At 52.3% G+C, this 115,343-nt stretch carries 108 protein-coding genes, 7 tRNA genes and 2 pseudogenes (1 of these 117 running past the window's edge); 63 read left to right on the forward strand and 54 right to left on the reverse strand.

The window, feature by feature from the left end; translation table 11 throughout:
• The first annotated feature begins 95 nt into the window (after positions 1–95).
• Positions 96–224 carry an Rpn/YhgA-type helix-turn-helix domain-containing protein gene (locus DES54_RS19410; protein ID WP_500676583.1) on the forward strand — a complete coding sequence of 43 codons (129 nt, stop codon included), beginning with the start codon at positions 96–98 and terminating at the stop codon, positions 222–224.
• A 23-nt stretch (positions 225–247) separates the two neighbouring features.
• On the opposite strand, the gene asmA is transcribed toward DES54_RS19410, so the two are convergent.
• The 4 genes from asmA to apbC all read right to left on the reverse strand — a co-directional run bounded on the left by asmA (position 248) and on the right by apbC (position 4,772).
• On the reverse strand, positions 248–2,077 hold the full coding sequence (gene asmA / locus DES54_RS00010) for an outer membrane assembly protein AsmA (protein ID WP_113864585.1): 1,830 nt from the start codon (positions 2,075–2,077) through the stop codon (positions 248–250).
• Between the two features lie 45 nt (positions 2,078–2,122).
• A complete protein-coding gene (gene dcd / locus DES54_RS00015) occupies positions 2,123–2,704 on the reverse strand; it encodes a dCTP deaminase (protein ID WP_113864586.1) in 582 nt (193 codons plus the stop codon).
• Positions 2,705–2,764: 60 nt separating this feature from the next.
• Entirely contained in the window at positions 2,765–3,406 is a 642-nt protein-coding gene (gene udk, locus DES54_RS00020) for a uridine kinase (protein ID WP_113864587.1), read from the reverse strand.
• A 256-nt stretch (positions 3,407–3,662) separates the two neighbouring features.
• Positions 3,663–4,772 (reverse strand): iron-sulfur cluster carrier protein ApbC, encoded by a 1,110-nt coding sequence (gene apbC, locus DES54_RS00025; RefSeq protein WP_113864588.1) that lies wholly within the window; start codon positions 4,770–4,772, stop codon positions 3,663–3,665.
• A gap of 223 nt (positions 4,773–4,995) precedes the next feature.
• Here apbC and metG point away from each other — a divergent pair, with 223 nt between their 5' ends.
• The 3 genes from metG to DES54_RS00040 all read left to right on the forward strand — a co-directional run bounded on the left by metG (position 4,996) and on the right by DES54_RS00040 (position 9,713).
• Entirely contained in the window at positions 4,996–7,023 is a 2,028-nt protein-coding gene (gene metG / locus DES54_RS00030; protein ID WP_113864589.1) for a methionine--tRNA ligase, read from the forward strand.
• A gap of 349 nt (positions 7,024–7,372) precedes the next feature.
• The gene (locus DES54_RS00035) at positions 7,373–8,449 is read left to right on the forward strand and encodes a sugar ABC transporter substrate-binding protein (RefSeq protein WP_113864590.1); all 1,077 of its coding nucleotides are present in this window, start codon (positions 7,373–7,375) and stop codon (positions 8,447–8,449) included.
• A gap of 13 nt (positions 8,450–8,462) precedes the next feature.
• On the forward strand, positions 8,463–9,713 hold the full coding sequence (locus DES54_RS00040; protein ID WP_113864591.1) for an LVIVD repeat-containing protein: 1,251 nt from the start codon (positions 8,463–8,465) through the stop codon (positions 9,711–9,713).
• A 46-nt stretch (positions 9,714–9,759) separates the two neighbouring features.
• On the opposite strand, the gene pgl is transcribed toward DES54_RS00040, so the two are convergent.
• Positions 9,760–10,758, reverse strand: coding sequence for a 6-phosphogluconolactonase (pgl, locus tag DES54_RS00045; RefSeq protein WP_113864592.1), 999 nt, complete (start codon positions 10,756–10,758; stop codon positions 9,760–9,762).
• A gap of 211 nt (positions 10,759–10,969) precedes the next feature.
• Here pgl and DES54_RS00050 point away from each other — a divergent pair, with 211 nt between their 5' ends.
• The gene (locus tag DES54_RS00050; RefSeq protein ID WP_113864593.1) at positions 10,970–11,335 is read left to right on the forward strand and encodes a DUF4186 domain-containing protein; all 366 of its coding nucleotides are present in this window, start codon (positions 10,970–10,972) and stop codon (positions 11,333–11,335) included.
• 151 nt (positions 11,336–11,486) lie between these two features.
• On the forward strand, positions 11,487–12,308 hold the full coding sequence (locus DES54_RS00055) for a pyridoxal phosphatase (protein ID WP_113864594.1): 822 nt from the start codon (positions 11,487–11,489) through the stop codon (positions 12,306–12,308).
• Positions 12,309–12,383: 75 nt separating this feature from the next.
• Here DES54_RS00055 and glk read toward each other — a convergent pair whose 3' ends face one another.
• Positions 12,384–13,349 carry a glucokinase gene (gene glk, locus DES54_RS00060; RefSeq protein WP_113864595.1) on the reverse strand — a complete coding sequence of 322 codons (966 nt, stop codon included), beginning with the start codon at positions 13,347–13,349 and terminating at the stop codon, positions 12,384–12,386.
• Between the two features lie 185 nt (positions 13,350–13,534).
• Between glk and DES54_RS00065 the strand changes: the two genes are divergently transcribed.
• From DES54_RS00065 to DES54_RS00080, 4 genes are all read left to right on the forward strand, one after another.
• Positions 13,535–14,776, forward strand: a complete 1,242-nt coding sequence (locus tag DES54_RS00065; RefSeq protein WP_113864596.1) for an MFS transporter — start codon at positions 13,535–13,537, stop codon at positions 14,774–14,776.
• A gap of 29 nt (positions 14,777–14,805) precedes the next feature.
• Entirely contained in the window at positions 14,806–15,876 is a 1,071-nt protein-coding gene (locus tag DES54_RS00070) for a sugar phosphate isomerase/epimerase family protein (protein ID WP_113864597.1), read from the forward strand.
• Positions 15,873–17,027 carry a Gfo/Idh/MocA family protein gene (locus DES54_RS00075; protein ID WP_113864598.1) on the forward strand — a complete coding sequence of 385 codons (1,155 nt, stop codon included), beginning with the start codon at positions 15,873–15,875 and terminating at the stop codon, positions 17,025–17,027. Before DES54_RS00070 ends, DES54_RS00075 begins: the two co-directional genes overlap by 4 nt.
• Before the next feature lie 138 nt (positions 17,028–17,165).
• Positions 17,166–18,146: a LacI family DNA-binding transcriptional regulator gene (locus DES54_RS00080; protein WP_113864599.1), complete on the forward strand. Its 981-nt coding sequence runs from the start codon at positions 17,166–17,168 to the stop codon at positions 18,144–18,146.
• A gap of 90 nt (positions 18,147–18,236) precedes the next feature.
• Here DES54_RS00080 and DES54_RS00085 read toward each other — a convergent pair whose 3' ends face one another.
• The 5 genes from DES54_RS00085 to DES54_RS00105 all read right to left on the reverse strand — a co-directional run bounded on the left by DES54_RS00085 (position 18,237) and on the right by DES54_RS00105 (position 22,227).
• A complete protein-coding gene (locus DES54_RS00085; RefSeq protein WP_205680156.1) occupies positions 18,237–19,106 on the reverse strand; it encodes a sugar phosphate isomerase/epimerase family protein in 870 nt (289 codons plus the stop codon).
• A 292-nt stretch (positions 19,107–19,398) separates the two neighbouring features.
• Positions 19,399–20,457, reverse strand: coding sequence for a molybdenum ABC transporter ATP-binding protein ModC (modC, locus tag DES54_RS00090; protein ID WP_113864600.1), 1,059 nt, complete (start codon positions 20,455–20,457; stop codon positions 19,399–19,401).
• A complete protein-coding gene (gene modB / locus DES54_RS00095; protein ID WP_113864601.1) occupies positions 20,457–21,146 on the reverse strand; it encodes a molybdate ABC transporter permease subunit in 690 nt (229 codons plus the stop codon). The genes modC and modB overlap by 1 nt, the downstream gene beginning before the upstream one ends.
• Positions 21,146–21,919, reverse strand: coding sequence for a molybdate ABC transporter substrate-binding protein (gene modA / locus DES54_RS00100; protein ID WP_113864602.1), 774 nt, complete (start codon positions 21,917–21,919; stop codon positions 21,146–21,148). Before modA ends, modB begins: the two co-directional genes overlap by 1 nt.
• A 152-nt stretch (positions 21,920–22,071) precedes the next feature.
• Positions 22,072–22,227: an AcrZ family multidrug efflux pump-associated protein gene (locus DES54_RS00105; protein WP_113864603.1), complete on the reverse strand. Its 156-nt coding sequence runs from the start codon at positions 22,225–22,227 to the stop codon at positions 22,072–22,074.
• A gap of 203 nt (positions 22,228–22,430) precedes the next feature.
• Between DES54_RS00105 and modE the strand changes: the two genes are divergently transcribed.
• From modE to gpmA, 10 genes are all read left to right on the forward strand, one after another.
• Positions 22,431–23,222 (forward strand): molybdenum-dependent transcriptional regulator, encoded by a 792-nt coding sequence (modE, locus tag DES54_RS00110; protein ID WP_113864604.1) that lies wholly within the window; start codon positions 22,431–22,433, stop codon positions 23,220–23,222.
• Between the two features lie 30 nt (positions 23,223–23,252).
• Positions 23,253–24,752 carry a molybdate ABC transporter ATP-binding protein ModF gene (gene modF / locus DES54_RS00115; RefSeq protein ID WP_113864605.1) on the forward strand — a complete coding sequence of 500 codons (1,500 nt, stop codon included), beginning with the start codon at positions 23,253–23,255 and terminating at the stop codon, positions 24,750–24,752.
• 181 nt (positions 24,753–24,933) lie between these two features.
• Positions 24,934–25,950, forward strand: coding sequence for a UDP-glucose 4-epimerase GalE (gene galE, locus DES54_RS00120; protein WP_113864606.1), 1,017 nt, complete (start codon positions 24,934–24,936; stop codon positions 25,948–25,950).
• Positions 25,951–26,001: 51 nt separating this feature from the next.
• On the forward strand, positions 26,002–27,048 hold the full coding sequence (galM, locus tag DES54_RS00125) for a galactose-1-epimerase (protein ID WP_113864607.1): 1,047 nt from the start codon (positions 26,002–26,004) through the stop codon (positions 27,046–27,048).
• A 198-nt stretch (positions 27,049–27,246) separates the two neighbouring features.
• Entirely contained in the window at positions 27,247–27,690 is a 444-nt protein-coding gene (locus tag DES54_RS00130) for a hypothetical protein (RefSeq protein ID WP_113864608.1), read from the forward strand.
• Between the two features lie 77 nt (positions 27,691–27,767).
• Complete coding sequence (locus tag DES54_RS00135) at positions 27,768–28,112, forward strand: copper-binding protein (RefSeq protein WP_113864609.1); 345 nt, start codon at positions 27,768–27,770, stop codon at positions 28,110–28,112.
• 13 nt (positions 28,113–28,125) lie between these two features.
• Positions 28,126–29,385, forward strand: a complete 1,260-nt coding sequence (locus tag DES54_RS00140; RefSeq protein WP_113864610.1) for a TolC family protein — start codon at positions 28,126–28,128, stop codon at positions 29,383–29,385.
• The gene (locus tag DES54_RS00145) at positions 29,382–30,884 is read left to right on the forward strand and encodes an efflux RND transporter periplasmic adaptor subunit (protein ID WP_113864611.1); all 1,503 of its coding nucleotides are present in this window, start codon (positions 29,382–29,384) and stop codon (positions 30,882–30,884) included. The genes DES54_RS00140 and DES54_RS00145 overlap by 4 nt, the downstream gene beginning before the upstream one ends.
• Positions 30,881–34,015 (forward strand): efflux RND transporter permease subunit, encoded by a 3,135-nt coding sequence (locus tag DES54_RS00150; RefSeq protein ID WP_113864612.1) that lies wholly within the window; start codon positions 30,881–30,883, stop codon positions 34,013–34,015. The genes DES54_RS00145 and DES54_RS00150 overlap by 4 nt, the downstream gene beginning before the upstream one ends.
• 137 nt (positions 34,016–34,152) lie before the next feature.
• Complete coding sequence (gene gpmA, locus DES54_RS00155; RefSeq protein ID WP_113864613.1) at positions 34,153–34,905, forward strand: 2,3-diphosphoglycerate-dependent phosphoglycerate mutase; 753 nt, start codon at positions 34,153–34,155, stop codon at positions 34,903–34,905.
• A gap of 71 nt (positions 34,906–34,976) precedes the next feature.
• On the opposite strand, the gene aroG is transcribed toward gpmA, so the two are convergent.
• The gene (aroG, locus tag DES54_RS00160) at positions 34,977–36,032 is read right to left on the reverse strand and encodes a 3-deoxy-7-phosphoheptulonate synthase AroG (RefSeq protein ID WP_113864614.1); all 1,056 of its coding nucleotides are present in this window, start codon (positions 36,030–36,032) and stop codon (positions 34,977–34,979) included.
• Positions 36,033–36,305: 273 nt separating this feature from the next.
• Here aroG and zitB point away from each other — a divergent pair, with 273 nt between their 5' ends.
• Positions 36,306–37,223, forward strand: coding sequence for a CDF family zinc transporter ZitB (gene zitB / locus DES54_RS00165; protein WP_113864615.1), 918 nt, complete (start codon positions 36,306–36,308; stop codon positions 37,221–37,223).
• 8 nt (positions 37,224–37,231) lie between these two features.
• On the opposite strand, the gene pnuC is transcribed toward zitB, so the two are convergent.
• From pnuC to sdhC, 25 genes and pseudogenes are all read right to left on the reverse strand, one after another.
• On the reverse strand, positions 37,232–37,957 hold the full coding sequence (pnuC, locus tag DES54_RS00170) for a nicotinamide riboside transporter PnuC (RefSeq protein WP_113864616.1): 726 nt from the start codon (positions 37,955–37,957) through the stop codon (positions 37,232–37,234).
• A 78-nt stretch (positions 37,958–38,035) separates the two neighbouring features.
• On the reverse strand, positions 38,036–39,097 hold the full coding sequence (gene nadA, locus DES54_RS00175) for a quinolinate synthase NadA (RefSeq protein WP_113864617.1): 1,062 nt from the start codon (positions 39,095–39,097) through the stop codon (positions 38,036–38,038).
• 150 nt (positions 39,098–39,247) lie between these two features.
• Positions 39,248–39,429 (reverse strand): annotated as a pseudogene (locus DES54_RS00180) (DUF554 family protein); the annotation flags it as partial.
• Positions 39,430–39,451: 22 nt separating this feature from the next.
• Positions 39,452–40,078, reverse strand: coding sequence for a LysE family translocator (locus DES54_RS00185; RefSeq protein ID WP_113864618.1), 627 nt, complete (start codon positions 40,076–40,078; stop codon positions 39,452–39,454).
• Between the two features lie 241 nt (positions 40,079–40,319).
• Positions 40,320–40,556, reverse strand: a complete 237-nt coding sequence (locus tag DES54_RS00195; protein ID WP_240634899.1) for a hypothetical protein — start codon at positions 40,554–40,556, stop codon at positions 40,320–40,322.
• A gap of 251 nt (positions 40,557–40,807) precedes the next feature.
• Positions 40,808–40,883 (reverse strand) — tRNA-Lys (locus DES54_RS00200).
• Between the two features lie 174 nt (positions 40,884–41,057).
• Positions 41,058–41,831, reverse strand: coding sequence for a cell division protein CpoB (gene cpoB, locus DES54_RS00205; RefSeq protein ID WP_113864619.1), 774 nt, complete (start codon positions 41,829–41,831; stop codon positions 41,058–41,060).
• Between the two features lie 9 nt (positions 41,832–41,840).
• Positions 41,841–42,350, reverse strand: a complete 510-nt coding sequence (pal, locus tag DES54_RS00210; RefSeq protein ID WP_113864620.1) for a peptidoglycan-associated lipoprotein Pal — start codon at positions 42,348–42,350, stop codon at positions 41,841–41,843.
• 41 nt (positions 42,351–42,391) lie between these two features.
• Entirely contained in the window at positions 42,392–43,684 is a 1,293-nt protein-coding gene (gene tolB, locus DES54_RS00215; protein ID WP_113864621.1) for a Tol-Pal system beta propeller repeat protein TolB, read from the reverse strand.
• A 141-nt stretch (positions 43,685–43,825) separates the two neighbouring features.
• Positions 43,826–44,953 (reverse strand): cell envelope integrity protein TolA, encoded by a 1,128-nt coding sequence (gene tolA, locus DES54_RS00220; RefSeq protein WP_113864622.1) that lies wholly within the window; start codon positions 44,951–44,953, stop codon positions 43,826–43,828.
• A 64-nt stretch (positions 44,954–45,017) separates the two neighbouring features.
• Positions 45,018–45,443 (reverse strand): colicin uptake protein TolR, encoded by a 426-nt coding sequence (gene tolR, locus DES54_RS00225; RefSeq protein ID WP_113864623.1) that lies wholly within the window; start codon positions 45,441–45,443, stop codon positions 45,018–45,020.
• 12 nt (positions 45,444–45,455) lie between these two features.
• Complete coding sequence (gene tolQ / locus DES54_RS00230; RefSeq protein ID WP_113864624.1) at positions 45,456–46,142, reverse strand: Tol-Pal system protein TolQ; 687 nt, start codon at positions 46,140–46,142, stop codon at positions 45,456–45,458.
• Positions 46,139–46,543: a tol-pal system-associated acyl-CoA thioesterase gene (ybgC, locus tag DES54_RS00235; protein ID WP_113864625.1), complete on the reverse strand. Its 405-nt coding sequence runs from the start codon at positions 46,541–46,543 to the stop codon at positions 46,139–46,141. Before ybgC ends, tolQ begins: the two co-directional genes overlap by 4 nt.
• 133 nt (positions 46,544–46,676) lie before the next feature.
• Complete coding sequence (gene ybgE / locus DES54_RS00240; RefSeq protein ID WP_113864626.1) at positions 46,677–46,970, reverse strand: cyd operon protein YbgE; 294 nt, start codon at positions 46,968–46,970, stop codon at positions 46,677–46,679.
• Positions 46,967–47,083: a cytochrome bd-I oxidase subunit CydX gene (gene cydX, locus DES54_RS00245; RefSeq protein ID WP_113864627.1), complete on the reverse strand. Its 117-nt coding sequence runs from the start codon at positions 47,081–47,083 to the stop codon at positions 46,967–46,969. Before cydX ends, ybgE begins: the two co-directional genes overlap by 4 nt.
• A 16-nt stretch (positions 47,084–47,099) precedes the next feature.
• Positions 47,100–48,239, reverse strand: a complete 1,140-nt coding sequence (cydB, locus tag DES54_RS00250; protein WP_113864628.1) for a cytochrome d ubiquinol oxidase subunit II — start codon at positions 48,237–48,239, stop codon at positions 47,100–47,102.
• Positions 48,240–48,252: 13 nt separating this feature from the next.
• Entirely contained in the window at positions 48,253–49,821 is a 1,569-nt protein-coding gene (gene cydA, locus DES54_RS00255) for a cytochrome ubiquinol oxidase subunit I (protein WP_113864629.1), read from the reverse strand.
• A gap of 738 nt (positions 49,822–50,559) precedes the next feature.
• Positions 50,560–51,432, reverse strand: a complete 873-nt coding sequence (gene sucD / locus DES54_RS00260; RefSeq protein ID WP_113864630.1) for a succinate--CoA ligase subunit alpha — start codon at positions 51,430–51,432, stop codon at positions 50,560–50,562.
• On the reverse strand, positions 51,432–52,598 hold the full coding sequence (gene sucC / locus DES54_RS00265; protein WP_113864631.1) for an ADP-forming succinate--CoA ligase subunit beta: 1,167 nt from the start codon (positions 52,596–52,598) through the stop codon (positions 51,432–51,434). Before sucC ends, sucD begins: the two co-directional genes overlap by 1 nt.
• Before the next feature lie 252 nt (positions 52,599–52,850).
• Complete coding sequence (gene odhB / locus DES54_RS00270) at positions 52,851–54,065, reverse strand: 2-oxoglutarate dehydrogenase complex dihydrolipoyllysine-residue succinyltransferase (RefSeq protein WP_113864632.1); 1,215 nt, start codon at positions 54,063–54,065, stop codon at positions 52,851–52,853.
• A gap of 15 nt (positions 54,066–54,080) precedes the next feature.
• Positions 54,081–56,888, reverse strand: coding sequence for a 2-oxoglutarate dehydrogenase E1 component (sucA, locus tag DES54_RS00275; RefSeq protein ID WP_113864633.1), 2,808 nt, complete (start codon positions 56,886–56,888; stop codon positions 54,081–54,083).
• Between the two features lie 269 nt (positions 56,889–57,157).
• Entirely contained in the window at positions 57,158–57,874 is a 717-nt protein-coding gene (locus DES54_RS00280) for a succinate dehydrogenase iron-sulfur subunit (RefSeq protein ID WP_113864634.1), read from the reverse strand.
• Between the two features lie 16 nt (positions 57,875–57,890).
• Positions 57,891–59,657 (reverse strand): succinate dehydrogenase flavoprotein subunit, encoded by a 1,767-nt coding sequence (gene sdhA / locus DES54_RS00285; protein WP_113864635.1) that lies wholly within the window; start codon positions 59,655–59,657, stop codon positions 57,891–57,893.
• Positions 59,657–60,004 (reverse strand): succinate dehydrogenase membrane anchor subunit, encoded by a 348-nt coding sequence (gene sdhD / locus DES54_RS00290; RefSeq protein WP_113864636.1) that lies wholly within the window; start codon positions 60,002–60,004, stop codon positions 59,657–59,659. Before sdhD ends, sdhA begins: the two co-directional genes overlap by 1 nt.
• On the reverse strand, positions 59,998–60,387 hold the full coding sequence (gene sdhC / locus DES54_RS00295; RefSeq protein WP_113864637.1) for a succinate dehydrogenase cytochrome b556 subunit: 390 nt from the start codon (positions 60,385–60,387) through the stop codon (positions 59,998–60,000). Before sdhC ends, sdhD begins: the two co-directional genes overlap by 7 nt.
• Positions 60,388–61,015: 628 nt before the next feature.
• Between sdhC and DES54_RS00300 the strand changes: the two genes are divergently transcribed.
• Positions 61,016–62,302, forward strand: a complete 1,287-nt coding sequence (locus DES54_RS00300) for a citrate synthase (RefSeq protein WP_113864638.1) — start codon at positions 61,016–61,018, stop codon at positions 62,300–62,302.
• Positions 62,303–62,457: 155 nt separating this feature from the next.
• Here DES54_RS00300 and pxpA read toward each other — a convergent pair whose 3' ends face one another.
• From pxpA to DES54_RS00335, 7 genes are all read right to left on the reverse strand, one after another.
• Positions 62,458–63,195, reverse strand: coding sequence for a 5-oxoprolinase subunit PxpA (gene pxpA / locus DES54_RS00305; protein WP_113864639.1), 738 nt, complete (start codon positions 63,193–63,195; stop codon positions 62,458–62,460).
• Positions 63,185–64,114: a 5-oxoprolinase subunit PxpC gene (gene pxpC / locus DES54_RS00310; RefSeq protein WP_113864640.1), complete on the reverse strand. Its 930-nt coding sequence runs from the start codon at positions 64,112–64,114 to the stop codon at positions 63,185–63,187. Before pxpC ends, pxpA begins: the two co-directional genes overlap by 11 nt.
• Positions 64,108–64,764 (reverse strand): 5-oxoprolinase subunit PxpB, encoded by a 657-nt coding sequence (pxpB, locus tag DES54_RS00315; RefSeq protein ID WP_113864641.1) that lies wholly within the window; start codon positions 64,762–64,764, stop codon positions 64,108–64,110. The genes pxpC and pxpB overlap by 7 nt, the downstream gene beginning before the upstream one ends.
• 200 nt (positions 64,765–64,964) lie before the next feature.
• Positions 64,965–65,708, reverse strand: a complete 744-nt coding sequence (locus tag DES54_RS00320) for a type 2 GTP cyclohydrolase I (RefSeq protein ID WP_113864642.1) — start codon at positions 65,706–65,708, stop codon at positions 64,965–64,967.
• Positions 65,701–67,167, reverse strand: a complete 1,467-nt coding sequence (phrB, locus tag DES54_RS00325) for a deoxyribodipyrimidine photo-lyase (RefSeq protein WP_113864643.1) — start codon at positions 67,165–67,167, stop codon at positions 65,701–65,703. Before phrB ends, DES54_RS00320 begins: the two co-directional genes overlap by 8 nt.
• A gap of 21 nt (positions 67,168–67,188) precedes the next feature.
• Entirely contained in the window at positions 67,189–68,148 is a 960-nt protein-coding gene (locus DES54_RS00330; protein WP_113864644.1) for a YbgA family protein, read from the reverse strand.
• A 199-nt stretch (positions 68,149–68,347) separates the two neighbouring features.
• Complete coding sequence (locus tag DES54_RS00335) at positions 68,348–68,554, reverse strand: YbfA family protein (protein ID WP_113864645.1); 207 nt, start codon at positions 68,552–68,554, stop codon at positions 68,348–68,350.
• A gap of 316 nt (positions 68,555–68,870) precedes the next feature.
• On the opposite strand from DES54_RS00335, the gene DES54_RS00340 reads away from it, so the two are divergent.
• Positions 68,871–69,299, forward strand: coding sequence for an EamA family transporter (locus DES54_RS00340; protein WP_113864646.1), 429 nt, complete (start codon positions 68,871–68,873; stop codon positions 69,297–69,299).
• A gap of 40 nt (positions 69,300–69,339) precedes the next feature.
• On the opposite strand, the gene pgm is transcribed toward DES54_RS00340, so the two are convergent.
• Complete coding sequence (gene pgm / locus DES54_RS00345; RefSeq protein ID WP_113864647.1) at positions 69,340–70,983, reverse strand: phosphoglucomutase (alpha-D-glucose-1,6-bisphosphate-dependent); 1,644 nt, start codon at positions 70,981–70,983, stop codon at positions 69,340–69,342.
• A gap of 36 nt (positions 70,984–71,019) precedes the next feature.
• Positions 71,020–71,556 carry a replication initiation negative regulator SeqA gene (gene seqA / locus DES54_RS00350; protein WP_113864648.1) on the reverse strand — a complete coding sequence of 179 codons (537 nt, stop codon included), beginning with the start codon at positions 71,554–71,556 and terminating at the stop codon, positions 71,020–71,022.
• A gap of 219 nt (positions 71,557–71,775) precedes the next feature.
• On the opposite strand from seqA, the gene ybfF reads away from it, so the two are divergent.
• The gene (gene ybfF, locus DES54_RS00355) at positions 71,776–72,543 is read left to right on the forward strand and encodes an esterase (RefSeq protein WP_113864649.1); all 768 of its coding nucleotides are present in this window, start codon (positions 71,776–71,778) and stop codon (positions 72,541–72,543) included.
• Between the two features lie 265 nt (positions 72,544–72,808).
• Positions 72,809–73,090 carry a LexA regulated protein gene (gene ybfE, locus DES54_RS00360; protein ID WP_113864849.1) on the forward strand — a complete coding sequence of 94 codons (282 nt, stop codon included), beginning with the start codon at positions 72,809–72,811 and terminating at the stop codon, positions 73,088–73,090.
• Positions 73,091–73,146: 56 nt separating this feature from the next.
• Here the strand turns inward: ybfE and DES54_RS00365 are convergent, their stop codons facing one another.
• The gene (locus DES54_RS00365; RefSeq protein ID WP_113864650.1) at positions 73,147–74,817 is read right to left on the reverse strand and encodes a methyl-accepting chemotaxis protein; all 1,671 of its coding nucleotides are present in this window, start codon (positions 74,815–74,817) and stop codon (positions 73,147–73,149) included.
• A gap of 785 nt (positions 74,818–75,602) precedes the next feature.
• Here DES54_RS00365 and fldA point away from each other — a divergent pair.
• Positions 75,603–76,130: a flavodoxin FldA gene (gene fldA, locus DES54_RS00370; protein WP_113864651.1), complete on the forward strand. Its 528-nt coding sequence runs from the start codon at positions 75,603–75,605 to the stop codon at positions 76,128–76,130.
• A 324-nt stretch (positions 76,131–76,454) separates the two neighbouring features.
• Entirely contained in the window at positions 76,455–76,904 is a 450-nt protein-coding gene (gene fur / locus DES54_RS00375; protein WP_113864652.1) for a ferric iron uptake transcriptional regulator, read from the forward strand.
• 58 nt (positions 76,905–76,962) lie between these two features.
• On the opposite strand, the gene glnS is transcribed toward fur, so the two are convergent.
• Together glnS and nagE are read right to left on the reverse strand one after the other, a co-directional pair.
• Positions 76,963–78,621, reverse strand: coding sequence for a glutamine--tRNA ligase (gene glnS / locus DES54_RS00380; RefSeq protein ID WP_113864653.1), 1,659 nt, complete (start codon positions 78,619–78,621; stop codon positions 76,963–76,965).
• A gap of 204 nt (positions 78,622–78,825) precedes the next feature.
• A complete protein-coding gene (gene nagE / locus DES54_RS00385) occupies positions 78,826–80,316 on the reverse strand; it encodes an N-acetylglucosamine-specific PTS transporter subunit IIBC (RefSeq protein WP_113864654.1) in 1,491 nt (496 codons plus the stop codon).
• Positions 80,317–80,628: 312 nt separating this feature from the next.
• Between nagE and nagB the strand changes: the two genes are divergently transcribed.
• From nagB to DES54_RS00440, 10 genes are all read left to right on the forward strand, one after another.
• Positions 80,629–81,429, forward strand: coding sequence for a glucosamine-6-phosphate deaminase (gene nagB, locus DES54_RS00390; RefSeq protein WP_113864655.1), 801 nt, complete (start codon positions 80,629–80,631; stop codon positions 81,427–81,429).
• Between the two features lie 20 nt (positions 81,430–81,449).
• Positions 81,450–82,607: an N-acetylglucosamine-6-phosphate deacetylase gene (gene nagA, locus DES54_RS00395; RefSeq protein WP_113864656.1), complete on the forward strand. Its 1,158-nt coding sequence runs from the start codon at positions 81,450–81,452 to the stop codon at positions 82,605–82,607.
• A 35-nt stretch (positions 82,608–82,642) separates the two neighbouring features.
• A complete protein-coding gene (gene nagC / locus DES54_RS00400; protein ID WP_113864657.1) occupies positions 82,643–83,866 on the forward strand; it encodes a DNA-binding transcriptional regulator NagC in 1,224 nt (407 codons plus the stop codon).
• 319 nt (positions 83,867–84,185) lie between these two features.
• Positions 84,186–85,850 (forward strand): asparagine synthase B, encoded by a 1,665-nt coding sequence (gene asnB / locus DES54_RS00405; RefSeq protein ID WP_113864658.1) that lies wholly within the window; start codon positions 84,186–84,188, stop codon positions 85,848–85,850.
• A gap of 217 nt (positions 85,851–86,067) precedes the next feature.
• A tRNA-Met gene (locus DES54_RS00415) sits at positions 86,068–86,144 on the forward strand.
• A gap of 8 nt (positions 86,145–86,152) precedes the next feature.
• Positions 86,153–86,237: transfer RNA gene (locus DES54_RS00420), tRNA-Leu, on the forward strand.
• A 55-nt stretch (positions 86,238–86,292) separates the two neighbouring features.
• A tRNA-Gln gene (locus tag DES54_RS00425) sits at positions 86,293–86,367 on the forward strand.
• A 36-nt stretch (positions 86,368–86,403) separates the two neighbouring features.
• A tRNA-Gln gene (locus tag DES54_RS00430) sits at positions 86,404–86,478 on the forward strand.
• 55 nt (positions 86,479–86,533) lie between these two features.
• Positions 86,534–86,610 (forward strand) — tRNA-Met (locus DES54_RS00435).
• 6 nt (positions 86,611–86,616) lie between these two features.
• Positions 86,617–86,691 (forward strand) — tRNA-Gln (locus tag DES54_RS00440).
• Between the two features lie 206 nt (positions 86,692–86,897).
• On the opposite strand, the gene ubiF is transcribed toward DES54_RS00440, so the two are convergent.
• Positions 86,898–88,064 (reverse strand): 3-demethoxyubiquinol 3-hydroxylase, encoded by a 1,167-nt coding sequence (ubiF, locus tag DES54_RS00445; protein ID WP_113864660.1) that lies wholly within the window; start codon positions 88,062–88,064, stop codon positions 86,898–86,900.
• 225 nt (positions 88,065–88,289) lie between these two features.
• Between ubiF and miaB the strand changes: the two genes are divergently transcribed.
• The 9 genes from miaB to DES54_RS00490 all read left to right on the forward strand — a co-directional run bounded on the left by miaB (position 88,290) and on the right by DES54_RS00490 (position 97,624).
• Positions 88,290–89,714, forward strand: a complete 1,425-nt coding sequence (gene miaB / locus DES54_RS00450) for a tRNA (N6-isopentenyl adenosine(37)-C2)-methylthiotransferase MiaB (RefSeq protein ID WP_113864661.1) — start codon at positions 88,290–88,292, stop codon at positions 89,712–89,714.
• A 229-nt stretch (positions 89,715–89,943) separates the two neighbouring features.
• Complete coding sequence (locus DES54_RS00455) at positions 89,944–90,999, forward strand: PhoH family protein (RefSeq protein WP_113864662.1); 1,056 nt, start codon at positions 89,944–89,946, stop codon at positions 90,997–90,999.
• Positions 90,996–91,466, forward strand: a complete 471-nt coding sequence (ybeY, locus tag DES54_RS00460) for an rRNA maturation RNase YbeY (protein WP_113864663.1) — start codon at positions 90,996–90,998, stop codon at positions 91,464–91,466. Before DES54_RS00455 ends, ybeY begins: the two co-directional genes overlap by 4 nt.
• A 120-nt stretch (positions 91,467–91,586) precedes the next feature.
• The gene (corC, locus tag DES54_RS00465; RefSeq protein ID WP_113864664.1) at positions 91,587–92,465 is read left to right on the forward strand and encodes a CNNM family magnesium/cobalt transport protein CorC; all 879 of its coding nucleotides are present in this window, start codon (positions 91,587–91,589) and stop codon (positions 92,463–92,465) included.
• 7 nt (positions 92,466–92,472) lie between these two features.
• On the forward strand, positions 92,473–94,002 hold the full coding sequence (gene lnt, locus DES54_RS00470) for an apolipoprotein N-acyltransferase (RefSeq protein ID WP_113864665.1): 1,530 nt from the start codon (positions 92,473–92,475) through the stop codon (positions 94,000–94,002).
• Positions 94,003–94,429: 427 nt separating this feature from the next.
• Positions 94,430–95,326, forward strand: a complete 897-nt coding sequence (locus DES54_RS00475) for a glutamate/aspartate ABC transporter substrate-binding protein (RefSeq protein WP_113864666.1) — start codon at positions 94,430–94,432, stop codon at positions 95,324–95,326.
• Between the two features lie 154 nt (positions 95,327–95,480).
• Complete coding sequence (locus DES54_RS00480) at positions 95,481–96,221, forward strand: amino acid ABC transporter permease (RefSeq protein WP_113864667.1); 741 nt, start codon at positions 95,481–95,483, stop codon at positions 96,219–96,221.
• A gap of 3 nt (positions 96,222–96,224) precedes the next feature.
• On the forward strand, positions 96,225–96,899 hold the full coding sequence (gene gltK / locus DES54_RS00485; protein WP_113864668.1) for a glutamate/aspartate ABC transporter permease GltK: 675 nt from the start codon (positions 96,225–96,227) through the stop codon (positions 96,897–96,899).
• Entirely contained in the window at positions 96,896–97,624 is a 729-nt protein-coding gene (locus DES54_RS00490; RefSeq protein WP_240634898.1) for an amino acid ABC transporter ATP-binding protein, read from the forward strand. Before gltK ends, DES54_RS00490 begins: the two co-directional genes overlap by 4 nt.
• A gap of 60 nt (positions 97,625–97,684) precedes the next feature.
• On the opposite strand, the gene DES54_RS00495 is transcribed toward DES54_RS00490, so the two are convergent.
• Entirely contained in the window at positions 97,685–98,167 is a 483-nt protein-coding gene (locus tag DES54_RS00495; RefSeq protein WP_113864670.1) for a zinc ribbon-containing protein, read from the reverse strand.
• 288 nt (positions 98,168–98,455) lie between these two features.
• On the opposite strand from DES54_RS00495, the gene leuS reads away from it, so the two are divergent.
• The 13 genes from leuS (at position 98,456) to lipA (ending at position 112,163) form a co-directional block, all read left to right on the forward strand.
• Positions 98,456–101,038, forward strand: coding sequence for a leucine--tRNA ligase (gene leuS / locus DES54_RS00500; protein ID WP_113864671.1), 2,583 nt, complete (start codon positions 98,456–98,458; stop codon positions 101,036–101,038).
• Between the two features lie 14 nt (positions 101,039–101,052).
• Entirely contained in the window at positions 101,053–101,607 is a 555-nt protein-coding gene (gene lptE / locus DES54_RS00505) for an LPS assembly lipoprotein LptE (protein WP_113864672.1), read from the forward strand.
• Positions 101,604–102,629: a DNA polymerase III subunit delta gene (holA, locus tag DES54_RS00510; protein WP_113864673.1), complete on the forward strand. Its 1,026-nt coding sequence runs from the start codon at positions 101,604–101,606 to the stop codon at positions 102,627–102,629. The genes lptE and holA overlap by 4 nt, the downstream gene beginning before the upstream one ends.
• Positions 102,596–103,285: a nicotinate-nucleotide adenylyltransferase gene (gene nadD, locus DES54_RS00515; protein WP_113864674.1), complete on the forward strand. Its 690-nt coding sequence runs from the start codon at positions 102,596–102,598 to the stop codon at positions 103,283–103,285. Before holA ends, nadD begins: the two co-directional genes overlap by 34 nt.
• Positions 103,286–103,488: 203 nt before the next feature.
• A complete protein-coding gene (gene rsfS, locus DES54_RS00520; RefSeq protein WP_113864675.1) occupies positions 103,489–103,806 on the forward strand; it encodes a ribosome silencing factor in 318 nt (105 codons plus the stop codon).
• Position 103,807: 1 nt separating this feature from the next.
• Positions 103,808–104,278, forward strand: coding sequence for a 23S rRNA (pseudouridine(1915)-N(3))-methyltransferase RlmH (gene rlmH, locus DES54_RS00525; RefSeq protein ID WP_113864676.1), 471 nt, complete (start codon positions 103,808–103,810; stop codon positions 104,276–104,278).
• Positions 104,279–104,313: 35 nt separating this feature from the next.
• A complete protein-coding gene (gene mrdA / locus DES54_RS00530; RefSeq protein WP_113864677.1) occupies positions 104,314–106,218 on the forward strand; it encodes a peptidoglycan DD-transpeptidase MrdA in 1,905 nt (634 codons plus the stop codon).
• A 9-nt stretch (positions 106,219–106,227) separates the two neighbouring features.
• A complete protein-coding gene (gene mrdB / locus DES54_RS00535; RefSeq protein ID WP_113864678.1) occupies positions 106,228–107,340 on the forward strand; it encodes a peptidoglycan glycosyltransferase MrdB in 1,113 nt (370 codons plus the stop codon).
• Positions 107,341–107,354: 14 nt separating this feature from the next.
• Positions 107,355–108,407, forward strand: a complete 1,053-nt coding sequence (rlpA, locus tag DES54_RS00540) for an endolytic peptidoglycan transglycosylase RlpA (protein ID WP_113864679.1) — start codon at positions 107,355–107,357, stop codon at positions 108,405–108,407.
• A 194-nt stretch (positions 108,408–108,601) separates the two neighbouring features.
• Complete coding sequence (dacA, locus tag DES54_RS00545) at positions 108,602–109,813, forward strand: D-alanyl-D-alanine carboxypeptidase DacA (RefSeq protein WP_113864680.1); 1,212 nt, start codon at positions 108,602–108,604, stop codon at positions 109,811–109,813.
• Between the two features lie 105 nt (positions 109,814–109,918).
• Entirely contained in the window at positions 109,919–110,182 is a 264-nt protein-coding gene (ybeD, locus tag DES54_RS00550) for a DUF493 family protein YbeD (RefSeq protein ID WP_113864681.1), read from the forward strand.
• A gap of 110 nt (positions 110,183–110,292) precedes the next feature.
• Positions 110,293–110,982 carry a lipoyl(octanoyl) transferase LipB gene (lipB, locus tag DES54_RS00555; RefSeq protein WP_205680155.1) on the forward strand — a complete coding sequence of 230 codons (690 nt, stop codon included), beginning with the start codon at positions 110,293–110,295 and terminating at the stop codon, positions 110,980–110,982.
• A gap of 215 nt (positions 110,983–111,197) precedes the next feature.
• The gene (gene lipA / locus DES54_RS00560) at positions 111,198–112,163 is read left to right on the forward strand and encodes a lipoyl synthase (protein WP_113864683.1); all 966 of its coding nucleotides are present in this window, start codon (positions 111,198–111,200) and stop codon (positions 112,161–112,163) included.
• Between the two features lie 80 nt (positions 112,164–112,243).
• On the opposite strand, the gene tatA is transcribed toward lipA, so the two are convergent.
• Positions 112,244–112,438: a Sec-independent protein translocase subunit TatA gene (gene tatA / locus DES54_RS00565; RefSeq protein ID WP_113864684.1), complete on the reverse strand. Its 195-nt coding sequence runs from the start codon at positions 112,436–112,438 to the stop codon at positions 112,244–112,246.
• Between the two features lie 310 nt (positions 112,439–112,748).
• Between tatA and crcB the strand changes: the two genes are divergently transcribed.
• The gene (crcB, locus tag DES54_RS00570) at positions 112,749–113,132 is read left to right on the forward strand and encodes a fluoride efflux transporter CrcB (RefSeq protein ID WP_113864685.1); all 384 of its coding nucleotides are present in this window, start codon (positions 112,749–112,751) and stop codon (positions 113,130–113,132) included.
• Between the two features lie 81 nt (positions 113,133–113,213).
• Here crcB and cspE read toward each other — a convergent pair whose 3' ends face one another.
• Positions 113,214–113,423, reverse strand: a complete 210-nt coding sequence (gene cspE, locus DES54_RS00575) for a transcription antiterminator/RNA stability regulator CspE (protein ID WP_147247236.1) — start codon at positions 113,421–113,423, stop codon at positions 113,214–113,216.
• Between the two features lie 298 nt (positions 113,424–113,721).
• Here cspE and DES54_RS00580 point away from each other — a divergent pair.
• Positions 113,722–114,153 (forward strand): annotated as a pseudogene (locus DES54_RS00580) (ATP-binding cassette domain-containing protein); the annotation flags it as partial.
• A gap of 230 nt (positions 114,154–114,383) precedes the next feature.
• On the opposite strand, the gene ypfM reads toward DES54_RS00580, so the two are convergent.
• Complete coding sequence (gene ypfM, locus DES54_RS19215) at positions 114,384–114,443, reverse strand: protein YpfM (protein WP_113864851.1); 60 nt, start codon at positions 114,441–114,443, stop codon at positions 114,384–114,386.
• Between the two features lie 233 nt (positions 114,444–114,676).
• Between ypfM and DES54_RS00590 the strand changes: the two genes are divergently transcribed.
• On the forward strand, positions 114,677–115,054 hold the full coding sequence (locus DES54_RS00590) for an ArsC family reductase (RefSeq protein ID WP_113864686.1): 378 nt from the start codon (positions 114,677–114,679) through the stop codon (positions 115,052–115,054).
• A 1-nt stretch (position 115,055) separates the two neighbouring features.
• A protein-coding gene (dapE, locus tag DES54_RS00595; RefSeq protein WP_113864687.1) for a succinyl-diaminopimelate desuccinylase crosses the window boundary here: on the forward strand, positions 115,056–115,343 show its 5' end (the start). Its footprint extends 840 nt past the window's final position; 288 of the gene's 1,128 nt are visible here — the first part of the coding sequence; the start codon lies at positions 115,056–115,058; the stop codon falls past the right edge of the window.

Consider the following 115,343-nt stretch of genomic DNA (forward strand, 5'->3'; position numbering starts at 1 on the left):
CGGCTGGCGATGAGTCGTTTTATTATTGAGTTCGGTGACCGGTTGAACGGTCACATTTAATAGGGTGGCAATTACACAGAATTATTTACAGGGTCATCAAAACCAGTACCCGGCAAATCGCCCGTCAATTACTGCTTAAAGGCATGGACAAAGAAACTGTACAGCAGATCAACGGACTGACCCACAATGAAGTGGCAAAGCTGGCTGAAGATGCCATTAACTAAAGAATAATCAGTGCAACAACTAATTACAGCTGATCGAGCAGTTGTTTCAGATCCTTACCTTTCTGACTTTGCTGGTTTTTATCCGCCCACTCGTTTAAACGTTTTTTCATTTCGCTTTGCAACCGTTTACGCAACAGTTGATCCACCTGCAACTGATAATTCAGGTTGTTCCAGGGGCCATAGAGCCGCAGAGGAATCGCCGTGTTTTGCAGCACCTTGACTAATTGCTCGTCGCCCTGCCAACCTTGCGTTATCAATACGCCAAGGTTGACATCGCAGGTTTGCGCTGGGAGGTCAAACAGCCCTGCGCCGGTTACGGTTAACAGTTCAGAAATACCGTTCAGATCGCTGATCCGTAGCTTACCTGCATTAAGCTGGGCATTGCCCGTCAACTGTCGCACCTCGGTATAACGTTCATAACGCTCCTGGCCGCGCACATTCACGTTATTACGCGCGACGGCCATCTGCACCATTTGCTGGATATTCAATCCATGCATACGCATGTTGTCAACTTTCAACGTCGCTGCGCCTTGCCATTGCCGGGTAACCGCAGGCAGCGTAAATGCATTGCCGCTAAGCTGGCCATTAAGAGACAAACTCCCGCTTACGGTCTCAGGCAAGTCAAACGCCGCCAGCAAGGGCGATAGCGCGACATTCTTGATATCCGGTTGCAGCGTGATGGCGGGCGTGGCATTGCTATCCATTTTACCGGGCACAGAGAAGTTTCCTTCCCCCAGCTTTCCGTCAAGAGCGGAAATCGTGAGCACCCCCTGCTGGTTAGTCGCCTGAAGATTAAACTGACTGATGTCAAGCCCACGGTAAACCAGTGAGTCAGCTTGCAGTGACAGGCGCGCATTGAATTCCTGCAAACTATTTTGCGCATCAGGCGGCGCATCGCTGGAAATCACCGGCTTACCCGCTTTGATCTGAACCGCTGGCGTGCTTTTATCCGCTGTCGCTTTCAGACCGAGCAGCGCATCCAGATCCAGCTTGTCAGACTTCAGATCCAGAACATAATCGGGGCGTTCTCCCAGCGTGGCGCTGCCGCTTCCCGTTAGCTGGCTTTCATTGGCGCTCAGCGCCAATTGGCTGACGGTAATTTTTTCAGGATATTGCTGATAGCTGGCCTGCAAACTACCGCTGCCGCTAATTCCGCCTTCAGGAATGTCAGCGCCCTGAATCTGATAGTCCAGCGAGCGGATAGTAGCGTTGACCTGCTGCGGGAAGTGCTGCATATCCATATCCGCAGACAGAGAAAGCGCCACATCGCGCTGATCGCGGTTGATCCGGCTCGACAGAGTAATACTGACCTGACGATTACCATCCTGCTCCATCAGCAAATTGATGTCGCGTACATTGACCTGTTCGCCGTCACTGCGCTGCAACACCAACAGACTATCCGCGATTTTCAGTTGATCAATGTCGAATCGCCAACCCTGCCCTTCGGTGGGAGCGGGTGATCCCGCAGGCGCAATGGGCGCGTTACCGGGCTTTCTGGCCTCGCTTTCTGGCGTCAGACGGATAACCGCGCCTTTCAGCATGATCTGTTTAATCGCCAGCTTGTGAGACAGCGGCGGCCAGAGTTGCACATCCAACCGCATATTTTCCGCGCTGACCATCGGCGCCGTCGAACCGGGCGCGCTTAGCGACATGCCGCCGGACAGAATGCTCAACTGCGGCCAGACATGCCAGCGCAGATCGCCATCCAATTGCAGGCGATAACCGCTACGCGCCTCGACCTGTTTTATCATATAAGCGCGAAAATCATTGGGATTTACCAGCACCACCAACGCTGTCATTCCTGCCACCAACACGACAAGCAGAATTGCCAGTGTCGTCAGAAATCTTCTCATGCCATCCTCATTGTAATCCGCATGGTCAACAGGCCTGCCGGCAATTTAGTCTTTATCAATCCGGCTTGCGACGGCGCCCTGCTGATCTTTATATTTGGCGTCCTGCCGACGATTATAAGGCCGCGCCGCCGGGCCTGATAACGGTTCGAAACTCAACGCGCCGATCATCATTCCGGGGCGCAACGCCAACGGCAACTTACCTGAATTATAGAACTCCAGAACAATTCTTCCTTGCCAACCGGGATCAATTCGATGTGCGGTCACATGAACCATCAGTCCAAGACGCGCCAGCGAGGAGCGACCATCCAGCCATCCCACCAGATTATCCGGCAAAGTGACTGACTCAAACGTCACCGCCAGCGCCAGTTCTCCCGGGTGAAGAAAAAACGCTTCGCCTTCCGGTAAATTAATCTCATCGCTCATCACCCGATCCAATGCCGCGCCGACCTCATCCTTGGGGCCGCTCAGATCAATATAGGCCGCGGTATGGCCTCTGAATACCCGAAACTGATTTCCCAAACGGACATCCACCGTCGCGCCATTAATTCTTTCCGTCGGCGGGCGGGGCGTAATCACCAGCCGGCCATCATCCAACCAGGCTTCAATGTCACGATCACACAGTCTCATTTTTTTCTCCACTCGACATCGGCATCAGGAAAATTCCCTTAACTTATTCAACACGCCGGTTTATTCAACGAACTGGCTTAACTTGGCTTTCAGAATATCGATCGCGATACGGTTTTTGCCGCCGCGCGGAACAATGATATCGGCGTATTGTTTGGATGGTTCGATGAATTGCAAAAACATGGGACGCACCGTTTTCTGGTACTGCTCCATCACGGAATCCATTGAGCGGCCACGCTCGTTCACATCGCGGCGCATCCGGCGCAACAGACAGATATCCAGCGGGGTATCGACAAAAATGGAAAAATTCATCTCACTGCGCAAACGGGCATCCGTCAGCAGCAAAATGCCTTCAAGAATAATGACTTTCTTCGGTTCCAGATGGATGGTTTCCTGCTTGCGGGTATGTTCAACATAACTATAGAGAGGAAGCTCTATCGCCTGCCCCGCTTTCAGCATTTGCAGATGCGTCAGCAACAGGCTGTGATCCATCGAACTTGGGTGGTCATAATTGGTTTTTACCCGCTCTTCCATCGTCAGATGACTTTGATCTTTGTAGTAGCTGTCTTCAGGTATCACACCAATATGTTCGTCACCGACCTGATCGCGCAACTCGCGGTACAACGTACTGGAAATAAGACTTTTACCGGAAGCCGAAGCCCCCGCAATTCCGATGATGACACATTGGTGAGACTGCTCAGTCATGGTATTAACGACCTGATTAACAATAATAAAAGAGGGGAAACACGCCAGCAGGCGCTTTGTCGCGCAATTATAGGGAGTTAGCGCGGTTCACGCCAGCCTTTCACACAGCGGCGGAATTTCGTCGCGCAACGACAATGATCGATTCAGTATGCGCGCTATCCAGTTGGACGGCGAACAAAGAAAAATAAAAAAAGGCAGCGGTGGCGGCGAATTGAATAAATATTCGCCGCGCCGCCAACCACCAAAGTATCTGAGGCTACACCGCGCGGAAAGAAATCTCGGTGGGGATCACCTCTCCTTGCCAGTAAAGCTGTGCGGCGACCTGCCCCGCCAGTTCACGGTACAACGACGTGAATTCGCCGTCAGGATGGCTGACTACCGTCGGTTCGCCGCGATCCAGATCTTCACGCAACGAGATATGCAGCGGCAGTTGGCCCAGCAAGGCGCACTGATATTTTTCCGCCAGTTTCTGCGCGCCGCCAGTGCCGAAGATCGGCTCCAGATGACCGCAATGACTACAGATGTGGACGCTCATATTCTCGACGATACCCAAAACCGGCACGCTGACTTTTTCAAACATCGCAATGCCTTTCATCGCATCCATCAGGGCGATATCCTGCGGCGTGGTCACCACCACGGCGCCGGTCACCGGAATATTCTGCGCCAGCGTCAACTGAATGTCGCCGGTTCCCGGCGGCATATCCAGCACCAGATAATCCAGTTCCGGCCAGAGCGTATCCTGCAACAGTTGCAGTAACGCTTTGCTGGCCATCGGCCCGCGCCACACCATGGCATTGTCATCCGTCACCAGATACCCAATCGAGTTGGTTGCCAGACCGTGCGCCATAATCGGCGCCATATGCTGACCATCCGGCGACGTTGGGCGCTCACTCGCCGCCCCCAGCATGGTGGGGATCGAAGGCCCGTAAATATCGGCATCCAGAATACCGACATTGGCGCCTTCCGCGGCCAGCGCCAGCGCCATATTGACCGCCGTGCTGGATTTGCCGACGCCGCCCTTGCCGGAGCTAACCGCAATAATGTTCTTCACGCCTTTCACGCCAGCCTGATCATTCACCCGGCGCAGGGTGGCGATATTGTGCGTCAGACGCCACTCGATGGCTTTCGCCCCGGACAGACTGATCAGTTCAGCGCTGACCGTTTCTTTTAATGCTTCCAATCCGCTAAGCCAGGCAAACGGCATGGTCAATTCGATATGCAACACCCCGTCCAGCAGCGCGCAATGTTGCAAGGCATTCAGGGTGGTCAGATTATTTTTCAGTGTCGAGTGCTGAAAAGTTGAGAGAACCCCGCTGACCATGACACGCAATGCTTCAGGACGTTGTTCGGGGAGTGTTGAGTTCATTCCGGCTCCTTGAAATTCTGATTATTAACCGATAAAAACCGTTACAGCATACCAGAAGGCGGGCTGACTGGCGTCCTTGATGGCGAAAAACCCGAATGACGATATTCAATCACCGCACGGAGTGATTCGCCCGGAATGGTTTTCGTCAAGGCAGCGGTTTACGCCGCAAGCCGCTATCGGTTAACATCGTTTTCCCTCTATCACAAAAGAAAGCAAGTTCCTCATGACTCAAGTCGCAAAGAAAATATTGGTAACGTGCGCGCTGCCTTACGCTAATGGTTCGATTCACCTCGGTCATATGCTTGAACACATTCAGGCGGATATCTGGGTTCGTTACCAGCGAATGCGCGGCAACCAGGTTCATTTTATCTGTGCGGACGATGCCCACGGCACGCCGATCATGCTGAAAGCTCAGCAGATGGGGATCGCGCCGGAAGAAATGATCGCGGCGATGAGTCAGGAACATCAGCAGGACTTCGCCGGTTTCAACATCAGCTATGACAATTATCACTCCACGCACAGTGAAGAGAACCGCGAGTTATCCGCGCTGATTTACGGTCGTCTGAAAGAGAACGGTTTTATTAAAAACCGCACCATCTCTCAGCTTTACGATCCGGAAAAAGGCATGTTCCTGCCAGACCGCTTTGTGAAAGGCACCTGCCCGAAATGTAAAGCGGCCGATCAATATGGCGATAACTGCGAAGTCTGTGGCGCCACCTATAGCCCGACGGAACTGATCGACCCCAAATCCGCGGTGTCCGGCGCCACGCCGGTGATGCGCGAATCCGAGCACTTGTTCTTTGATTTGCCGGCCTTCAGCGAGATGCTGCAAGCCTGGACACGTTCAGGCGCGTTGCAGGAACAGGTGGCCAACAAAATGCAGGAGTGGTTTGACGCCGGTCTGCAGCAGTGGGACATCACTCGCGATGCGCCTTATTTCGGTTTCGAAGTGCCTGACGCGCCGGGCAAATATTTCTACGTCTGGCTGGATGCGCCAATCGGCTACATGGGTTCATTCAAAAACTTGTGCGACAAACGTGGCGATCTGAATTTTGATGAATTCTGGCACAAGGATTCCACAACCGATCTGTACCATTTCATCGGTAAGGATATCGTCTATTTCCACAGCCTGTTCTGGCCGGCCATGCTGGAAGGCAGCGGTTTCCGTAAACCCACCAACCTGTTTGTACACGGTTATGTGACGGTTAACGGCGCCAAGATGTCCAAGTCACGCGGCACCTTCATCAAAGCCGGAACTTATCTGCAACATCTGGACGCGGACTGCCTGCGCTATTACTACGCGGCGAAACTTTCTTCGCGCATTGATGACATCGACCTCAATCTGGAAGATTTCGTTCAACGGGTGAATGCCGATATCGTTAATAAACTGGTCAATCTTGCCTCACGGAATGCTGGCTTCATCAGCAAGCGTTTTGACGGCAAGCTGGCCGATAAGCTGGCTGACGCCGCGTTGTACCAGACATTTACCGATGCGGCAAAAAACATTGCCGACGCTTACGGCAATCGCGAATCCGGCAGGGCTATCCGTGAAATTATGGCGCTCGCGGATTTGGCAAACCGTTACGTTGATGAGCAGGCGCCGTGGGTGGTGGCCAGGGAAGAAGGCCGCGACGCCGATCTACAGGCGATCTGTTCTATGGGCATCAACCTGTTCCGGGTGCTGATGACCTACCTGAAACCGGTATTACCGGCGCTGGCGCAGCGCGCGGAAGCGTTCTTGAATCAGGAACTGCGTTGGGATGAGATCGACGCGCCGTTGCTCGGCCATCAGGTCAATACCTTTAAGGCGCTTTTCAACCGCATCGATCTGGATAAAGTCAATGCCATGGTTAATGCGTCCAAAGAAGATATGGCCCAAACCCAAGCCGCTTCCGGCCCACTGGCGGATAACCCGATACAAGAGACGATCAAGTTTGATGACTTTGACAAAGTGGACATGCGTATCGCGTTGATCAAGCAAGCGGAACAGGTCGAGGGCTCGGATAAGTTGCTGCGCCTGACGTTGGATCTGGGAGGAGAAACACGGCAGGTCTTCTCCGGTATTCGTGCGGCCTACCCTGATCCCAGCCAACTGGTTGGTCGCCTGACGGTGATGGTCGCCAACCTTGCGCCGCGCAAAATGCGCTTTGGCATGTCGGAAGGCATGGTGATGGCCGCCGGTCCGGGCGGTAAGGATATTTTCCTGCTGAGTCCGGATAGCGGCGCTCAGTCAGGCATGCAAGTCAAATAATTTCCTTCTCCACTCAGGCCGAACCGTGGTTCGGCCTGCTATTTCGGCGTGTCGATTGTCATCGACCTGCTCCAGACGTTTATCATCTGCCGTTGTTTTCCGCTCTGTCCGCGTGGTGAACGCGGGTATTTTTCCAGCTTCACCACCTCCCCTGCAAACCAAACGTTATAACTTAAACCCAAAAGTCATAATGTCCCCCATTCCGCCATGCGCGCTTAGCCGTTAGGATGGATTATCATTTTTAAATAGACATCCAGACATAAAGACAGCTATAAAGTCGTCAGCACGAACAGCACAGTATTCAATTCTTCGAAATATCATCTTTTTTTGAACATCATGGAGCAAATAAATGAAAAAATTCACCCCCGCGCTGCTCGCGCTGAGCCTGGTTGCCGCCTTGCCGGTCTTCGCCAATCAGAGCGCCGCCATCGCACCGATTCCAACCGCGCTGGCGCAGCACGATGGGCCGGTGCGTATCGCGGTCATTCGTAATCTGGGCTCTGACGACAACACCACACAGTTTGTCTCCGGGGTGATTGAAGAAGGCAAAAAACTAGGCTTTAAAGTCAGTACGTTTCTGAGTAATGGCGACGACGCGCGTTTTCAGGATTTCGTTAATCAGGCCATCAGCCAGAAATATGATGGCATCATTCTTTCGCAGGGGCGCGATCCCTACTCCACCGATCTGCTTAAACGTATCGTCGCCAGCGGCATTGCGGTGTCGGTATTTGATACCGCCGTCAATGGCGATATTCCCGGCGTAACCGTCACCCAGCAAGATGACGCCTCGCTGACCAATGAATCGTTCGGTCAACTGGTGAAAGACTTCAACGGTCAAGCCAATATCATCAAACTGTGGGTCGCCGGTTTCCCGCCGATGGAACGCCGTCAGGCCGCCTATCAGCAAATCCTGAAAGCCAACCCCGGCATCAAGGAGTTGGAATCCATCGGCGCGGTGTCTTCCGATGTTCAGGGCGATACCGCCAATAAAGTGGGCGCGGTGCTGGCCAAGTATCCGAAAGGGAAAATCGACGCCATCTGGGGTTCATGGGACGCATTCAGTCAAGGTGCTTACAAGGCGCTGAAAGAAAATGGCCGTACCGAGGTCAAACTCTACAGCATCGATATTTCCAATCAGGATCTGCAACTGATTCGGGAAGCCAATAGCCCGTGGAAAGTCAGCGTGGCGGTAGACCCCAAGCTGATCGGTAAAGTCAACCTGCGTTTAGTCGCGAACAAAATTGCCGGCGAGCCGACGCCCGCGACTTACGAGTTCCGGGCCGCCGCCATTCCGCAAGCCTTGTTAGCCAGTCAGCCTGGCCCGGTGAACGTTGCCGGACTAAGCAAAATCATTCCTGGCTGGGGCCAGACAGATGACTTCATCGCGCCCTGGTTTGCTACACTGGCAGCGAAACAGGTTAAATAATAGGAGTTAATTTATGGCGTCAAGTTCCCTGCCCACCCCTGATTACAGCCGCAATATGCGGCTGATTGGACACAGCGATCAAGGCGGCAGACCCGATGGCGTACAGGTGATGGTTCACCGTGGTTATGCGTATATCGGGCATATGGTTTCACAAGGTGTATCGATTGTTGACGTGCGCGATGCCAAAAACCCGAAACCCGCCGGGTTTATCGCCGCGCCGCCCGGAACCTGGAGCATACATTTGCAAACGCACGACGACCTGCTGTTGGTCGTCAATGCCAGAGACTTGTTTGCCGATGCCAGCTTTGCCGAAGAAAAAGTGTATTACACCCGCTCTGTCGCGGAAACGGTGAGCACCCAAGCGCAGAACAGAAGCTGGAGCGCCGGGCTGCGTATTTTTGATATTTCCATACCGGACAAAACGCGTGAAATCAGTTTCCTGTCGCTGGACGGCATCGGTATTCACCGCATCTGGTATGTCGGTGGCCGCTGGGCCTATGTTTCCGCGCTACTGGACGGCTACAGCGATTATATTTTCCTGACCATTGATCTGGCTGACCCGCAACATCCGCAAGTTGCCGGACGCTATTGGCTACCCGGCATGCATACCGCCGGCGGGGAAAAAGCCAACTGGCCGGAAGGAAAACGCTACGCGCTGCACCATGCCATCATTAACGGCGATACCGCCTACGGTAGCTGGCGTGACGGCGGGCTGACGCTGTTGGATGTCAGCGATCGCAGCCAGCCCCGGCTCATCAGTCACCGTAACTGGAGCCCGCCTTTTGGCGGCGGAACCCATACCGCGCTGCCGCTCCCTGACCGGGATTTGCTGATCGTGCTCGATGAGGCTGTATTGGATAATCAGGAAGATGGGGAAAAATTGATTTGGGTATTCGATATTCGTGAACCGCGGACCCCGGTCAGTATTTCGACGTTCCCGCAGCCTGATGAAATCGATTATGTGCAGAAAGGCGCGCATTTCGGCCCGCACAATCTGCATGAGAACCGTCCCGGCAGCTTTATCAGTTCATCACTGATTTTCGCCACCTACCAGAACGCCGGCGTCCGGGTTTACGACATCAGCAATCCTTATCAGCCGAAAGAGACTGGTGCGCTGGTGCCTGCCGCGCCGCAAAAAATGGTGGACAAGCGCCCCGGCAGACCGCGGATTATTCAGTCCTGCGATGTTTTTGTCGATGCGCAAGGTATTATCTACAGCACCGATTACAACGCGGGCCTGTCGATCATTGAGTATCGCGGTTAAAACACACCTTCAGCCCCACACGCGCGGCGGGGCTGGAACCGACCGCTTAATCCAGCGCCAGAATACTCACCCACATCGGCCCTTGTCCAACGGCATAACGCGCCAACGGTTGCAGCGCGCCTTTGCCGCCATCAATGCGATACACTTCGATGTGCTGCGATTTCTGTCCGGCGGTGATCAGGAACTCGCCGGTATGGTCGATATTGAAGCCACGCGGTTGTGTTTCCGTGGGTTGATGGCCGGTTAAAGACAAGGCGCCGCCATCGGCGGAAAGCTGGAAAATACTCAGCAAACTGGCCGTGCGATCACAGGTATACAGAAAACGGCCATCAGGGGTGATGTGAATGTCCGCCGACCAACACGTATCGGCAAAATCGGCTGGCATCGCCCCAACGGTCTGGATCTTCTGCAATTGGCCGTCCGCCGCATCGAGTTGATAAACGTCCACTGAACTGTCCAGTTCGTTAATGCAATAGGCGAAACGCTGATTGGGATGGAAGACCATATGGCGCGGCCCCGCGCCCGCCGCCGTCGTTATTTCCGGCTGACGGTGTACGCGCAGTTGGCCGTCGCCCCCCAGATCATATAAACGAATGCGATCTTCTTTCAGGCATGGCGCCCAGACCACCGTATTGGTTGGATCGATGTTGGTCGAGTGGCAACCTTCCAATCCGTGCAATTGCTGGATCGGCTCACCGACAATGCCATCCTCGTCAATGGAACTCACGCTGACGCAGGCGCCGCTATAGGACGCGCTGAACAGGAAACGACCGTCAAGATCGGTGGAAAGATGAGTCGGGCTCCCCGGCAACGTTGCCGCGCCCGCGTCGGTCAACAGACCTTGCTCATCGATACGGTAGCTGATCACCCGAAACTCAGGACGAACGCCCACGTACAAATAGCGATTGTCCGGCGCAATGGTCATCGGCTGCACCTGTCCAGGCACATCCACAACCTGCAATAAGGTCAAATTCCCGTCCACGCCGAGTTGCCATACGTGAATTTGCTGACTTTCCGGGCTGGCGACATAAACCACTTGCTGCATCGTACTCTCCTTAATTCATGCGGATTTTACTGCTCAAGGATACGCTAACGATAGAGAACCGTCTCTGTCAGTCACATTTTGCGCAACCTAACTTACGATGTACCATAACCAGCAATCACTTTATGCTACAGACACGCAGCGACGCTATTATTCATTTACCACGGCAGGATCGTCTTCTCTCGTCTGCCGTTAACCCTACAGATTCCGAGTTATGACAACACTTGATGCGCTGTTTTTACGGCTGTCACGCTCCCGCTTCCGCCAGCGTTTTCATCTGGGCGCCAAAGAGCGCGACTACTGCTTCAATAAAGGCAAGGAACGTATCGCGTCTCACGCCGCCGACTTCGTCGCTCGCAGACTGGCTCCGGCGGAGCCCGCTAACGACGGCAAACAGACGCCGATGCACGGCCATCCGGTCTTTATCGCTCAGCATGCGACCGCCACCTGCTGTCGGGGATGTCTGGAAAAATGGCACGACATCCGCCAGCATCGTGTGCTGAATGACGGCGAACAGCGTTATATCGTCAGCGTTATTCTGCATTGGATCGAAAACGATTTGCTGAATTCACGCCAATAATGGCGCTAAGCAACGCCATCATATGCAACGACATGGCAAGAGATCCGCAACGAGAAAGATTTTAGTCAAGTGGCGGAAGGTTCGCTATTTATCGCCATGTCATTTATCGTAATGGTCATTGATAATGGCCCCTATGATTTGCGAGACGACTATGATCTACCGTGTAATTGCGCTTGACCTTGATGGAACGCTGCTGACCCAACAGAAAAAAATCCTGTCTGAATCGCTTACCGCGCTGGCGCTGGCGCGTCAGCAAGGCATAAAAGTGCTGATTGTGACCGGGCGTCATCACTCCGCCATCCATCCGTTTTATCAGGCGTTGCAACTGGATACCCCAGCAATCTGCTGTAACGGCACCTATGTCTACGATTACCTGACCGGGAAAACCTCTCACGCCAATCCGTTATCCGTCGATCAGGCTAAAAGCGTGCTCAACATGCTGCAAACGTTTGATATCCACGGTCTGATGTATGCCGATGACGCCATGTATTACCAATATCCCACCGGGCATGTGACACGGACTCAAGCCTGGGCATCAACCCTGCCCGCGTTGCAGCGCCCCGCATTCCAACAGGTCGCGGATTTGATGCGGCAAACCGATGAATCCGTCGCGATCTGGAAATTCGCCACATCCCATGCCAATATTCCTACCCTCAACGATTTCGCCGGCGCGGTAGAAACACAACTCGGCCTCGCCTGCGAGTGGTCGTGGCAGGATCAGGTGGATATCGCTCAAACGGGCAACAGCAAAGGGAAGTTACTGCAACAGTGGTTGTCGGAACAAGGCATCAGCATGAAAGAGGTCGTCGCCTTTGGCGATAACTTCAACGACATCAGCATGCTTGAAGGCGCCGGATTGGGTGTTGCCATGGGCAACAGCGCGGATGAGATCAAAGCGCGCGCCGATTTGGTTATCGGCGACAATGAAGGGCCTGGCATCGCCGAGGTGATTCGTACCCGCGTGCTGGCGTAGTCGCGAATCGTTCAGTCAGCAAACGCCCGGCGCTTGCTGACTGACTCGCGGGCAACGTACCGCGCCCGCCAGGTCTTAAAGCGTTTTTCCCAGCGATTGCCTGAGATAAGCGCCCGCACCCAACAGTCCCGGCTGCTCGTGGGTGATCAGATACACCGGGATCGCCCGCACATAATCCTTGAATCGCCCTTTGTCCTCGAACGCCGCGCGAAAACCTGACGCTTTGAAAAATTCAAGGAAGCGCGGCACGATGCCGCCGGCGATATACACACCGCCAAAGGTGCCCAGCGTGAGCGCCAGGTTGCCGCCGAAACGACCTAACATCACACAGAATAGCGACAATGCCCGCCGGCAATCCACATCGCTGTTTTCCAATGCGCGCCGGGTGACCTCTTGCGGCTCCAGCGCTCCCGGAGTTCTTTCATCACACAATACTATCGCATGATAAATATTCACCAGCCCTTGCCCTGAAAGCAGGCGCTCCGCTGAAACATGCCCCCACTCCTTGCGCATGATGGACAGAATCGCCTCTTCTTCATCGCTGTTTGGCGCGAAATCCACATGGCCGCCTTCACCCGATAAGCTTATCCAGCGATCAGCCGCATAAACCAGATGGGCTACCCCCAGTCCGGTGCCTGCGCCATAGACCGCGATCGGCTTACCCGGCACGGGTTCGCCTCCGCCGAGTTGCAGCAAATGCGCTTTATCCATCACCGGCACCGCCATGGATACCGCGGTAAAATCATTAATTACTTCAAAATGCCGCAGACCAAGACTGGCCCTCATTTCCTCAATGGAAAAAGCCCAACTGTGGTTGGTCATGGCGACCCAATCGCCGGTGATCGGGCAGGCGATGGCGATACAGGCATCCTGAACCGATACCGTCAATTTTCCGAGATAATCACGGATTGCCGCCTCCAGCGAAGGGAAATTCAGCCCGGAATAGGTTGCCGTTTGCGATAACTCGCCCGTTGTCCTATCACACAACGCCAGACGGGTATTGGTGCCGCCAACATCGCCAATTAACATATAATGCGCCATGACTTTCTCCAGATTAAAATCAGATATTCAGATCATCGCTGTTAAATACCACCTACCGCCACTCCCAAATAACTTTCTAGTGATGAGGATCTCATTTATTACTAAAAGCAGCGGTTAAGCCAAAAGTAATCGATTACATTGATAAAACACAGATTGTAATCGATTACTTTTAAAAGGGATACCTTATGGTTTCTTCATCTAAAAATACCGCATCCAAATCGTTACAGCCCACATTCGTCGTACCCAGACTGTCGCTCATGATGTTTTTGGAATTCTTTATCTGGGGCTCATGGTCAGTAACATTGGGGCTGGTTATGACGCAACATAACCTGGCATCCATGATTGGCGACGCTTTCTCCGCCGCGCCGATCGCCTCGATCCTTTCGCCTTTCGTACTCGGTATGGTGGTTGACCGCTTCTTCCCCTCGCAAAAAGTCATGGCGCTATTGCATTTGGTGGGCGCGGTGATCCTGTGGTTCGTACCTGGCGCGTTGACCAGCGAGAACGGATCGCAACTGCTGATGCTGCTCTTCGCCTATACGTTGTGCTTTATGCCCACGCTGGCGTTAACCAACAATATTGCGTTCCATAATCTGACCAATAGCGAAAAGAGTTTTCCTGTGGTGCGGGTATTCGGCACGATTGGCTGGATTGTTGCCGGGGTTTGCATCGGCATGGCGGGGATCTCGGCGAGCGTCTCCATCTTCTATGTTGCCGCCGTTTTCTCCGCGATCCTTGCCGTCTATAGCCTGACGCTGCCGCACACCCCCGCACCGGCCAAAGGCCAACCGCTGGCGGTGCGCGATCTGTTTTGCGCCGACGCTTTCGCCCTGCTTAAGCAGAGCCATTTTCTGGTGTTCGCCATCTGCGCGATGCTGATTTCCATTCCGCTGGGGACTTACTATGCCTACACCGCATCGTTTCTGAGCGATGTCGGCATCAATAATGTCAGCACAGCTATGTCATTCGGCCAGATGTCTGAAATTTTCTTTATGTTGATCATCCCGCTGTTGTTCAAAAGGCTGGGTGTGAAGTACATGCTGTTTATCGGTATGTTGGCCTGGTTTGTACGCTATGCCCTTTTCGCGCTGGGCGTGAGCGAGGAAGCGCGCTGGCTGCTCTATATCGGTATTCTGCTGCACGGCGTTTGTTACGATTTCTTCTTTGTGATCGGCTTTATCTACACCGATCGCATCGCCGGAGAGAAAATTAAAGGTCAGGCGCAAAGTATGGTCGTGCTGTTCACCTATGGCGTCGGTATGCTGCTGGGCTCTCAGGTTTCGGGCGCGCTCTATAACCGTCTGTTCGACAACGGCACGCTCAATGCGCCGGAAATATGGGCGACTTTCTGGTGGATCCCGGCGATTGCGGCCGCAATTATTGCAGCGATCTTCTTATTCTCTTTTAAATATAAAGAGCGGGCATAACTGCCAACATTTTGCCAATGGAGGTATGAATGAAAACGTTAAAAGGGCCGGGCATATTTCTCGCCCAATATATTGGCGAACAGGCTCCCTTTGACACGCTTGAAAATCTGGCGGACTGGGCGGCGGGCTTAGGGTTTAAGGCACTGCAAATACCATGCAATCACCCGCATATCTTTGATTTGGCGACGGCGGCAACCAGTCAAACCTATTGCGATGAGGTCACAGGGATGTTGGCGCAACATGGGCTGGCCATCAGCGAATTGTCTACCCATCTGGAAGGACAGTTGATTGCGGTGCACCCGGCGTATCACGATGCGTTTGATGATTTTGCGCCGCCGACTTATCGTGGTAATCCGCAGGCGCGGCAACAATGGGCCATCGCTTCTCTCAAACAGGCGGCGGCGGCCTCTTCCCGGCTGGGGCTGAACGCCCACGCCACCTTTTCCGGGGCGCTGGCCTGGCCCTACTTTTATCCCTGGCCGCCACGTAAAGAGAGTCTTATTCGGGAAGCCTTTCAGGAACTGGGCCGACTCTGGACGCCGATTCTCGATAGCTTTGACGAATACGGCGTAGATGTCTGTTACGAGCTTCACCCCGGCGAGGATTTACATGATGGCGCCAGCTTCGAGCGTTTTCTCGATGCCGTAAATCATCATCCACGCGCCAATATCCTTTACGATCCCAGCCATATGCTGTTGCAGCAGATGGATTACCTTGACTTTATCGATCGCTATCACCAACGGATTAAGGCGTTCCATGTGAAAGATGCCGAGTTCAGGTCATCCGGGAAAAGCGGCGTTTATGGCGGCTATCAGACCTGGTCGGATCGGCCCGGACGTTTTCGTTCGCCGGGAGACGGACAAATCGATTTCGGCGCCATCTTCAGCAAACTCGCCCAATACGATTACGGCGGCTGGGCGGTGCTCGAATGGGAATGTTGTCTGAAGGACAGCGATCAGGGCGCCAAAGAGGGCGCCGAATTTATCCAGCGGAATATCATTCCCGTTTCGCAGCGCGCCTTTGATGATTTCGCCGCCACGAACGATGACAGAGATCTGGTGAGAAAAATGCTCGGACTGCCAGAGGAGAAAACAAAATGATCCGTGTGGGTATTATTGGCTCCGGTTTTATCGGGCCGGCGCATATTGAAGCGATTCGTCGGCTGGGCTTTGTGGAAGTGGTGGCGCTGGCGGAGAATTCACTGGAACTCGCCCAGCAGAAAGCCCGCTTGCTCAACATTCCGCACGCCTATGGCAACATTAACGATCTGCTGAATCATCCTGATATCGCGGTGATCCATAACTGCACGCCGAATCACCTGCATGCCGCCATCAACAAGCAGATTATTCTGGCGGGCAAACACGTGTTTTCCGAAAAGCCGCTGTGCATGACCAGCGACGAAGCCCGCGAACTGGTGTCACTGGCACAAGCGCAACGTGTCGTTCATGGCGTCAGCTTCGTCTATCGGCAATTCGGCATTGTGCAACAGGTCGCCAGCATGATCAAACAGCAGGAGATTGGCCACGTTTTCGCCGTCCACGGCGGTTATCTGCAAGACTGGATGCTGTATGAAACCGATTATAACTGGCGCGTGGAACCAGAATATGGCGGCGTATCGCGCGCGGTGGCGGATATCGGTTCACACTGGTGCGATACGGTCCAGTTCATCACCGGACGGAAAATCGCCGCGGTATTCGCCGACCTGGTGATCGTTCACCCAACGCGTAAATCAAGCCGCCAGGGAAGCGCGACCTTCTCATCATCGAATGCCGCGACAGAGTATGACGACAAACCCGTCAGCACGGAAGATTACGCCACCGTTCTGTTACGGTTCGACGACGGCAGACGGGGATCGTTTACCGTTTCGCAAGTCAGCGCGGGCAGAAAGAATCGTCTGACGTTTGAAGTCAACGGCAGTGAGAAATCGCTCGCCTGGGATCAGGAAACGCCGCAGACGCTGTGGATCGGCAACCGTGATAAACCCAATCAACTGCTTTCCGACGATCCATCCCTGATGAATCCTGACGCGGCCACGTCCGTTCATTTCCCCGGCGGACATATCGAAGGCTGGCCGGACGCCTTTAAAAACATGATGGAGAAATTTTATCGCTATCTGCGCGACGGCAAACAGCCGGGCGTCGATCCGGTTGATTTTGCGACATTCCACGATGGCGCCGACATCATGTTTATTCTCGATGCCATCCTACAAAGCCATCAGCAGCAAAAATGGGTTAACGTCGACTATAAGTAATTCTCTCCGCCTCCGGCAGCGACTGCCAGAGGCGCTTTCTTTTCAGCACCTTGGTTCATGCAGGATAATTCAGCCCCCGCCAGGTTTATGATAATCTGCCTGACCAAATGTAAGTGAGCGCAAGCGCCTTCTGAATATATGTCGATTCAAAAAATAGCACGCATCGCCGGTGTATCGGTGGCAACCGTTTCACGAGTGCTGAATAACGTCAACACCGTTAAACCCCAAAATCGGGAACGGGTGTTAAATGCAATAAAAACCAGCAACTACCAGCCCAACCTGTTAGCTCGCCAGTTGCGCACCGCGCGCAGCAATATGTTGCTGGTCATGGTTTCCAATATCGCCAACCCCTTCTGCGCCGATGTGGTTAAAGGCATTGAAGCGGAAGCGGAAGAGAACGGCTATCGTATTCTTCTGTGCAATTCGGGATCGGATACAGTCCGTGCGCAATCCGGCCTGCAACTGCTTTCGGGCAAGATGGTCGATGGCGTGATCACCATGGATGCGATCTCCACGCTGTCGGAACTTCAGGCCATTATCGGCAACGCGCCCTGGGTGCAGTGCGCCGAGCATGATGATAATTCGTCCATTTCTTCCGTCGGTATTGATGACGTTGAGGCCTCGCGCTTCGTGATTGACAATTTTCTTGGCAAAGGCCGCCGCCGTATCGCGATGATTAATCACGATATGAATTATCTCTATGCGCAACTGCGAGAGAAAGGCTACCGCGAGGTCATTACTGAAAATCAACTCGGCTATTGTAGGGTCGAATACGCCGATACATTAAGTTATGAGGGTGGAAAAGCTGCTATGTCGGCGCTGCTTAATCAAGAAGCGCAACCTGATGCGGTGTTCGCCGTATCCGATACGCTGGCCGCCGGCGCGCTCTCCGCGATAAATGACGCTGGCTTGCGGGTGCCTGAGGATATTGCGGTGATCGGCTTTGACGGCACGGAACTCGGCTATATTACCTCTCCGCAACTCAGCACCGTACAACAACCTTCGGCCAATATTGGCCGACAGGCGGTAAAACTGTTATTGACGCAGATTGATCAACCCAATAGTGAAATAGAAAAACGCGTGCTTGAGTGGAAATTTATTGAGCGGGCTTCCGGTTAACGCAACCATCAACCATATAAAGGCGATTCGCTCGTTCATCCACTTGCGAACATCCGCTCGCAAGTGGGATTTCGGGTAAATCGGAGAGGCTTAATCGCCTGATTTATCTTTGACTACGCCCAGTTTTTCAGACAATGACCGATAGGCGGCGGAAATAACCGCTTGCGGATCTTTCGGCAGATCGTGCTCGACGACAAACCATTTCGCTCCAGATTTAACCGCTGCCGGAATGATCTCATCCCAGGCTAATAATCCTTCTCCTGGCGGCGCAAAATTCCGTTCGTCATCGCGAATACCAACCGGCGTATTGTCTTTGGCATGAATGGAAAATAGCCGTCCGTGGTACTTGGTCAATAATCTCGCCGGATCTTGTCCACCACGGGAAGCCCAGGCGACATCAAGTTCCATAACCAGATTCTCTGGCTTCGCGGCATCAAACAAAAGCTCCAATCCGGTTTTGCCGTGATACGTTTTCATTTCATAGTTATGATTGTGATAACCCAGTTGCATACCGCTCTTTTTCAGATCAGCGCCGATATCATTCAGTTCCTTACCGAGTTGTTGCCAGCCTGTCGGCGTGCTGGGTCGGCTCGCCACATCCAGCGACGGTACAATAATGACACGGTTGCCTATCGCTTTGTTAAACGCGATCACCTCTTCTGGATTGCTTTTTAGTTCAGTCAGTTGCACATGGGCAGCAATAGCTTTTAACTGATGTTTAGCCAACAGCGCCTTCATTTCTGATGCGCTAACCCCTTGTGTTCCTACTAATTCAACCGCTTTATACCCCGCTTCACGCGCCAGCGTGAATTGCTCATCAAGCGTACCCATATTGCGTAAGGTGTACATCTGTACGGCGATCTGCTGGTTTCCCGCTGGTTTTTCCGCCCCAGCAAAACCGGATGAGAGCATGAATACAAAAGGGATCACGAAACCGCGTAATAACGTCATACAGCGCATAGCTTTCTCCTGTCTTTATCATCGAAGTAGTCGCATAACCGTAAAAAGTAATCGATTACTTTTTACAACGAACAAAAAAGCGCTAACACGTAACACAAACTATATGACTTTATTTATCAGGCAATAGGAAAAAGGTATTAAAAATCAGTCGCCATACTGCTTTTGCTATCCTGCTCACACAATTGAAAAAAAGGAACCAAACAGAAAATGGGAAGGCAAACCACGCAAAGGCAAAACCGGAGCATTCCCCTATGGTCTGTGGCCGCACTTATTTATGCCATGATAGATACGTTTATGCCGTGAGCGATACGCTTTTTATCTGGGCATACAGCGTTTGTCCGGGATGTAGCGCCAGATCGTCGCGCGCCCAGGGGGTAATTCTGGCCCACAGAATCTGGTTATCAATCACCAGCTTCACTTCTACCTGCTCATCAACATCAATAAACTCAACCACCGTGGCAGACAGAATGTTGCGGATGCTGCTCACCGCTGGCGGCTGCGGCACCAGCGAAACATCGGCGGCATTGATGCGGAGACGCAAAGCGGAATCTATCGGCGCCTCCACCTTCCCTACCCACAGTTGTTGCTCCCCTAACGATAACGCCGTCATCGCATAGCGCTCATGATGCGCCAGTAATCTGACATTCAGAATGCTGCTCTGTTCATCACGCGGCCACCAGGGGCGTAATACGCTGCTTGCCCAAACTTCCTCCAGCACTCCCTGTGCTTTGATCTTGCCTTTATCCAACACCAGCACGTTATCCGCCAGCCGGACAATTTCTTCCATACTGTGGGTCACATACAAAATGGGGACATGCACTTCTTCAGCCAGTTGCTCCAGATAGGGCAACAGTTCGCGTTTTCTGGGTAAATCCAGCGAGGCCAGCGGCTCATCCATCAGCAACAGTTCCGGCGCGGTGAGCAACGCCCGCCCAATCGCCACGCGCTGTTTCTCACCGCCGGACAACGTCATCGGGTAGCGATTCAACAACGGCCCAATTCCGAGCAGTTCCACCAGACCATCAAACTGGGATTTCATTACAGCCGACATGCCATAACATAAATTACCGCGCACGCGATAATGGGGAAACAGACGCGCATCCTGAAAAACATAGCCGATGCGTCGCTTTTCGGGCGGCAAAAAAAGAGATTTATCGGTATCGACCAGAACGCAATCATTCAACACAATGCGTCCGGCATCAGGCCGCGTCAGGCCAACCACCGCATTAATCAGCGAGGTTTTGCCCGCCCCGGAAACGCCAAAGATCGCGGTAATGCCATGAGCGGGCAAATCGGCTTTAACGCTGAGGGAAAGCTCGCCAAGCTGCTGGTTAAAATCAAGTTGTAGCATTATCCCCCCAACCGCTTACGACTCCATGTCGTCAGCCATTCCGATATCAGCAGCGATGCCAGCGACAAAACAATCGCGATAATACATAACCGCGCCGCAGCGGTTTCCGCTCCCGGCGTTTCGATCAGCGTATACATCGCCAGCGGTATCGTCCGGGTTTCACCAGGAATGTTAGAGACAAAAGTAATCGTCGCCCCGAACTCCCCTAAAGAGCGAGCGAACGCCAGCACCGTGCCGACTACAATGCCGGGAAAGGAAAGCGGCAAGGTGATTGTGAAAAAGACCCGCCAGGGCGTGGCGCCCAGCGTTCTTGCGGCCTGTTCAAGCTGCCTGTCCACCGCATCAAGCGATAAACGGATCGCCCGCACCATCAAGGGGAACGCGACAATGGCGGACGCCAGCGCCGCGCCGCGCCAGCTAAAGCTGAAACTGAACCCGAACCATTCATAAAGCCATGCGCCGATGACTCCACGTCGGCCCATGCCGATCAACAGCAGATAACCAATCACCACTGGCGGCAACACCAGCGGCAAATGGATAATGCTATCAAGCAGCGATTTGCCGGGAAACCGGCAACGCACCAGGATCCAGGCGGTCAGTATTCCAAAGGGCAGGCTGCATACCACCGCTACAATGGAAACTTTAAGGCTCAGTTCAATCGCCAGCCATTCATAGTCGCTGAGCATCATTACCGGGGAGTAAAGCCGTAGCGTTTAAAGACCACGGCAGCTTCCGGCGTTTTCAGATAATCATAGAAACCGCTGACAACCGCATTTTTATGATCTTTCACGATCGCCATCGGATACTCTACCGGCTTATGGCTATCTTCCGGGAAAAGACCGATAACCTTGACTTTATCGCTGGCCACCGCATCCGAGCCATAGACGATACCCAACGGCGCTTCTTCACGCTCAACCAGCGCCATCGCCGCCCGTACGTTATTGGCGCGCGCCATGATCGGCGCAAGTTCATCCCAGGCTTTCAGGTTTTGCAGCGCTTCCTTGGCATAGATCCCCACCGGCACATGATCGGGATCGCCAACAGCCAGATGTCCGCCTTTCAGCAGGCTTTTCCAATCCGTTTTCTCATCAATGACGATCTCTTTCCGCGCACTGGATTTAGGCGCGATCACCACCAGTTCGTTGCCCAACAGCGTATATCGGCTGTCATTCTCCATCAGCATTTTATCTTGCGCGTAGTCCATCCATTGCTGATCTGCCGAAATAAACATGTCTGCGGGCGCTCCCTGCTCAATCTGGCGTGCCAGCGTCGAAGATGATGCAAACGAAGCCACGATCTTGACCTGCTTTTCTTTTTGATACTGGGTCGCGATTTCCTGTAAGGCATTGGTCAGAGAAGCCGCGGCAAATACCGTTACCTTCTCTTGCGCAGCCATCGCCGGCAACATCATCCCCGCGCTGATTGCCAGCGCTGCAAACCATTTCAACCATTGCTGTTTCATTATTATCTCCCGCCCTTTATCATCGTTATGTAAAACATACTATAACGATGAATCGCGCAATGTCATACCGTTTATCAGTGACATAAGGAAATACTAGGAAAGGATGTCCGGCGCCGCGCCGGACATTAAAACAAGCGGGGAAGGATATTCGCTTAATGCGATTTTTTAGCCGTCCGCTCGTCGTCGTGACCAATTTTGGAAAGGATGTTGAATACTTCTCCCAGGCCATAAATAGCGCCCAAAATGATAGCCATCATCACCGGCACCATGGCTATTGCAAACAACAGGCTCTTTAATAACTCCAACATGCTTACCTCGCTTATCGCAACCGTTACCGCGACTTCTGTCGCTCAGCTAACGTACAGTTTCACCGTAAGCTAGCATAGTCATTCACACATCCAAACAGTTTACCGTAACGAAAGAAAATAATACGGCCATTTGTGCGATTTGCGCCTGATGAAAAAAATGGCGACAATACAAATCATTAAACTCTTCACCCTTGGATTTCCCTATGCAGGCTGAAATTCTCCTTACCTTAAAACTCCAACAACGTTTATTTGCCGATCCGCGGCGTATCGAACTATTGAAACAGATTCGCCACACCGGTTCTATCAGCCAGGGCGCTAAACTGGCCAGAATCAGCTATAAAAGCGCGTGGGACGCCATTAATGAGATGAACCAACTGGCTGAACAAACGGTAGTCGAACGTATGACCGGCGGTAAAGGCGGCGGCGGCGCGCAGATCACGCGCTATGGCGAACGTCTGCTCCAGCTTTACGATCTGCTGGCGCAGATCCAGCAGAAAGCCTTTGATGTGCTCCAGCAAGAAGATTTGCCGCTGGATAGCCTGTTGGCGGCCATCGCGCGTTTCTCCCTGCAAACCAGCGCCCGCAATCAGTTTTTTGGCACCGTACTCGCATGCGGCGATCAAGCCGTTCAACAGCAGCTGAATATTTTGCTCGCCGATGGTAAAACGACAGTCAGCGCCCTGATTACCCGTCAAAGCGCCGAGCGTTTACGTCTGGAGGCGGGCAAAGAGGTGTTGGTGCTGATTAAAGCGCCCTGGGTGGATATTTACGCCGCCGATGCGCCGATGCCCCCAGCCGATAACACCCTTAGGGGACAGATAAGCAGCCTGGAAACAGGGCCTGAAAGCAGCGAAGTGTTGATTGCGCTGGCGGGAAGTGAAACGCTGTGCGCAACCGTGCCAAACGATATTGTCGCCGCACGACGGCTACAGCCGGGTATTAAGGTCAGCGCATCGTTTAATGCCGACCAGGTGATCGTGGCGACGCTCTGCTAGATGACCGAATGCGTAACATAAGGATAAAACATGCCGCTGTTGAAAATATCGCAAGGGTTATTCCGCTTAAATGACACTTGCATATTACGGCTGAATGACCTGACGCTTGAACAGGATCAATGCTGGGCGTTTGTGGGGGCGAACGGTAGCGGAAAATCTTCGCTGGCCCGCGCGTTATCGGGCGAGCGCCCCCTGCTGAGCGGCAAACGATTATGCGATTTTCAACGTATTATCCGGTTGTCTTTCGAGCAGTTGCAAAAGCTGGTTTGCGAAGAGTGGCAACGCAATAACACCGATATGCTGAGCGCCGACGAGGACGACACCGGGCGCACAACAGCCGACATCATTCAGGATAACGTCAGGGATCAAAACCGCTGTCGGCGGCTTGCTGAACAATTTGGCATCGCCCCGCTTCTGGATCGTCGATTCAAATATCTTTCCACTGGCGAAACGCGCAAGACCATGTTATGTCAGGCGCTGATGCCGCAGCCAGACCTGCTGATCCTCGACGAACCGTTTGACGGGTTGGATGTTGCCTCGCGTCAGCAACTTGCCGAACAACTGGCGCAACTCGCCAGCCACGGCTGTACGCTGGTACTGATCCTGAACCGGTTTGATGATATCCCACCGTTTATCAATCATGTAGGCATTGTCGCCGACTGCACGTTAACCCGCGTAGGCGAACGTGAACATGTCCTCGCGGAAACGTTGATTGCCCAATTAGCCTACAGCGAAAAGTTATCGGCAAGTACGATCCCCGAACCGGACGATCCGCTCAAGCATCCCCGGCTGCCAGCCGATCTTCCGCGCATTACGCTGCGTAACGGCATCGTCAGCTATAATGACCGTCCGATCCTGCATGGATTGAACTGGCAAGTGCTGCCCGGCCAGCATTGGCAGATTGTCGGCCCGAATGGTGCGGGTAAATCAACACTGTTGAGCTTGATTACCGGCGATCACCCGCAAGGCTACAGCAACGATCTCACGCTGTTTGGCCGTCGGCGCGGCAGTGGAGAAACTATCTGGGACATCAAGCGGCATATCGGCTATGTCAGCGGCAGCCTGCATCTGGATTACCGGGTCAGCGTCAGCATACGTAACGTCATTTTATCGGGATTCTTCGATTCCATCGGCATCTATCAGACGGTTTCCGACCGCCAGCGTCAACTCACTGACCAGTGGCTGGCTTTGCTGGGTCTTGATGGCGCTATCGCGGGTAGTCGCTTCCAATCGTTATCCTGGGGTCAACAGCGTCTGGTGTTAGTCGCCAGAGCATTGGTAAAACATCCGGCCCTGTTAATTCTGGATGAACCCCTGCAAGGACTGGATCCCCTTAACCGCCAATTGGTGCGCCGCTGGCTGGATATCCTTATCAGCGAAGGCGATACGCAACTGCTATTTGTCTCCCACCACGCCGAGGACGCGCCGCAATACATTACACACCGACTTACCTTTGTCGCTGACGGCGGTCGCTATCGCTATCAGATCCAAGACGTTATGGAAGATAAAACCACCAAACACGGCGGATAACGCCGCCCAAAGAATACCGTCTGCTATCGCAAACGGTCGATGGTGAGAAGCGTTTTACCCATCATCACGAAACTAACTTGTTAAAAAAATTGTCAATAGCAGAAGTTATTTTCTGCTGAGGGTCACCTTCTTCAGCGTCAAAACCTGTTATTTTCGCCTAATCGTCACAACAGAGGTCAACATGAATGTTTTGGTCACCGGTGGAAGCGGTTACATAGGAAGCCATACCTGTGTGCAATTACTGGCAGCAGGACACCACCCCGTCATTCTCGATAACTTATGCAACAGCAAAGCCAGCGTGGTTAAAACCATTGCGCAATTAACCGGTAAAACACCTGATTTTTATCAAGGTGATATCCGTGACGCCTCGCTGTTAAACGATATTTTCTCCCGCCATGCGATTGATGCCGTTATTCATTTTGCCGGCTTAAAAGCGGTCGGCGAATCAGTCCGCGAACCAGTCAGCTATTATGATAATAACGTCTACGGCACGCTGACGCTGGTTGAAGCCATGAAAAAAGCGGAGGTGAAGAACCTGATTTTCAGTTCCTCCGCCACCGTTTATGGCGATCAACCTCAAATCCCTTATCAGGAAAGTTTTCCCACCGGTCATCCGGCCAGTCCTTATGGCCGCAGTAAGCTGATGGTTGAGCAAATCCTCCAGGATTTGCAGCATGCGGAACCGGACTGGAGCATCACGCTGCTGCGGTATTTCAACCCGGTTGGCGCGCATCCGTCAGGTGAGATGGGAGAGGATCCGCAAGGCATTCCCAATAACCTGATGCCTTATATCGCTCAGGTGGCGGTTGGCCGCCGGGAATCGCTGGCTGTTTTCGGTAACGACTACCCAACAGAAGACGGAACGGGCGTGCGCGATTACATCCACGTCGTCGATCTGGCCGACGGGCATATCGCGGCCATGAACGCCCTGCAAAATCGACCGGGCGTGCATATCTACAATCTGGGCGCTGGCGTGGGCTATAGCGTATTGCAAGTGGTTGAGGCGTTCAGCAAAGCCTGCGGCAAGCCGTTGGCCTATCACTTCGCGCCGCGTCGTCAGGGCGATCTGGCGGCTTATTGGGCCGACGCCGAAAAAGCGGCGCGGGATCTCCATTGGCGGGTCAGTCGTTCACTGGAAGAGATGGCGCAGGATACCTGGCGTTGGCAATCCGCGCACCCTGAAGGTTACCCAGACTAAAACACGTTCCGGCGACAAGCTGGTTTTGCCGGACATCCACAGGAGAAGGCCATGTTGCATGAAAAAACCGTTGCGCTGGCGCCCGATGGTCAACCGTTTCAGTTAACGACCTTACAGAACCTGGCCGGCATGCGTGTTTGTCTGATGGACTGGGGAGCGACCTGGCTTTCCTGCGAGCTTCCCCTGTCGCAAGGCGAAATCCGGCAAGTGCTGCTGGGCTGCGCGTCGCCGGAGCTATATCCCAGGCAGAGCGCCTATCTCGGCGCGTCCATTGGCCGCTACGCCAACCGTATCGCCAATGCCACGTTGCGCCACGGCGATGAAATATACCATTTGCTCGCCAATCAGGGCGCTCATCAGCTACACGGCGGCCCGCACGGGTTTCACGCCCGGCGCTGGACGATCCTCAGCCGGGATGCCTCGCAGGTGACTTATCAACTGTACTCGCCGGATGGCGATCAGGGCTATCCGGGCCAACTCAATGTTCAGGTTCGCTACCGTCTGAGCGAACACCATTCGCTGGAAATCATCTATCAGGCGGTCGTGGAGAAAGCCTGCCCGGTGTGCTTAACCAATCATGCCTATTTCAATCTTGACGGCAGCCCGACAGATGTACGCCAACACCGGTTGCAACTGTTCGCCGATTATTATTTACCGGTAAACAGCGAGGGTATTCCCCGCACGCATCTTAAGCAGGTTAACGAGACGGGAATGGATTTTCGCCAACCAAAAACGCTGGCGCAGGATTTCTTGCGGGACGACGATCAGGTTACCGTCGGCGGTTACGATCACGCCTATTTGTTGCACAGTACCTGTGGTTCCGGTGAAAGCCCCGCCGCTAATTTATGGTCATCAGACGAACGGGTGATGATGAGCGTCTTTACCAGCACACCGGCGCTACAACTCTACAGCGGCAATTTTCTATCAGGCACACCTTCAAGAGAAGGCGGTTACTACGAAAACCACGCCGGCGTCGCGCTGGAGAGCGAATTTATGCCGGACAGTCCCAACCATCCAGACTGGCCACAACCGGACTGTTGGTTAAAACCGGGCAAGACATATCGCTCGGAAACGACGTATCAGTTTTTTGCACAGTAATCATTGATATCCGCCATGTGTTTGGCGCCGTTTTTCGCGTGCTCTCCCGCAGAGCAGATTAAGAATTTTCGCCTGATATTAACTCGTTGATAACATGGCCTGACATCTCCGCGCTTGTTTACAAATCTCTTCAATTCCCTGCTTGCCCATGCCAGATCCCGACGTTTACACTGCCATTACTCTTTGTAAGGATACGTTATGTCAGCATCGCACTTATCGCCATCCATCATTCATCATCTGCGCACCAAAGGCAGATGGGGATGGTTATTGGCGTTATGCTGGCTATTACTGAATGCGCAACTGGCGATTGCCGCTCACCAATGTGATCTGACGCTCAACCAGACGTCTACCTTCATGCAGCATCAGTCTCATCTGCAGCCAAGCCAATCTCATCAACCGCAGCATGGCAACGCCGTGCCGTCGCAAACGGCTGAACAGCAGACGCCGCTGTGCGAAAAACATTGTGTTCCCGACACCATCAAACAGGATAATGCCAACCTGACCCTGCTGGCTATCCCGGCCAGCAATGAACTGGCTCTCGCCAGTCAGCCCCCATCCGTCGATTGCGCCAGCGATGTCTGGTTTTCTCCACCCGCGTCAGGCCCGCCGGCCGAAATCCGTTTCTGCCGCTTCAGGGAATAGCTCGAACGATTAATGACCTTCGCTACGCCTAACCGGGCGTATTCATTGTTATTTATCGTTTTTATGGAGCTATGATTATGCATGCCATTTATGTCGCACTGACAAGCATTTTACTGTTCTCTTCTTCTCCCCTGTGGGCCAATGAACATCAACATCACGCGATGATGCCTTCCGATAGGGCTTCCACCATCACGACCAATGTGTATCAGGCCACCGGGACGGTGAAGCAATGGAACGCCGACAGCGTCACCATCGCCCACAGTCCGGTTGCCGCTTTGCGTTGGCCAGCCATGACCATGACGTTCAAATTGCCAGCCGGAAGCACGTTTACCGCTCTGGCGACAAATACGCCGGTTACGTTCAGTTTTGAACAGCAGGACAGCTGCTACATACTGACCAGCATTACGCCACAGCAAAAATAAAGAGGATAGAACCATGCACCTGTCCAAACATCGCGCCTCAGGCGTGTGTCTGGCGATGTTGCTGTGGCTGCCTGCCGCATCCTTTGCGGCGGATCTGGATCTTGATCAGGCCTTGCAGACGGCGGAACGTTATTCCGCCGAACTGTCCGCCAATCAACATCAGATTAACGCGCGGCAAAACATGGCCGACTCAGCAACACAACTTCCCGATCCACAGCTTCGATTCGGCGTTGAGAATCTGCCTTTGGGCGGAAATAATGGCAGTCGACTGACGCGTGAAGAGATGACCATGCAACGTATCGGGGTTATGCAAACCTATGTCAGCAGCAGCAAACGCGAAAGCAAGGCGCAAACTTTCCGGGTGGAAGCCGACAGCCTGCGCAGCAACAGTGAAACCCTGCGCGCCCGCCTGCAACGGGAGACCGCGCAAGCCTGGCTTGAACTGGCTTTGTCACAAAAATCCCTGCAAGAGGTGAAATCGCTGGTTACCGAAAGCCAACGGCAAATCGCCTTGCAGAAAGCGAGCGTCGCCGCGGGCAGTGAAGTCAGCAGCGTGCTGGATGCCCGATTGACGCTGGCCGCTATGCAGGATCGTCTGGCCGATGCCGAACGGGATGTACGGATTGCCCGCGTCCGCATCACACGGCTTACCGGCCTGTCTGATGTCAACGTGCGGGGCGCGCTCCCGCGTTTCGAGCGGCTGCCTGCCTCACCGGAAGAACTGAAAAACAGCCTGCATCAGCACCCGGAAATGCAGCAGGCGCAGCGTGACGCTGAACTGGCCAAGGCGCGTTCAGCGCAATCCGCCGTCGCCGCCATCCCCGATGTGGGCGTGGAGGTTTACTACGCCAAACGGGGTAACGACTATGACGACATGGCGGGCGTCATGGTGACGGTCGATCTGCCGTTGTTTAAATCTAAACGGCAAGACAAAGACTACGCCGCGGATGTGGCCCGAACGCAGGAAGCGCGGGACAACGTACTACTGGCCGCCAGAGAACATCAGGTACAGCTTGATACTTTGATCGCGCAATATCAGGCGGCGCAATCACGCTGGCAGCGACAAAACCAGGACGTTCTGCCCCTGCAACAGCAGCGCAGCAAACTGATTCAGGCGCAATATCAATCCGGCGGCAGTGACCTGGCCGCCGTACTGGAAGCCAGACGCGCACTGCTGGAAAGCAATATTGCCGCGCAAGACGCCGCAAGGGAGATGGCGCAGATTTGGGCCGCTATTCGTTATCTGATACCACAGGGAAAACCACTGCAATGAAAAAATCCTTTGCTGTTAGCTTGACGGCGCTGGCGATCGTCAGCGCCATTGGCGCCGGTTATTTCTGGGGACGGCATCAGGCGGCGTCATCTCTCGCGACGTCTTCATCGGCGCAAACGGAACGTCCGGTGCTGTACTGGTACGATCCCATGGCGCCTGATAAACGTTTTGACCAGCCGGGCAAATCCCCTTTTATGGATATGCCGCTGGTGCCGCGTTATGCCGATGAGGTTCAGGATGACGGCGGCGTTACCATCAGCGCCCGTCAACAACAAAATCTCGGCGTTCGCACGGCGCGCGCGGCGATCCGCACCGTGAGTTCTCAGACCTCCGGCTATGGCACCGTCACACTCAACGAACGGGGATTACGCACGCTGGTCGCTCCCAGTGGCGGTATCGTCGAACAACTCCATGTCAGCGCATTGCAACAACAGGTTAAAAAAGGCGAAGCACTGGCGACGTTGTGGAATCCGGCATGGGCTGCGGCGCAGCAAGAATATCTGGCGGTGCGACAACTGGGTGATGATTCACTGACTCAGTCGGCCCGCCGCAAGCTTTCCCTGCTATTTATGCCGGACGCGGTGATCCGTCAGGTCGAACGCAGCGGCAAGCCGCAGGCCAGAATGACGGTCGCCGCGCCAGAAGCCGGTTACGTCAATAAACTTGAAGTCCGGGCCGGGATGCAATTGACCCCGGCGCAACCGTTATTTGAACTGGCAAGTCTGGATCCGGTCTGGGTCGAGGTGGATTATCCGCAAGCGCAAGCGGCGCGGTTGAGTGTCGGCAGTGAGATAACCGCCAGCAGCAACGCCTGGCCGGGACAAACATTCCTCGGGAAAATCAGTGAATTATTGCCGCTGATGGACAGCGACACGCGCACCTTGAAAGCCCGCGTCATACTGGAAAATCCCCAACAGCGCTTAAAACCAGGGATGTACCTGTCCGTTCAGCTTGCCAGCCCAAACTCGCAACCGATGCTGATGATCCCGCAACAGGCCCTGCTGGTTAGCGGCAGTCAAAATCGCGTGTTGATCAATGAGGGCAATGGTCACTTCACACCGCGCGTGGTGAGCGTGGGAACGATACAGGATGGTTGGGCTGAGATCGTCAGCGGCTTGCAAGCAGGCGACAACGTGGTGACATCGGGCCAGTTCCTGATTGATTCCGAAGCCAGCCTGCGCAGTTCGCTGTCACAATTTGGCGAAGCCAACCAAGGGCAAGCGTCCTCCGCAGCGGAAACAACCACTGAAATTTATCAAACGCAAGGGACAATCACCGCCATCAACGGCAACCAACTCACCATTGAGCATGATGCGGTTCCCGCATTGAACTGGTCGCCCATGACGATGGATTTTACCCAGCCGGAAAGCGGCCTGCCACAAGGCATCACGCTCAACAGTGAAGTCCGTTTCAGTTTCAGCATGGATGACAACGGCATGCGGATTCGGGAGATCGCCGCGCTTGACGCGTCCCGGGCGGGACATGGAGGCCACCCATGATTGCTTATATCATTCGCTGGTCGTTGCAAAACCGGCTGTTAGTGCTGCTGGCGGCATTGTTAATGGCGGCCTGGGGGATCGCCTCGTTGCAGAAAACCCCACTGGATGCCCTGCCGGATCTCTCTGACGTGCAGGTGATTATTCGCGTCAGCTATCCGGGCAAAGCGCCGCAGGTTGTCGAGAATCACGTGACCTATCCGTTAACCACCACCATGCTGTCAGTGCCGGGCGCCAAAACGGTACGCGGGTTCTCCATGTTTGGCGACGCCTACGTTTATGTGCTGTTTGAGGACGGCACCGACCCCTACTGGGCGCGCTCCCGCGTGATGGAATATCTCAGTCAGGTACAGTCCAGCTTGCCGGCAGATGCCAAAACCTCGCTGGGACCGGATGCCACCGGCGTCGGCTGGATCTACGAATATGCGCTGGTCGATCGCAGCGGCAGGCATAGTCTGGCCGATCTGCGCGGCATACAGGACTGGCTGCTGAAGTTCGAGTTGAAAACCATTCCCAATGTGGCGGAAGTCGCCAGCCTCGGCGGTATGGTGAAACAATATCAGGTGGTGGTCGATCCAGAGCGGATGCGCACGCAGAACATTACCCACCAGCAGATTATTAACGCCATACAGACCGCCAATCAGGAGAGCGGCGGTTCGGTGCTGGAACTGGGCGAAGCGGAATATATGGTGCGCACCTCTGGCTACCTGAAAAGCGCGCAGGACTTCAATCATGTCGTTATTACCCTGCGTAACGGTATTCCGGTGTTTTTACAGGATGTCGCCACCCTGCGCGAAGGGCCGGAGATGCGCCGCGGTATCGCCGAACTGAATGGCGAAGGCGAAGTCGCTGGCGGCATCATTGTGCTGCGCTCAGGCAAAAACGCGCTGGACACGCTGCATGCGGTGAAAGCCCGTTTACAGGCGATGCAAAAAAGCCTGCCCGACGGGGTGGAAATCGTTCCGACTTACGATCGCTCTCAGCTAATTGAACATGCCATCGAAACGCTCAGCTATAAATTGCTGGAAGAGTTTGTCGTCGTCGCCATTATCTGCGCCCTGTTCCTGTTTCATTTTCGCTCGGCGTTAGTGGCGATCATCAGTTTGCCGCTGGGAATTCTGGGGGCGTTTATCATCATGCGCTATCAAGGCGTCAACGCCAATATCATGTCGCTGGGCGGCATCGCCATCGCGATTGGCGCAATGGTCGATGCGGCGATCGTGATGATAGAGAACATGCACAAAGTGGTTGAACAGTGGCGTCACGACAACCCTGGCAAAGAACCGCAAGAACGGGATTGGTGGCATCTGGCTGAACGGGCCGCCGTCGAAGTGGGGCCGGCGCTGTTTTGCAGCTTGTTGATTATCACCCTCTCCTTTGTGCCGGTGTTCTCGCTGGAAGCACAGGAAGGCCGCATGTTTTCACCGCTGGCGTTTACCAAAACCTACGCCATGGCGGTGGCCGCCGGACTCGGCATCACGTTGGTTCCGGTGCTGATGGGATATTTCGTGCGCGGCAAAATCCCCGATGAACAGTCTAATCCACTCAACCGCTGGCTGATTAACGCCTATCATCCTATCCTGCAACGCGTGCTCAGTTACCCCAAAACCACACTGCTGATTTCGGGCCTGCTGCTCCTTACCTTGTTCCCGCTGGGGCGTCTGGGCAGCGAATTTATGCCGCCGCTGGATGAAGGCGATCTGCTGTACATGCCTTCGGCGTTGCCTGGTATTTCCGCCCGTGAAGCTGGCCGCCTGTTGCAACAAACCGATCGGCTGATCAAAACCGTACCGGAAGTCGAGTCCGTTTTCGGCAAGGCTGGCCGGGCTGAAACGGCCACCGATCCGGCGCCGCTGACCATGCTGGAAAGCACTATCCGGCTGAAACCGCGTGATCAGTGGCGTCCGGGCATGACCCTGGACAAACTGGTCGCCGAGTTGGATCAAATCGTCAACCTGCCTGGCATCGCCAACGTGTGGGTGCCGCCGATCCGTAATCGTCTGGATATGCTGGCGACCGGTATTAAAAGCCCGATCGGTATCAAGGTGAATGGCAATAATTTATCGGACATCGAGCGTATTGCCGCCCAGATTGAACAGGTGGTGAAGAATATTCCCGGCGTGGCGTCGGCACTGGCTGAGCGGTTGGCGGGCGGGCGCTATATCGACATTGATATCGATCGCCAACGGGCCGCTCGCTATGGGGTTTCCGTCGATGAGTTACAGTCGATGGTGTCAACCTTGATCGGCGGACAGAATATCGGAGAAACCATTGAAGGCCGCCAGCGCTATCCTATCAATCTTCGCTACCCACGCGAGTTGCGGGACTCACTGGAAAAACTGCGTGAGTTGCCGGTTATCACACAGAGCGGCGCGCGCGTCACACTGTCGGAACTGGCGGATATTAACGTCAGCGAAGGACCGCCGATGCTGAAAAGCGAAAATGGTCGTCTGTCTGACTGGATCTATGTGGATCTGCGCGGCCGCGATCTGAAATCCGCCGTCGAAGAGATGCAACAAGCCGTGGCGCAGCAGGTCACGCTGCCGGAAGGGGTGTCGCTCAGTTGGTCCGGGCAGTTTGAGTATCTCGAACGCGCGACGGAGAAAATGAAAATCGTGGTGCCCTTCACGCTGCTGATTATTTTCGTCCTGCTGTACGTGACGTTCAAACGGGTGAAAGATGCGCTGCTGATTATGGCCACCCTGCCCTTTGCCCTGATCGGCGGCGTATGGTTATTGTACCTGCTTAGCTATAATCTTTCGGTGGCGGGTGCGGTCGGCTTTATCGCGCTGGCGGGCGTCTCGGCTGAATTTGGCGTCATTATGTTGTTGTATCTCAATCATGCGGTGGAAAAACACCGCGTCGATGGACTGCCGTTGTCCCGCCAGCAATTGATGGACGCCATTCACGAAGGCGCGGTACTGCGTGTTCGCCCCAAAATGATGACCGTCGCCACCATCATGGCGGGCTTGCTGCCCATCATGTGGGGTAGCGGCGGCGGCTCGGAGATTATGCAACGGATCGCCGCGCCGATGATCGGCGGTATGGTCAGCGCGCCGCTGCTTTCCATGCTGGTCATTCCGGCGGCTTATCTGTTATTGCACCGTGATGATTCAAATAAGCTGAAACGATAAAGCCTGAGCGTGATTTTGAGCAAGTATCGTGCGGATAAATCACGCGGCCTCTCGACTATCGATTGCCGATAACCATTCTCCGCCCCTATAATGAGACGAGTTATCACAGAAATCTTAGGATATGAAGGAGTTTAGCTATGGCTGTAACTAAGCTGGTACTGGTAAGACACGGTGAGAGCCAGTGGAACAACGAAAATCGCTTCACAGGCTGGTACGATGTCGATCTGTCCGATAAAGGTCGCACAGAAGCCAAAGCCGCCGGTAAGCTGCTTAAAGAAGAAGGTTTTGCCTTTGACTTTGCTTATACCTCTGTGCTGAAACGCGCCATTCATACACTGTGGAATATACTGGACGAACTAGATCAAGCCTGGCTGCCGGTAGAAAAATGCTGGAAACTGAATGAGCGTCACTACGGCGCCCTGCAAGGTCTGAACAAAGCTGAAACCGCTGAAAAATACGGTGACGATCAAGTAAAACAATGGCGTCGTGGTTTCGCGGTTACACCGCCGGAACTGACGTGTGATGATGAGCGTTTCCCAGGACACGACCCGCGTTACGCTTCTTTGCGCGATGATGAACTGCCGTTGACCGAAAGTCTGGCGCTGACCATTGAACGTGTCGTCCCCTACTGGAATGAAACCATTCTGCCCCGCATCAAAAGTGGTGAGCGCGTGATCATCGCCGCTCACGGCAACTCGCTGCGCGCGCTGGTCAAATACCTGGACAACATGGGCGAAGAAGAAATTCTTGAACTGAATATCCCAACAGGTGTGCCGCTGGTTTATGAATTCGACGAAAATTTCAAACCGATTAAACACTACTATCTGGGCAACGCGGATGAAATCGCCGCTAAAGCCGCAGCGGTAGCGAATCAGGGTAAAGCCAAGTAATCCGGCTGTGCTGGTACAGATAAATAAAAACCGGCTGATTGGCCGGTTTTTTTATGGATGCAACCCAGTGATTACTGACTACGGCGCTCACGCACCGCCGCAGCCAACTGATGTAACAACGCATCGGTATCTTCCCAGCCGATGCAGGCATCGGTTACGCTCTGACCGTACACCAGAGGTTGGCTGCTTTCCAGACTCTGATTGCCTTCTACCAGATGGCTTTCCACCATCACCCCGATAATCGCTTTTTCGCCCTGAGCAATCTGAGCGCTCACGTCCTGACACACGTCCATCTGCTTTTTGAATTGCTTGCTGCTGTTGGCGTGGCTGAAATCGATCATCACCTGCGGCGCCAAGCCCGCTGTTTCCAAACCAATCTTCACGCCGCTGACATGCTCGGCGCTATAGTTCGGCGCTTTACCGCCGCGCAAAATAATATGGCAATCCTGATTGCCGCTGGTGTTCACTATCGCCGAGTGACCCCATTTGGTGACAGACAGGAAGCAATGCGGCGCGCGGGCGGCATTGATGGCATCAATAGCCACCTTGATCGTACCATCAGTGCCGTTCTTGAACCCAACCGGACAAGACAGACCTGACGCCAATTCGCGGTGTACCTGAGACTCGGTGGTACGCGCGCCAATCGCGCCCCAACTCATCAAATCCGCCAAAAACTGCGGCGTGATCATATCCAGAAATTCACCTGCGGTGGGCAGCCCGATATCATTGATTTCCAGCAGTAGTTGACGCGCAATACGCAGGCCGTCATTAATCTGGTAGCTGTTATCCATGTGCGGATCGTTGATTAACCCTTTCCAGCCTACCGTGGTGCGCGGTTTTTCAAAATAAACCCGCATGACCACTTCCAGATCATCGCTCAACGCCTGACGCAACTTAAGCAGACGCGCAGCATATTCTTTCGCGGCTTTCGGATCGTGAATAGAGCAAGGCCCGATGACAACCAGCAAACGATCATCGTTACCGTTAAGAATTTTATGGATGGCTGTGCGCGCCAACGATACCGTTTCTGCGGCCTTATCCGTGGCAGGAAATTTTTCCAGCAGCGCAACCGGTGGCAAAAGCTCCTTAATATCTTTGATCCTTAAATCATCATTTTGGTAGTTCATAATAATTCCATATTTTTCGAACGGTATAGTTAATTCACACCCAATGCACGCCATCCGTATGCAAGATAACTGACAGCCTGAGAAGCAGGGTTGTTCATATTTTGGATGGACTATTATATGTCAATCAGGCGCTGAATTCGTTCGTATTTATTTATACATATGCTGTCAGTGGTGAAATATCCCGGTTTGTCGTCTCACTGAAGGATATTTTTTCCCGGCGGGTTACAGTAGAGTGAAAGCAACCTCAGATAAATCAGTAACACAGGATAAACGATGGCACACGACCACAACCATACGGACGCCAGCAACAGTAAACGTTTACTGGCGGCATTCATCATAACGACGACTTTTATGGTGGCGGAAGTCGTTGGCGGATTGCTTTCAGGCTCGCTGGCGCTACTCGCGGATGCCGGTCATATGCTGACTGATGCGGCGGCGCTATTCGTTGCATTAATGGCCGTCAGCTTTGCCCGGAAAAAACCGAATGCCCGCCATACCTTTGGTTATTTGCGTTTCACCACCCTTGCCGCGTTCGTCAATGCGCTGACGCTGTTAGTCATCACCGCCTTCATTGTCTGGGAGGCGATCCGCCGCTTCTACGAACCTCAGCCCGTGGCGGGGGTTCCCATGCTAGCGGTTGCTATCGGCGGCCTGCTGGCGAATATTGTCGCCTTTTGGCTGTTACATCGCGGCAGCGAAGAGAAAAACATCAATGTGCGGGCCGCCGCTCTGCATGTGCTGGGGGATTTACTCGGTTCAGTCGGTGCAATCATCGCGGCGTTAATCATTCTGTTCACCAACTGGACACCGATTGATCCCATTTTGTCGATTTTAGTCTCCTGTCTGGTGTTGCGCAGCGCCTGGTCACTGATGAAAGAGAGTATTCATGAACTGCTGGAAGGCACGCCAAGTAAGATAAGCATTGAGACGCTGAAAAAAGATCTGACGATGAACATCCCCGAAGTGAGAAATATCCATCATGTGCACATCTGGCAGATTGGCGAAAAACCAATGATGACGCTGCACGCACAGGTCATTCCGCCTTATGACCATGATGCGTTACTGAAACAGATTCAGGCCTATTTGCTGAAAAATTATCAGATTGATCACACCACAATCCAGATGGAGTACCAAAATTGTGATGATGACCACTGCGATTTCACTGCGGCAGAAGGCCATCAACCTCATTGATGTAACAATTAAGCATGCCGCGCCAGTGGCGCGGCATGCTTCGCCCGTGCGCTTTTAATCCACAGCCAGGAACCGTTCATGGCGATCAGCGTCAGAATAGCGTATTCAATGGCCATGGCGTAAACACCCTGGTAGGCGAAAATCACGACGCTGATAATGTCGATAACCACCCATAACAGCCAGTTTTCCACATATTTACGCGTCATCAGCAACATCGCAACGATAGATAACACCATCATGGTTGAATCCCAGAACGGGAAAGCATCGGGTTGCAAATCCGGCATCTTTACATCGCTCCCGAACATTTGCATTCCCGCCACCGCCACGCGCGTTAGCACGGCAAAAACCGGATCGATATAAGCCGTCATCATTCCGATCGCCACCACACTGGCCGCAGACCAGCCAATCAGTTTCGGCAAGGGCAACCAGCGCACTTTGAGCGCCGCATCATCCGCCTCTGTCTTGCGTGTCCAGGCATACCAGCCGTAAACATTGGCGGCGAAAAAGAAAATCTGCAATAGCAGGCTGGCATAGAGTTGAATCTGGAAAAAAATCACCGCGAACAGGGTGACGTTAATCAAACCGAACAAATAGTTAATGGTTTTCTCCAGACTCGCCAGCCAGATGCATAACAGACCGAACAGCGTACCAACCGCTTCTATCCAGGACAGATCGTAACCGCCGGCCCCTAAAGGAATATGAATTAATAGGTTACTGGTACTGAAAAAATCCATCTCGCCCACCTTGTCTCAATGTTTAACAGCAAATTTATAATGTTTTTCAGTAGCGACTCATAAAGAGCGATGCGACCATCAGGCATTCCCGCGCACGCGGCGTTTCAATGTCGCCGCAAAATCGAGCATTCGGTTCAACGGAAGCAGCGCCCCCGCACGCAACGCCGCGTCAACATGGATTTCATGCATCCCGCCTCCGTGCTCCAGACCGTTGGCAATCGCTTCAAGACCATTCATCGCCATCCAGGGACAATGCGCGCAACTGCGGCAGGTTGCGCCCTCCCCCGCGGTCGGCGCTTCCAACAAGATCTTATCCGGGCACGCCTGCTGCATTTTGTAGAAAATACCGCGATCGGTTGCCACAATCAGTTCACGATGCGGCAAGGTTTTCGCCGCCTGAATCAATTGGCTGGTCGACCCCACGGCATCAGCCATCTCAACCACACTCTGCGGGGATTCCGGGTGCACCAGAATCGCCGCGTCAGGGTAAAGCGCTCTCATGCGCTTCAACGCCTGCGTTTTAAACTCATCATGCACGATACAGGCGCCTTGCCAACACAATATATCAGCCCCGGTCTGCTTTTGTACGTAACTCCCCAAATGACGATCGGGAGCCCAGATGATTTTTTCCCCCAGACTATCGAGATGCTCAATCAATTCGACCGCGATACTGGATGTGACGACCCAATCGGCACGCGCTTTGACAGCGGCGGACGTGTTGGCATACACCACTACGGTACGTTCGGGATGACTATCGCAAAACTGACTGAACGTTTCGACAGGACAGCCGAGATCAAGCGAGCATTCCGCTTCCAGCGTCGGCATCAGCACGGTTTTTTCCGGGTTAAGTATTTTTGCCGTTTCGCCCATGAAACGAACGCCCGCCACCAACAGCGTCGAGGCGGCATGTGTGCTGCCGAAACGCGCCATTTCCAGCGAATCCGCCACACAGCCGCCGGTTTCTTCCGCCAGCGCCTGAATTTCCGGGTCGGTATAGTAATGAGCGACAATGACCGCATTTTTCTGCCGCAGTAATGTTTTTATTCTGCTGCGGTAATGCTGCTTTTCGTCGCCAGACAACAGCCGGGGCTTCGGCGGGAAGGGATAGATCGTTTCATTGCTATCAAAAAGGATGCTCATGATGGATTTCCATGATCACAACGTAAGGAACTGAGCGAGTTGTCGTTCAGGTTCTGGTGTTTTTTATCCTAAACAAAATACCGAAAAAACCGCCTGACGTCGCGCTGTTTTTTCGTGGAAATGGGTATGTTGTTTAATCTACTTAAAACATTAACCAAAGATTTTGTTCCAATAAAGGGATATCGGGATAATCAGCACCAACGCTGGCAGGAAATTGACGACCGAAAAAGTTTAATCTGGGCAATCCGCAATCCGACAGCAACCATAATGATGCCGCCACAGGCGGAAAAATCCCCCATGGTGATCACCGTCATGAACGGCATGATCTGCTTGTAGACGCTGAGGTATGGAACACTAAAGTGTCTTTACTACCATTCCAAACGCAGCCAGCATCATAATGAATCCAGCTGACCGAAAAAGGAGTCGTTGCGCTTTTGCACTAGTGAGGAAGTGGCGTATTCTGAGCGCTGCGAGAATAAAGACTGCTCCAACAGTCAGAAGGACGAACACGGTAAGCGGCACCAGCATTCCCCCCCATATCTGTAATGATACATTATCCAGAGAGATAACAAGAGGCAGTATCGCCAGATAGAAAGCGATGGTTTTAGGATTTCCAAGTGTTATGGTCAGCCCTGAAAACCAGGCAGATGCCAGTTCACGTTTTGTCGCTTTTTGGTCAATGTTCATTGCATGAGGCTGGCGACACCAGAACTGCCATGCCAGTATGCATAAATAGAGTGAGGCAGCCCAGTTAATCAGCGTGAAGACGGATGTATAATTATGAGCGATCACCGCCAGACCAAATACCGCTATAGATAAATAAATCAAGTCTCCGAGAATGAGTCCGGCCAACATCGTAAAACCAGTTACTGCTCCACCACTTACGCTACGAGCAACCAATGCGGTCATTCCCGGACCTGGAATTGCGGCAGCTAAACCGAGCGCAGCAATGTAAGATATGATTTGAGCAGTTCCTAACATGATTATTCCTTTAAAAATAAAATGTGGGGAGGGTGGTTATTTAAAATTGTTGTCCATAGATATTTGAGTCTGAGCAACGACAGCTCGGGCAAAGACAAGATAAATCCAACTTTGGTTAAGTGGTGCGGATGCTAATGATGCGCCATGATTTCTCAGGTCATCTTTGGTCGTAAATGGAAGAGCGTTCACTCCATTTGCTGTTAATGCTTCAACATCAGCAGAGGTCAAGCCTTTTAAAGGTTCACCACCGGGTCGGCAGGTTGATAAACAGGCTGTCCACCCCCAGCCGCTCCCGTTCAGCTTCTTCCTGTTCCAGTTTCTGTCGAACCGAGGCGTTTGTGACGAAAACGCCAGATTTTTTACCGTTGGTTCTGATGAACAGGATCAGTCGCTGCCCATCGGACAGTTCGTAATCTTTATTAGCGGGTTTTGCCTTCTGAACTTCAGAGGCAGACAAAGGACGGGTAAGAACAGCCATAAAAACACTCCTTATGTGTCAGTGGAAAATGACAGTGATGGAGTCGTGCAATATTCTGTTTTCAGAGGTGTTTTTCAGCAAAAAACCCAAAATGGTCCAACAAGATTTTTACCACCAGAGTCGTAGGCCCATTTGCTTCGGCTACCCCAACATACGGAAGGCCACATACAGACGAAAAAAACCATATCCTGTTGAAAGTGATACGGCTTTCTTACTTCCCTGAATTCTATAAGACATCCCTGGAAATATGATGGTGGGTCGTGCAGGATTCGAACCTGCGACCAATTGATTAAAAGTCAACTGCTCTACCAACTGAGCTAACGACCCAAATTTCATGCTGCTTTAGCGTTTCGTTCTTGCCTTGGCAACGGCGGCATATATTACTAATTTAAATTGCCAGCGCAACCTATTTTCTATAAAAACGATTTGACTGCTTATTCTTAAGACATTCAGGCACAAAAATTGCGCATAATGCGCAATTTTTGTGTTTGTAGGAAACGATCACGAAGTGGATAAGCGTTTTTGAGCTTGCTTTGCACTTTCCGTATTGGGATACATTTTTACCACTTGCTGGTAAACGGCTTTGGCTTTATCCGTCTGTCCTTTATCCTGCATAATCACCCCAACTTTAAATAACGCTTCGGCGCTTTTCGGCGATTTAGGGTAATTTTTCACCACATTGGCAAAATAGTAGGCGGCATCGTCTTTTTTGCCCTTGTTATAGTTCAACTGCCCCAGCCAGTAGTTGGCATTAGGTTGATAAGTTGAATCCGGGTATTGTTTGACGAAAGCCTGAAATGCGCTGATTGCCTGATCGTACTGTTTTTTCTCCAGTACCAGCGCCACCGCCTCATTGTAATCCCGATTCACATCACCGGTGGTCGCGGCGGGCGCCGCATTGTTTGCGGCCCCGGTGTCCGCACCTGTAGCGGGCGCACTGTCTGTTGAGGCTGCGGCGGGTGACGATGAACTCAATCCATCAATCTGCTGATAGATCTGTTTTTGGCGTTCAACAACCTGATTCAGTTGATACTGGCTTTCCTGAATCTGCCCGCGCAGGTTGTCGATATCACGCTGCGTATCAGAGAGTTGTTGCTGAAGTTGGGTTAAAAGCTGACCGTGAGCGTTGGAGATACGCTCTAACTGAGTGACTCGATCTTCTACCGAGCCTGATCCGGCATTACTGATTGGCGCTTGGGCGGTAGCGGCCCAGGGAACCGCTACGCCAACCAGTAACGACAGACCCAACAAGTGACGTCTGAGGTTACTGTTCATGCGATACTCTTAATATACCAGAACGGCACGACGGTTTTTGGCATATGCCGCTTCGTCGTGGCCCAGAACGGCTGGTTTTTCTTTACCGTAAGATACGATAGAGATTTGATCAGAGGAAACGCCTTTACCTTGCAGATACATTTGTACCGCGTTGGCACGACGCTCACCCAGAGCGATGTTGTACTCAGGCGTACCACGTTCGTCCGCATGACCTTCGATAGTCACTTTGTAAGACGGGTTGCTACGCAGGAATGCGGCATGAGCGTCCAGCATTTGGGCGAAATCAGAGCGAATATCGTATTTATCCATATCGAAATATACGATGTTGTTACGCTGTAATTCTTGCATTTGCAGACGAGCCTGCTCGGAAGAAGATGTGTTGCTGCCGTCCATCATGCCGTTGCTGCCGGCACCCATGGAAGATTGGTCATTGTCCGCATTCTTGTTGGAGCTACATGCGGCCACTGCCAGTACCGGCAGAGCCAACATAAGGCCTTTCAGCACTTTATTGAATTGCATCTCTTTATGTCCTTTGACTAGTTTATTGTACATTTATGCACTCATAGATACGGCGACCAGGCAGGAAATTTGACCTGTCCATCAGTTGCCGGAAGACGCGCTTTGAAACGCCCATCCGTCGAAACCAGTTGTAACACGGAACCTAAGCCTTGCTTAGAGCTATAGATAACCATTGTGCCATTCGGCGCGATACTCGGCGTTTCGTCCAGGAACGTGTCCGTTAATACTTGCACGGCGCCCGTTTCCAGATCCTGTTTGGCGATGTGCTGAGCCCCGCTATTGGATGCCACCATCACCAGAGATTTACCATCGGCGCTCACTTCAGAGTCCTGATTCTGGGCGCCTTCCCAGGTCAGACGCTGCGGCGAACCACCGTTGACATTAATTTTATAAACCTGAGGACGTCCGGCCTGATCGGAAGTATAGGCCAGCGTCTGATTATCCGGGAACCAGCTTGGCTCGGTGTTATTGCTGCGTCCATCGGTCACCTGACTGATCTGGCCGGAGCTCAGATTCATCACATACAGGTTCAGACTACCGCTTTTAGACAAGGCAAATGCCAGTTTGCTGCCATCGAGAGAGAAAGAGGGCGCCCCATTATGGCGAGGGAATGACGCAACCTGTCGGATGGCGCCGTTTGCCAGCGTCTGGATCACCAACGCAGAGCGACCGCTTTCAAACGAGACATAAGCAAGCTTGCTGCCATCGGGAGACCAGGCCGGCGACATCAACGGTTCTGGCGAACGATGTACGACAAATTGGTTATAGCCATCGTAATCCGCAACCCGCAATTCATAAGGGAACTGACCGCCATTGGTCTGCACGACATAAGCGATACGGGTGCGGAACGCGCCTTTGATGCCGCTCAGTTTCTCAAATACTTCATCACTGGCGGTGTGCGCAGCATAACGTAACCATTGTTTGGTCACTTTGAACTGGTTTTGCGCCAATACGCTACCCGGATTGCCGAAGGTATCAACCAATTGGTAAGAGATAACATAGCTGCCGTCAGCGCTAGGCTGAACCTGCCCGACCACAACGGCATCAATACCCAGCGCAGTCCAGGCCGCTGGCGTAACTTCAGATGCCGTAGACGGTTGCTGAGGCATACGGTTGGCGTCAATAGGATTGAACTTGCCGCTGTTGCGCAAGTCAGCGCCCACGATGCCACCGATATCCTCTGGCGCTGCCCCTGCCCCGGCCCATTTAAACGGCACGACGCCAATCGGACGTGCGGAGTCTACCCCTTGGGTAATCTCTATACGGACTTCCGCATGCACCGCCGCGGCAAACAGCATTAAAAAGCTTAATGCAACTTTCAGTACCTGCTTCATTTCATCTCCCTTATCCAGACTAAGAAGTCTGCGATAAATTAGCAGAATTTTAACAAAAACAAACCAATGTCAACAAAACACCCTAACCTGGTTTGCTTACCATAGTAATAATCTTAAACCTATATAGGTAAACAGCCTGGGTTACTGTGGTTTAAAGTCTATCGGCGCATTTTTGAAAGCCTCATAAACCTCTGAACTTGGCGGCTTGGGAATTCTCGCTTGTTTCGCGGCGGCAATCGCCGCCTGACACAAGGCAGCATCGCCCCCCTCCGCATTCACATCGATCAGCAGACCGTCAGGAGCCAGTTTGATGCGTAATGTACAGGTCCGGCCTTTATACAATTGCCAGTCGTAAAACTTGCTCTGAATGGCGCTGCGAACCTGACTACCGTAACTATCGAGCGCAGCGCCTGACGCGCCGCTCTTCTTGTTGTTCCCTACCCCGGCAGGCGCGCCGCCGCCAGATTGAGGCGCATTTTTCGATGACGCCAGGCCGCCCAGCAAATCATCAACCGAACTCTCCTGCTTAGCCGCTTCCGCGGCTGCTTTCTTCTTCTCTTCCGCTGCTTTCTTAGCTGCTGCGGCGGCTTGCGCTTTCTTCGCTGCCTCAGCCTCGGCTTTTTGCTTAGCAGCGTCCGCCCTGGCCGTTTCAGCGGCTTTCTGCTTAGCGTCTTCGGCTGCCTTGGCTCTGGCTTCTTCTTCCGCCTGTTTCTTCGCCGCAGCAGCAGCAGCGGCGGCTTGTTTCCTGGCTTCTTCTTCCGCTTGCTTTTTGGCGTCCGCCGCCGCTTTCGCCTGTCGCTCAGCTTCTTCTTTTGCCTTAGCAGCCGCGGCTTCAGCTTGTCGTTGCTGCGCTTTGGCTTGCTGGGCCGCCTCTTCCGCCTGTTTACGCTGTTGAGCTTGCTCCTCAGCCTGCTTTTTGGCCTCTTCCTGGGCCTGCAAACGCTCTTTTTCCAGTTCCTTCAACCGCTGTTGCTCGGCAGCCTGCTTCTGCTGCAATTCCTCGGCCTGTTGCTCGGCTTGTTTTTTTCGTAATTCCTCAGAACGCTTTGCATCGGTTTGCTGTTGCTGCTGCCGATTGTATTGCTCAACGACAGCACTGGGATCAACCATCACAGCATCAATGGATGAACCACCGCCACCACCGCCGCTGGCATCCATCGTTTGAGTCAACGAACTCCAAAGCAGCAAAGCAATCAGTATGATGTGCAGAACAGCCGAAATAATAACGGCGCGTTTCAGCTTATCGTTTTGTTCGGTTGCCTTTAGCACAAGCGATTCCCAAAAACAGTGTTGCCAGAAATATGCTTCACGATCATTACGGTGATGATCTCATTTAAATCGGTTGCGTCATCAAACCAACTGAATTGACCCCAGCCTGATGCAGCAGGTTTAACGCCTTGATGATCTCATCATAAGGAACATCCTTCGCACCGCCAATTAAAAAGACGGTTTTAGGATTAGCCGCCAAACGTGATTGCGCTTCCGCAACCACCTGTTCAGCCGGCAACTGTTCCATTCTATTCTGCTCAACAACCAGGCTGTACTGACCGACGCCTGATACCTCGACGATGACCGGCGGATTATCATTACTGGAAACGGTTTTCGAATCCGTCGCTTCCGGCAAATCCACTTCAACGCTCTGCGTGATAATCGGTGCGGTGGCCATAAAAATCAGCAGCAAAACCAACAATACGTCCAGCAACGGAACGATGTTGATCTCCGACTTCAGTTCACGACGTCCTCTGCGTACTCGTGCCATGCTGCCCCCTGATTATTTGCTGCTATCGCTGGAGAACGCTTGACGGTGCAGGATGGCGATGAACTCTTCCATAAAGTTGTCATAGTTCTGCTCCAGCTTATTGACCCGCTGATTAAGGCGGTTGTACGCCATAACAGCCGGAATAGCCGCAAACAGACCGATGGCCGTTGCAATCAAGGCTTCAGCGATACCCGGCGCCACCATTTGCAAAGTTGCCTGTTTCACCGCGCCCAGCGCGATAAATGCATGCATAATCCCCCAAACCGTACCAAACAGACCGATATACGGACTGATTGAACCGACCGTGCCTAAGAACGGGATATGCGTTTCCAGCGCTTCCAGTTCACGATTCATGGAAATACGCATCGCACGCGACGCCCCTTCCACCACCGCTTCCGGCGCATGACTGTTGGCGCGATGCAAACGTGCAAATTCTTTGAAACCTGAATAGAATATTTGTTCCGTCCCCGTCAGACTGTCGCGTCGCGTCTGACTCTCCTGATAAAGACGAGACAGTTCGATACCGGACCAGAACTTATCCTCAAACGCTTCCGCATCACGCGTCGCCGCATTCAGAATACGTGTGCGCTGAATGATAATCGCCCAGGAAGCGATGGAAAAACAGATTAAAATCAGCATGATTAGTTTAACCAGAAGGCTTGCCTTCAGGAACAAATCAAGAATGTTCATGTCAGTCACTGCTTAAACTCCGCGACAATAGACTTAGGAAGCGCAATTGGCTTCATGTGATGTGGATCGATACATGCGATTAAAACTTCAGCATGGCTCAATAATACGCCATGTGAATTGAGAATGCGCTGTGCGAAGGTCAGAGAAGCGCCGCGTATCGACACGATCTCGCATTGCACTTCCAACATATCGTCAAGGCGCGCCGGAGCAAGGTACTCCACCGTCATCCGGCGAACAGCAAAAGCAATATGCTCGCTCAGTAGCGCATGCTGATGAAAATTGTGCTCACGCAACATCTCTGTCCTCGCCCTTTCATAAAAGGCGACATAGCGTGCATGGTAGACAACCCCACCTGCATCAGTGTCTTCAAAGTAGACCCTAACAGGCCAGCGGAACAACGTATTACTCACTCTATATCCCGGTAACGCATTAGACATCGCTACTATACGCAAGAGAAATGAGGTTTGGAATGGATTGTGACAGCGGAAATAAAATAATTATGGGTTGCGCCGCAACCCATAACAAAACGGAATAGGCGCTATTTTAACTAAAGAAGTAATACAAACCTGCGCACAGGATCACAAAGGCCGGAAGCGGCGAGAAAAACGCACGCCAGCGCAGACGCCGTGGACGAAAACCGACGCCATGAACCACACCAGCGCACACCGCCCAAATCAGCAAAAGCCCCTGCCATACGGATAATTCACTGGTGCGGGCGGCAAAACGCGCCGGATCCCAGAAAACACATCCCGCCACCAGAAGGGCCAAGATCAGGGAAAGAGCCCTTATCGGGCTCTTATCCATCAGGCGGTAAAGTTTATCGACCAAATCACTCATTGAGTTTTATCTTCAGCCGCTTTGCTTGACTCACTTTGCTCAAGCGCCAGGGCGGTGATAATCCCCAGAGAACAAGCAAGCAGCGTTCCGAGTATCCAGGCAAAATACCACATAAATTAAGCTCCTTACTTAGTACAGAGAGTGAGTGTTTTGCTCAATATGTTCTTTGGTGATGCGTCCGAACATTTTGTAGTAACACCAGGCGGTATAAGACAGCACAATCGGCACGAAAATGATCGCCACAACCGTCATCACTTTCAAGGTCAACAGGCTGGAAGTCGCATCCCACATGGTGAGGCTGACATTCGGCACGGTTATCGATGGCATGATGAACGGGAACATGGCAACGCCCGCCGTCAGAATCACACAAGCGATGGTCAGCGAGGAGAACAGGAAAGCCCACCCGCCTTTTTCCATTCTGGCTGTTGCGATAGTCAGTAACGGTAACACCACGCCCAACACCGGAATCGCCCAGAGAATCGGATAATTGTTGAAGTTAATCAACCAGGCGCCAGCCTGATGCGCCACTTCTTTGTGCAGCGGGTTGGATTCCGCCGCCGTATTAATGACCGAGGTGACGACATAGCCGTCGATACCGTAAATGACCCAGACACCGGCCAGCGCGAATGTCACCATCATTATCAGCGCGGAAATCTGCGAAACCGACTTGGCGCGTACATGCAGGTCGCCCGTCGTTCGCATCATCAGATAGGTTGCCCCCTGCGTCAGAATCATGGTCAGGCTGACAATACCCGCCACCAACCCGAACGGATTAAGAAGCTGGAAGAAATTGCCGGTGTAGTACAGACGCAAGTATTCATCCACATGGAACGGCACACCCTGCAATAGGTTGCCGAAAGCCACGCCGATCACCACCGGCGGCACGAAACTGCCGATGAAAATGCCCCAGTCCCACATATTGCGCCAGCGTGGATCTTCAATTTTTGAACGATAGTCAAAACCCACCGGGCGGAAGAACAATGACGCCAGCACCAGAATCATGGCGATATAAAAGCCGGAAAAGGCTGCCGCATAGACCATGGGCCAGGCGGCGAACAATGCGCCGCCCGCGGTGATCAGCCATACCTGGTTGCCGTCCCAGTGCGGAGCGATGCTGTTGATCATTATGCGGCGCTCGGTATCTCCACGCCCCATCAGACGAACCAGCATGCCGACGCCCATGTCAAAACCATCGGTAATGGCGAAACCAATCAGCAGAATGCCGATCAACAGCCACCAGATAAAACGTAAAACTTCATATTCAAACATAGTGGACTCCTGTTTATCGTGCTTCCGACGCCGCCGCTATGGGTTGTTCAAAGTGGTAACGCCCCGTTTTCAGGCTGCTTGGACCAAGACGTGCGTGTTTGAACATCAGATACATCTCTGCGATCAGGAATAGCGTATACAGACCACAAATCAGCGCCATAGAGAACAGGATATCGCCCACGGTCAGTGATGAGGTGGCCACCGCAGTCGGCAATATTTCACCAATAGCCCAGGGCTGACGACCGTATTCAGCAACAAACCAGCCCGCTTCAACCGCAATCCACGGCAACGGAATACCGTACAGCGCGGCGCGATGCAGCCATTTTTTCTGACCAATTTTGCCGCGCAGCACCGTCCAGAAAGACAGACCGATGATCAGCAACATCAGGACGCCGCAAGCCACCATGATACGGAAAGAGAAGTACAACGGCGCAACGCGTGGAATAGAGTCTTTGGTTGCCTGTTGAATTTGCGCTTCCGTCGCATCCGACACTTTTGGCGTATAGCGTTTCAGCAACATACCGTAGCCCAGATCCTGTTTGGATTGGTTAAAGGCTTCTTTAACGGCGGGATCGGTGTTGCCCGCGCGCAGTTCTTCCAGCAACTGATAAGCCTTCATGCCATTACGGATACGAACCTGATGCTGTTCCATCAAGTCTTTCAGACCGAGTACTTCTTTATCCATCGAGCGTGTCACAATCAGGCCCAGAAGATAAGGTACCTGAATGGCATATTTGTTTTCCTGACTGTCCTGATCGGGAATACCGAACAGCGTAAAACTTGCGGGCGCTGGTTGCGTTTCCCACTCGGCTTCAATCGCCGCCAGTTTGGTTTTCTGCACGTCGCCCATTTCATAACCGGACTCATCGCCCAGCACGATAACGGACAAAACGGCAGCCAGACCGAAACTCGCTGCAATAGCGAAGGAACGCTTGGCGAAGGCAATATCGCGGCCTTTCAGCAGGTAGTAGGAACTGATCCCCAGAACGAACATAGCGCCGGTGGTATAGCCCGCCGCCACAGTGTGAACGAATTTCACCTGTGCAACCGGGTTCATCACCAGATCGGCGAAGCTCACCATTTCCATACGCATGGTTTCAAAATTGAAATCAGAAGCGATAGGATTCTGCATCCAGCCGTTGGCCACCAGGATCCACAACGCGGAAAAGTTTGAGCCCAGCGCGACCAGCCAGGTAACCGCCATATGTTGTACTTTCCCCAGACGGTCCCAGCCGAAGAAGAACAAGCCAACAAATGTAGATTCAAGAAAGAACGCCATCAACCCTTCAATGGCCAACGGCGCGCCAAAAATGTCCCCGACATAATGCGAGAAATATGACCAGTTGGTGCCAAACTGAAATTCCATGGTCAGCCCGGTGGCGACGCCCAGAGCAAAGTTAATGGCGAATAACTTGCCCCAGAATTTGGTCATATCTTTATAGATTTGTTTGCCAGACAACACATAGACCGTTTCCATAATCGCCAGCAAAAACGCCATCCCCAACGTCAGCGGTACGAATAGAAAGTGGTACATTGCAGTTAAGGCAAACTGTAAGCGTGACAGTTCGACTATATCAAACATCTTGACTCCTTGCCCCTCGCAGGAAGATTTTAGCTTGCACAAGCTGACAAGCCGCTAAAAACCCAGCCGTAAACACCCAAAAAGAACACAACAAAAAATTGCTTCAGCACAGGCTTAGCATACGCCAATCAAATCAATCAGCGAATCAACAGTAAGCCTAAGAAAGATCATAAATATGACAAATATCCTACCCCAGGACGGGTAGCTGCATATTACGCCTGTAATCCCGCACAATAAATAGGTTTTTACGTGATGCAAATTGGGTTTTTGGTTTCAAATCAACTTCCTTACCAAAAAGTACATTAGGCGATAATTGATCTGACGCAATTTAAGCGTATTTCAAAGAATATATCCAGAGATAGATTTTGATTCGCCTCAATTTAGTTTGTGTTTGTTAATTATGGGTTTTTATAAATTTCATGTTTGTCTTTATTGTTAAAAATGTGTTGATATTTGGGTGAGGTAAAAATTAATTTGGTAATATATTTTTTACTTTTCTGGTGATTATTTATTCCTGAAATGACATACTTAACTATTTTGAGTTTTTATCTTTTTCTTTTAGCAGTGATTATATTCACGTATTTATTTTGTTGCTGCATTGTTATTTTTAATTAACAATTATGATTCAGAGAGAAACATATTAAACTGAACGTTTATTGCGCAAAAAGGCCACGCGAGGTGGCCAAACATGTCGAATGTTAACAATGTATTACGGTATTGATCCGATTAATTAGCGGTTCAACGAGAAAACGCCGTTTTAACCGCTTCACCAATATCCGCCAGGCTGCGTACCGTTTTAACCCCCGCGGCTTCCAGCGCCGCAAATTTATCATCGGCAGTCCCTTTCCCTCCGGCGATAATCGCCCCCGCGTGGCCCATACGCTTACCTTTCGGCGCCGTCACGCCAGCAATGTAGCCGACAACCGGCTTGGTGATATGATCTTTAATGTATGCCGCGGCTTCTTCTTCCGCCGTACCGCCGATCTCGCCAATCATCACGATGGCTTCCGTTTGCGGGTCCTGCTCAAATAGTTGCAGGATATCAATAAAGTTGGAGCCGGGGATGGAATCGCCGCCAATACCGACACAGCTTGACTGTCCCAGACCGGCGTCCGTCGTCTGTTTCACCGCCTCATAAGTCAACGTGCCGGAACGGGAGACGATACCCACTTTGCCTGGCAAGTGAATGTGGCCCGGCATGATACCGATCTTACATTCGCCCGGCGTAATCACGCCCGGACAATTCGGGCCAATCATCCGAACGCCGCTTTGTTCCAGTTTGACCTTCACCGTCAGCATGTCCAGCATCGGGATGCCTTCCGTGATACAAATGATAAGCTCAATGCCCGCATCAATCGCTTCCAGAATCGAATCTTTGCAAAATGGCGCGGGAACATAAATGACAGAGACGGTCGCGCCGGTGGCTTCAATCGCTTCACGCATAGTATTGAAAACCGGCAGGCCCAGATGTTCAGTACCGCCTTTGCCCGGCGTGACGCCGCCCACCATCTGCGTACCGTAAGCAAGCGCTTGCTCAGAGTGGAACGTCCCCTGACTGCCGGTAAAGCCCTGGCAGACAACTTTGGTATTTTTATCGATCAGAATGGACATTATTTACCCCCTACTGCCGCCACTACCTGCTGAGCCGCGTCCGTCAGGCTGGTCGCCGCAATGATATTCAGGCCGCTCTCGGCTAATTTCCGGGCACCCAGTTCAGCATTGTTCCCTTCCAGACGAACAACAACCGGTACGTTAACGCCCACTTCGGCTACCGCGCCGATGATGCCGTCAGCAATCAAATCGCAACGCACAATCCCGCCAAAAATATTAACCAGCACAGCCTGCACGTTGTCATCGGACAGAATGATCTTGAACGCTTCCGTCACGCGCTCTTTAGTCGCGCCGCCGCCCACATCCAGAAAGTTGGCTGGTTCACCGCCGTGCAGCTTAACGATGTCCATCGTTCCCATCGCCAGCCCAGCGCCGTTGACCATACAACCAATGTTGCCGTCCAGCGCCACATAGTTCAGTTCCCACTGGGTAGCCTGCGCTTCACGGGCATCTTCCTGGCTGGGATCGCGCATTTCACGCAGTTCGGGCTGACGAAACAGCGCATTGCCGTCCACGCCCAGTTTGCCATCCAGACAAATCAGATCGCCCGCTTTGGTGATCACCAGCGGATTGATTTCCACCAGCGCCAAATCACGTTCCAGAAACATCGTCGCCAGCCCCATGAAGATTTTGGTGAACTGGGCAACTTGTTTGCCGCTTAACCCCAGTTTAAAGGCTAACTCGCGGCCCTGATAAGGTTGTGGTCCCGTCAACGGATCCAGCGCCGCTTTATGAATCCGTTCCGGCGTTTCTTCCGCGACTTTTTCAATCTCGATGCCGCCTTCGGTCGATGCCATGAACACCACGCGACGCGAGCCGCGATCGACTACCGCGCCCATATAGAGTTCTTTATCAATGTCGGTGGCCGCTTCAACCAGAATCTGATGAACCGGCTGTCCGTTTGCGTCGGTCTGATAAGTCACCAGATTTTTACCCAGCCAGTTTTCGGCAAACGCACGAATATCTTCTTTATTGCCGACGACTTTAACGCCGCCCGCTTTACCACGGCCCCCCGCGTGAACCTGACATTTGACCACCCACGGGCCAGCGCCGATCTTTGATGCGGCTTCTTCCGCTTCACGCGGTGTGGCGCAGGCATAGCCGATCGGAGCCGGTAAGCCATATCGAGCAAAAAGCTGTTTTACCTGATATTCATGTAAATTCATGATGTTCTATCCATTTAGATTTAAAGATACGTCGCCGGACTTATGCTTTATCAGTCAAGATCCATTGACGGAGCGAACCCCGATGAGGATAACATTCGCCATGCCTCACACTGTTAAGCCCAGATCATATTGATTTGACGGACATTTGTCTTCGGACTCTCTGATATTTTTGGATAAAGCCGCTGACAAAAACGGCCTGCATAGCACATATGTCAAGGCGGTAAACGGTTACTGACTTACCGCACGCTTTACTTAGACATCCAGCAACAGACGTGTAGGATCTTCTAACATTTCTTTCACTGTCACCAGGAAGCCAACAGACTCACGGCCATCGACCAGGCGATGATCGTAGGACAGAGCCAGATACATCATCGGCAGGATAACCACCTGACCGTCCACCGCCATCGGGCGATCTTTAATCGCATGCATACCAAGAATCGCACTTTGCGGCGGGTTGATGATCGGCGTAGACATTAGAGAACCGAATACGCCGCCGTTGGTGATGGTGAAGTTACCGCCGGTCAGTTCCTCAACCGTCAATTTTCCATCACGCCCTTTTATCGCCAACTCTTTGATTCTTTTCTCAATATCAGCCATACCCAGGGCATCGACATCACGTAGAACCGGAGTAACTAGGCCCCGCGGCGTTGATACGGCGATGCTGATATCAAAATAGTTGTGGTAAACCACGTCTTCGCCGTCAATGGAAGCGTTAACTTCTGGATAACGCTTCAGGGCTTCAAGCACGGCTTTAATGTAGAAAGACATGAAGCCCAGACGCACGTCGTGACGCTTCTCGAAAGCATCGCCATACTGTTTGCGCAAATCCATGATCGGCTTCATGTTGACTTCATTGAACGTCGTCAACATCGCCGTGTTGTTCTTCGCCTCCAGCAAACGTTCGGCAACGCGTTTACGCAGACGCGTCATCGGCACACGTTTTTCGCTGCGGCCGCCAAGCGCTGGCGCGTCAGGCTTCTCTTCTTTAGAAGCCGCTTTCTTCTGCTGCTGCTCGACCAGATGTTTTTCAACATCTTCGCGGGTAATACGTCCGCCGACGCCGCTGCCTTTAATCGTTGCCGCGTCGAGATCATGCTCCGCAATCAGACGGCGGATCGCCGGACTGAGCGCATCATTGTGCTCTTCCTGTAACGCCGCGGTATGACGCTGCGCCGGGGTGGATTCCTTGACCTGTGCTTTCTCACTGGTTTCTTTGCCGGAACTGTCGCCGGCGCGAAGGCGGCCCAGCACCTGACGGGAGGTTACCGTGGCGCCTTCATCTTCCAGTATGGCATCCAGAATACCGGCTTCAGAAGCAGGCACTTCCAGAACAACTTTATCCGTCTCAATTTCAACCAGCACTTCGTCACGCTGGACGCTATCGCCTGGTTTTTTGTGCCAGGTAGCGACAGTGGCGTCGGCTATCGATTCAGGTAAGTCAGGGACGAGAATATCTACGCTACTCATTATCTATCCTTTTATTTAATCAACGTTCAGCGCGTCATTAACCAGAGCTTGTTGTTGTTTCTGGTGTACGGACAAATAGCCGACAGCAGGCGAAGCCGATGCAGGGCGTCCGGCATAACGTAAAGAAGCCCCGAATGGAACCACTTCGCGGAAATGATGCTGACTGCAATACCAGGCCCCTTGATTGAGCGGCTCTTCCTGACACCACACAAAATCATGCACATGAGAGAATGGCTCAAGCGCCGTCAGAACGGCCTGGTGCGGGAACGGATAAAGCTGTTCAATACGCACAATGGCCACATTTTTTTGTTCGTTCTTATGGCGCCTTTCCACCAGATCATAATAAACTTTACCGGAACAAAGAACGACGCGTTTGATTGCCTTGGGGTCCAAGTCATCAACTTCGCCAATCGCTGGCTGGAACTGACCGTTCGCCAACTCATCCAGAGACGAAATTGCCAGCGGATGACGCAGCAGTGATTTTGGCGACATGACAATCAACGGGCGGCGCATACCGCGCAGCGCCTGGCGACGCAGCATGTGATAAACCTGCGCGGGCGTTGACGGAACACAAACCTGCATGTTCTGTTCGGCGCACAATTGCAGATAGCGCTCCAGTCTGGCTGAAGAGTGTTCCGGGCCTTGCCCTTCATATCCGTGCGGCAGCAACATGACCAGACCGCACATCCGCCCCCATTTCTGTTCGCCGGAACTGATGAACTGGTCGATAACCACCTGAGCGCCGTTGGCGAAATCGCCGAACTGCGCCTCCCAGATGGTCAGGGTGCGAGGCTCGGCCGTGGCATAGCCGTACTCGAATGCCAGCACCGCTTCTTCGGACAACACCGAGTCCCAGACATTGAACGTGCCTTGTAAATTATGCACATGATTTAATGGGGTATAGCTGGAACCGTTTTTCTGATTGTGAACCACGGCATGGCGATGAAAAAACGTTCCACGCCCGGTATCCTCGCCCGACAGACGAATAGGAATGCCGTCATCCACCAGTGTGGCATAGGCCAGATTTTCAGCGCCACCCCAGTCAAAAGGTTTGTTGCCGAGCGCCATCTCAGCGCGATCGGCGTACACCTTGGCGACGCGAGGATGAATCTCGATGCCTTCCGGCACTTCGCTGATGCGTTTAGCCAGTTCCTGCAAACGTTTCATCTCGACTTTATGCGGATACGGCTCATCCCATCCGTGGTTCAGATAAGGCGTCCAGGTAAAGGATTGCATATCCATCTGACGCCATTCTTCCACCACGCACTCGCCGGCATCCAACGCATCGCGGTACAAGTTGACCATCTCGGTCGCGTCTTCCAGCGTAATGGCTTTCTCCTGCTCCAGACGATCGGCGTACACCTTACGCGGCGTCGGGTGTTTTTTGATCTTCTGATACATCATCGGCTGTGTGGCGCTTGGCTCATCCGCTTCGTTATGCCCGTGACGGCGATAACAAATCAGATCGATAAACACATCACGTTTGAAGGTATTACGGTAATCGAGCGCTACATGGGTAACAAACGCCACCGCTTCAGGATCATCGGCGTTGACGTGGAAAATCGGCGCCTGAACCATCTTGCCGATATCAGTACAGTACTCCGTCGAGCGTATATCCAGCGGGTTCGAGGTGGTAAATCCGATGCGGTTGTTGATGACGATACGGATCGTGCCGCCAACTTCGTAGCCACGCACCGCCGACATATTCAGCAGTTCCTGCACCACCCCCTGGCCGCTGATCGCCGCATCGCCGTGGATCGTGATTGGCAGAACACGCGGGCCGCTCTCACTACCCAAACGATCGAGACGCGCACGCACCGAACCGGTCACCACCGGACTGACGATCTCCAGATGCGAAGGGTTGAACGCCAGCGCCAGATGAACCAATCCGCCATCGGTTGCAATATCGGAAGAGAAGCCCTGATGATATTTCACGTCCCCCGTACCGAGATGCTCTTTGTGCTTACCGGCGAATTCATCGAACAGATCCTGCGGTTTTTTCCCGATCACGTTAACCAGCACATTCAGACGGCCACGGTGCGCCATCCCTAACACGGCCTCGCGGGTGCCGTTGTTGCCTGCATGCCGGATCAGTTCTTTCAGCATCGGCACCAGCGCATCGCCGCCTTCCAGCGAGAAACGTTTGGCGCCGGGATATTTGGCGCCCAGATAACGCTCCAGCCCTTCAGCGGCCGTCAACTCTTTCAGAAAACGGCGTTTTTCCGCTACCGAAAATGACGGTTGTCCCATGACCGATTCGATACGCTGCTGGATCCAGCGTTTCTCTTCCGTGCTGGTAATGTGCATATATTCAGCGCCGATGGATCCGCAATAAGTGCGTTTCAGCGCGTCGTACAAATCCGCCAACTTCATGGTGTCTTTGCCAATCGCAAAAGACCCCACGTTGAAACTTTCCTGTAGATCTTCCGGCGTCAGGTTATGGTAATCCAGATCCAGTTCCGCAACCTGTAGCTGCGGGCGCAGGGAAATCGGGTCCAGGTTGGCCTGTTGGTGACCACGGAAACGAAAAGCGTTGATCAACTGCAACACCTTGACCTGCTTGGCATCCATATCAGGATCGGTAATCGAGGAGGCAAAGCGTGACGAATCTTTCGCCAAACGACGGAAATATTCGCGCGTTTGGGAATGGAGTTGATCGGGCTTGACCCCAGTGGTGGGCAGCTGCTGGAAGATCGAGCGCCAGCTGAGATCAATAGAATCCGGATCGGTTAAAAAATCTTCATAGAGTTGTTCTATGTAGGACTGGTTTGCGCCCGCCAGATAGGAGGAATCCAGCCAGACCTTCATTGCGCCGTTCTGCATCGTGATCCCTTAAGCTAATAAGCTTCAGTTTTCGCTGTGGTTAACATGTCATTCGTGCCGTATAAAATCGGTTGCCGTGAACGGTTCGCTTGTCGTACTTCAGTACGCGCGTTAAGGGTATCCATTTACCCTTTTAAGGAACCTTTAAAAACCGGTTCTGGCGCGTAAGCCGGTTTTTAAAGGTTTCCTGCGGCCCCCCGGCAATACGGCGACCAGGGAGCCAATCTGTTTACTTCGTTACTTTCCGTGCTGACTAACCGCCGCCATGCCTATGCGCTGCGTTGCAGCAACATCGACTTGATATGACCAATGGCCCGCGTCGGGTTAAGCCCTTTCGGACATACGTTGACGCAGTTCATGATGCTGTGACAGCGGAAAACACTGAACGCATCATCCAGATTGTCCAGCCTCGGCCTGGTTTCCGTATCACGGCTGTCAATCAGGAAACGGTAGGCCGCCAGCAACCCCGCAGGCCCGACAAACTTATCCGGGTTCCACCAAAACGACGGACAAGACGTTGAGCAGCAGGCACACATAATGCATTCGTATAATCCATCGAGTTTTGCACGCTGCTCCGGTGACTGAAGATGCTCGCGAGCCGGTGGATTCTTCCCATTATTCAACAGGTAAGGTTTTATTTTCTCATATTGGGCATAGAACTGTCCCATGTCCACTACCAAATCACGCACCACTGGCAATCCAGGCAATGGACGAACCACAATTTTTTGATTGCCGCGTCGTAGCGCTGATATCGGGGTGATACAGGCCAGGCCATTTTTGCCGTTCATGTTGACGCCGTCAGAACCGCATACACCTTCACGGCAGGAACGGCGGAACGACAATGTCGGATCCTGTTCCTTAAGCAGCATCAGCGCATCCAGCAACATCATGTCGCGCCCTTCTTCCGCCTCCAGCGAGTAATCCTGCATGTGCGGCGCGTCATCAACATCCGGGTTATAGCGATAAATGGAGAATTCTAGTTTCATCGTCTGATCTCCGCTATTAATAAGTACGTACTTTCGGCGGGAAAGCCGGACGTAATGTCGGCTGCATGTTCACCTCACGGCGCGTCATGCTATCGGTGTGCGGCAGATACAACGAATGACATAACCAGTTCTCATCATCACGTTCAGGATAGTCGAAACGACTGTGCGCGCCACGGCTTTCAGTCCTGAAATTGGCGGAAACAGCGGTTGCATAAGCTGTTTCCATCAGATTATCCAATTCCAGGCATTCAATACGCTGCGTATTGAATTCGGTCGACGTGTCATCCAGACGCGCGTTTTTCAACCGCTCGCGGATGACCTTTAACTCTTCCAATCCTTTCGCCATCGCATCTCCTTCCCGGAACACCGAGAAGTTGTGTTGCATACAGGATTGCAGCGCTTTGCGAATTTCAACCGGATCTTCACCAGATCGGGTGTTGTTCCAGCGATTAAGACGCTCAAGCGACGCCTCAATATCCGATTCGCTCGCATCACGGCTTACGCCCTGATCTTGCAGCGATTCTTGCAGGTGCATCCCCGCCGCACGGCCAAAAACCACCAGATCAAGCAGCGAATTCCCCCCCAGACGATTGGCGCCATGAACAGAAACACAGGCGATTTCACCTACGGCAAATAAACCGGGGATCACCACATCTTCGCCTTGCTCATTGCGCGTCAACGCCTGACCACTGACTTTGGTCGGAATACCGCCCATCATATAGTGGCAGGTGGGAATAACCGGGATCGGCTCTTTAATCGGATCGACGTGAGCGAAGGTGCGGGATAATTCGAGAATGCCCGGCAGACGGGATTCCAGCACCTCTTTACCCAGATGGTCCAGCTTCAGCTTGGCGTGAGGCCCCCACGGACCTTCGCAACCGCGCCCTTCACGAATTTCGATCATGATGGAGCGGGCAACCACATCGCGCCCGGCCAAATCTTTGGCGTTCGGCGCATAGCGCTCCATAAAGCGTTCACCGTGCTTATTGAGCAGGTAGCCCCCTTCGCCGCGACACCCCTCGGTCACCAATACGCCAGCGCCCGCGATACCTGTCGGGTGGAACTGCCACATTTCCATATCCTGCACCGGCACGCCGGCGCGCAATGCCATGCCGACGCCATCGCCGGTATTAATGTGCGCATTGGTCGTGGACTGGTAAATACGCCCCGCCCCGCCCGTCGCCAGCACGGTGGCGCGGGCCTTGAAGTAGACCACTTCACCGGTTTCGATACAGATAGCGGTACAACCCACCACTGCGCCATCCTGATTTTTCACCAGATCCAACGCATACCATTCGGAAAAAATGGTGGTGTGGTTTTTCAGGTTTTGCTGGTACAGGGTATGCAATAACGCATGACCGGTACGGTCAGCCGCCGCCGCCGTGCGCGCTGCCTGCTCACCGCCAAAATTTTTCGACTGACCGCCGAACGGACGCTGGTAAATACGGCCATCTTCAAGACGCGAGAACGGCAGACCCATGTGATCCAGTTCCAGAATGGCTTCCGGGCCGTTTTTACACATATATTCAATCGCATCCTGATCGCCGATGTAATCAGATCCTTTTACGGTGTCATACATGTGCCATTCCCAGTTGTCTTCATGGGTATTGCCCAAGGCTACAGTGATGCCGCCCTGCGCGGACACGGTATGCGAACGGGTTGGGAAAACTTTGGATAACAGGGCGCAGGACAGGCCCATTTGGGAAATTTGCAGCGCGGCGCGCATACCTGCGCCACCGGCGCCGACGACTACGCCATCAAACTCTCTGACTGGCAAATTCATTACGCCCCCCACACCACGATAGTTCCATAAATGACGTACACCAGCAGCGTGACCACGATCGCCAGTTGTAAAGTCAGGCGCAGGGCAAGCGGTTTAATGTAGTCGGTCAGCACTTGCCACATCCCTATCCATGCATGCACCAGGATGGAAATTAACGCCAGCAGAGTGAATACTTTGGTGAGAGCCATAGCGAAAAATCCACGCCAGACTTCATAAGTGAGTTCGTCGGCAGCGACAACAAAACCAACGATATAGAGCACATACAGCACAATGACGATGGCGGAAGCGCGAATCAGCAACCAATCGTGTACGCCATTACGTCCTAACGCAGAAGCATTGCTTACCATACGAGGACTCCAGCCAGAAAGGAAAGCACGACAGTAATAATAAAAGTGATTGTTGCAGAAAGCTTACCCGCGGCGAGATCTTCTTCTATATAGCCGAAATCCATCATCAGGTGACGAACACCACCCACGATATGAAAGGCCAGCGCCGTGAGGATGCCCCAAACGATAAATTTAACCATGAAGCTATCCATTATTGCCGCAGCCTGTAGGAAGCCCGTTTCGGAAGAAAGGGACACGCCTAACAGCCACAACAAAATACCGACAGCGACAAAGGTAATCACGCCGGAGACGCGGTGAAGAATAGATGCTATCGCAGTAACGGGAAACTGGATTGTCTGTAAATCCAGGTTGACAGGTCTTTGTTTTTTCACAGATTTGCCCACACAGCTTTATTATAGTTTCTTCCTCTGGACCTGGGTAAGGTCAGACAGCATGAAATCGAAAACCATAAAACCGGCTTTATTTTACGCGCTCAAACATCGACATTCCGGTGTCTAAACGGCGCATGATCCCTTCATACTGGGTACACCTGGCAGGGTATTCCAGAGACCTGCACAAAGTATAGGGCCTTCACATTCTTATTACAATTGACACACAAAATGTTCGGTAACATTTCCCTGGAACAGTGAGTCAGGTCACGAATTTCACAATTTACATAAAATTAATTATCTTGTTTGACAAAAATTAAACATTTAAATTACAACTAATGCGCTAAATTTCTTATGATGAGTTAATGCATTGCGGTTACGCTTCCCCACTGGCATAACTTATGTAACAGTGGTGAGAATCCACGCAGAAGTTATAGGTAATGACTACAATCTAATTCTTAGAACGGTTAATTACCTGAAGAACGATGCTTGCTCCTGATGTGGCTATCCGCCCTACTCTGTGTCCTATATTGATGAGCATGTCATACAGAGTTTCACCGGTTTGTTGCCAGCCCGGTGTACAGGCATGACGGTATTTCTTCGGTGAAAAAATTTTAAAATTAAAGCGCTAAGGAGAATGTAAATGGCTGATAAAAAAGCAACGCTTACACTAGATGGTAAAGATCCGATTGAATTAGATGTCCTGTCCGGCACGCTGGGATATGATGAAATTGATATCCGCCCTCTGGGTTCAAAGGGATTGTTTACCTTCGATCCGGGCTTTACCTCTACCGCATCCTGCGAATCCAAAATTACCTATATCGACGGTGAAGAAGGTATCCTGTTGCACCGTGGTTACCCGATTGCTCAATTGGCGGAAAAATCCAACTACCTCGAAGTGTGTTACATACTGCTGTTCGGTGAAGCGCCGACGCCAAAGCAATACGAAACCTTTAAAACCACGGTAACTCGCCATACCATGATCCACGAGCAGATTACTCGTCTGTTCCACGGTTTCCGCCGTGACTCACACCCAATGGCGGTATTGTGCGGCGTAACCGGCGCGCTGGCTGCGTTCTACCATGATTCTCTGGATATCAGCATTGAACGTCACCGTGAAATCGCCGCCTATCGCCTGCTATCAAAAATGCCGACCGTCGCGGCCATGTGTTACAAATACTCTCTGGGCCAACCGTTTGTTTATCCAAGAAATAACCTGTCCTATGCCGGTAATTTCCTGCACATGATGTTCTCCACGCCGTGTGAAGAATATGAGGTAAACCCGGTGCTGGAACGCGCGATGGATCGCATTTTGATCCTGCACGCCGATCACGAACAGAATGCTTCAACCTCGACGGTTCGCACCGCAGGTTCTTCCGGCGCCAACCCTTTCGCCTGTATCGCGGCGGGGATCGCCTCGCTGTGGGGACCGGCGCATGGCGGGGCGAACGAAGCCTGTCTGCGTATGCTGGAGGAAATCAGTTCGGTTGAACATATCCCTGCTTTCATCAAGCGCGCGAAAGACAAAAATGATTCTTTCCGTTTGATGGGCTTCGGTCACCGGCTGTATAAAAACCACGATCCGCGGGCAACCGTGATGCGCGAAACCTGTCATGAAGTACTGAAAGAGTTGGGCCGTAAAGACGACCTGCTGGAAGTGGCGATGGAGTTGGAAAATATCGCGCTGAACGATCCATACTTCATTGAGAAGAAACTGTATCCAAACGTCGATTTCTACTCAGGCATCATCCTGAAAGCAATGGGGATCCCGTCTTCCATGTTCACCGTTATCTTCGCCATGGCGCGTACTGTCGGCTGGATCGCGCACTGGAACGAAATGCACGACGACGGCATCAAGATTGCTCGTCCGCGTCAGTTATACACCGGCTATGCTAAACGCGATTTCGAATCCAACCTGAAAAACGATTAATCGCTTCAGTGAAGCAAAACAAAGGCCGGAACCGCCGGCCTTTGTCGTTCGTATAATCCCATCTCAGCATTTTTCGCCCATTTTCAAACGCCGTGATCAGTACGCTGTTCATCCGCTCTCGTAACCTCTCATCGCTACACTTCGAGGGGAAAGCATTACGCCGCCGCCACTTGTATCTGATGTTGGGAGAAACAATTACGCAATTTGCGTGCGAACGTCAGCGCGTGCAGGCCATCGCCGTGTACGCACACGGTATCCGCGTGTACCTGCACCCAGGTACCATCGCTGGCCCGAACTCGCCCGCGCTGGATCATTTCCAGCGTTTGCGCCAACGCCAGATCATCGCTGTTGATCAACGCGCCCGATTGCTTGCGGGGAACCAGCGAACCGTCAGGCAAATAACAACGATCGGCAAACACTTCCTGACGCGTCGCCAATCCCAGACGCTGTCCGGCGCGAATCAGTTCGCTGCCCGCCAACCCCACCAGACGCAGCGCCGGATTAATCAACCTTACCGCTCGTGCGATGGCATCCGCCAGGGCCGGATCGCGCGCCGCCTGATTGTAGAGCATGCCATGCGGCTTTACATGCGACAGTTTGCCGCCCTCCGCCACGACAATCGCATTCAACGCGCCAAGCTGGTAAAGCACCTGCGCAAAGACCGTCTCCGCGGGCAGATTCATCTCTCTGCGTCCGAAGTTTTCGCGATCGGGAAACCCTGGATGCGCGCCTAACGCCACGCCATAGTCAATCCCCCAGCGCACCGACTGCCGCATGGTTTGCGCATCTCCCGCATGAAATCCACAGGCAATGTTTGCCGAACTGACCAGTTTCAGTAACGCTTCATCATTTTCGCCGCCTTCACCCAGATCGGCATTCAGATCAATAATCATGCAGCCTCCACGCCAATTGCTCCAGATAGCGCTGCTGTTCTTGTGCCGCTTGCTGAGCATCGCTCAGCGTACAACGGATGAAATGGATCGGTTCGCCAAGACGGATTTGCGCCAGATGATAAAGATCGGCTTCAATCACGCAGGCGATGCGTGGGTAACCGCCGGTGGTTTGCGCATCGGCCAGCAGCACGATCGGATGACCGCCATGCGGCACCTGCACAACGCCAGGCAGTAAACCATGCGACGACATTTCACGCTGCGTCGTTCGTTGCAGCGCCGGCCCTTGTAGCCGGTATCCCATCCGGTTGCTTTGCGGACTCAGGTGCCAGGGAGTTCGCCAGAATATCTCCTGCGCTTCCTCGCTGAACTCCTGATATTCCGGTCCGGGCAGCGCCCGCACACGGTTTCCAAACAGCAACTGTTTAACCCCTGTTTCCCTGGTTGGCAATCGGGTGGCGGTTCCCAGTAAAAGCTCATCGCCGTCCGCCAGCAAACGTCCGGCGAAACCACCAAAACCCGCCTTTGAATCGGTACTACGCGATCCCAATGCTTCCGGCACATCAATACCGCCTGAGAACGCCAGATAACTGCGCATACCGTGACGTGGTAAATACATTTTCAATATCTGTCCGGCTTTTACGGCAAAACGCCAGCCGGTCCATAACGGTTTGCCATCCAAATCGGCATGGCAGTCGGCCCCGGTCAGCGCCACCCAACAAGGCGACGTAAACGTGGCGACCAATTTTCCCAGCGTAATCTCCAGCGCCGCGGCATCTTCCGCATTGCCGACCAGCAGATTGGCCAGCTTCAGCGCGGGAATATCCAGCGCGCCGGATTGACTGATCCCCAGACGGCGGAAACCCTGTCTGCCAGTATCCTGAACCGAGGTATGCAATCCAGCATGGATGATTTTCAGCATACGCCCTCCTTCTGCGGCACAAAGCGAATGTTATCGCCAGGCCGCAGCAAGGTGGGAGGCATGGTTTGCGGATTGAACAACGTCAACAATGTACGGCCAATCAACTGCCAACCGCCCGGCGTCGCCAACGGATAAATCCCGGTCTGCGCGCCGCCGATGCCCACTGATCCCGCCGCCACCCGCAAACGCGGCTCAGCGCGGCGCGGCATATGCAGCCGTTCATCCAGCCCGCCCAGATAGGCAAAACCCGGTTGGAAACCCAGGAAATAAACGACATATCTGGCGGCGGCATGCGCCTCCACCACCTGCCGTTCGGTCAGGCGGCAATGATGAGCGACGACATCCAGATCCGGCCCGGCCTCGCCGCCGTAAAAGACGGGAACGTCAATATCACGCGGATCGAATATCAGCGACTCGCTCTGTTCCCACCAGCGTTGCAGACGTTCGACAGCATCAAGCGCCACCTGCTGCGGATGCGCCAGCAGCACGGTCAGGTTATTCATGCCGGGAATGGCTTCCAGCACTTCGGCATGATGGTTCAAACGCTCAGCGAGGCCCCAGATACGTTGCTGACTTTGCAACGTCATCGGCGGTTCCAGTTCCAGAACGACTGTTTTCTCGCCCAGCAGATAACACCTTGCTCTTTGCACCTTTTCTCCTGAATGACGCTATCATTGCTTTTTCCTATTATTTGAAAAGCAATAAGGATGCCAACATGATAGAGATTGATCGCTAAAAATGAAAAGCGGCGGTTCCGCCAGCGAACAATACATGCCAGCGGAAAGCACATTGCCGCGCCTTCACCCAATACAAGCCTTGCCGCGCATGATATGCGCCAGCGGACTCGCCATCAGGCCGGGTTGGGAATATCAATAAATGTCACATCCACGTGGTGATGTTGAGCCAACCATTCACCCAACGCGCGAATGCCGCCCCGCTCGGTGGCGTGGTGTCCGGCGGCAAAGAAATTCAGCCTCATTTCACGGGCGATATGAATCGTCTTTTCGGACACTTCGCCGGTGATAAACGCATCAACGCCGAACCTGGCGGCTTGTTCAATAAAGCCCTGACCGCCGCCGGTACACCATGCAATACGTTGTATCTGTTGCGGTGCATTATCCCCACAATGCAGCACAGAACGCCCCAAACGGTTTTCCAGACGGCGACAAAAAGCATCGTTACTCATCGGCTGCGCGAGTTCGCCATAAGGTACTAGCGGTTCAACCATACCCAGCACATTGATATCCAACAGCGCCGCCAGTTGTGCGTTATTGCCTAACAGCGGATGCACATCCAGTGGTAAATGGTAGCCATATAGATTGATATCGTTGACCAGCAGCGTTTTCAAACGATGCCGTTTCATACCGCTGACCACCGGGGACTCGTTTTTCCAAAAATAACCGTGGTGAACCAGTATGGCGTCCGCCTGATGGTCAACCGCCGCATCCAGCAACGCCTGCGACGCCGTTACGCCGGTAACGATACGTTGAACCTCATCGCGCCCTTCCACCTGCAAACCATTCGGCGCATAGTCCTGAAACATCTCGACACTCAGCAATTCATTGATTAGCTTTTCCAAATCATTATTACGCATACTTGCTCTTCTCTTTCTGTTCATTATTTGCCGCGCTCGCGCTTTTAGCGGCTGCAAATGCCGCCAGCGTTTGCTGTCTGGCCGTTTTATGATCGACGATGGGACGGGGATAATTTAACGCACAGCGCTGTTTATCAGCCCAGCGATAAGGTTGATGGATCGCGTTATCCGGCACTTCCGCCAACTCTGGCACAAATTGGCGGATAAACTTACCCTGCGGATCAAAGCGCTCGCCCTGAGTGGTGGGATTGAAAATACGGAAGTACGGCGCGGCATCGGTACCTGTCGAGGCTGCCCATTGCCAGCCGCCATTATTAGCCGCCAAATCGCCGTCCAGCAGGTGCTGCATAAAATAGCGCTCGCCGTGACGCCAATCGATAAGTAAATCTTTTACTAAAAAACTGGCGCAAATCATACGTAAACGATTATGCATCCACCCGGTTTGATTTAACTGCCGCATAGCGGCATCAACGATCGGATAACCGGTTTGTCCCTGTTGCCAGGCGGCCAAATCCTGCGGCGACTGACGCCACTGAATCCCTTGCGTCCAGCGGGTAAACGGTTGGTGTTTGCATAAGGCCGGCCATGCGACCAGCAAATGACGATAAAACTCACGCCAGATCAATTCATTAAGCCAGATAAACGCGCCGCCTTCCCGCCACTCCAGTAGATCAGGACATTCCGCACGCAGGCGATTGAAGCACTGACGCGGCGAAATCACCCCCACCGCCAGATAAGGCGAGAGTTTGCTGGTCCCTGCCAACGCTGGTAGATCGCGCTGTCGATGATAATCCTGCACCTGCTCGCGGCAAAAACGTCTAAGCCGCTGCATCGCGGCCTGTTCGCCCACCGGAAAATCGTGGTCGATAGCCTGTAGGGGATGATTGAAGGGTGCCGGAGCGTGGATGATATCGATCGCCCCGCCGTTTCGGACAGAAGGAGCAGACACAGAGCGGGTGTCCGTTTCCAGCAGACGTTTAATAAACGCCTGGCGGAACGGCGTAAACATCTTAAACATCTCACCGTTTCCGGTCAGCACGCTTCCCGGCGGTAACAGCAAGCTGTCGTCAAAACCGTGGCATACCGCCCGATCCGCCAGCAATATCTCGAGTTGTTGATCGCGCTGACGCTCGTTGATTTCATACTGCCGGTTATAGAACAGATGCGTTACTTGCTGTTGTCGGCAGAATGCCGCCAGCCAGTTCACCGCCTCGGCAAAATCGGGACATTCATGGTAATGAAGCGCTATCCCCTTTTCGGCCAGCGCCTGCTGCACCGCCTTGAGATTTTCCAGCAAGAATGCCGCCTGACGCGCGGGCATATCGTGCCGCCGCCATTGCCTCGGCGTCGCAATGAATACCGCTAGCACCCGCGCCTGCGGATCATCGCAGGCCGCCGCAAGCGCCAGATTATCGGTAATGCGTAAATCGTTGCGCAGCCAGACCAGGTGAGTGCTCATAAATCATCCTCTATCTGTCCGTCAGTGACCATAGCGCAGTCTCAGCGCTTCGGGATAAGGCTCGAAATAGCGCTGCTGCGCCAGATAAGCATCAGGATATTCCGCCATATAATGTTTGAGCAGGGTGATAGGCGCCAGCAAGGGCTGCAAGCCCTGCCGGTAGCGGTCTATCAGTTGGGCCAGTTCCTGCCGTTGCTGGGCGTTGAGTTGACGCCGGAAATAGCCCTGAACATGCATCAGCACATTGGTGTGGTTGCGCCGCGTCGCCGGATGCGCCAGCAGTTTCATCAGCCGCAGACGATATTCCACCATAAACGCCTCCAGCGATCCCCACTCATCAATATCCGCCACAAAGCGGCCCAGCTCACGATATTCTGGCTGCGAATGCGCCAGCAACAACAGCTTATAGCGACTGTGAAAACCAATCAGCGCACTGCGGCTAAGCCCCTGCCGCCAGAGTTGGTGCAATTCATGCAGCGTATAAACCCGCTCAATAAAATTTTCACGTAGCCCTGGATCATGTAAACGTCCGTCTTCCTCCACTGGCAACCAGGGCATCTGGCGCAGCAATTCCTGCGTAAACAAGCCTACGCCGCTTTTACGCGCATTTTTCTGTGATTCGTCATAGACTTTCACCCGTTCCATACCGCAACTGGGCGATTTGGCGCAGACGATATACCCGCACAAATGGGTCAACTGGCTGACTTTCTGCGCTGAAAACGCCCGCATTTTATCTGACACCTCCAGCGGCGAGCCGTTGCTGGCACGCAACGTGAGCGTATTTTCGCCCCCTTTTACCAACCTCAACGCCGGACGAGGCACCGGTAACCCCACCGCCATTTCAGGACAAATCGGCTCAAAACGAAAATAGGGTGCAAGTTGCTCAACGGCAAATGCCAGACGCTTATGTCCCCCATCAAACCGCACCGGATTACCCAGCAGACAGGCGCTGATACCCACCGGAATATGTTCGCACGTCATTCTTCGCCCTTACAGAAGTTTCTCTCTGTTCAGCATAGCGGATTTTGCGCTTTTTCTGTTTAGACGACGGAGAAAATAAGGTAATAAATCATGATATTGACGGAGATTACGGACGAAAAAAACCTCGCCAGAGCAAGGTCGGACAGCGGTTCGCGATTAACCAGGACAAGCCGATGCCACGTAGCGGCATCATGTTGTATCAGTAAAAATCACTGCCCGCAGCTTCGGATTGCGCCATCCATACCGGTTTGTCGCTGGTTTTTACCCATACCCGATGCAGATAGCTGTAAAAACGCGCCCGATCACGACGGAACAGCATCACCGGCAAAGCCACAATGCCGATGAATACGACAGCAATGCGGCGCAGGAAAATACGGTGTAAAGGATAAGCAGTATAGAGTGACATAACGATCCTCCTTTAGGGGACGCCTCACATGAATCATAAAATTGAAGCCGGGATATTGATTAAAATTTTATCGCTTTTAATGAAATTTTACTACTCATCCGACCAGGAAGATTAAATAATCGCCAGATCATTCGTAATTTCGTCATTGAATTACGGAATAGTTAAAAACAAACGCACCACTGGTTAAATTACAGCGCAATAATTGAGGTTATACCGTTTTACGCTCAACATTTACGTCCTCATACTAGTGATTGACAGCCACTCGGCGTAGCATTGCCATTCTGTTTTTCATACCTGTTTTCGGGGAGATATCGTCATGAGCAGTTGGTTACTCTATGCGTTGCTTTCCGCACTATGCGCTGCGCTGGTTGCACTGTTTGGGAAAATTGGTCTGCAAAATCTTGATGCCAACACCGCAACGGCGATCCGTGCCGTCATCATGGCGCTCTTTCTGGTCGGCGTCGTGGTCGCTCAGGGAAAAATCGCGTTGGTGGGTGATATCCTCACCCATAAAAAAGCGCTGCTGTTCATTGTATTGAGCGGCGTGGCGGGCGCGCTGTCATGGCTGTTCTATTTTGTCGCGCTGAAAAACGGCAATGTCGCTCAGGTAGCGCCTATCGATAAGCTGAGCGTGGTGTTTGCCGTGGTGCTGGCGGTGCTACTGCTGGGGGAAAAGATTTCGCTGGTGGCCGGCGCAGGCGTGGCGCTGATTTCAGCAGGCGCGTTAATGGTGGCGTTGGGATAAGGCGCTGCAAGCAGCGCCTGAGTACGATTTAACAGGCAATTTAACTGGCATTCGCCAATACATTACTGACAATCTCCACCGCTTCTTTCTCGATACGTTCCCGGTGCTCAGCGCCGAGGAAACTCTCGCAATAGATCTTGTAAGCTTCTTCCGTACCAGAAGGCCGCGCGGCAAACCAGCCGTTATCGGTCATCACTTTCAACCCGCCGATAGCCGCGCCATTACCCGGCGCCGTCGTCAAGCGGGCAGTGATGGCATCGCCCGCAAGTGTGCTCGCCGACACCTGTTCTGGCGATAGCCTGGACAACGCCGCTTTCTGCGCTTGGGTGGCCGATGCCTGAATACGGTTATAGCTCGGCGCGCCAAAGCGCTGCGCCAGATCGTCATAGTGCTGTTGCGGGTTTTTCCCGGTTACGGCGGTAATTTCCGCCGCCAACAGACACATAATGATCCCGTCTTTATCCGTCGACCACGGCGTACCATCGAAACGCAGGAACGACGCGCCCGCGCTTTCTTCGCCGCCGAAGCCAAAGCTGCCGTCGAACAGACCATCAACAAACCATTTAAAACCGACCGGCACTTCCACCAGCTTACGGCCCAGATCGGCGACGACCCGATCGATCATGGCGCTGGAAACCAGCGTCTTACCAACCGCGACGGATTCTCCCCACTGTGGGCGATGCTGGAACAGGTAATTGATGGATACCGCCAGATAGTGATTCGGGTTCATCAGACCGGCTGGCGTCACGATGCCATGACGGTCATAGTCGGGATCATTGGCAAATGCCAGATCGAATTTGTCACGCAGCGCCAGCAATCCAGCCATTGCCGATACTGACGAGCAGTCCATGCGGATGACGCCATCGTGATCCAGCGTCATAAAGCGGAATGTCTGATCAACGGCATCATTCACCAGCGTCAGATCCAGCTTGTAATGCTCGGCAATGCGCTGCCAGTAAGCGATACCGGAACCGCCCAGCGGATCAACGCCCAGTTTCAGGCCAGCGCGTTGAATGGCCGCCATATCCACTACGCTGGTCAGGCCTTCCACATACGGTTGCACCAGATCCTGTTCGTGCAGATAGCCGCTTTTCCACGCCTGATCCAACGTAATACGTTTTACGTCCCGCAATTCATCCGCCAGCAGCGCATTCGAGCGCTTTTCAACTACGCTGGTGAGATTGGTGTCCGCCGGCCCGCCGTTTGGCGGGTTATATTTGATGCCGCCGTCTTCCGGCGGGTTGTGCGACGGGGTAATCACGATGCCGTCAGCCTGTGCGCCGCCTTGACGGTTATGCGCCAGAATTGCGTTGGAAACCGCAGGCGTCGGCGTAAACCCATTATCCTGCTGAACAATCACATCCACACCGTTGGCGGTCAGCACTTCCAGTACCGAGATGAAAGCGGGTTCAGACAACGCATGCGTGTCTTTGCCAACGTAGCACGGGCCGCTGATGCCCTGCTTTTTACGCTCTTCAGCAATCGCCTGCGCAATCGCCAGAATATGCGTTTCATTAAAACTGTGACGACCTGCACTACCGCGGTGGCCGGAAGTACCAAACTTCACCGCATGGGCAGCATTTCCGACTTCCGGGCGCAAAACATAGTATTGTGACGTTAACTGCGCCACATTGATTAAATCGCTTTGCCGGGTCGGTTGCCCTGCTCTTGGGTGATTAGCCATCGACATTTCTCCCTGACGCTATTGTCAAATAAAGAGTTAGATAGTTCCGCAAACTTTCTCCGCCAGTTCCGCCGGGAACTGCATTGTCAGCATGATGTGCTCAATCATGCCGCGTTTACGACCAGTATTCGTGTTGGTAATAACCCAGTATGGCGTATCCGGAATATGTTTGGGTTTGGTGTGCGTGCCATTCTGAAGTAAGGTTTGCTGATCGCCCGCAAAGTACACTCGCGTGCGGCCATGAAGTGATTCCGTCGCTTGCGCAAATTCCTGCGGCGACAAGGTGTAAAGGGTGGACAGTACCAGCATAAAGCGATTGATTGCCTTAGACTGTTCAGCGTATTCATCCGACAACAGCAACTCGCGCATCATGCGGACCCGATCGCGCGCTCCCGGCGCCGATACCACTTGCGGCTGAGCCATGTCTGCCGGTTCCCGCGCTTGCGGCGCGGCGACCTGACCGGCGGTGAATTTCAGCATACGCCGTAAAATATCCGATGCGCTCTCGCCAATATGCTGTGTGTGACTGGCGATATAACGATAAAGCTCTTCGTCGACCTCAATAGTTTTCATCTTTATCCAGTACTGTTTTATTACCCAAATCAATCGTCACGGAGTATACAAGCGATCAAACACTCGCGAACAGCAACATAGCGCAGACAAGACCAAAAGTCAGATTATGTCCCAATGTCGCCGCCTTTCCTCAAGTGGTAATACCTGTTCTTTTGACGACAGCATAACGTTGTAAAGTCATGATACCCTAAGCGCCTGTCTCTCTGAATGAACTTCACCATGAAATTGAATTATCGCCGGCATTATGTGCATCAGCCACAGGGCAAGCTACCGGTCATCCTTATTCACGGTCTGTTTGGCAACCTGGATAATCTTGGTGTATTAGGCCGGGATCTGCAAAATCAACACGACATTCTACAAATTGATTTACGCAATCATGGTTTGTCCCCCCGCTCACCGCAGATGACCTATCCGGCTATGGCGCAGGATGTTCTGACGGTAATGGACGAATTAAGCATTGATCGCGCTATCATCATTGGTCACTCGATGGGCGGAAAAGTCGCCATGTCGCTTACCGCGCTGATCCCAGCGCGCCTGGAAAAGCTGGTGGCTATTGATATCGCGCCGGTGGATTACAAGATCCGTCGACATGACACTATTTTCACCGCGCTCACGGCAGTCACTGAGGCTGGCGTTAGCGCGCGTTCGGATGCTGCCGGGGTGATGCGGCGTTTTATTAAAGAAGAAGGCGTGATTCAGTTTCTGCTGAAATCATTCCACCAAGGCGAATGGCGCTTTAATGCACCGGTATTGTGGGAACAGTACGAAAATATCGTCGGTTGGCAGGTTGTTCCGCCTTGGCAAGGACCGATCCTGTTTATTCGCGGTGAAAAATCGCCCTATCTGGATGACATTCATCGTGACGCCTTGCTAAGCCAATTTCCCGCCGCCCGCGCCTATGTGATCAGCGGCGCCGGCCACTGGGTACATTCTGAAAAACCGGAAGCGGTTTTACGTGCCATTCATCGTTTTCTAGATGCGGGTTAGTCAGCCAGGCCTTCCCATGCGGGATTCAACGCAAACGGTCACAGTTAACCATTGTCGCCGTCAGTGCGGCTGGGGTATGATGGCGCCCGCAGTGGAGGGACGGCTGATTCACAGCCACAAGCATTGTAACCACATCATCAAAATGCATGCCTCATATACCCCCCGGATTTCATGCAACAAGCAGATCAGATACAGGTTGTATGAAAGAGAAAGGAGGCAAGATTGTGTGCATTTTGGTCCGAATACCTTGCAGCATCATTACCTTATGGCAAAAGAACAAACGGATCGCACCACGCTTGATCTATTCGCAGATGAGCGTCGCCCAGGCCGCCCGAAGACCAATCCGCTTTCACGTGATGAACAGCTAAGAATCAATAAGCGCAACCAACTGCGACGCGATAAAGTACGCGGATTGCGCCGTATTGAATTAAAAATCAACAACGAAGCGGTGGAGATACTGAATAGTCTGGCAGAGCAACGGAATATCAGCCGTAGCGAACTGATTGAGCAAATACTATTAGCTCAATTGGCTGAAAAAACAGCCTGAAATAGCGATTTTCGGGAGTTTGGTGCGGTGTCATCCCTGACACCGAAAAACCACACTCAGAATTTTTCCCAATTATCCTTACTGGACGGCAGTGCTTTTCTGGCAGACGTAGCGGCTACCGCTTTCGGCGCCTGCGCTGATTTTGCCACAGTTAGCGATTGTGAATGCCGCTCGGACAGTTGAAATAGCGATACCGTCTGGTTCAGCAACGCGGCCTGCTCTTCCAGCGACAATGCGGCGGCGGAAGCCTGTTCCACCAACGAGGCGTTTTGTTGCGTTACGCTATCCATTTCCGCGATAGCCTGGCCGACCTGCGCAATCCCTTTGCTCTGCTCTTCCGAAGCGGATGCGATTTCTCCCATGATGTCGGTCACGTTGGTTACCGCCCGCACAATCTCATGCATGGTGTCGCCGGCATCGGCAACCAGAGTCGATCCACTATCCACGCATCGAACCGACTCGGCAATCAGCCCTTCAATCTCTTTCGCCGCCTGAGCGCTGCGCTGCGCCAGACTACGAACCTCTCCGGCAACCACGGCAAAACCACGCCCTTGCTCACCGGCTCGTGCGGCTTCCACCGCGGCGTTAAGCGCAAGGATATTCGTCTGGAAGGCAATGCCGTTAATTACGGTAGTGATCTCGGCGATCTTGCGTGAACTACCGGAAATTTCCGACATGGTTTTCACTACGTTTTCAACGATATCTCCGCCTTTCCTGGCGGTGGTAGACGCTTGCAACGCCAACTGGCTGGCATGACTGGCGTTTTCCGCGTTCTGCTTCACCGTCGCCGTCAATTGTTCCATGCTGGCCGCCGTTTCTTCCAATGCGGAAGCTTGCTGCTCGGTGCGTGACGACAAATCGTTATTGCCCGCCGCAATTTCTGACGCGCCTTGATAAATAGAGTCAGTGCTGCCGCGGATAGTGCTGACCGTATTTGCCAGGCTTGCTTGCATTTCGCGCAGCAACGGAAACAATTTACCCACACAGTTACGGCCAAAATCAATAATTGGCTTACCTAACTGACCGGAAGCAATGACGCTGAAATGATCACGTAGAACATCCAATGGGCGAACCAGATAGATCAACAGATAGCGGTCCGTCAAGAACAACATCACCAGACCGATAATCAAACCAGCCAGCAAAATGTTTTGACCGATCGAGGTAATTTGTTCAAACCTCACCCCCGCTGCGGCAAACTTTTCTGAAGCGGCTTTATTAAACGCGGATAAAGATACGCCAAACTGACGACTTAACGGCGGGACCACACTTTTGGCGTGCTCCTGATAATCGTCCAAAGCATTGGCGACAGCCTTTTGATAAAGCGGCTCTACGCCCTCTGCAATCAAAATATTCCAGTCACGTCTGACCGCCTGCACCAACGCGTGATCCAGACCGGCATGGTCGATGGTATTGAAGGTGGCTAAATCAGCTTTTAAGCTATTCAGCGCGCTCAAAGCGGATGTTTGTTCCTTATCCGCCGAAGCGCTATCGCCGCTGCGACGATAATCAACCGCCCGCGACAAACGTGTGACCATACGAAAATATTGATCGTTACCCTGATTCACAAAATTCATGTTCTGCACCAGCAGGCTGCTGGTCTTGGATGTCGTCGTCATCTCTTTAAAAGAGAACATGGTATAGATTGAGACACCGCCCCATAACACACAAAAAGTGCCTAATACCCACAGCATGGCCGTTCTAATGGCGATGTTCTTTAATAATTTCATAGCTCACTCCAGACCTAGGCAGAAAATAATAAGAATGGTTTTTGATCGTTAATCAAAAGACAGTATGCATTCCATGAATATGCATCTCTCTTCTGTGTTCCGTTTCATTGTGTTGACAATAAAAGGCTCACGCTGACTAATCGACAAAACTCAGAAAATATTTAGAGTCGAATATCTCTTCCCTCAATCTATTTTCGAATTCGTGAATTAGGTCATATAGCAGAACATTAAACTATTTAAATATCAATGAACTGGAGAATGGCGTCGACATTTACACAAACCTTACTTAAGATGCGGAAATTTCCCTTTATCGGCCTGGCGGGATTTGGCAGGACGAGGTATAAAGCGCCGAATGAACACTTTCAATTTCATACTAAAAAAGACTGAGGTGATAATTTAGACCCACAATCAGTTAGTCTGAAACATATAAAATTAAAATGGCATTTCATTATGACTTAAGTACAAAATAAAAAATATAACGCCATGTTTTTCATGTATACCATGCTAATTTTTTTTGCTGACTAATACGCCGATAAAAAGAATTAGTGAATTTTAGACACTGAACTCTGATATATCGATGCTACTTATCTACCCGTCCCCTCTGCCACTATCGCCTTGAATATAGTGGGATTCGGCGATAACACGCCGAAGCGGAAAAAATCCCGCCCAATTTACTTCTCCTTACCGATACGAGTTTCTCATGCTGTTTGTGTCTGCTATCATGAGGCGATTAAGTGGGTGAAATATCGCACCATACCATTAAGAATCAAGAGGTTATTTAATTCATGGCACTGATAGGCATTTTCTTTGGCAGTGATACTGGCAATACTGAGAACATTGCCAAGACGATCCAACAGCAACTGGGCGCCGACGTTGCTGAAGTTCATGACATCGCCAAAAGCAGTAAAGAAGATCTTGAAGCTTTCGATATTCTGCTGTTGGGCATTCCGACCTGGTATTATGGCGAGGCCCAATGTGACTGGGACGACTTTTTCCCAACACTGGAAGAGATCGATTTCAACGGCAAACTGGTTGCCTTGTTTGGCTGTGGCGATCAGGAAGATTATGCGGAATATTTCTGTGATGCTATGGGCACCATCCGTGACATCATCGAGCCACGCGGCGCGACCATCGTCGGTCACTGGCCGACAGAAGGCTATTACTTCGAAGCCTCCAAAGGGCTGGCTGATGACAGCCATTTCATCGGTCTGCCCATTGACGAAGATCGTCAACCTGAACTGACCAGCGAGCGCGTAACCGCCTGGGTGAAACAGATCAGCGAAGAACTGAGCCTGAAGGACTTGGTTGGTTAAGGTTATTCTTTGGCCCTGATGACATGATCAGGGCCAGATCAATAGGAAAAACCTTTCTTTATAATTGATACATTTTTTTAACTTCCCTTCATAAACCTGTACAATAATCCTATCGGTTTTGTACGTGCATTGAGTTTCCCCATTTACCAACAACAGATTGCGTCGTATACCTGTAGTCATTGTGGGAACACTTTTGTTAACATTCCCTTGTTTTCATTTTGAATGCACGGTTCTATAATTGAGACGCTATTACATTTTTGAGCCGACCGATGTTATAGGCTAGATAGCCTCCATTGAATAAGTAAGCAACAGGACTAAATCCGCATGACTGACAACAACACCGCATTAAAGAAGGCCGGCCTGAAAGTCACTCTTCCAAGACTGAAGATCCTGGAAGTATTGCAGGCCCCGGAGTGCCATCACGTCAGTGCGGAAGATTTATATAAAAAACTGATTGATATGGGTGAAGAGATTGGTCTGGCGACCGTCTATCGCGTGCTCAATCAGTTTGATGATGCTGGCATCGTAACTCGCCATAATTTTGAAGGTGGTAAATCAGTTTTTGAACTGACTCAGCAACATCATCATGACCATCTGATTTGCCTGGATTGTGGCAAAGTCATTGAATTTCGGGATGAATATATTGAAGCGCGCCAGCGTGAGATCGCCGAAAGACATAATATCAAACTGACAAACCACAGTTTGTATCTGTATGGTCAGTGTAGTGAAGGGGATTGCCGTGAAGACGAAACCCTACACGACGCAAAAAGATAAATCGACCGCTTAAAAAATAAAACCGCCGCGGCGGTTTTATTTTTCTTCAGCAAAAAGCTTAGCCTACCCAGGTATCACGCAAGCCGACCGTGCGATTAAACACCAGATGCGCCTGACTTGAATAAACCCGATCGGCACAGAAATAGCCTTCCCGTTCAAACTGATAGGCCTTTTCTACTTCAGCCTGCGCCAGACTGCTTTCGACAAATCCGAGAACAACCTTTAGTGAATCGGGGTTAATGGTGGACAGAAAATCATCCGCCGCCGCCGGATTCGCTACGCTGAACAAACGATCGTACAGGCGGAATTCCGCGGGCAGCGCATGCACCACTGACACCCAGTGAATAACGCCTTTCACTTTGCGTCCGTCAGCCGGATCTTTACTCAGCGTATCGGGATCATAGCTGCAATAAATAGCGGTGATTGTCCCCTGCTCATCTTTTTCTATCCGGTTGGCCCTGACCACGTAAGCATTACGTAGACGAACTTCCTTGCCCAGCACCAGACGTTTGTATTGCTTATTGGCTTCTTCACGGAAGTCGGCGCGATCAATATAAATCTCGCGGCTGAACGCCACCTGACGCGTGCCCATCTCCGGCTTATTCGGATGATTTGGCATCGTCACCCACTCTTCATGGTCTGAAGACAGGTCTTCAATGATCAGCTTCACCGGATCCAGCACGGCCATGGCGCGCGGCGCATTTTCGTTCAGATCGTCGCGAATACAGGATTCCAGCGCCGCCATTTCGACATTGTTGTCCTGTTTGGTGACGCCGATACGTACACAGAACTCACGGATAGAGGCCGCACTATAACCACGACGACGCAAACCGGAAATGGTCGGCATACGCGGGTCGTCCCAGCCCTCGACAATCTTTTCCTCGACCAACAGGTTCAGCTTACGCTTGGACATGATGGCGTATTCAAGATTCAGACGTGAAAACTCATACTGACGCGGATGGCAAGGGATCGTAATGTTGTCCAGCACCCAATCATACAAACGCCGATTATCCTGAAATTCCAGCGTACACAGAGAATGCGTCACGCCTTCCAGCGCATCGGAAATGCAGTGAGTAAAATCATACATCGGATAGATGCACCACTTGTTGCCGGTCTGATGATGTTCGGCAAACTTAATACGATAGAGAACCGGATCGCGCATCACGATAAACGACGATGCCATATCAATCTTGGCGCGCAGACAGGCGGTGCCTTCGGCAAAACCACCGTTACGCATTTTTTCAAACAACGCGAGGTTTTCCTGTACGCTGCGGTTACGATAAGGGCTTTCCTTCCCCGGCGACGTCAGCGTACCGCGGTATTCCCGGATCTGTTCTGGCGTCAGTTCATCCACATAAGCCAGTCCTTTAGTAATCAACTCCACCGCATACTGGTGCAGTTGATCGAAATAATCGGAAGAATAGCGAACATCGCCGCTCCATGAGAAACCCAACCACTTCACGTCACGTTTGATTGACTCAACGTATTCAATATCTTCTTTAACCGGGTTGGTATCGTCAAAACGCAGGTTGCACTGCCCCTGATAATCGCGGGCAATACCAAAGTTCAGGCAGATAGCCTTCGCGTGACCGATATGCAGATAGCCGTTAGGCTCCGGCGGAAAACGCGTCTGGATATGGTCATGCTTACCGGATGCCAAATCTTCATCAATAATCTGACGAATAAAGTTAGTTGGGCGGGCTTCGGCCTCACTCATGTTTGATTCCTCAATGCGACAACGACATATAACCGCTAATGATCCAATAAGCTACGTCGGGAAACAACCGTTAGTTTCATTAAATTATCCATGATGAAAAAAAACGGGATGAGACGCTGATCTCACCCCGTAAACTTAACCTGCGTCCGTCAGCCTTTATTGCGCTGACCGATATAACGCAAACACCATTCGTATTGGCGCAGGCTACTGTTTGACGTTCTTTAGTGCAGCTGCAATGGATTCCGCCCGCGTCCCCACCACAATCTGCACGCTTTGCTTATTCAGACGGATAACGCCCGCCGCGCCAAGCCGTTTTGCCTCGGCATCATCAACCAGCGCGGAATCAACGACATTCAGACGCAAACGCGTAATACAGGCATCAATCCCCACCAGATTGTCTTTGCCGCCAAGCGCTTGCAGATAGCCGCGCGCCAATTGCTCGGTATCCTGGCTGGCGGATGTCGCCGGCATCGTACTGACGTTATATCCATCCGCCTCGCTGCCACTGACAGAGAGCTCACGTCCCGGCGTCAGCAAATTGAAGCGGGTGATGGTAAAACGGAATACCAGATAGTAAACGACGAAGAACACCAGCCCTTGCGGTATCAGCATATACCAGTGCGTTGCCAGCGGGTTACGCGACGACAACACCATATCCACCAGACCGGCGCTAAAACCAAAACCGGCCATCCATTGCATGCTGGCCGCAATGAACACGGAAATCCCGGTAAGCAGCGCATGCAGGAAATACAGTACGGGCGCGACAAACATAAAGGAGAACTCAAGCGGTTCAGTGATCCCGGTGAAAAAGGAAGCAAAGGCCGCCGCCAGCATAATCCCGGCGACGTTGTTCTTATTCTCAGGGCGCGCGCAGTGATAAATCGCCAGCGCCGCCCCTGGCAGACCAAACATCATAATCGGGAAGAACCCGGCCTGATAACGTCCGGTGATCCCCGCAACCGCTTTACCCGCATCAATAGACTGCTGTCCGGCAAGGAAATTCGGTATGTCGTTAATACCGGCGACATCAAACCAGAACACCGAGTTCAGCGCATGGTGCAAACCAACAGGGATCAGCAGCCGGTTAAAGAACGCATAAATTCCAGCGCCCGCCGACCCTAATTGCTGGATATGTTCGCCAAAAGTCACCAACGCATTATAAATAGTCGGCCACACATACATTAAAATGAAGGCAACCAGAATCATCAGGAACGATGTCAGAATGGGAATTAGACGGCGTCCACTAAAGAATGACAGCGCTTTCGGTAGTTCCACCTGACTAAAGCGGTTATACAATTCCGCTGAAATAATCCCCACCAGAATACCGATAAACTGGTTCTCAATTTTCCCGAAAGCTGCAGGAACCTGATCGAGCGGGATCTTTTGAATCATCGAAACCGCCGCCGGCGAGCAGAGCGTGGTCAGCACCAGATAACCGACAAACCCGGTCAACGCGGCGGCGCCATCTTTATCTTTCGACATGCCATACGCGATACCCACGGCAAACAACACCGCCATATGTTCGATAATAGCCGCCCCTGATTTGATAAACAGGGCGGCCAACGCATTTTCGCCGCCCCAGCCCACCGGATCAATCCAGTAGCCGATGCCCATCAGAATGGCGGCAGCAGGCAGCGTCGCGACTGGCACCATCAACGCCCGCCCAACTTTTTGTAAATAGCTAACGATACTCACCTTTCCCTCTCTTCCCCTAAGGGGCAAACAAAACTGCCGTTTAGACTTGCTCACTGCCGGGTCAAACCATAGAGCATGGCTTTGGCATCGAGTGTAAGAAAAATATTTCGCTACGCAAATTAAACCCCGGAATTATGTGATAACAATCACTAAAAATTCGCATACAAAAAATTTATACCTGAATAAAACGCCAACTTATTTCAAGATTAAAAAAAACAAGGTAGACTGATTTTAGCTCAGAACTAAACCGCGCCGCTCGCGCGATTTACGCTATAACGTGTTTAACCTCGCAGGAAAATCAGGAGATCGTTGATGAGACTCATCCCACTGACCACCGCGGCGGATGTCGGCAAATGGTCCGCCCGCTATATCGTCGGGAAAATCAATGCCTTCAATCCCAGTGCGGATCGGCCTTTCGTGCTGGGGTTGCCGACCGGCAGTTCACCGCTGGCAGCCTATAAATCCCTGGTGGAAATGCATCAAGCCGGACAGGTGAGCTTTAAGCATGTCGTTACCTTCAATATGGATGAATATGTTGGTCTGCCAGCCGATCACCCGGAAAGCTACCATACCTTCATGTATCAGAATTTTTTCAATCACGTTGATATTCCGCGTGAAAACATTAACCTGTTGAACGGTAACGCCGAAGACATCACCGCAGAATGTCACCGCTATGAAGAGAAAATTCAGTCCTATGGCAAAATTCATCTCTTTATGGGCGGTGTGGGCAATGACGGACATATCGCCTTCAATGAACCCGCGTCTTCTCTCGCTTCCCGTACCCGAATCAAAACGCTGACGGAAGAAACTCGTATCGCCAATTCCCGCTTCTTTGGCGGCAATGTCGATTTGGTGCCAAAATTCGCGCTGACTGTTGGCGTCGGCACCTTGCTGGATGCCGAAGAAGTGATGATTCTGGTAACCGGACGCAACAAGGCGCAGGCGTTACAGGCGGCAGTGGAAGGAAACGTCAACCATATGTGGACCATCAGTTGCCTGCAACTTCACGCCAAAGCGCTAATGGTTTGCGATGAACCTTCCACGATGGAGCTAAAAGTTAAAACTGTTAAATATTTCCGTGAGTTAGAAGCGGAAAACATGAAAAATCTTTAATCTGTAGCCAGGAGTTGATGATGTTCGCTTTAACAAATGGCCGGATTTTTACCGGTCACCAGGTTCTGGATAACCATGCCGCCGTGATTGCCAACGGATTGATCGAGGATATCCGTCCGATTGCCGACCTTCCCGCCGGACTGCCGCAACGCGATGTTGGCGGCGCATTTATCGCCCCCGGATTTATTGATCTCCAATTGAATGGTTGCGGCGGCGTCCAGTTCAACGATTCACTGGATGCGATTTCCGTCCAAACGCTGAAAATCATGCAGCAAACCAATCAGCAATCAGGCTGCACCAGTTTTTTGCCGACGCTTATCACCTCCAGCGATACGTCCATGAAGCAGGCCGTGGAGGTGATGCGCGCCTATCTAACGCAACACCGTCATCAGGCGTTGGGTTTACACCTTGAAGGCCCGTGGTTGAACATGATTAAAAAAGGCACGCATGACGCCGCATTTATTCGCCAGCCAACGCAAGAACTGGTTGATTTCCTGTGTCAAAACGCTGATGTCATTACAAAAATCACGCTGGCGCCGGAAAAAGTCAAACCATCGGTCATTCATCAACTCACCGCTGCGGGCATCGTAGTTTCAGCAGGGCATTCCAACGCGACCTGGGCGCAGGCCAAACAAGGTTTTGCCGCAGGCATCCGCTTCGCCACCCATCTGTTCAACGCCATGCCTTATCTGACAGGGCGTGAACCCGGTCTGGTCGGCGCAGTCTACGATGCGCCGGAAGTCTATTGCGGGGTTATCGCCGATGGTTTGCACGTCGACTGGGCGAACATCCGCAACAGTAAACGGATCAAAGGCGACAAACTGGTGCTGGTCACCGACGCCACCGCACCAGCAGGCGCGGATATTGATCAGTTCATTTTTGCCGGTAAAACCATATACTACCGCAACGGACTCTGTGTGGATGACAACGGCACCTTAAGCGGCTCCGCCCTTACGATGATTGAAGCGGTGCGCAACAGCGTGGAACATGCCGGTATTGCGCTGGATGAAGCGATCCGTATGGCGACGCTCTACCCTGCTCGCGCCATCGGCATAGACAAACAGTTAGGCAGTATCGAAAGCGGTAAGGTCGCCAATCTGGTGGTTTTCAATCGCGATTACCATATTCTCAACACCCTGGTTAACGGCGACGAGGTGTTTACGCCAATAAAACGTTGATTACAAAACATTGATTACAAGCGAGTAACTTTTTCATGACCACAGGCGGACAAGCGCAAATAGGGAACATTGATCTGGTTAAGCAATTGAACAGCGCGGTCGTGTACCGCCTGATTGACCAGCATGGTCCCATCTCACGGATACAGATTGCCGAACAGAGCCAGCTTGCCCCCGCCAGCGTCACGAAAATTACCCGCCAGCTTCTGGAGCGCGGGCTGATTAAAGAAGTCGATCAACAGGCATCCACCGGCGGCAGACGCGCTATCTCCATTGTCACCGAAACCCGTCCTTTTCATGCCGTTGCCGTTCGGCTTGGCCGCCTCGACGCCACCATTGCGTTGTACGATCTCCAGGGAAAATCGCTGGCGGAGGAACATTATGATCTGCCGGAAAAAACGCAGGAAACACTGGAAACCGCGTTGTTCAAGGCAATCAATCACTTTATCGATAGCCACCAGCGCCGTATCCGCGAACTGATCGCCATCTCCGTTGTTCTGCCGGGATTGGTTGATCCCAATGCGGGCATTATCCGTTACATGCCGCATATCAACATCAACAACTGGCCGCTGGCCGAAAACCTGCAACGCCGTTTCCACGTCACCAGCTTTGTCGGGCACGATATTCGCAGTCTGGCGTTGGCGGAACACTATTTCGGCGTCACGCATGACGCCCTAGACTCCATTCTGGTGCGCGTCCATCGCGGAACCGGCGCCGGTATTCTGGTCAACGGACAGATCTTTCTTGGCAATAGCCGCAACGTTGGGGAGATCGGTCATATCCAGATTGATCCATTAGGAGAACGTTGTCACTGTGGTAATTTCGGCTGTCTGGAAACCGTGGTCGCCAACGCCGCTATTGAACAGCGGGTACTGCACTTATTACAGCAGGGCTACCCCAGCAAAATTTCCCCCGACAACTGCACCATTACGGCCATCTGCAAGGCCGCTAACCGGGGTGATACGCTGGCCAGGGAAGTCATTGAACACGCAGGGCAATATCTGGGCAAAGCGGTTTCTATCGCCATCAACCTGTTCAATCCACAGAAAGTGGTGATTGCCGGTGAAATTACGCAAGCCGACAAGATCCTGCTGCCGGCCATACAGCGCTGCATCAATACCCAGGTCTTGAAAGATTTCCGTATCAATCTGCCCATAGAAGTCTCCAGCCTGAGCTATCTTTCCGCGATCGGCGCTTTTGCGCTGGTAAAGCGTGCTATGTTGAATGGCGTTTTGCTGCAACATTTGCTGGAAAATCACTGATTATCGAATTTTCCCTCTCATACCGGATTATGTGATCTCTAAAAATCCGGCGATTACATTGCATTAACTTATGGATTACTCATCAAATTGCGATATAAATTATCGAAACATCGGCAAGATGGCTTTTTTTATTAGATGATATTGAATTATGGTGGCGTTTTGATGCTAAATCATTGGCAATGTCACAGCATCTGTAATCAGGATGCGGAAACACGGAATGCTCGGTTTGCTCCGTGAATCATATCTGGCTAATTTGAAACCTGACTAAATCTGAAATAAAGCTGCGCTTGGCGATACAAGCGAACTGAGGGAGTAACTTATGTGTTCTATTTTCGGTGTGCTTGATCTCAAGACCGATCCGGTTGAATTGCGTAAAAAAGCGCTGGAGTCATCACGTTTAATGCGTCACCGCGGACCTGACTGGTCTGGCGTTTATGCCGGCGACAAAGCGATTCTGGCGCATGAACGTCTGTCTATCGTTGACGTGAACACCGGTGCTCAACCGCTGTACAACGCAGCACACACTCATGTTCTGGCCGTTAACGGTGAAATTTACAACCATCAGGCATTGCGTCAGCAATACGCCGACCGTTACGCGTTCCAGACTGGTTCCGACTGTGAAGTGATCCTGGCGCTGTATCAGGAAAAAGGCCCGGCGTTTCTCGATGATCTGCGCGGCATGTTCGCCTTCGCTCTCTATGACATCGAACAAGACGCCTATCTGATTGGCCGTGACCACCTGGGCATCATCCCGCTTTACATGGGCTATGATGAACACGGCAACTTCTATGTCGCTTCTGAAATGAAAGCGCTGGTTCCGGTATGCCGCACGATTAAAGAATTTCCGGCTGGCAGCTATTTGTGGAGCAAAGACGGAGAAATCCGCGAATATTATCGTCGTGACTGGTTCGATTACGAAAACGTAAAAGACAACGAAACCGACGCCGATGCGCTGCGTGAAGCGCTGGAAGAATCCGTGAAAAGCCACCTGATGTCTGATGTCCCATACGGCGTACTGTTGTCTGGCGGGCTGGACTCTTCCGTTATCTCCGCCATCACAAAAAAATACGCCGCTCGTCGCGTCGAGGACGATGAGCGCAGCGAAGCCTGGTGGCCGCAGTTACACTCCTTTGCCGTTGGTCTGGAAGGTTCCCCGGACTTGAAAGCCGCTCAGGAAGTGGCCGACCACCTGGGTACGGTTCACCACGAAATCCACTTCACCGTACAAGAAGGTCTGGATGCGATTCGCGATGTCATTTATCACATCGAAACCTATGATGTGACCACCATCCGCGCCTCAACGCCGATGTACCTGATGTCTCGCAAAATCAAAGCGATGGGCATCAAAATGGTCTTATCCGGTGAGGGTGCGGATGAAGTATTCGGCGGCTACCTGTATTTCCATAAAGCGCCGAACGCCAAAGAGTTCCACGAGGAAACCGTGCGTAAATTGCTGGCGCTGCATCAGTACGATTGCGCCCGCGCCAACAAAGCGATGTCCGCCTGGGGCGTAGAAGCGCGTGTACCGTTCCTGGATAAAAAATTCCTGGATGTGGCTATGCGTATCAACCCGCGCGACAAGATGTGCGGCAATGGCAAAATGGAAAAACACATTGTGCGCGAGTGCTTTGAATCATATCTGCCGCACAGCGTTGCATGGCGCCAGAAAGAGCAGTTCTCTGACGGCGTGGGCTACAGCTGGATTGATACACTGAAAGAAGTCGCCGCCCAGCAGGTGACCGATCAGCAGATGGAAACCGCACACTTCCGCTTCCCGTACAACACGCCGACCTCCAAAGAAGGCTATCTGTACCGTGAAGTTTTTGAAGAGTTATTCCCGGTGCCTAGCGCGGCTGAATGTGTTCCTGGCGGCCCGTCTGTCGCCTGTTCTTCCGCCAAAGCGATTGAGTGGGATGAGTCCTTCAAAAAGATGGATGATCCGTCAGGGCGCGCTGTTGGCGTACACCAGTCCGCCTACCAATAACCTGATTTATTCGTACTACGAAACGGGCCGTCAGCGGCCCGTTTTTCTATTTGATTTTTCATCGCGGCCCGCTTTTTGACGCTTTTCTCACCATACTGTTCACAACCCAAACAAACGGCCCTGAGTAAGCGTTTTTCGGGAAAAAATTTGTTGACGCAATTAGGCCAACTACGCATAATGCGCCCCGCAACGCCGATGAAGGTGACGCGGAAAAGATGGCTACGTAGCTCAGCTGGTTAGAGCACAGCACTCATAATGCTGGGGTCACAGGTTCGATTCCCGTCGTAGCCACCATCTTTTTTGCGGGAGTGGCGAAATTGGTAGACGCACCAGATTTAGGTTCTGGCGCCGCAAGGTGTGCGAGTTCAAGTCTCGCCTCCCGCACCATTACTTTCACGGTTTGACATCGCTTTTCGAAGCTTGATAGTGTTTTGTTATTGATTGGGGTATCGCCAAGCGGTAAGGCACCGGTTTTTGATACCGGCATTCCCTGGTTCGAATCCAGGTACCCCAGCCATCTTCATCACATCTGCTGAAAAATTCGCTGTCCTGTTGGGGTATCGCCAAGCGGTAAGGCACTGGTTTTTGATACCAGCATTCCCTGGTTCGAATCCAGGTACCCCAGCCATCTAATTGATGTTAAAGATTTTTATTGAAACGCCATCAGATTAGCAGTAAAATCTGGCTACGTAGCTCAGCTGGTTAGAGCACAGCACTCATAATGCTGGGGTCACAGGTTCGATTCCCGTCGTAGCCACCACATTTTTGGGGTATCGCCAAGCGGTAAGGCACCGGATTCTGATTCCGGCATTCCGAGGTTCGAATCCTCGTACCCCAGCCAAATAAAGCTGGTAAAACAGCAGGATACGGGGCGATAGTCGCAAGACGTCGCCCCGTTTTCTTATGTGTGGCGGCAACGTGGCGATAAAAGTTTGCAGTTGCGTAACCATTTTTTACCGCCACCGAAACGAGCAACTGAATATCTTACAATGGCGCCGTCACGCTGTCTTATCAGCAGCCAGCGCGACGCTTTAAACAAGCAATACGCTAAACGCCTATCGCGTACTTCAATGCTTGCTGTTTTAACTTACCGGCTCGCTGGGCGACCATCAACGCCAGATTACGAGCCAAACCCAACGGCGGCAGCGCGTTGCTGAACGCGTTGTAGAACACATCCATACCGCTTTGCATCAGCAGGTTGTCTGGCTTGCGACGATGCTGGTAACGGCGCAGCACCGGTTCGGAAAACCATTCTTCTCCGGCGTCGCGAGCGCTGATCAACACATCCAGCAAGGTTTCCACATCGCGATAGCCCAGATTCACCCCTTGGCCCGCCAGGGGATTGATGGTGTGCGCGGCATCGCCCAACAGGGCCAGTCCGGGCTGAACATAGGTCTGCGCATGACGGCGTATCAGCGGAAACGACCCCGCGGCATGAGATTTGACCGGTCCCAAACGCTCAGGAAACGCCGCCGCAATTTCTTTATCCAACTGCGCCAGCGGCATTGCCTGAAGCTGGCGAATCCGCTGCGGACTGTCATACCAGACCAGCGATCCCCAGCGGTCAAACAGCGGCAGAAACGCGCGCGGCCCCGCGGGCGTAAACTGCTGCCAGGTGGCATCCTGTTGCGGATAACCCATTTCGACGCTGATTAACATGCAGGACTGTCGATACTGCCAGCCGCTGATGCCAATACCAGCCCACTGACGTATCCTGGAATTAGCGCCATCCGCCCCCAGCACCAGAGACGTCGTCAGCGTCTGCCCATCATCAAGTTGCAGGCGCCAGCCCTGCCCGGTGTGTTGCAGGCTTTCCGGCGTCGCGGGGCAATAGCGCCGGCAATTAGCCTCTTCACACAAACTTTCCCACAGCGCCAGTTGCAGGACCCGGTTTTCCACCATGAATCCCAACTCCGGTAAATGGATCTCCGCCGCATCAAACACCACACGGGCATTCTCCCATTCCCAGGTTTCGAGACGTCGATACGGCGCACTGCGCATCCGTTCGACCCGCTGCCAGACGCCAAGCTGTTTCAGCAATGCAACAGAGGCATAACCCACCGCAGAAATGCGCAGATCGGGCGCGCTGTCAATATCGAAAGAGGCAGGCGCATCCTGTTCGATAACCGCAACCTGAAAACCATTCCGGGCCAGACCCAATGCGGCGGCGGCACCGACCATTCCGCCCCCGACAACAATCGCATCATAATGCATACCGGTTCATCCCTCTCTGGCTATCATCGTTAACACCCGTGAAAATACATAAAAACAGTGTACTGGATTTCGATTTAACTTTTCCGAAAAGCGGTTAGTTTATAAAAGTGAGGACGTTAAAAATTTGACCGTTTTCAGGCTCTGGTCACAACGTCGGCGAACGATTACAATACCCGCCCCGTATCAAGGGAATCTTTCCTACCCGTACTGAGTAATGGCAAGTCGATGATAAAAAAACTGCATATTAAAACCTGGGGCTGTCAGATGAACGAATACGATTCATCGAAGATGGCTGATTTACTGGAAAGTACGCACGGTTATGAACTAACCGAGGTCGCGGAAGAGGCCGATGTTCTGCTGCTCAACACCTGTTCAATCCGTGAGAAGGCGCAGGAAAAGGTCTTTCATCAACTTGGCCGCTGGAAGGCGCTGAAAGATCTCAATCCCAATCTGATTATTGGCGTTGGTGGTTGCGTGGCCTCACAGGAAGGCGAGCATATCCGCGAACGCGCGCACTATGTCGATGTGATTTTTGGCCCGCAAACGCTGCACCGCCTGCCGGAAATGATTAACCACGTTCAGGGAACGCGCAGCCCGGTTGTGGATATCAGCTTCCCTGAAATCGAGAAATTTGACCGTCTGCCGGAACCGAAAGCGGAAGGACCGACGGCATTCGTCTCCATTATGGAAGGTTGCAATAAATATTGTACATTTTGTGTCGTCCCTTATACGCGCGGCGAAGAGGTCAGTCGCCCATGTGATGACGTACTGTTTGAAATTGCGCAATTAGCTGAACAAGGCGTGCGTGAAGTCAACCTGCTTGGGCAGAACGTTAATGCCTACCGTGGCGCGACCTACAACGGCGACATCTGCTCCTTTGCCGAACTGTTGCGTCTGGTCGCCGCCATCGACGGTATCGACCGCATTCGCTTCACCACCAGCCATCCGATAGAGTTTACCGACGACATTATCAGCGTGTATGAAGACACGCCCGAACTGGTAAGCTTCCTTCATCTGCCGGTGCAAAGTGGTTCTGACCGCGTGCTGACCATGATGAAACGCCGCCATACCGCGCTCGAATACAAAGCGATTATCCGTAAACTGCATCGTGCGCGGCCCGGCATCCAGATCAGTTCCGATTTTATTATCGGCTTCCCTGGCGAAACACAGGCTGATTTCGAGCAGACCATGAAACTGATCGCCGACGTTAACTTCGATATGAGTTTCAGTTTTATCTACTCCCCCCGTCCGGGAACGCCTGCCGCGGATATGGTCGACGATGTGCCGGAAGAAGAAAAAAAGCAGCGCCTGTATATTTTGCAGGAACGCATCAGCCAACAGGCGATGCAATACAGCCGCCGCATGCAAGGCACCATTCAGCGAATTCTGGTTGAAGGCACGTCGCGCAAAAGCGTGATGGAACTGTCTGGACGCACGGAAAACAACCGCGTCGTCAATTTTGAAGGCACGCCGGACATGATTGGCAAATTCGTCGATGTGGAAATCGTGGACGTTTATCCGAACTCGCTGCGCGGTATCGTCGTCCGTACCGAAGATCAGATGGATCTGCGCGTTCATGAGTCGCCATCCGCGGTCATTGCCCGCACACGCAAAGAAAACGAAATCGGCGTCGGCATCTACCAGCCATAAACCGTATAGCGTTTTCACGCTCTTTTCTCTGGGTGGCATTGCCACCCTTTTTCATGCTGTTTGCATTTGGTTTTGCGAAACCGCATCCCAATATAATGATTGTGACTTGCACCGTCGGGTATTCACGATAAATAATCTCCTGAGAGGACGTATCCCGAACGGTGCGATCTGATGATATCAGCCCTGAGCCGACAGAAGGCCGGTTCAATAATCTTCCAAGAGGAATAATTTGAACGTAACGACAAAAGAGATTGCCCTTGAACCCGCAGATAACCAACGCTTGCTCAGTCTTTGCGGCCCTTTTGACAACAACATCAAGCAGCTTGAGCGTCGTTTGGGTATCGAAATCAATCGTCGGGACAATACATTCAAACTGGTAGGCAGATCGCTGTGTATTGAGGCGGCCGCCGACATTCTTCAACGTCTGTATGTTGATACGGCGCCGGTTCGCGGCGCCATCGGCGATATCGACCCAGAGCAAATTCATCTGGCTATCAAGGAATCACGCGTGCTGGAACAATCAGCCGAAAGCATTCCTGATTATGGCAAAGCCATCAATATTCGGACCAAACGCGGCGTGATCAAACCACGCACGCCGAATCAGGCCCAGTACATTGCCAATGTGCTTGATCACGACATCACCTTTGGCATCGGGCCGGCGGGAACCGGGAAAACCTATCTGGCCGTCGCCGCCGCCGTTGATGCGTTGGAACGCCAGGAAATCCGTCGCATTTTACTGACGCGTCCCGCGGTTGAAGCGGGTGAAAAACTCGGTTTCCTGCCTGGCGATCTGAGTCAGAAAGTCGATCCTTATCTGCGGCCATTATACGACGCGCTGTTTGAAATGCTGGGTTTCGAGAAAGTCGAAAAGCTGATTGAGCGTAACGTCATTGATGTGGCGCCGCTAGCTTACATGCGTGGCCGCACCCTGAATGATGCCTTTATCATTCTTGATGAAGGCCAGAATACCAGCATCGAACAGATGAAAATGTTCCTAACCCGCATCGGCTTTAACTCCAAAGCGGTGATCACCGGCGACGTGACGCAAATTGACTTGCCGCGTAACCAGAAATCCGGTTTACGTCATGCCATCGATGTACTGTCTGACGTCGAAGAGATCAGTTTCAACTTCTTCCACAGCGAAGATGTGGTGCGGCATCCGGTTGTCGCCCGTATTGTTAATGCTTATGAAGCCTGGGAAACGGCGGAACAGAAACGCAAAGATGAACTGGCGGAACAGCGTAAACGTGAAGCACTGGCCGCCGCCGCGCAGGAGCACAAATGAGTCAGGTCATTCTCGATTTGCAAATCGCCAGCGAGCAGACTCAGGGATTACCTGATGAAAAGGATTTCCAACGTTGGCTGGAAGGCGTGTTGCCCCAGTTTCAGGCAGTATCGGAAGTGACCATCCGTATCGTTGATGAAGCGGAGAGCCACAATCTGAATTTCACCTACCGGGGTAAAGACAAACCAACCAATGTGCTCTCCTTCCCCTTCGAGGCGCCGCCTGAGGTCGAACTGCCCTTGCTGGGAGATTTGATCATCTGCCGTCAGGTTGTCGAACAAGAAGCTCTCGAACAGCAGAAAACGCTGGAAGCGCACTGGGCACATATGGTTGTCCACGGTAGCCTGCATCTGCTAGGGTATGATCATATCGAAGACAGCGAAGCCGAAGAAATGGAAGCGCTTGAAACGGAGATAATGCAGAATATGGGTTATGCTGATCCGTATCTTGCAGAAAAAACAGCCTGACCGAATAAATGCGATAATTATATATTCTGGTTTATAACTTTGTACGTCAGAAGGCTTCGCCAAGATGCTTACGCCTTCTGATTATTATCCCTTAACATGAGTGATTTTAATTAAAACGCCATGAGCGACGACCATTCTCAAAACAGCGATAGCCCCAGTCCCAAAAAGGGTTTTTTTTCCCTTATTCTTAATCAGCTTTTTCACGGCGAACCAAAAGATCGTAATGATCTGCTGACGCTGATCCGTGATTCCGAACAAAATGATCTGATCGACCCAGCAACGCGCGATATGCTTGAAGGCGTGATGGATATCGCCGAACAGCGCGTTCGCGACATCATGATCCCTCGTTCTCAGATGATTACGCTAAAGCGAGATCAATCTCTGGAAGCGTGCCTTGATGTCATTATCGAATCCGCTCATTCCCGTTTTCCGGTAATTAGCGAAGATAAAGACCATATTGAAGGTATTCTGATGGCCAAGGATTTGCTGCCGTTTATGCGCAGCGAGTCCGAGCCTTTCAGCATGGAGAAGGTGCTGCGCCCAGCCGTGGTGGTGCCGGAGAGCAAACGCGTTGACCGGATGTTGAACGAGTTTCGCTCCCTGCGATATCACATGGCCATCGTTATTGATGAATTTGGCGGCGTTTCCGGCCTTGTCACCATTGAAGATATTCTGGAGCTTATCGTCGGTGAAATTGAGGATGAATATGACGACGAGGAAGATCGTGATATTCGCCAACTCAACCGCCACACCTATACGGTGCGCGCGTTGACCGATATTGAAGATTTTAACGAAGCCTTTGGCACCCAGTTCAGTGACGAGGAAGTCGATACCATCGGCGGCCTTATCATGCAGTCTTTCGGGCACTTACCCGCCCGCGGTGAAACCATCGACATAGAAGGTTACCTGTTTAAAGTTGCGATGGCGGATAGCCGACGTATTATTCAGGTTCACGTCAGAATCCCTGACAACGCACCTCAACCGCAATTGGAAGACTAAATAAGCAATGGCTTTCGCTTCTTTACTGCAACGCCAGCAGGTCCGTATCCTGCTGGCGCTTTTATCCGGCGCCGCCGGTACATTGGCATTTTCTCCTTTTAATTTCTGGCCTGCGGCGCTGATTTCATTAATAGGGCTGCAAGTCCTGACGCTGAACCGCACGATTCGTCAGTCCGCCGGGATTGGATTCGCCTGGGGATTTGGTCTGTTTGGCAGCGGCATTAACTGGGTGTATGTCAGCATTGCGCAGTTTGGCGGCATGCCGGGACCGGTCAATATTGCCCTTGTCGTGCTGCTCGCGGCTTATCTGTCGCTCTATCCTCTGCTATTTTCCGTGTTGATTGCCCGGCTGTGGCCGAAAACAACCTGGTGGCGGCTTGCTATCGCCGCGCCGGTATTATGGCAGTTGACCGAGTTTCTGCGCGGCTGGGTGCTCACCGGGTTCCCCTGGCTACAGTTTGGCTATAGCCAGATTAATGGCCCGTTGAAAGGGATTGCGCCAATTCTGGGCGTGGATGCCATCACTTTTATGCTGATGAGCATCAGCGGACTCGTCGTGGTCGCGCTATACCAGCGAAAAATCGCTCCCGCCATTATCGCGTTGGCGCTGCTGGCCTTGCCGTGGCCGTTGCGTTATATCCAGTGGTTTACTCTGTTGCCTGAGCGAGCGGTCAATGTCGCTCTGGTTCAGGGGAATATTCCTCAGTCCCTCAAATGGGACCCGAACGAACTACTCAATACGCTGAAAATTTATCTGGATAATAGTCAACCCTATATGGATACCGCGCCGATTATCATCTGGCCGGAATCAGCGATCCCCGATGTCGAAAGCCGTCAGGGTGACTATCTGACGCAGGTCGATAGCCTGCTTCGCAGCCATAACAGCAGTCTTATCACCGGTATCGTCGATATGCGACGCAACGGCGGCGAGTTTGATTATTACAACAGTATTATCGTCCTGGGCGACAAACAGCCCTATCGCTATCCCACCGACAATCGCTATAACAAAAACCATCTGGTGCCGTTTGGTGAATTCGTTCCACTGGAAACGTTATTACGTCCGCTGGCTCCTCTTTTCGATTTACCGATGTCTTCATTTAGCCGTGGCGACTACCTCCAGCCCCAGTTGAACGTGAATGGTTTTAAGCTTAACGCGGCCATCTGTTATGAAATCATTCTGGGTCAGCAACTCCGCGATAATTTCCGCGCAGATACCGACATGCTGTTAACTATCTCGAACGATGCCTGGTTCGGCAAATCTATCGGGCCGTGGCAGCACTTCCAGATGGCGCGGATGCGGGCGCTGGAATTGGGGCGCCCTCTACTGCGCAGCACCAATAATGGCGTTACGGCGGTCATTGCTCCAGATGGCGAAATCAGCGCCAGTCTGCCGCAATTTACGCGCGCCGTTTTGAATACGCAGGTGATACCAGCTAGCGGACTAACGCCTTATGCCCGCTTCGGCGGCTGGCCGCTGTGGATTATCACCCTGCTTGGCGGTTTTGCGGCGATGGTTTTCAGTCTGCGCCGTCGCTGATTTCATTCTTTTTATTCGTTTTGGAGGCATGCTAGCGCCGCCTCCTCTTTTTGACGCCCCCTTTCCGGCATAGATGGCACGCCAATTGCTTATTACTCCCTTGTAAATGGTTGTTTCAATGTTTTTTTGCGGGCTGACCGCGGGGAAAGCACGCATTTGGGGCAATGAATGCACCAAATCTGTGCTGGCTAAGTTTCCTGACGCCATTTGGTGCGGTTTAACTCGCAAAAAACAAACATTTCTATCTCAATCTATTTACAATCGGCTTTTTTTTTAACAGTATACGTAGTTACTTCGCTCTTTATCGGTGCACGGTTTTCGTACTGCGCAAGTATCGGAACGGCATACATAATTTAGCAACACAACTTTAGATCTACCACTACAGCGCCATAACTTAGCGCCATAACGACAGCAAAGGAGTTAGAACATGCAAATGCGTAAACTGGCACTATCACTGCTTCTGCTCGGCACGACAGCCAGCCTTGCTCAAGCGGAGGAGCTCGCTGGCACTCTGAAAAAAGTTAAAGATAACGGCGTTATCGTCATTGGCCACCGCGAATCGTCAGTTCCTTTTTCTTACTACGATAATCAGCAGAAAGTCGTCGGTTACTCTCAGGCCTACGCCGACAAGATTGTAGAAGCCGTGAAAAAAGAACTGAATGCGCCTGACCTACAGGTAAAACTGCTGCCGATCACGGCTCAAAACCGTATTCCGCTGCTTCAGAATGGTACTTACGATCTGGAATGCGGTTCGACGACCAACAATCTGGAACGTCAGAAACAAGTCGCGTTTTCTAATACCATTTTTATTATCGGTACGCGTTTGTTAACCAAGAAAGACTCTGGCATCAAAGACTTTACCGACCTGGCGGGTAAAACCGTGGTGGTCACGTCAGGAACAACGTCAGAAATTCTTCTGAACAAGATGAATGAAGAAAAACAACTGAAATTGCGCATTATCAGCGCTAAAGACCACGGTGATTCTTTCCGCACTCTGGAAAGCGGTCGCGCGGTCGCGTTCATGATGGATGACGCGCTGCTGGCCGGTGAGCGTGCAAAAGCGAAAAATGCCGCTCAGTGGGATATTGTCGGCACTCCACAATCCAGAGAAGCCTATGGCTGTATGCTGCGTAAAGACGATCCGCAATTCCAGAAACTGGTTAATGACACCATTGCGGAAGTACAAACCTCTGGCGAAGCAGAAAAGTGGTTTGACCGCTGGTTCACACAACCGATCCCGCCAAGAGATCTCAATTTGAATTTCGAATTGTCTGACGAAATGAAAGCCCTGTTCAAAGCACCAAACGATACGGCTTTAGACTAATTAATAATGAAAATAAAGGCAGAGACATCTGCCTTATGATTGCTGATTCGCAGCAGGACAGACGGGCATACAATGGTCGTTCCCCATCGTATGTTAATTGCTGCTCATCAATCTTCAGGGTAGCCTCGCTACCCTTTTTTTACCGGAGTTAGTTATGTCAATAGATTGGAACTGGGGCATATTCCTGCAAGCGGCCCCATTCGGTAATACCACCTATCTGGGGTGGTTATTGTCCGGCCTGCAAGTCACGGTCACGTTATCTATCTGTGCCTGGATAATCGCGTTTTTACTTGGTTCCTTGTTTGGAATTTTACGTACCGTCCCCAATCGTTTTATTGCGGGAATTGGTACGTGTTATGTCGAGTTATTCCGTAACGTACCGTTGATTGTGCAGTTCTTTACCTGGTATCTGGTGGTCCCTGAACTATTGCCGACCGATATCGGCATGTGGTTTAAGGCTGAACTCGATCCCAATATCCAGTTTTTCCTGTCATCCATGATCTGCCTGGGCCTGTTTACCGCAGCACGTGTATGCGAGCAGGTGCGAGCGGGCATCCAATCGTTGCCGCGCGGTCAACAAGCGGCGGGACTGGCCATGGGGCTGACGTTGCCACAGACCTACCGGTATGTCTTGTTGCCTAATGCCTATCGCGTTATCGTTCCGCCGTTAACCTCGGAGATGCTTAACCTGGTCAAAAACTCCGCTATCGCCTCAACCATCGGGCTGGTGGAAATGGCGGCGCAGGCTGGGAAATTGCTGGATTACTCGGCCCATGCCTATGAATCCTTTACCGCCATTACGCTGCTTTATATCGCTATCAACGCGATCATTATGCTGATCATGCAGTTTGTAGAGCAGAAAACCCGTTTGCCGGGCAATATGGGGAGCAAATAATCCATGTATGAATTTGACTGGGGCTCAATCGGGCCAAGCATGCCTTACCTGCTACAGGGAATGGTGGTCACGCTCAAAATCACGGTTATCGCGGTGATGTTCGGTATTATCTGGGGCACAATACTGGCGGTAATGCGGCTGTCTTCAATAAAACCCATCAGTTGGTTCGCCAAAATATATGTGAACCTGTTCCGTTCCGTGCCATTGGTGATGGTGCTGCTATGGTTTTATCTGGTGGTGCCTAGCTTGTTGCAAAACGTGCTTGGCCTTTCGCCGAAGACTGATATTCGGTTAATTTCAGCGATGGTCGCCTTTTCGTTGTTTGAAGCGGCTTATTATTCTGAGATTATTCGCGCGGGCATTCTCAGCGTGTCACGCGGGCAATCCTACGCGGCGCTGGCGCTCGGCATGACGCACTGGCAATCCATGCAGTTGGTCATTCTTCCGCAGGCGTTCCGCGCGATGGTGCCATTGTTGTTGACGCAAGGTATTGTGCTGTTCCAGGATACCTCGCTAGTTTATGTACTCAGCCTCGCTGATTTCTTCCGTACCGCCTCCACTATCGGTGAGCGTGACGGCACACAAGTTGAAATGATCCTGTTTGCCGGGCTCATTTATTTTATTTTCAGCATTTCCGCATCAATGCTGGTCAGTTACCTGAAAAAAAGGACGGTTTGATGATTTTCCTGAAAAATATTTCTAAATGGTATGGTCACTTTCAGGTGCTAACCGACTGCTCCACAGAAGTTAAAAAAGGTGAGGTAGTGGTCGTCTGCGGACCTTCAGGCTCCGGTAAGTCAACCCTGATTAAAACCGTTAACGGTCTGGAACCTATCCAGCAAGGTGAAATTGAAGTCAACGGCATCATCGTTAACGACAAGAAAACCAATCTGGCGCAGTTACGTTCCAAAGTGGGTATGGTATTCCAACACTTTGAACTGTTTCCGCACCTCTCCATTATCGATAACCTGACGTTGGCGCAGGTAAAAGTGTTGAAGCGCAACCGCGACGAGTCAAAAGCCAAAGCGCAAAAACTGCTGGAGCGCGTTGGTCTGGCCGCCCATGCCAATAAGTATCCGGGACAACTTTCCGGTGGTCAGCAGCAGCGTGTCGCTATTGCGCGCGCCTTGTGCATGGATCCGATTGCCATGCTGTTTGACGAACCGACTTCCGCGCTCGATCCGGAAATGATTAATGAAGTGCTCGACGTTATGGTTGAACTGGCTCAGGAAGGGATGACCATGATGGTAGTAACACACGAAATGGGCTTTGCCCGTAAAGTGGCGCATCGGGTTATCTTCATGGATGAAGGAAAAATCATTGAAGACACGCCTAAAGACGACTTCTTCAATAACCCGCAGTCTGATCGTGCGAAAGACTTCCTGGCGAAGATCCTGCACTGATATCCCGCAAGCGTGCCTGTCGGCACGCTTTTCTTATTTCCCCCAAGCTTATCCGTGTGATTACGGCTGAAATGGTTGCCGGTGGAACTGATCGTGTGAACATTTTGGACAGCGCGGCAAAATTTCCGGCGTATAAAACGCCATATGATGAAAGCATTTTTCGCAAACCAGATCACCCAACCCCACCACTTCGCCACTGTGGTAAATGCCATGATTGTTAACATCGTTGAAAATTTGATGCCACTCCAACTGGGTTTTATCCGTAATGTCCGCCAGTTCTTGCCACAAACTTTCTTTGATAACCCTCATAAACACGCTGTCGGACATCTCTTCCTGACTTTCGCTGTAGCTGCGCGCGAACTCGCCCAGATCCCGCCGGATCGCCTGAATAACCTGTTCGATTTCTTTTTGCGTCAGATCGGCGCTTTCCTGCAATGTCTCGCGGGCGCTTTGCACCAGTTCATCAATATCCCGTTCCCCGTTATTCAGCCGTGCCGTCACTGAAGCCATTAACTCGCGATAATAGCGGGCTACTTTATTCATGCTTCCTCCTGATTCGTCTGATTGAAACGCGATAAATCGCGGCTGGTCAACGCCTGAGCCGCGTCACATCCCCTCTATCTGTTTCTATTTTAGATTATTTTTCCTGCAAAACCGGTGATACGACGCATATTTGCGCAATTTCGGCAGAAAGCGCGAAAATCTTTCCCGGTCGAATACAGGGTGTTGTTGCCCCAGTCGCTTATCAGCTATGCTATGCGGATCTTTTGTTATGAATCAAAGCACGCTACTGGCGTAGCTATTCTTCACTAAACAGGACCCCTGGCAGCCATGCAAGAGCAATACCGCCCAGAAGAGATAGAAGCGCACGTCCAGCTTCACTGGCAAGAGAAGCAGACATTCAAAGTGACCAAAGAACCCGGCAAGGAAAAGTACTACTGCCTTTCCATGCTGCCCTACCCTTCTGGCCGTCTACACATGGGACACGTTCGTAATTATACGATTGGCGACGTGATATCCCGTTATCAGCGCATGCTGGGTAAAAACGTCCTGCAACCGATTGGCTGGGACGCGTTTGGCCTGCCCGCGGAAGGCGCCGCCGTTAAAAATAACACCGCGCCTGCGCCATGGACCTATTCCAACATTGAATACATGAAAAGCCAGCTAAAACTGCTGGGTTTTGGCTACGACTGGAGCCGTGAAGTCGCTACCTGTAAGCCGGACTACTATCGTTGGGAACAGTGGTTCTTCACCAAACTGTATGAAAAAGGTCTGGTTTACAAAAAGACCTCCGCCGTGAACTGGTGTCCGAACGACCAGACCGTGCTGGCGAACGAACAGGTTATTGAAGGTTGCTGCTGGCGTTGCGACACCAAAGTCGAACGTAAAGAAATCCCCCAATGGTTTATCAAAATCACCGACTATGCCGATCAACTGCTGAACGATCTGGATACGCTGGAAAGCTGGCCTGAGCAGGTCAAAACCATGCAGCGTAACTGGATTGGCCGTTCTGAAGGGGTGGAAATCACCTTTGACATCGCGGACAGCGAAGAGAAGCTCAGTGTTTATACCACGCGTCCCGACACTTTCATGGGCGTGACCTATGTCGCCGTTGCCGCCGGTCACCCGTTGGCGCTGCAAGCGGCGGCCACCAATCCGGCGCTGGCTGACTTCATTGCCGAATGCCGCAACACCAAAGTCGCCGAAGCGGATATGGCGACGATGGAGAAAAAAGGCATGGCCACCGGCCTGTACGCCATCCATCCGCTTAGCGGAGAGAAAGTCGCGATCTGGGCGGCAAACTTTGTACTGATGGATTACGGCACCGGCGCGGTGATGGCGGTTCCGGGCCATGACCAGCGCGATTGGGAATTCGCCAACAAATATAGTCTGCCGATTAAACCGGTTATTCTGAACAGCGATGGCAGCGAACCGGATCTGTCCACCCAGGCGATGACCGAGAAAGGTCGTTTGTTCAACTCTGGCGAATTTGACGGTCTGAATTTTGACGCCGCCTTTAACGCAATCGCCGACAAGCTGGTTGCATTGGGCATTGGCGAACGTAAGGTCAACTATCGCCTGCGTGACTGGGGCGTTTCCCGTCAGCGCTACTGGGGCGCGCCCATCCCGATGGTGACGCTGGAAGACGGCACCGTGGTTCCCACGCCGGAAGATCAACTGCCGGTGGTGCTGCCGGAAGATGTGGTTATGGATGGGATCACCAGCCCGCTGAAAGCCAATCCAGAATGGGCTAAAACGACGATCAACGGTCAGCCAGCCTTGCGTGAAACCGATACTTTCGACACCTTTATGGAATCGTCCTGGTACTACGCGCGTTATACCTGTCCGCAGTACGATCAGGGTATGCTGGACCCGGCGGCGGCGAACTACTGGCTACCTGTCGACCAATATGTCGGCGGCATTGAACATGCCATCATGCACCTGATGTATTTCCGCTTCTTCCACAAGTTGCTGCGCGATGCCGGTCTGGTGACGTCTGACGAACCTGCCAAACGCCTGTTGTGTCAGGGCATGGTGCTGGCGGATGCATTTTACTATCTGGGCAATAATGGCGAACGCATCTGGGTTTCTCCCACTGATGCCACCGTTGAGCGTGATGAAAAAGGCCGCATCGTCAAGGCGACCGACAACGAAGGCCGTGATGTGGTCTACGCCGGCATGAGCAAAATGTCGAAGTCCAAGAACAACGGTATCGACCCGCAGTTCATGGTGGAAAAATATGGTGCGGATACCGTTCGTCTGTTTATGATGTTCGCCTCGCCCGCTGAAATGACGCTGGAATGGCAAGAGTCAGGGGTTGAGGGCGCTAACCGCTTCCTGAAACGTGTCTGGAAACAGGCGTTCGATCACTCGGCGAGAGGAGCGACCCAACCGCTGGACATCACTATTCTGACGGAAGATCAGAAATCGCTGCGTCGCGATCTGCACAAAACCATCGCCAAGGTAACCGATGACATCGGTCGTCGTCAGACCTTTAATACCGCGATTGCCGCCATCATGGAATTGATGAACAAACTCGCCAAAGCGTCACAGGAGAGCGATCAGGATCGCGCGCTGACGCAGGAAGTCTTGCTGGCGGTCGTGCGTATGCTGTATCCGTTTACGCCGCATGTTTGTTTTGTCTTGTGGCAGGCGCTGCAGGGTGAAGGCGACATTGATACGGCGCCGTGGCCGGTGGCGGACGAAGCGGCGATGGTGGAAGATTCCAAATTGGTGGTCGTTCAGGTGAACGGCAAGGTTCGTGGTAAAATCACCGTTGCGGCTGACGCCAATGAAGATCAGGTTCGTGAACGCGCTGCTCAGGAACCTCTGGTAGCGAAATACCTGGACGGCGTCACTGTACGTAAAGTGATTTATGTCCCTGGCAAACTGCTTAACCTGGTTGTGGGTTAAGGCAAGGAGGAACTGTGCGACATCGTCTATTCACGTTGTTGCTGGGGTTGGCGGTGTTAATCACCGCTGGCTGCGGTTATCACCTGCGCGGTACGACGCAAGTCCCCGCGCAGCTACAAACACTGGTGCTGGACAGCAGTGACCCCTATGGCCCGATGACGCGTGCGGTGCGTGAACAGCTACGCCTCAGTGACGTCAAAATTGTCGATAATGCGACACGACAGGATATTCCTTCACTACGCATCATGAACGCATCCGAATCAAAGGATACCGTGTCGATTTTCCAGGACGGCAAAACAGCGGAATACCAGATGGTGTTGACGCTGCGGGCACAGGTACTGATGCCGGGTGATGATATTTATCCGCTCAGCGTAACGGTGTACCGCACCTTCTTTGACAACCCGCTGACCGCGCTGGCCAAAGATGCCGAGCAGGATATTATACGTCAGGAAATGCGAACTCAGGCGGCCCAGCAACTGGTGCGTAAATTACTGACCATCAACGGCGGTCAGAACGTCAAAGACAGCCAGCCGCAGACGGCTTCAGCCCCCACTTCCGATCGTTCATGATTCGGCTCTACCCGGAACAACTCGCCGCGCAACTCCATGAGGGGCTGCGCGCCGGTTATCTGATCTTCGGTACGGAACCGCTTCTTCTGCAAGAGAGTCTGGATAGTATCCGACGTGCCGCGCAGCAACAGGCATTCAGCGAACATTTCAGCTTTTCTCTGGATAACCACACCGACTGGGACGCCATTTTCAGCACCTGTCAGGCGCTCAGCCTGTTCGCATCCCGTCAGACACTGCTATTGATCCTGCCGGAGAACGGGCCGAATGTCGTCATGGCTGAAAACCTGATCAAGCTGTCTGCGTTATTGCACCCGGATATTCTACTGATGCTGCGTGGTCACAAGCTGACCAAAGCGCAAGAGAACAGCGCCTGGTTCAAAGCGTTGGCGAAAGACAGCGTGTACGTCAACTGTCTGACGCCTGAACAGGCCCAGCTTCCCCGCTGGGTGGCGCAGCGCGCCAAATCCATGAAGCTGACGTTGGATGACGCGGCAAGTCAGTTGATTTGTTACTGCTATGAAGGCAATCTGCTGGCTTTATCGCAAGCGCTGGAGCGCCTGGCCTTACTTTATCCCGATGGTAAGCTCACCCTGCCGCGCGTGGAAGAGGCGGTCAGCGACGCCGCTCATTTTACTCCTTTCCACTGGCTGGATGCGATGCTGGCGGGGAAAGGCAAACGCGCCCTGCACATATTGCAGCAACTCCGCCAGGAAGATTGCGAGCCGGTGATCCTGTTACGGACCTTGCAGCGTGAACTGCTGTTGTTGTTGACGCTGAAACGGCAAATGGCGAAAACGCCGTTGCGCGGCTTATTCGACCAGCATAAGGTTTGGCAGAATCGTCGCGACCTGTTGACTCAGGCGCTTCAGCGATTGACGCCGTTACAATTACAGCAGGCCATTCACTTGCTGGCGCAACTGGAAATAACGTTGAAGCAGAATTATGGTCAGTCCGTGTGGGCCGAGTTGGAAACGCTGGCTATGATATTATGCGGCAAAACCTTGCCGGAAAGTCTGATGTGATGAAACAAGCCGCGCCCGCTCCGCTGACCGCATTTTTTGGCGGCACCTTCGATCCGATTCACTACGGACACCTGAAGCCCGTCACCGCGCTGGCGAAAATCGCCGGATTAAACCAGATCGTGTTACTTCCCAACAATGTTCCGCCTCATCGTCCGCAGCCTGAAGCCAGTCCGTGGCAACGGCTGCGGATGGCGCAGCTGGTGGCGGAAAACGACACGCTGTTTACCGTCGATGACCGCGAATTACAACGCCAGAAACCGTCCTATACCATTGATACGCTGGAAACGCTGCGTCGCGAGAAAGGGGCTGATACCCCGTTGGCGTTTATTATTGGGCAGGATTCCCTGCTGACATTGCATCAATGGCACCGCTGGCAAGACCTGCTCAGCGTTTGTCATCTGCTGGTCTGCGCCCGTCCCGGCTATCGCTCGACGTTGTCCACGCCCGAACTTCAACAATGGCTGGAATCCCATCGCACCACAGATCCGCAATCACTGCATCAGCAAACGCACGGACGGATCTTTTTGGCCGATACGACATTGGTGACTATTTCAGCCACGTCAATACGTCAACGGCGTCAAGCCGGTCTTGATTGTCACGACTGGTTACCGCCCGCGGTACTGAATTATATCAATGAGCACGGGCTGTACCGGTAAACGACGCAGGCGCCGCCATTCCGTTTCTCTCTCAGCGCTTTATACCACTCACCGGCGGCGCGTGGTATACTCCGCCGCTGGTTTCAATCACAGGGAAAAACCGATAATCCGTTGCGATCCGGCAGCCAAAAACGGTCTTTCCATACTATTTCAGCGCCATAAACCATCCATCGCTATCGGATGCCGGCAACCAGGGGGAACCTTTGCAAGGTCAAGCACTCCAAGAATTCGTCATTGACAAGATAGATGATTTAAAAGGTCAGGATATCGTAACCTTGAATGTACAGGGTAAGTCCAGCATCACCGACTATATGGTTATCTGCACCGGCACCTCCACCCGCCACGTCGCCTCCATTGCCGATCACGTGGTTCAGTCTTCGCGGGCCGCCGGATTGATTCCATTTGGCGTGGAAGGCGAGAATATTTCCGACTGGGTGGTTGTCGATCTGGGCGATGTGATTGTACATGTGATGCAAGAGGAAAGCCGCCAGTTATACGAACTGGAAAAATTGTGGGGCTAGCATGAGACTGCAACTGGTTGCCGTCGGCACTAAAATGCCTGACTGGGTACAAACCGGTTTTATGGATTATCTGCGCCGCTTCCCCAAGGATATGCCGTTCGAACTCGTTGAGATCCCAGCCGGTAAACGGGGCAAAAATGCCGATATCAAGCGCATTCTTGAGCGGGAAGGCGATCAAATGTTGGCGGCTGTGGGTAAAGGTAATCGGATAGTGACGCTGGATATTCCCGGCACGCCGTGGGAAACCCCGCAGTTGGCGCAGCAACTGGAACGCTGGAAACAGGATGGACGCGACGTCAGCCTGCTGATCGGCGGCCCGGAAGGACTCGCACCGGAATGTAAAGCCGCCGCCGAGCAAAGCTGGTCGCTTTCGCCGTTGACGCTGCCTCATCCACTGGTGCGTGTGCTGGTCGCAGAAAGCCTGTATCGGGCCTGGAGTATTACCACTAACCATCCTTACCATCGGGAGTAAGGCGATACGATGAAACACGTGAAATAAACCGCTGGATGAAAATAGAACGTAAACCCTTTCGTGATTATACGGCTGAGTCGGCCCTGTTCGTGCGGCGCGCTTTAGTGGCGTTTCTGGGCATTTTGCTGCTCAGCAGTGTGTTGATCGCCAATCTTTATCATCTACAGGTTTTACGTGTCGATGACTATCGTACTCGCTCCAATGAAAACCGCATCAAGCTGGTTCCCATCGCGCCCAGCCGCGGCATTATCTATGATCGCAACGGCATTCCGCTGGCGCTGAACCGGACCATCTACCAGTTGGAACTGGTGCCGGAAAAGGTGGAAAACCTGCAAGCTACGCTGGATGCGCTGAAACCCATTATCGATTTAACCGACGACGATCTGGAAAGCTTCGAAAAAGAGCGCAAGCGTTCCCGCCGCTTCACCTCCATTCCGGTCAAAACCGGGTTAAGCGATTTTCAAGTCGCCCGCTTCGCCGTCAACCAATACCGTTTCCCCGGCGTTGAAGTCAAAGGCTACCAGCGGCGCTATTATCCCTATGGTTCCGCGCTCACCCACGTCATCGGCTATGTTTCCAAAATCAACGACAAAGATATTGAACGGCTGGGCAAAGAGGAAAAACTTGCGGATTATGCGGCGACGCATGATATCGGCAAGCTGGGCATCGAGCGTCATTACGAGGATTTACTGCACGGAAAACCCGGTTATGAGGAAGTCGAAGTCAACAACCGTGGCCGGGTTATCCGTCAGTTGCACGAACAGCCGCCGCAAGCCGGAAAAGATATCTACCTGACGCTGGATCTCGGCCTGCAAATATACATTGAGAAACTGCTGGCAGGCAGCCGCGCCGCCGTTATCGTCACCGATCCGCGCGACGGGGGGATTCTGGCGATGGTTTCCACGCCCAGCTATGATCCCAACCTGTTCGTCGAGGGGATCTCAAGCAAAGACTATAATCAGTTACGCAACGATCCCAATCGTCCGCTGATCAATCGGGCGACGCAGGGCGTTTATCCGCCTGCTTCAACGGTGAAACCCTATATTGCGGTTTCCGCGCTGACGGCCGGGGTGATCACCACCAACACCACGCTGTTCGATCCCGGCTGGTGGCAGTTGCCGGGTTCAGAAAAACGCTTTCGCGACTGGAAAAAATGGGGGCATGGCCGCCTTAACCTGACCAAGTCGCTGGAAGAATCCGCGGATACGTTTTTCTATCAGGTTGCTTATGATATGGGGATTGATCGTCTGGCCGAGTGGATGCAAAGATTTGGCTATGGTGCCAAAACCGGCATCGATATTTCCGAAGAAAGCGCAGGCAATATGCCGACGCGGGAATGGAAACAGCGCCGTTTCAAAAAACCCTGGTATCAGGGGGATACGATCCCGGTGGGGATCGGCCAGGGATATTGGACGGCAACGCCGATCCAGATGAATAAAGCGCTGACCACACTGATTAATGACGGACAGATCAAAACGCCTCACCTGCTCTACAGCACCAGAGAGAATGGCGTAATTGTGCCGTTCCGTCAGGCAGAGCATCAACAAATTGGCGATATTCACTCTGGTTACTGGGAGGTCGCGAAAGACGGCATGTACGGCGTCGCCAATCGTCCCAATGGCACCGCGCGTAAAAGTTTTGAAGACGCGCCTTATAAAATCGCCGCCAAATCCGGTACGGCGCAGGTTTTCGGCCTGAAAGAGAACGAAACCTATAATGCGCAAAAAATTTCGGAACACCTGCGCGACCATAAACTGATGGTCGCCTTCGCGCCCTACAGCGATCCCAAGGTCGCGGTATCGATTATTCTGGAAAACGGCGGCGCAGGCCCTACGGTGGGTACGATTACCCGACAGATCCTGGATCACATTCTGTTAGGTGACAACACGACTGACTTACCGAGCGAGCCTCCTGCGCCGCCGGGTATTGAGAGCGAGTAACAGACATTCATGACCGATAGCCCACAAAAAGGTACGATCTGGACTAAGATCCATATCGATTTCCCCTTCCTGATCTGCATCCTGGCGTTGCTGGGCTACAGCCTGTTCGTCATGTGGAGCGCCAGCGGACAAGATGTGGGCATGATGGAACGCAAGATCGTGCAGATCGTGCTGGGACTGGTTGTCATGATCGTCATGGCGCAAATTCCACCGCGGGTGTATGAAGGTTGGGCGCCGTATCTTTATGTGTTTTGTGTTCTACTGCTCCTGATGGTCGATATCTTCGGGCAAATCAGTAAAGGGGCGCAACGCTGGCTGGATCTGGGTTTTGTCCGTTTTCAACCATCGGAGATCGCAAAAATCGCCGTGCCGTTGATGGTGGCGCGGTTTATCAACCGCGATATGTGCCCACCTTCTCTCAAGAATACCGGTATCGCGCTGGTGCTGATTTTCACGCCCACATTGTTGGTGGCCGCCCAGCCGGATCTTGGCACCTCAATCCTGATCGCCGCGTCCGGGCTGTTCGTGCTGTTTCTGGCGGGCATGAGTTGGCGGTTGATTGGTATCGCCGTACTGCTGCTGGCGGCATTTATCCCCATATTGTGGTTCTTCCTGATGCATGATTACCAGCGATCGCGCGTTATGATGCTGCTCGATCCCGAAAGCGATCCGCTCGGCGCCGGTTATCATATTATTCAGTCGAAGATTGCGATTGGCTCTGGCGGTCTGTCTGGCAAAGGCTGGCTACAGGGAACGCAATCTCAGCTAGAATTCTTACCGGAACGTCATACCGATTTTATCTTTGCGGTACTGGCGGAAGAACTGGGATTGATTGGCGTGTTGATTTTGCTCGCCATGTACCTGTTCGTCATTATGCGTGGACTGGTTATCGCCGCTAACGCGCAGACCTCATTCGGACGGGTGATGGTTGGCGGCCTGATGCTAATTTTATTTGTCTACGTTTTCGTCAATATCGGGATGGTCAGTGGTATTCTGCCGGTCGTTGGCGTACCTCTGCCGTTGGTCAGTTACGGCGGTTCGGCGCTTATCGTTCTCATGGCGGGATTTGGTATCGTGATGTCGATACATACTCACCGCAAGATGCTATCCAAAAACTTATAACTCCGAGGTGAGCAATGCGTAAGGATTGGCTTTGGATTGGCGCCATGAGTCTGGCGCTTTCCGCGTGTAGCGTCACGGAACAACAACCGGCCCCGCCGGTTAGCTCCGTTTACGGCGGCCCTGTGGAAAAGATTGGCGGCGTTGAACCGCGTTATGAACCCTATAATCAGGGCACCTTGCAGGACTACAGACTCAAAGGCAAAACGTATAAGATTGTCCAGAATCCGCAAAACTTCAGTGAAACCGGACTGGCGACCTGGTATGGCGAAGAAGCCAGCGGCAATCGGACCGCGATTGGCGAAGTGTTTGATCCAAACGCGTTGACCGCGGCACATCCAACGCTGCCGATCCCCAGTTATGTCCGTGTCACCAACCTGAGCAATGGCCGCCGTCTGGTGGTCAGAGTAAATGATCGCGGCCCTTATACGCCGGGCAGAATCATCGATCTGTCCAAAGCGGCGGGCGATCGGTTGAATATCTCCAACAACACCAAGGTCAAAGTCGATTTTATCCACGTTGCGCCTGACGGCACGCTGTCCGGCCCCGGCGCCATTGGCACCAGCGTCGCCAAACAAAGCTTTGCGCTCCCTGATCGTCCCAACTTTGGGTCCAGCGGACTCGGCACGCCAATCACAGAAAGTCAGCCCGCGACACAGATGACGCAATCGGTCAGCAATAACACGCCGGAAAACACGACGCCAGACAACACCTTATCGCCTTCCGGCGGCTTCCTGGGCGCGCAGTCCGCTTTACCCGCCGGAATTATCGAAACCACGCCGACGACGCCATCGCCCACGGCAGCGGCCCCGACGAGCCCGCCATCAGACACAGGTGGCGGCTATGTTGTTCAGGTAGGCGCGTTGAGCGATGAGCAACGGGCGCAGACCTGGTTGCGTAGTCTGAGTGAACGTTTCAAGGTAACGGGGAAAGTGAGCGCCAACGGCGGGCTTTATCGCATTCAATTGGGGCCATTCCAAAATCGCCAGCAAGCGACTGAACTTCAACAACGTTTATCAGTCGAAGCTCAGCAGCAATCCTTTATCACTGCCGCACCCGATACACTTTAGCAAGCGCCTGAACCGCATGCCAAACCAGGCGGCAAGGCTCGTCGCCACCGATATTTACGCGCGGGAGCGGGTTGAGATCACATCCCGCGCCTTTCGCAAAATCGCGTAACGTAATGTCTGATGCCTGCCTATTTCGCATCTGCTATAGTGTGGCTCGTTTTTAACTTATACCCACGGATGTTGTTGTTCCAATCATGAATACTGTAAACACGTCTCGTTTTACTAAACGTTCTGCGCTTGGCATTCTGCTCGCCATAAGTGCATCTTCTTTTGCTTATGCCGATGATTTCAATCTGAAAACGATGATCCCCGGCGTACCGCAAATCGATGCGGAATCCTATATCCTGATTGATTACAACTCCGGGAAAGTGCTGGCGGAAATGAATGCCGACGCGCGTCGCGATCCGGCCAGCCTGACCAAAATGATGACCAGCTATGTTATCGGCCAGGCGATAAAGTCAGGAAAGATCACCCCGAACGATATCGTTACCATCGGTAAAGATGCCTGGGCCACCGGCAACCCGGTTTTCCAGGGTTCTTCACTGATGTTTTTGAAACCGGGGGATCGCGTGCCGGTTTCCCAACTGAACCGCGGCATTATCCTGCAATCAGGTAACGACGCTTGCGTTGCCATGGCCGACTATGTCGCCGGCAGTCAGGATGCATTCGTTAATCTGATGAATGGTTACGTGAAAGCGCTTGGTCTGAAAAACACCAATTTTGAAACCGTACACGGTCTTGATGCGCCAGGTCAATTCAGTTCAGCCCGCGATATGGCGCTGATCGGTCAGGCGCTCATCCGCGATGTGCCGGATGAATACGCCACCTATAAAGAGAAAGAATTCACCTTTAATAATATCCGTCAGACTAACCGCAACGGCTTGCTGTGGGATAGCAGTCTGAACGTGGACGGCATCAAAACCGGTCATACTGCGGCCGCAGGCTACAATCTGGTGGCTTCCGCCACGGAAGGCCAGATGCGTCTGATCTCAACGGTGATGGGGGGACGCACCTTCAAAGGCCGTGAAGCGGAAAGCAAAAAATTGCTGACCTGGGGCTTCCGTTTCTTTGAAACCGTCGCGCCGCTGAAAACCGGTAAAGAGTTCGCCTCCGAACCAGTCTGGTTCGGCGACAATGACCGGGTGGCGCTGGGCGTTGAAAAAGATGTTTATCTGACCATTCCACGTGGACGGATGAAAGATCTGAAAGCCAGCTATGTGCTGGATAATACGGAACTGCATGCGCCGCTGGCTAAAAATCAGGTCGTTGGTTCAATCAACTTCCAACTGGATGGTAAAACCATTGATCAGCGTCCGTTGGTTGTTATGAACGAAGTGAAAGAAGGCGGCCTCTTCAGCCGCATGATCGACTACATCAAACTGATGTTTCATCACTGGTTCGGTTAACCCCTCTTGCAAGGGGACAAATTGTCCCCATATAAATGTTGTCGCTTACTCCCGCTCTTAGCGGGAGTTATAATTTATACACTTGCAACACACTCTGGAGCGCAGATGAAAACCAAATTAAACGAACTGCTTGAATTTCCCTGCCCTTTTACTTACAAAGTGATGGGATTGGCGAAACCAGAGTTGGTCGATCAGGTCGTTGAAGTGGTGCAGCGTCATGCGCCCGGCGACTACACGCCACTAGTCAAACCCAGCAGCAAAGGGAACTACCACTCGGTTTCCATCACCATCACGGCAACGCATATTGAGCAGGTGGAAACGCTGTATGAAGAACTGGGCAGCATCGAAATTGTTCGGATGGTGCTGTAACGCCTTCTTTCGTAACTTATCCCTTCGTCTGCGGACATAATGCTGCGGGAAAACGTGCTTAGTGTGTTTCCCGCCGTTATAATCCTCTCCATCCTTTCCTTAACCTAAAGATGACACACTTGCTACAGGATAAGATCGTCATACGTCAATTCGACGTACAACCTTACGAACCCGTTTCACTGGCGATGCATAAGTTCACTGACCTGCGCGACGCGCAAACGCTGGACGAAATCTGGCTGGTGCAACACCCACCGGTATTCACACAGGGTCAGGCGGGTAAAGCGGAACATGTTCTCACCCCCGGCGACATCCCTGTCGTTCAGAGCGACAGGGGCGGACAGGTCACCTACCACGGCCCCGGCCAACAGGTGATGTATGTTCTGATTGATTTGAAACGGCGCAAACTGGGTGTTCGCCAATTGGTGACATTAGTAGAAAATACAGTCGCGGATACGTTGGCTCATTTTCACATTGATGCCCGCGCGCGCGCCGATGCGCCCGGCGTGTATGTCGGTGAACGCAAAATCTGCTCGCTGGGGCTGCGGATCCGCAAAGGATGCGCTTTTCATGGGCTGGCGCTGAACATTGCGATGGATCTGTCGCCGTTTCTGCGCATTAATCCCTGCGGCTATGCTGGCATGCAGATGACTCAGCTTAGCGAGTTGGCCCCCGGCGTTACACTCGAAGATACCGCGCCGGTTTTGGTGAGCACATTCATGCAACTATTTAACTACCGGGAGCAAGTGCTCATTCACTGGGATATCACGACACAAGGTGAACCGCTCCCGATAAGCCATTGAAAAGGGCGTGAGTTCGTCGCTGGCGGTTATGAATAAGCCGTGGGACAGACGATTAATCACATTTTATTTACATAACTTCTTCATTTTGATTGCTCAAAAGCTGATTGTCGTCAGGCAAAATGGTATAATTTTTAGAGTTTTTTTAAAAAAATTTTAACGAAACATATAATCCTTTGAATTCAGAGAAACGATTCAGAACTGGAACTTACGCAAACATGAGTAAACCGATTCAGATCGAGCGCGGCGTTAAATACCGCGATGCCGATAAAATGGCGCTAATCCCGGTGCGTACTGTGGTAACCGAGCGACAGGAAGTTCTGCGCAAGCCTGAATGGATGAAGATTAAACTTCCGGCTGACTCCAGCCGTATTCAGGGTATCAAAGCCGCGATGCGTAAAAATGGGCTGCACTCGGTTTGCGAAGAAGCCTCCTGCCCCAATCTGGCGGAATGTTTTAATCACGGCACGGCAACGTTCATGATCCTGGGGGCGATTTGTACGCGCCGCTGCCCTTTCTGCGACGTTGCTCATGGCCACCCTATCGCCCCCGATGCCAACGAGCCGGAAAAACTGGCGCAAACCATTCATGATATGGGGCTGCGGTATGTGGTTATCACCTCGGTTGACCGTGATGATTTGCGCGACGGCGGCGCTCAACATTTTGCCGATTGCATCAGTGCGATCCGCCGTAAGAATCCCAATATTCGTATCGAAACGCTGGTGCCGGATTTCCGTGGTCGTATGGATCGCGCTCTGGATATTCTGACCGTCACGCCGCCGGACGTATTTAACCACAACCTGGAAAACGTGCCGCGTCTTTACCGTCAGGTTCGCCCCGGCGCCAACTACGACTGGTCTTTGAAACTTCTGGAGAATTTCAAGAACGTCCACCCGGATATTCCAACCAAATCCGGTTTGATGGTCGGTCTGGGTGAAACCAATGCGGAAATTGTCGACGCCATGCGCGACCTGCGCCGTCACGGTGTCACCATGCTGACGCTGGGACAATATCTGCAACCCAGCCGTCACCATTTGCCTGTACAACGTTATGTCAGCCCGGAAGAATTCGATGAGATGAAAGGCGAAGCTATGGCGATGGGCTTTACCCATGCCGCCTGCGGCCCGTTTGTTCGCTCTTCTTACCATGCCGACCTACAGGCAAAAGGGATTGAAGTGAAATAACGCGCTTATATTTAGTTACAGATATTGTGTGGATAATGGAACGGACGGCTCTGCCGTCCGTTTGATTTTGTTGCAATCGGTTAAGGCTCTTTACGAGACGTTTCGCTTAACGTCTCCGCATCGCTTTTTACCGCCTGATCGTCGTTCATGGCTTTCTTGAACCCTTTAATCGCCGCCCCCAGATCGCCCCCCAGACTGCGCAGTTTATTCGTGCCGAACAGCAGAACGATCAATGCGGCAATGACCAATAGTTTGGCAATACTGAAACCTTCCATATCTACCTACCTGATGACAAATGCCGGAGAAACCCGGCGAACGGATAACCTTCCTCTTATGTAATAAACCTTCCGTCAGGCAACACAATCGCCATCTGTAACAAAATAAGACGTCTCAGCGGTGCCGTTCAATTCGCTTTACAACTTTGCCATCGGTGGAACTACAGAAATAATTTGGGAGAGTATAGACTTCCTCCATAACCGCCATTCGGCTGACGATGGCGTCCGCGCATTCATCGAAGAGATACGTAGCTTCCCGCACGCCGTTCTTCACAACCCGCTTAAGCTTTGAAAAAAATTATAGGTGCCTATGTTTAGTACTTTGCTTGCTGTATTTCTTGGTGGCGGACTGGGTAGCGTCGCTCGCTGGCAGTTAGGGATGAGGTTTAACGGCCTCTACCCGGCATTGCCATTCGGTACGTTGTTCGCCAACCTGATTGGCGCTTTTATCATCGGCGGCGCGCTGGCCTATTTTGTGAGACACCCCAGCCTCGAGCAGCATTGGAAAATGCTTATTACTAGTGGGCGTTGCGGCGGATTAACCACTTTCTCAACCTTTTCGGCGGAAGTCGTGATGTTTCTGCAAAACGGTCATTTGGCCGCAGCGGGTTTACATGTGTTGTTAAATCTGGCGGGATCATTTTTGATGACCGCACTGGCTTTTACTTTAGTTACCTGGATAGCAGCCCACTAAAACGTTACGGTAACGTCAAAAACCAGGAATGCGGCCATAAAAAAACCCGCCTTACGGCGGGTTTTCAAGAAATCGGGATAATTAAATCGGGATAACGTTAGCAGCAGATGGACCTTTCGCGCCGTTGGTGATTTCAAACTCTACTCGCTGACCTTCAGCCAGAGTTTTAAAACCATTGCTTTGGATGGCGGAGAAATGTACGAATACGTCTTTGCTGCCATCTTCTGGAGTAATGAAACCGAACCCTTTGGATTCATTAAACCACTTAACGCTACCTTTAATCTTAGACATCAAACTTACCTTTAACATGAATGAAAGACACAAAATCTGTGTCACGTACAGTACAGCAATAGACGGCTCATTTGTCCAGTTGAAGATAGATAAAATCTGGTAAAAATAGCGTGTGAACTAAAAGGCGGATAACTTTTTATATTATTCCTGACTCAGACGGGTAATTTCCGACCCATTGACCACCTTTTATGGTATCGATTCCCAACGTGATAACACCAGGTTCGCTCAACGAAATGCATGAGAAATTCCCCTCCTTTTATTTACCGAAAAAACAAAAGGCGCTTCTTCTCCAGATAGTCCACAAATGCAAAAGGTGGGGATGGTTTTTCAAAATTACGCGTTATACCCTCACCTTACTGCCGCCCAGAATATTGCCTTCGGACTGAGAAAACTGCCGAAAGATATTCAACACGAACGTGTCAAGGCGATGTTAACGCTTATCGAATTGAGTGAACTGGCGCAGTGCTATTCCCATGGGCTCTCCGGCGGGCAGCAGCAACGTATCGCATTAGCCTGAGCCTGCCGTTCTGTTATTGGATGAACCAATGTCCGGCCTGGTCCAGACAGCCGTAAAAGACCGGGACAAGATGTACGCGCTATTCTGCATGCGGCGGGGCAGACGGCGTTGCTGGTCACCCACAGTGAGCAGGAAGCTGAGATGATGGCAAGCTTTATCGGCTATTTGGAAGAGGATTGTCTTCAGTCACTAAAGACGGTCGACAGAGAGTAAAGAGTTCCCTATTTCTCTGTTAAAACAGTCCTGAAACAGATTGACGTCACAAATAAAAATGAGAAAAATCATAACAAGCTGATCTTAAAGAAAAAGAAGAATAGCCTCTTTTATTTGCTCAGGTTTCCTCATTTTGGCGCAAAAAAAGCAGTATTGATGTCACTCAATGCTGCCTTATTTCGTTAGTGATTTTATTCCGGGTTTGCAATGACTGGCATAACATTTAATTATTATTTACGTAACATTGCTTCGATAAAGTCTTTCCAATAACCCACTTCTACTTCTATCATGCGAACCTCTTGATCATTAATGGCGACATATTATACGCACATTTTTTAATCAGTAGAAATACTTCTGAAAGTATAAAAAGCATACAATCCCTCATTCCCGCTTTTTAGTTCACTGTAGATCTCACCGCGCTTTTTCGGCATGCTGAATTATTACGATATCAGGCTCATCATTCCACGTTGCGCTGTTCAACAACCATCGCCCAACTGAATAAACAGAAAGGATTTTAGTAACAATGACGCTGAACATGTATGGCATTAAAAACTGCGACACCATAAAAAAAGCCCGTCGCTGGCTGGAAGAACAACAGATTGTTTACCACTTTCATGATTATCGCGCGGATGGCTTAGACGACACGCGCCTGCAACATTTTATTGACCTGATTGGCTGGCAACCGCTTATCAACACACGCGGCACGACATGGCGTAAACTGAGCGAAGCGCAGCGCGACCTCATCAGCAGCAATACCGAGCAGAGTGAAGCGGCAGCGAAAGCCCTTATGCTTGAACAACCCGCGGTGATCAAGCGCCCCCTGCTGGTGGCAAAAAATGAAAAAACGCTGCTTGGTTTCAGCGCCGAGAGCTATCAGGAATTTATTGCGGAGAACAAATAACGTGTCTTGCCCGGTCATCGAACTCGCCCAACAACTGATCAAACGCCCGTCCCTCAGCCCCAAAGATGAAGGTTGTCAGTCACTCATGATTGAACGCCTTCAAGCCATCGGTTTCACTATCGAACCCATGAATTTTGGCGATACGCTGAATTTCTGGGCATGGCGCGGCACCGGGAAAACCCTGGCATTTGCCGGACATACCGATGTCGTACCCAGCGGTGACGAAAGCCGCTGGCAGCATCCGCCTTTCGAACCGACTATCCGCGACGGGATGTTATATGGCCGCGGC

Origin of the sequence: Brenneria salicis ATCC 15712 = DSM 30166, assembly GCF_003315515.1 — a bacterium.
GTDB classification, from domain to species: Bacteria; Pseudomonadota; Gammaproteobacteria; order Enterobacterales; family Enterobacteriaceae; genus Brenneria; species Brenneria salicis.

Bases quoted from the DNA above. Each gene is read 5' to 3' on its own strand.
- asmA (WP_113864585.1), bottom strand. From the start codon at position 2,077: ATGAGAAGATTTCTGACGACACTGGCAATTCTGCTTGTCGTGTTGGTG.
- dcd (WP_113864586.1), bottom strand. From the start codon at position 2,704: ATGAGACTGTGTGATCGTGACATTGAAGCCTGGTTGGATGATGGCCGG.
- udk (WP_113864587.1), bottom strand. From the start codon at position 3,406: ATGACTGAGCAGTCTCACCAATGTGTCATCATCGGAATTGCGGGGGCT.
- apbC (WP_113864588.1), bottom strand. From the start codon at position 4,772: ATGAACTCAACACTCCCCGAACAACGTCCTGAAGCATTGCGTGTCATG.
- metG (WP_113864589.1), top strand. From the start codon at position 4,996: ATGACTCAAGTCGCAAAGAAAATATTGGTAACGTGCGCGCTGCCTTAC.
- DES54_RS00035 (WP_113864590.1), top strand. From the start codon at position 7,373: ATGAAAAAATTCACCCCCGCGCTGCTCGCGCTGAGCCTGGTTGCCGCC.
- DES54_RS00040 (WP_113864591.1), top strand. From the start codon at position 8,463: ATGGCGTCAAGTTCCCTGCCCACCCCTGATTACAGCCGCAATATGCGG.
- pgl (WP_113864592.1), bottom strand. From the start codon at position 10,758: ATGCAGCAAGTGGTTTATGTCGCCAGCCCGGAAAGTCAGCAAATTCAC.
- DES54_RS00050 (WP_113864593.1), top strand. From the start codon at position 10,970: ATGACAACACTTGATGCGCTGTTTTTACGGCTGTCACGCTCCCGCTTC.
- DES54_RS00055 (WP_113864594.1), top strand. From the start codon at position 11,487: ATGATCTACCGTGTAATTGCGCTTGACCTTGATGGAACGCTGCTGACC.
- glk (WP_113864595.1), bottom strand. From the start codon at position 13,349: ATGGCGCATTATATGTTAATTGGCGATGTTGGCGGCACCAATACCCGT.
- DES54_RS00065 (WP_113864596.1), top strand. From the start codon at position 13,535: ATGGTTTCTTCATCTAAAAATACCGCATCCAAATCGTTACAGCCCACA.
- DES54_RS00070 (WP_113864597.1), top strand. From the start codon at position 14,806: ATGAAAACGTTAAAAGGGCCGGGCATATTTCTCGCCCAATATATTGGC.
- DES54_RS00075 (WP_113864598.1), top strand. From the start codon at position 15,873: ATGATCCGTGTGGGTATTATTGGCTCCGGTTTTATCGGGCCGGCGCAT.
- DES54_RS00080 (WP_113864599.1), top strand. From the start codon at position 17,166: ATGTCGATTCAAAAAATAGCACGCATCGCCGGTGTATCGGTGGCAACC.
- DES54_RS00085 (WP_205680156.1), bottom strand. From the start codon at position 19,106: ATGCGCTGTATGACGTTATTACGCGGTTTCGTGATCCCTTTTGTATTC.
- modC (WP_113864600.1), bottom strand. From the start codon at position 20,457: ATGCTACAACTTGATTTTAACCAGCAGCTTGGCGAGCTTTCCCTCAGC.
- modB (WP_113864601.1), bottom strand. From the start codon at position 21,146: ATGATGCTCAGCGACTATGAATGGCTGGCGATTGAACTGAGCCTTAAA.
- modA (WP_113864602.1), bottom strand. From the start codon at position 21,919: ATGAAACAGCAATGGTTGAAATGGTTTGCAGCGCTGGCAATCAGCGCG.
- DES54_RS00105 (WP_113864603.1), bottom strand. From the start codon at position 22,227: ATGTTGGAGTTATTAAAGAGCCTGTTGTTTGCAATAGCCATGGTGCCG.
- modE (WP_113864604.1), top strand. From the start codon at position 22,431: ATGCAGGCTGAAATTCTCCTTACCTTAAAACTCCAACAACGTTTATTT.
- modF (WP_113864605.1), top strand. From the start codon at position 23,253: ATGCCGCTGTTGAAAATATCGCAAGGGTTATTCCGCTTAAATGACACT.
- galE (WP_113864606.1), top strand. From the start codon at position 24,934: ATGAATGTTTTGGTCACCGGTGGAAGCGGTTACATAGGAAGCCATACC.
- galM (WP_113864607.1), top strand. From the start codon at position 26,002: ATGTTGCATGAAAAAACCGTTGCGCTGGCGCCCGATGGTCAACCGTTT.
- DES54_RS00130 (WP_113864608.1), top strand. From the start codon at position 27,247: ATGTCAGCATCGCACTTATCGCCATCCATCATTCATCATCTGCGCACC.
- DES54_RS00135 (WP_113864609.1), top strand. From the start codon at position 27,768: ATGCATGCCATTTATGTCGCACTGACAAGCATTTTACTGTTCTCTTCT.
- DES54_RS00140 (WP_113864610.1), top strand. From the start codon at position 28,126: ATGCACCTGTCCAAACATCGCGCCTCAGGCGTGTGTCTGGCGATGTTG.
- DES54_RS00145 (WP_113864611.1), top strand. From the start codon at position 29,382: ATGAAAAAATCCTTTGCTGTTAGCTTGACGGCGCTGGCGATCGTCAGC.
- DES54_RS00150 (WP_113864612.1), top strand. From the start codon at position 30,881: ATGATTGCTTATATCATTCGCTGGTCGTTGCAAAACCGGCTGTTAGTG.
- gpmA (WP_113864613.1), top strand. From the start codon at position 34,153: ATGGCTGTAACTAAGCTGGTACTGGTAAGACACGGTGAGAGCCAGTGG.
- aroG (WP_113864614.1), bottom strand. From the start codon at position 36,032: ATGAACTACCAAAATGATGATTTAAGGATCAAAGATATTAAGGAGCTT.
- zitB (WP_113864615.1), top strand. From the start codon at position 36,306: ATGGCACACGACCACAACCATACGGACGCCAGCAACAGTAAACGTTTA.
- pnuC (WP_113864616.1), bottom strand. From the start codon at position 37,957: ATGGATTTTTTCAGTACCAGTAACCTATTAATTCATATTCCTTTAGGG.
- nadA (WP_113864617.1), bottom strand. From the start codon at position 39,097: ATGAGCATCCTTTTTGATAGCAATGAAACGATCTATCCCTTCCCGCCG.
- DES54_RS00185 (WP_113864618.1), bottom strand. From the start codon at position 40,078: ATGTTAGGAACTGCTCAAATCATATCTTACATTGCTGCGCTCGGTTTA.
- DES54_RS00195 (WP_240634899.1), bottom strand. From the start codon at position 40,556: ATGGCTGTTCTTACCCGTCCTTTGTCTGCCTCTGAAGTTCAGAAGGCA.
- cpoB (WP_113864619.1), bottom strand. From the start codon at position 41,831: ATGAACAGTAACCTCAGACGTCACTTGTTGGGTCTGTCGTTACTGGTT.
- pal (WP_113864620.1), bottom strand. From the start codon at position 42,350: ATGCAATTCAATAAAGTGCTGAAAGGCCTTATGTTGGCTCTGCCGGTA.
- tolB (WP_113864621.1), bottom strand. From the start codon at position 43,684: ATGAAGCAGGTACTGAAAGTTGCATTAAGCTTTTTAATGCTGTTTGCC.
- tolR (WP_113864623.1), bottom strand. From the start codon at position 45,443: ATGGCACGAGTACGCAGAGGACGTCGTGAACTGAAGTCGGAGATCAAC.
- ybgE (WP_113864626.1), bottom strand. From the start codon at position 46,970: ATGAGTGATTTGGTCGATAAACTTTACCGCCTGATGGATAAGAGCCCG.
- cydX (WP_113864627.1), bottom strand. From the start codon at position 47,083: ATGTGGTATTTTGCCTGGATACTCGGAACGCTGCTTGCTTGTTCTCTG.
- cydB (WP_113864628.1), bottom strand. From the start codon at position 48,239: ATGTTTGAATATGAAGTTTTACGTTTTATCTGGTGGCTGTTGATCGGC.
- cydA (WP_113864629.1), bottom strand. From the start codon at position 49,821: ATGTTTGATATAGTCGAACTGTCACGCTTACAGTTTGCCTTAACTGCA.
- sucD (WP_113864630.1), bottom strand. From the start codon at position 51,432: ATGTCCATTCTGATCGATAAAAATACCAAAGTTGTCTGCCAGGGCTTT.
- sucC (WP_113864631.1), bottom strand. From the start codon at position 52,598: ATGAATTTACATGAATATCAGGTAAAACAGCTTTTTGCTCGATATGGC.
- odhB (WP_113864632.1), bottom strand. From the start codon at position 54,065: ATGAGTAGCGTAGATATTCTCGTCCCTGACTTACCTGAATCGATAGCC.
- sucA (WP_113864633.1), bottom strand. From the start codon at position 56,888: ATGCAGAACGGCGCAATGAAGGTCTGGCTGGATTCCTCCTATCTGGCG.
- DES54_RS00280 (WP_113864634.1), bottom strand. From the start codon at position 57,874: ATGAAACTAGAATTCTCCATTTATCGCTATAACCCGGATGTTGATGAC.
- sdhA (WP_113864635.1), bottom strand. From the start codon at position 59,657: ATGAATTTGCCAGTCAGAGAGTTTGATGGCGTAGTCGTCGGCGCCGGT.
- sdhD (WP_113864636.1), bottom strand. From the start codon at position 60,004: ATGGTAAGCAATGCTTCTGCGTTAGGACGTAATGGCGTACACGATTGG.
- DES54_RS00300 (WP_113864638.1), top strand. From the start codon at position 61,016: ATGGCTGATAAAAAAGCAACGCTTACACTAGATGGTAAAGATCCGATT.
- pxpA (WP_113864639.1), bottom strand. From the start codon at position 63,195: ATGATTATTGATCTGAATGCCGATCTGGGTGAAGGCGGCGAAAATGAT.
- pxpC (WP_113864640.1), bottom strand. From the start codon at position 64,114: ATGCTGAAAATCATCCATGCTGGATTGCATACCTCGGTTCAGGATACT.
- DES54_RS00320 (WP_113864642.1), bottom strand. From the start codon at position 65,708: ATGCGTAATAATGATTTGGAAAAGCTAATCAATGAATTGCTGAGTGTC.
- phrB (WP_113864643.1), bottom strand. From the start codon at position 67,167: ATGAGCACTCACCTGGTCTGGCTGCGCAACGATTTACGCATTACCGAT.
- DES54_RS00330 (WP_113864644.1), bottom strand. From the start codon at position 68,148: ATGACGTGCGAACATATTCCGGTGGGTATCAGCGCCTGTCTGCTGGGT.
- DES54_RS00335 (WP_113864645.1), bottom strand. From the start codon at position 68,554: ATGTCACTCTATACTGCTTATCCTTTACACCGTATTTTCCTGCGCCGC.
- DES54_RS00340 (WP_113864646.1), top strand. From the start codon at position 68,871: ATGAGCAGTTGGTTACTCTATGCGTTGCTTTCCGCACTATGCGCTGCG.
- pgm (WP_113864647.1), bottom strand. From the start codon at position 70,983: ATGGCTAATCACCCAAGAGCAGGGCAACCGACCCGGCAAAGCGATTTA.
- seqA (WP_113864648.1), bottom strand. From the start codon at position 71,556: ATGAAAACTATTGAGGTCGACGAAGAGCTTTATCGTTATATCGCCAGT.
- ybfF (WP_113864649.1), top strand. From the start codon at position 71,776: ATGAAATTGAATTATCGCCGGCATTATGTGCATCAGCCACAGGGCAAG.
- ybfE (WP_113864849.1), top strand. From the start codon at position 72,809: ATGGCAAAAGAACAAACGGATCGCACCACGCTTGATCTATTCGCAGAT.
- DES54_RS00365 (WP_113864650.1), bottom strand. From the start codon at position 74,817: ATGAAATTATTAAAGAACATCGCCATTAGAACGGCCATGCTGTGGGTA.
- fldA (WP_113864651.1), top strand. From the start codon at position 75,603: ATGGCACTGATAGGCATTTTCTTTGGCAGTGATACTGGCAATACTGAG.
- fur (WP_113864652.1), top strand. From the start codon at position 76,455: ATGACTGACAACAACACCGCATTAAAGAAGGCCGGCCTGAAAGTCACT.
- glnS (WP_113864653.1), bottom strand. From the start codon at position 78,621: ATGAGTGAGGCCGAAGCCCGCCCAACTAACTTTATTCGTCAGATTATT.
- nagB (WP_113864655.1), top strand. From the start codon at position 80,629: ATGAGACTCATCCCACTGACCACCGCGGCGGATGTCGGCAAATGGTCC.
- nagA (WP_113864656.1), top strand. From the start codon at position 81,450: ATGTTCGCTTTAACAAATGGCCGGATTTTTACCGGTCACCAGGTTCTG.
- nagC (WP_113864657.1), top strand. From the start codon at position 82,643: ATGACCACAGGCGGACAAGCGCAAATAGGGAACATTGATCTGGTTAAG.
- asnB (WP_113864658.1), top strand. From the start codon at position 84,186: ATGTGTTCTATTTTCGGTGTGCTTGATCTCAAGACCGATCCGGTTGAA.
- ubiF (WP_113864660.1), bottom strand. From the start codon at position 88,064: ATGCATTATGATGCGATTGTTGTCGGGGGCGGAATGGTCGGTGCCGCC.
- miaB (WP_113864661.1), top strand. From the start codon at position 88,290: ATGATAAAAAAACTGCATATTAAAACCTGGGGCTGTCAGATGAACGAA.
- ybeY (WP_113864663.1), top strand. From the start codon at position 90,996: ATGAGTCAGGTCATTCTCGATTTGCAAATCGCCAGCGAGCAGACTCAG.
- corC (WP_113864664.1), top strand. From the start codon at position 91,587: ATGAGCGACGACCATTCTCAAAACAGCGATAGCCCCAGTCCCAAAAAG.
- lnt (WP_113864665.1), top strand. From the start codon at position 92,473: ATGGCTTTCGCTTCTTTACTGCAACGCCAGCAGGTCCGTATCCTGCTG.
- DES54_RS00475 (WP_113864666.1), top strand. From the start codon at position 94,430: ATGCAAATGCGTAAACTGGCACTATCACTGCTTCTGCTCGGCACGACA.
- DES54_RS00480 (WP_113864667.1), top strand. From the start codon at position 95,481: ATGTCAATAGATTGGAACTGGGGCATATTCCTGCAAGCGGCCCCATTC.
- gltK (WP_113864668.1), top strand. From the start codon at position 96,225: ATGTATGAATTTGACTGGGGCTCAATCGGGCCAAGCATGCCTTACCTG.
- DES54_RS00495 (WP_113864670.1), bottom strand. From the start codon at position 98,167: ATGAATAAAGTAGCCCGCTATTATCGCGAGTTAATGGCTTCAGTGACG.
- leuS (WP_113864671.1), top strand. From the start codon at position 98,456: ATGCAAGAGCAATACCGCCCAGAAGAGATAGAAGCGCACGTCCAGCTT.
- holA (WP_113864673.1), top strand. From the start codon at position 101,604: ATGATTCGGCTCTACCCGGAACAACTCGCCGCGCAACTCCATGAGGGG.
- nadD (WP_113864674.1), top strand. From the start codon at position 102,596: ATGCGGCAAAACCTTGCCGGAAAGTCTGATGTGATGAAACAAGCCGCG.
- rlmH (WP_113864676.1), top strand. From the start codon at position 103,808: ATGAGACTGCAACTGGTTGCCGTCGGCACTAAAATGCCTGACTGGGTA.
- mrdA (WP_113864677.1), top strand. From the start codon at position 104,314: ATGAAAATAGAACGTAAACCCTTTCGTGATTATACGGCTGAGTCGGCC.
- mrdB (WP_113864678.1), top strand. From the start codon at position 106,228: ATGACCGATAGCCCACAAAAAGGTACGATCTGGACTAAGATCCATATC.
- rlpA (WP_113864679.1), top strand. From the start codon at position 107,355: ATGCGTAAGGATTGGCTTTGGATTGGCGCCATGAGTCTGGCGCTTTCC.
- dacA (WP_113864680.1), top strand. From the start codon at position 108,602: ATGAATACTGTAAACACGTCTCGTTTTACTAAACGTTCTGCGCTTGGC.
- ybeD (WP_113864681.1), top strand. From the start codon at position 109,919: ATGAAAACCAAATTAAACGAACTGCTTGAATTTCCCTGCCCTTTTACT.
- lipB (WP_205680155.1), top strand. From the start codon at position 110,293: ATGACACACTTGCTACAGGATAAGATCGTCATACGTCAATTCGACGTA.
- lipA (WP_113864683.1), top strand. From the start codon at position 111,198: ATGAGTAAACCGATTCAGATCGAGCGCGGCGTTAAATACCGCGATGCC.
- tatA (WP_113864684.1), bottom strand. From the start codon at position 112,438: ATGGAAGGTTTCAGTATTGCCAAACTATTGGTCATTGCCGCATTGATC.
- crcB (WP_113864685.1), top strand. From the start codon at position 112,749: ATGTTTAGTACTTTGCTTGCTGTATTTCTTGGTGGCGGACTGGGTAGC.
- cspE (WP_147247236.1), bottom strand. From the start codon at position 113,423: ATGTCTAAGATTAAAGGTAGCGTTAAGTGGTTTAATGAATCCAAAGGG.
- DES54_RS00590 (WP_113864686.1), top strand. From the start codon at position 114,677: ATGACGCTGAACATGTATGGCATTAAAAACTGCGACACCATAAAAAAA.